The following is a 104,711-nucleotide window of genomic DNA, read 5'->3' as shown; positions in this document are numbered from 1 at the left end:
ATATGGGAGAGGGATTTAGGGTGAGGGCGAAAACTACGGTTCTCAACTTAGATGAGGTTTATATAGGAAAAATCATCCTGGTGGTAGAGGAAAATTTTTCGTAAACAGAACTTATTTTCGTAAGATTGTGAATTTTAACGTTTTATGGTAGTGTTTGAACGAAAAAGAGCATAAACAGAAGTATATAGACCTATAAGCAATTTGTCACATTTCCATTAGTTTGGTTAGATTGTCTGGAACTTTACTTTCAGCACATGATTAAAACAACAATCTATGGTGTTGCTTTAGGCACTATTGTTCTCAGTAGCGGAGCGATCGCTACTCCTGTAACAAATTCAACTTTTACACCAGTGTCTTCATCTCTATCAAGTGATGCTTTCAAGATTGCAGCATCTAGTATCGACACTACTGCTTTAGAGCAGTTGGTTTTCAACCAAATTAATAACTACAGAACTTCCCAAGGGCTAGCAAAGCTGACTCGTAATGCTGCCATCGATAATCAAGCCAGGATTCACAGTCAGGAAATGGCTAGTGGGAAAGTTCCCTTTGGACATACAGGATTTTCACAGAGGATTCAAGCAATTGGTATTTCCTACAGAGCGGCGGGTGAAAATGTTGCTTACAACCAGGGATATAGCGATCCTGCGACAATAGCCGTTCAAGGCTGGCTCAAAAGTCCAGGGCATCTAGCCAATATCAGAGGCAGTTATGATAAGACGGGGATTGGTGTCGCTAGCAATAGTAGAGGCGCAATCTACTTCACACAAATTTTTCTTCGCTGATCGGTTTAGCAAAATTTAGATTTTTTCTCACATTCCTCACACTTCAGTCTCTTGGCAAAACTTTTGTTAGATGTTGAATAATGTAGTTTCAATAACATTTATCTATTGAATACTACATTATTTTTTAATAATTTATGAAAATCTTAAATTATCAGCAAAAATAACCGTGATTTTATGAAGATGAACTGTTTAAATATTGACAATTGGAAATGATTGTTTCTATTTCTTGTAAAGGATGCAGCCAGATTGCCAAAATTCATCAATCCTTAATAGTATCGTGGTATATATCGTTGGAACAATAAGGTAGAGTAGAAGTCTTATATCTCTACACATCACGCAATTCTCCATGTTCCGACAAACTGCTTTTGGCATCGCTTTAAGTGCGCTTGTCCTTGCTAGTGGATTAACGACTGTTCCGATACCAAATCATCCTTCTACGAATACATCCACCCGTAATAAGCTGTTGTCGCTTTTTTCCAGTCAGGTTGCAATATCGACTCCTACTTTTAAAACTACTGAGCTAGAAAAATCAGTTTTTGAGCAAATTAATCGATATCGGGCTTCTAAAGGACTGCCAAAGTTGACCCTAAATGCAAATATTACTCGACAAGCAAGAATTCATAGTCAGAATATGGCTAAGGGTAAAACCCCATTTAGCCATCAGGGATTTGAAGGGCGAGTCAAAGCTGTCCCTATTCGCTACAACAGTGCGGCGGAAAATGTTGCTTTTAACCGGGGATATAGCAACCCTGTAGAGGAAGCTGTTACTGGTTGGATCAAGAGTCCGGGACATTTAAAGAATCTAAAAGGAAATTACAACCTGACTGGAATTGGCGTTGCTACTAATAATCAAGGCGAAGTCTACCTAACACAAATCTTTTTCCGCACTAGGTAGATTTAATTTATGATTTTTTGCACAATAATAATGTAGTGTCTGACAAGACTTGTATCTGCTGGACACTGCTATTATTTTTGAACAATTCATGACACTACAAGATTTTCAGGTAAGCGATCGCGATCTCAGTGACGCGGCTCTTGGACAGTATTTAGAATCGACAGCGATCGCAGTTGATACAGAAACTATGGGATTATTACCACAGCGCGATCGCTTGTGTCTTGTCCAGCTGTGCAACCAATCCGGGAAAGTCACTGCAATCCGCATAGCCAAAGGACAAACTGAGGCCCCAAATTTAAAAAAACTCTTAGAAGCGGCCAATGTTGTAAAAGTGTTTCACTTTGCTCGCTTTGACATTGCCACCTTGCGAGCCAATCTGAGGATTCAAGTTAACCCTATTTTTTGCACCAAAATTGCTAGTAAGTTAGCTCGTACTTACACAAATCGCCACGGACTCAAAGATGTGGTGCAAGAGTTAGAAAAAGTAGAACTGGATAAAAGCTCTCAAAGTTCTGATTGGGGTAACGCCGTTAGTTTGTCTGAAGCTCAACTTAGTTATGCTGCCAATGATGTGCGTTACTTACTTAGTGTGCAGCAGAAGCTAACAGAAATGCTCAAACGAGAAGAACGTTGGAAAATTGCTCAAGAATGTTTTGAATTTCTGCCAACAATAGTTTCCTTAGATTTATTGCAATTTAAGGATTTGTTTGAACATTAGACCAAATGGGGAATGGGGCATGGGGAGTAGGCAATACAGTTCGGATAAGGTTTTTTGATGACACGCCCTAGATCATAAAGACGCGATAAATCGCCGTCTTTACAATAATCAGTCCTTTGTCTTGACGGCGATTTATCGCGTCTCTTCCCTTAACCGAACCGTATTGGAGGAGTAGGGACAAAAAATTTTTATTGGTCGTCGGTCTAAGCTAGTTATCTGTCGATCTAAGCTAGTTATCTATCAAGTTTAAATTAATAGGTAAGTTTGTAGTAAGGACTCAAGTTGTTATTTACCAAGCACTAAAGTGCTTACTACAAACTTTCATCCTAAGTTATGTTTAGCCTAAGAGCCAACATTGGAATCATCAGGGTTTCCAGGAGTTTTAGATTCACTAGCACCTTCCTTAAGATTACTAGCTCCCTCTTGAATACCTTCCTTAAGATTACTAGCACCTTCTTGAATGCTGTCTTTGAGGTTACTAGCACCTTCTTGAATACTGTCCTTGAGGTTACTTGCTCCTTTCTTGATCGCTTCCGTCGCGCTAGTACCTCCCTTTGGCTGATTTTCTTGGTGATTTTTTAGCCGATCTACGATATTGTAGTCGTCTGCACCTGGGGGAGTTTTTGATTCAACAATGCCTTCTGTTGGGCCACCAATAGCCTTCCATGCAGCAAGACCACCTGTGAGTTGAGAGACATGCTCAAATCCATTAGAACGCAATTGTTGCGCGGCTTGGGCAGTTTCTTCTTCATTAGCACCGTAAACGTAAATATCACGACTCGTATCCAGAGAAGGCACTGCACGCTGTACCAATTCATCTATTGGCATAGGCATCGCTCCCATAATGTGACCTTGATTGAAGGTGTTGCGATCGCGTACATCTAGGATTGTAAAAGCTGGTTCGCCCCATTCTAGACGAGACTTCAGGACATGAGCGTCAGATTGTGCTTGTATTGGTGGTTGTGGGGGAATGATGCCGCCTACTAAATTGTTAACCATAACTATCCCTTGCTGACGATATTAATAGTAATTTAACGGACTCAATATACTGAATTGCTCTTTCTCTAGGATGAATATCCTCAAAATCTCTCCTTAGATAGACTGACTAGTTGAAATATTTTCTACCATTTAATTCATTGCAAATACAGTCAATCTGTACTAATACAAGATATTTCTCTTTTATAAATTTATCGAACAGAATTCAGTAGGGTATTCTGACCGGAGCAACGGAAACATCTCCGGCTCCGCTCCTGAATTCTGTTAGCGGATAGCTAGGGTTGAGCGCGTTCTGAATTCTTCTTTATATTTTTGATATTTAATTATTTAAATACATTCTAAATAAATTTTAAATTATTAAACTTCTAACCAATTAATAAAAAATTAGTCTCAACATCAAAAATATTCAGCCATTATTATAAGAATTACTATTTCAATATAGGACTCCTATTTGATTTTTGAACAAATTAAGTACCAATCGAAAAAGCTTATTCCCTACTCCCCACTACTTCGGCTTACCTCGACTTCGCCCTTCGGCTACGCTCAGGACAGGCTCGGCACAAGTCGCTCAGTACAAGTCCCTATTCCCTACTCTCAGCCTACGCAAGTCAGTTCAATAATCAAAGCAGATTACTATATCTGCGATCGCTAACAATAATGTCTCTTTAATCTCTTGCCGCACTATTGGAGTTACATCAGCCGCAATCAATATTGAGGCAATCTACTATTCCTTTATGTCTTTCCGACACGCTCTTGCTAGCAAGATCCCGTAGGAGTACGCTGACTCGCTATCACTGCGCTATCCTGCCTCCTTCAAGCTGACTCCAAGTTTTGTCTGTTAACATTTTTGAGAGGTCTAGTCCCTCGCTTCTAACAAGCTACAAGTTTTGCGGTGGGGTTAAAATCCGCATTGCAAAACTTAACTACGAATTATTTTAAAGCTGTTTTTGCTGCCCTTATACCTTCTATGCTCTCAGTCCTTGGCTTGTAATAGTCTCAGGCTGAAATTTGTAGTATAGTATATGCTTATAAGGGTAGCTATATGTAAATGCACGCTGAGTGAATTTTCGTAGTTCCTCTTCAGGAGCAGATACCAGTTAGTTCAAGCAAGTAGGATTGGGTAGAATCTAGATTGGCTTATGGCTTAGTTTGTGGGCCTTTGTGAATAACCAATTAATCAGTGAGTACATTGCTTTTCCAAAATTGTAGGAAACTGCTATAGCGTCTGGTTTCTCTCTAGACTATTTTTGGTTATAAAAATTGTCTCATGTTACACTTGTGTTTGAGTATAAAAATTAGCAATTATACAGTATAAATTCAAAATTATCCAAAAATCATATAATTTATCAGCATTACGGTGGCTGAAGTTTTCATAAACTTCATGGAAAATTAATTGTACACAAGTACTACAGTAGCGATCGGACTCAGGAGAGACGCGCGTGAATCCACTCTCAACAGAAACACGTACAGCAAAACTGGGACAACAGCGAATCGCCCAATCTACAATAGGCAGCATTATGGTTATGATTACCGCTACTACTCCCAAAATTCTGATTGTTGATGACGACTTCGGCGTGAGAAATCTCGTCCATCGTTTTTTGAGTCGGAAATATCAAATAGAGGCGGCAGCAGATGGTAAGACTGCCTTATCGATGTTTGAGCAATTCAATCCAGCTTTAGTAATTCTGGATTGGAATTTGCCGGATGTTAATGGTTATAGCCTCTGCCAAGAAATGCAGAGTCGGACTAATGTTTTAGTGCTGATACTGACTAGTAGGACTGATGAGGCTGATAAAATTAAAATCTTGAGTGCAGGTGCTGATGATTTCATGACTAAACCATTTAGTCTTGCAGAAGTAGAAGTTAGAATAGAAGCTCTTTTGAGGCGGATACGCTACATCAATCCTTCACCAACACAACGGATCATTTTTAAGCAGCTAGTAATTAACCCGGAGGGTCGAGAGGTAACACTTAACGATAAGCCTCTGGCTTTAACAGCACTGGAATTTAATATTTTACATTTTTTGGCGAGTCATCCTAACCAGGCGTGGAGTCGTCCACAGTTAATCCAAAAAATCTGGGGTTGCGACTATGTAGGAGATGGCCGGGTGGTTGATGTGCATATTGGTCAACTTCGCAAGAAAATGGAAGTCGATCCTAGCGTACCAGAGTTTATTAAAACTGTACGCGGCTATGGTTATAAGTTTGAAGCACCCGACGATAATACTAATTCGTAATTCGTAATTCGTAATTCGTAATTAATAAGTACTTGTACCATTGTTTATTAATGGAGAAAAAAAGCGTTTTTATGATGGGGTAATAATTATAAATTATCATGACATCTGAGTTATCTAAATAGTTTTACTGAGGCTTGACCGTATAACTTACGTTATTTTGGGACGTTGATACAAACTGATTTGGTGATTTTGTGTCTGCTCAAGCCTTAGACAGGAACTTTATTGCTTTTAATATATCTTCTCAAGATAAGTTTCAGAAAAATCAAAATGCACAGAGTTTATCCGAAGTTTCGCATATAGGTAAAATTTGGGACAAGCACAGAGCAAATACTGATAAAGTCTTGTATTATTACGCCAAAGCAGAAGAACATTATTTTCAGCAGTATGCTTGGCGCATGAAAATATGTTCCGAGTTGCTGAAATTTCAATTAGTACCAGACGAATCGGAAGGTATTCTCCAGTTAAAGTTATCAGATGCCCGATTCTGTAGGGTTCGTCACTGTCCGGTTTGTCAGTGGCGGCGATCGCTCATGTGGAAAGCAAGAGCTTACAAAATTCTCCCACAGGTTGTCACTGATTACCCCAAACACCTTTGGCTGTTTGTCACCTTAACTGTAAAAAATTGTCCGATTAAAGAACTCAGGGAAAGCTTGGATTCGATAAATAAAGCTTTTAAGCGATTCACTGAATTGAAGGCATGGCCTGCGAAAGGTTGGGTGAAGTCTACAGAAGTTACCAAAGGTAAAGATGGAGTCTCAGCACACCCCCATCTACATATTTTGGCAATGGTGCCGCCTTCGTATTTCAGTCATGGCTATCTTTCTCATGCCAAATGGGTAACGTTGTGGCAGCAGTGCTTACGGATTGATTACCAGCCTGTTGTTCATACTAGCGCGATGTCTGGCGACAAGCCGCTTCGCGTCTACGCAAAGCATCATAACCCTTCACTACTCATCCCAGAAATTCTCAAGTATCAGGTGAAAGAGTCCGATTTGGTAGGTGATAGAGAATGGTTTTTAGAGTTAACCCGTCAACTGCATAAAAGTAGAGCGATCGCTGTTGGGGGTATACTAAGGCAGTATATGCGTGAATTAGAGGAGAGAAACCAAGACCTCATTGATGAAAGTGAAGAGACAGATGAGGTGGATGGGGAAAGTTTGTTTTTCCGATGGCAGCGCAAGTTACAAAGATTTAATATTATAAAATCTCAAAACCGATTGGGAAAAATAGCAATGACTGATCCAAAGCCTATTCGCACAGTTCGTCGGGGAAGAATATTCCCTGATATTCAGTGGTCAGAAGAAAAAAAATCTCAATGGAAAGCTCAACAAGAGGCTTTTTACCAAAGCGGTAAAGTTATTTTTGACCGAGTTAAACCAGAGTTAATCAAAACTCACTACAACTGGTATATGGCTGTTGAGCCTGAAAGTGGAGATTATTTCATTGATACAGATGAATTAGCTGCTATAAATAAGTCTCGCCAGCATCACCCGAATACTCCGGTGTTTATATTTCGGATTAATGAAACAGGAATAGCTGGCACAATATGATTCAAGGCAGCTTTGGTGATGAGGAACAGCTATTCTTTGAAATAGAGTTAATTACTGCTGATGGTGTAGAATTATCTGTCGATGCCATGCTAGATACAGGATTTTCAGGCTGGCTAGCCATTGACAAGCAGGATTTAGAGGAATTTGATTGGGTGTATTTAGGTGAACGAAATATGCAACTAGCAAAGGGGGAAGCAAAGTTTGATATCTACGCTGGAAAAGTGCGAATAGATGGACAAGAGTTTAATATCCCGGTTTATGCAGGCGATGGAGTTTCGGAACTTTTACTCGGCCGTCAGTGGCTAAAAAATCGACGTTTAGTAGTGGATTTTCCGGCGGGAGTGTTAACACTGGGAAACAGTTGAGATTATGAGTAAAATACTGTAATGCGTCTTAGAGACTTTTAATTAGTACTTTGCGATCAGTTATATTTCTAGACATAATCATTGATAATTTTTCTTAGCCAATTTTTGACTAACCAACTCAGCCGCTAAATGTATTGCTGCTTTCATACTTGTAGCATCAGCAATTCCCTTACCCGCAATATCAAACGCTGTTCCATGATCCGGTGAAGTGCGAACGAAAGGAAGACCTATAGAAGTATTAACTGCCCGATCAAACGCCATCAGCTTCACAGGAATTAAACCTTGATCGTGGTAAAGTGCCAAGTAAGCATCAGCAGGATTTTGGACTAAAGAATTTCCATACCAAGCTTGACCAGGTTTAACCCACATCGTATCTGGCGGTATTGGCCCATCTAGCTGTAATTTTGGTCTGTTTTGCCGCTCTTGCTCCAACCAGGGAATTAACCAATCCTGTTCTTCATGTCCAATTTGTCCCTGTTCGCCACTGTGGGGATTCAAACCTGCGATCACAATTCTCCCATTTTCTATTCCAAAATCTTTCTCCAAACACTCCACCAACAAATCCAGCTTTTGTGTCAACAACTGCGGTGTCAATGCATCGGCTACTTGACTCAGGGGAATATGTGTGGTAGCTAGTATTGTGCGGAGTGTCCAATTAGTATGGGGCGATCGCGCTACAAATAACATCCCAAAACGGTCAACACCTGACTTGTGCGCCAAAAGTTCCGTTTGCCCTGGATAATTATACCCTGCGGCTTTCCAAGCAGATTTAGCGATCGGCCCTGTGACTATCCCATCAAATTTACCAGCGAGTGTTTGTGCGATCACATATTCCATATAGGCAAAACTAGCCGCACCACTAGCCGCATTACCTATTCCTGGAATAATTTGACCTTTAATTTCTCCATCCAACTGCACATCAGTGACAGACAAATCTTCTGGATTTGCCAAAGGTGCTAAATTCTCGATTAAATTCAATTCGTGATAAGTCTGTGCCAGCAAATCCCAATTACCCACAACTGTTAAGTCGTATTTTTTACTAATTTCCGGTTCTGCTAAAGCTTTTAAAATCACCTCCGGCCCAATACCCGCCGGATCTCCCAGCGTCAGCGCCAAACGTGGGCGATTCTTTTTGCTAAAATTCACTAAATCAACTTGATTATTTTGATACATAAAATTTATTCATAATTATTATCATCAAAATTTCCCCATCCCTCTCATCTCCCCCTCTACAGTAGGGATTGCCCCCCAAACCAGTAGGGATTACTTGCTAAACTAGTTTAAAATTATTTACACAGGTCTAATCCTACAGCAACTCTTGAAAAGCTTCTGCTAGACCTAGTTTACACACACTAATTTGCATAAGGAGAATCACAACAATGGGCGGCGAAATTTTGAATGCAGCTATATTGTCCTTCGGTTTAATCTTCGTGGGCTGGGGCTTGGGCGCATTATTACTGAAAATTCAAGGCACAGAAGAATAATTGAGTGCTGAGTTAGGAGAGTAGAGACGCGATTAATCGCGTCTGTACAAGTTAGGAGTTATTATTCTCCCCACTCCCCACTCCCCATTCCCCATTAAACGCACAGCAATTTTCCCATAAGTTTTTCCATAAAAAACGATTTTCTGAGAAAAGATGTAAACTTTTGTTTGCATAGGTTATTCTGATAACATTCTTTTCATATAAACATTAAAATTTATTACAAACCTCATGACATTATTAATCGTCGGTGCCACTGGCACCTTAGGAAGACAAGTGGCTCGTCGTGCAATCGATGAGGGATATAAAGTACGCTGCCTCGTGCGGAGTAGCAAAAAAGCAGCTTTTCTCAAAGAATGGGGTGCAGAACTCGTACCAGGAAATTTACGTTACCCCGATACCCTAGCGGAAGCTTTAGTTGGTGTAACCCAAGTTATTGATGCGTCAACATCTCGTCCTACAGATTCACTGAGTATCAAACAAGTGGACTGGGAAGGCAAAGTAGCATTAATTCAAGCAGCAAAAGCGGCAGGTGTAGAGCGTTTTATCTTCTTTTCAATTTTGGATGCCGATAAATACCCAGAAGTACCGCTAATGGAAATTAAGCGGTGTACAGAACTATTCTTAGCTGAGTCAGGCTTGAATTATACCATCTTGCGGCTAGCTGGTTTTATGCAAGGGTTAATCGGTCAGTATGGGATTCCTATTTTGGAAGGACAGCCAGTTTGGGTAACTGGTAATTCTTCTCCCATCGCTTATATGGATACTCAGGACATTGCTAAGTTTGCAATCCGTGCATTGAGTGTGCCCGAAACGGCAAACCAAGCTTTTCCTGTAGTTGGTACTCGTGCGTGGAGTGCAGAAGAAATCATCAACCTGTGCGAACGCTTATCTGGAAAAGACGCGAGGGTAACGCGGATGCCGATAAACTTACTGCGTGCCGTGCGGGGCTTAATGCGCTCTTTTCAGTGGGGATGGAACGTGGCAGACAGGCTAGCGTTTACAGAAGTATTGGCTAGTGGTAAACAGCTAAATGCTTCAATGGATGAAGTATACACAGTTTTTGGCTTAGATCCGCAACAAACCACAACCCTAGAAAGCTATCTTCAAGAGTATTTCAGCCGAATTATGAAGAAGCTCAAAGAGGTAGACTACCAGAAAAATAAAAATAAAAAGCAGAAACCTAAAAAAACTCCTTTTAAACAGTCTTCAAAAGCTAATAGTCAATAGTAATTACAAAACAGACATTAGTCATGAAACTCTACACTCTGGATATTTGACCGTGCCAATTTTAGATTTTAGATTTTAGATTTTTTTGGTTCATGTCCTGTTCCTAGTGGGCGGAACAAATCCACTCATTCGCTTGATAGCGTCGCTGCGCTATCAGCATCCCACTACCCATACTTTGTCCCGTTACGCTAACGTGGTTGGGTCAATCCAAAATCCAAAATTCAAAATCCAAAATTGATTGGCTCCAGATTAATGACTACATGACCAAAAATGTGTAAGGATTACATAATATAAAGCATCGCCTAAACTTGGATATTTGAGTGTGCCGAAAGCAGGCATTATCTACAATGACGTTAAACCGATAGCAGGTCGTGTCGCTATCGAGTTGAAAGACAAGCTAACCGCAGCCGGTTGGGATGTGTGTATCACATCAAGTATCGGTGGAATATTGGGCTACTCTAATCCAGATAGTCCTGTATGCCACACCCCCATTGACGGTCTAACGCCCCCTGGTTTTGACTCAGATATGGAGTTTGCAGTGGTGTTAGGGGGAGACGGCACTGTTTTAGCAGCGTCTCGTCAGGTAGCCCCCTGTGGTATTCCACTATTAACAGTGAATACCGGTCACATGGGATTTTTGACAGAAACTTTCCTGAATCAATTGCCCCAAGCACTAGAACAGGCAATGACTGGTAAGTATGAAATTGAAGAACGAGCCATGCTCACCGTCAAAGTATTTCGGGGAGATGCAGTACTGTGGGAAGCTCTCTGCTTGAATGAAATGGTACTGCACCGAGAACCTTTGACCTCTATGTGCCATTTTGAAATTGCCATAGGTCGTCATGCACCAGTAGATATTGCGGCGGATGGCGTGATTGTTTCTACGCCTACTGGTTCTACAGCTTACTCATTGAGTGCTGGTGGCCCAGTGGTGACTCCTGGTGTACCTGTTTTACAGTTAGTACCCATTTGTCCCCATTCTCTAGCTTCTAGAGCATTGGTATTTCCAGATACTGAATCGGTGAACATTTATCCAGTCAACATTCCTCGGCTAGTGATGGTGGTGGATGGTAATGGAGGGTGTTATGTCCTACCAGAAGATAGAGTATATATGGAGCGATCGCAATATAGTGTCCGATTTATTCGCCTGCAACCGCCTGAGTTTTTCCGAATTTTACGAGAAAAATTAGGTTGGGGTTTACCACATATTGCTAAACCAACTTCGGTAGAATTGCCGTAATGATTGGGCATTGGGCATTGGGCATTGGGCATTGTTAAAGAAGCGACCGAACAAACTGAAAATTTTTCCCCTCTGTTTCTCTTACTCCATGCCCCATGCCCCATTCCCAATTCCCAATTTACTGATTTCCTTCCAGAATTACTGGTATAGGGATGGTATTTGGAGTTAGTTATTAAGATTGCATCGGAGAATTCGATGGCTGACACCTGAACGTGCTAAAAGATTCTTAGCCGTGCGTCAAAATCAGGATTGCTCCATCATTAAAAACTCGTAATTGCACTTTTAACTGATGTAAAGATTTTCTCTGGAATATCTTTACAATCCCAAATCCAATATCCAAAATTGTTATGACAGTTGCTCCAAGTCCCTGTGTTTTGGTGATTGAAACCGATGAGAGCCTAGCAAATCAGCTTGCTTGCGATTTGCAAGAAGCTGGCTATGAATCAATATTGGCTCATGATGCGACCAGTGGTTTGCAATACTGTCGCGATCACCAACCTGCTTTAATTGTTTTAGACCGGATGCTAGCAGGAGAATCAGGACTCTCATTGTGTAAGAATCTAAGAAGCACTGGTATGCGATCGCCTGTGTTGATTTTAATGGCAAGGGATACCGTTGACGATCGCGTAGCTTGTCTAGAAGCAGGAGCGGATGATTACATCCTCAAACCTTACCGCTCAGAAGACTTTTTGAAGTTAATTCGCCTCTACTTAAAACCCGATGTGGATACCACGGAGCAATTACGCTTTGGGGATTTAATTTTAGACATCGCAACTCGCCGTGCTATCCACGGGGGACGGGCAATTGACTTGACAATGAAGGAATTTGAACTATTAAAATTCTTAATGGAACATCCCCGTGAGGTGTTAACCCGCGAACAAATTTTAGAAAATGTTTGGGGTTATGACTTTCTGGGTGAGTCAAATGTCATTGAAGTGTACATCCGCTACCTGCGCCTCAAAATCGAAGATGAAGGTCAAAAGCGCCTCATTCAGACAGTGCGCGGCGTAGGGTACGTTTTAAGAGAATCCTAGTAGAACTGGCGAAAGTTTGCCTACCTTTGACAATGGGCTTAAGCCCATTGTCTAGTTAATTGAGGCTGAAAACGGCTGTGTATTACTAGACAAAAAAAAGTGTGAGTTTTCTAGCTTAAATTCTGTAAAATTGAAATCTAAATTACAAAATCAAAAATAATTATGAATCGTTGGCTAGGTTTATTCTCAATGTTGCTGAGTATTTTCTTGATGGGCTGTTCTGTGCCAACAACGGCTAAACCTCCAACCCCCACGTCTGGTTCTCAAACTCCAGCACCAGAGAGTTTAGGCCAAAAACTACCAATTTCTGCAAAAGCCATTATTCCTAATGGCACAACTATTCAACTAGAAGTAGCGAAGACACCACAACAGCAACAAATGGGGTTGATGTATCGACCAGCTTTGCCAGATAACCGAGGAATGCTATTTGGGTTCGCTTCACCACAACCAGTTAGTTTCTGGATGAAGAATGTCCCTGTAGCCTTGGATATGGTATTTTTACAGAACGGTGTAGTTAAATATATCCAAGCTGCTGCACCTCCTTGCGCAAGTGAGCCTTGTCCTACTTATGGCCCCAACACACCAATCGATAAGGTAATTGAACTTCGCTCTGGAAGAGCTGCCGAATTAAAGTTGAAAGTGGGCGATATTGTCAAAATTGAGTTTTGAGACTTAGCTACTTTTCAAGGATAAGTAAGTTGGTGCGAAAAACCCCAAGTATGTTGCGAAACGTAAATAGGCTCAAAACCCTTACTAATAACCAATACTTCGACTACGCTCAGTACAAGTGACAAATGACCAATGACCAATACTTCGGCTTACCTCGACTTCGCCCTTCGGCTACGCTCAGGACAGGCTCGGCACAAGTCGCTCAGTACAAGTGACAAATGACAGCCTTAGCCAGTTACCTTATAATTGCGCCTACCTACTTAAAGATTTGGATGATTGCTCTGTTTAGAGCTTATACTACCTAAATCTATGTTTTTTTTGTAAAAAATGTCACGTGCTGTAGCAAAAAATTCATCTGTAACGCTACTATTTAAAAACTGTGGTGATAATATAAAATTCTCCTGTCTCCAAGCTGAAATCATGGTCTTGAGGTTTGGTTGCAAAAATATTCCCTTCGGCGTAAGTGTAAATAGTCGCCAATAAGAGAGTATAGGTTATGGAATCTTTGTTACTACATGTGTAATTAAATAAAGTACACAAGCAAACAAGATGAAGCCATTTAATTAAGTAAAAATGCTGCTTGATAATTGAGCAGATGACAAGCCTCTCTTAAAGGCGAATCAAAAAAACTGTGCTGGGGTGTATAGCCAATAACGGCACAGTGACAGATGAAATACTGGCTACTGGCTACCGAGCAATGGTGAACTGATATATGACAATACATTCTGCACAAGGAGGTGAGATTCAAATGTCACCATCAAAATATTCTCGACTGATTCATTTTTTACAAGAAGATTTGGCAATTTCCACAGCATCGCTGGCGGTTGCACTGCGCCATCGGGAGCAAGACCCAGGCCCTTTGGCAATGATTCTTTGGCAGTACGGTTTGATTACTTTAGAACAGTTAGAACAAATTTATGATTGGCTGGAGACGGCATAATTTATGCCAATTTTGGGTTTTGGATTAAAATTCTCTACCAAAAGGCTGTTACCGGAATCTCAAACAATACTATTTATGCAAATTCTGGGTCATACTAAGTTGCCAAAGTTAGTATTGTTTGGTGTTAAAGAAGCTGTGTGACTGTCTCCGAAGCAAATAATACTATCTGGGGCAAGTTGGTATCATTTAGGAGAATAGAAGTATGTCACGTCAACTTTACCTTGTGCAAAGGTTGATATATAGGTCTATTGACTCTGGCGGTTTCTACTCATGGACATACAAATCAAAAGAGCGAGTTGATAATTTAACTCGCTCTTTTGATTTATCATTTGTCTTTTGCAAATGACCAATGACCAATTACTAATGACTATTGTGTAAATACTCTAACTGCTGCCGCTATACCAGATCCAGGGGTGAAGTCTTCGTACCCAAGTTCTCTTAGGGTAACTTCCAAGGATGCTATACAGCTAAGGATATCGCGATCACTCACAAAGCCCAAGTGACCAATGCGGAAAATCTTATTACTCAAATGGTCTTGACCACCTGCTAAGGCAATATCAAAGCGTTTTTTCATCAATGACCGAATCTTATCTGATTCAATTCCCTGTGGTGCTACAGCCGTAATCGCCGGACTAGCAGAACTATCTGCTGCAAACAGAGGTAAATTCAACCCTTGAATGGCGGCGCGGGTAGCATTTTTCAGCCGTTCATGTCGAGCAAATATTGATTCCAAACCTTCCTCTTTCATGATTCGCAACGTGGTGTGTAACGCTACGATCAAGTTCACAGGAGGAGTAAATGGGGTTGTATTTTTGGCTGTGGCTTTGCGATATTTGCCTAAGTCCAAATAATACTTTGGTAGCTTCGCAGTTTTGTAAGCTTCCCAAGCCTTGGGACTGACAGAGACAAAACCCAATCCCGGCGGAATCATATAACCTTTTTGGGAACCGGAGGCGACTATATCCAAACCCCAAGCATCCACAGGTAGATTGAACGCACCCAAGCTAGTCACGGCATCAACGATAATTAAAGCTTCACCGTGTTCTTTCACATGGCGGTTGATGCTTTCTAGGTCATTCAATACACCTGTTGAGGTTTCGCTGTGGGTAATGATTACAGCTTTAATTTGCTTTTGGGTATCTGCTTGGAGTTTTTCGGCAAATACTGCGGGGTCTAAGGGTTTTCCCCATTCCACCTTAACTTCTTCTACATTCAAACCGTAGGCTTGGCCAACTTCTACCCAGCGTTCACCAAATTTACCATTAGAGCCAACTAAAATGCGATCACCAGAAGAGAGAAAATTAATTATTCCGGCTTCTACAGCACCCGTACCACTGACATTCAGTGTCAGCACATCACTTTCAGTTTGGTGCAGCCACTTCAGGTTTTCTGTCACCTCTGCCAAGATGTTGCTAAATTCACTGGTACGGTGTCCAATCGGATGCTTGGCTAATGCCAGTAAAGCAGCTTCTGGCACCGGGGTTGGGCCTGGAATCATTAGCATCAGCTTATCGTTCATGTGTCTATCCTAAAAGTCAAATAAAAGTCAAAATTGTGGGAAATTGGTTTAGTCTGGTAGCAAATTCTAGATATTCATCTACAAATTACACTCAGATCGCCACCAGTCTTGTTGTATATTTTCCAAATCCATAGGAAAAGTATCGTGGGAGTTAATTATCGGTCAGCTTGACCTTCGCAATTTATACGACACTCCAACTTAAATAAAATCTCTGTTCCAGGCAATCTTACCATACACTTAGACACCAGGTTAAGGCGTGTGCCAGCAGGGGAGTAGCTAAAATAGCTAAGGCTGAAGCGTCCATTTAAGCTCTCACAATTTCAGGCATAGGTATGATGAATTCTTAAATCTTCCTCATCATCCGCCTCAGTTGTTTTTATAGAAATATACGAAATCGATTTGAATATCGTAGAAATCGTCAGTGAAAAAGCTGTGTTTTGCTTCAACGAAGGAAGTAACCGCCTACACTATGCGGAAGAGTTAGATGTCATCGTTTGCTAAGAGATAAAAGATACCCAACCCAGAGTTTTCAATCTGCTTGGGTAGAAGATTTGTTCTCCGGTTGCCATTCTCTAAAGAATACCTTTATCTCTTGAAGAGGTGATGATTTATTGCATTCTAAATCGCTTTCATGCCATCAAGTAAGCCATCTCAGGCTTAATATGATGGCGATTTTTCACTGATGCTTTCCGGTTTATTTGCTACCAAATTTGAGATATTTATGCAGCTAATTGCTGCACATTTTGAAACTTTACTTAGAGGTAGGCGATGCCTACACCTACGCTAATCAACTATAGGTTTTTATACTACACTTACAAACTTGCTACAATTGTGCTTAGTTTCGTTAGTTACCATTCATGGTGAGTCGTTTTTAACTAGTGTTCAGTTCATAAACTGTCACTCACCAGATCCCCGATTTTCTTGTAAAAGAGATATTCTTAGTTAGTGCAAGGAGTGATACCATTTCACCAAATGTTTGTCACAAGTTATCCCCGCAATACTCCCTGATAAGGGGGTGTTGCAGATTTCAAATGTTGCATCAAACAAGTGAGTTGGTATAAGCTTTTACGGGGAAGCGCTTGAGTGAGCAAAACTCTCAAGCGCTTTTTCGTGTATAAATAAAACAGTTTAACTGTTTGAACGATAATACAGATGTTTTTAAATACACATATACCAGAGAAAGAAATTACTGTTACAATATTTTTTGCAACAGATTCTTGATGGTTTTAACATCCGTGCATTCCATCAAAATCTTTTTAAGTGACTGAACGTACCACACGAATTAGTTTTCCTTGCAACGGTTGTTTTGCTGTCACAGCCTCATCTATCCGTGATGCAAACTGTTCCCAATTACGATTGTTCGTACAAACAATAATACCGAAGTGGTTAGAATCACGACGATGCAAACGGATAAAATCAACTCTGTTGATAGTTAATATCGAGCGTTCTTGATTTACAGCAAATGTTAGCACTTCCTCATCACAATGCTTGATTCCGTAGGAGTTGGGAGAGCGATCGCACCAAAATATGACAGATTAAGATATGCCTATTTGAGATTGAGAAGTTGAAGCAGATTTTGAAGCTTAAAATTATTCCAACTCAGAGCTACTGAAGTTTCAATAGTTAAATTTCCTTGTTGAACGTTAATCATCAAAGCAGAACCATTTTCAAGACTATGGAAAAGGGAATCTAAAAGCTGCAATTGATTTCGAGGAAGAGTATAATAAACTTTATTATTTTCAATTCTAACCCCTTTTGGTAAAGCTCCATTGGGAAGTTTACCTCCCAAAAATCTTGTCCAAGCTGCAATGAGATAACGGTAAACTATCGATTCAGTCTCAAACTGAGGGGGTTTCAATAAGCGAAGTTCCCCTTCAACGTAATCTTTATTAAGAGTTATTTTCTCGGGAGTAAAGTGTAATTTTACTTGAATTTTATTGTACTCTATTGTCGCAATAAATCCTTCATCAGAGTGTGGTTCTAAGCTTTTTAATTGCTCAACTCTAGATTCGGCTTGTTGACAGAGAAATAAAACCATTTTTTTTGTCAAAGTCAACTGTTTAGCCTCTGAGCTAAATATAATGTATTCTTCTAGACTTCTTTTTAGAAATTGTCTAGACTCCTGAAACGTTGCTGTAACTTTGTTAAATACACCCATATTTAGTTATCCAAAAATATTTAGGTTTCTATTTATAAGTATTCCGGTAAAATTCGGTTGAATTATCACGATCGGAATAAAAGTCAAAAAGCTTGAACAAAGACTTATCACAACATTGAGCAAGAACTAGTTAAAAAATAGCGATTGGCTACGCCCCTCTGGAGGCGATCGCACTCCAGCAAGTACGCAGGGTTGATCCCTTAATCAATCACGCTATTCAATCCCCGTTTCTTAACTAGGTGCAACAGCTTAAGAGCCATGCCACTGGGACGCTTCTGACCGATTTCCCACTTTTGAACCGTTGATAGACTTGTATTCAAAATCGCAGCAAATACTGCTTGGCTGACATGAGATGATTCGCGTATTTCCTTAATTTGCTTAGGTTCTAGCGGTTCAATCACAGATAAGCACAGACGGTCGAATTCACGCAATGTAGTCTGATCCATTAGTCCAGCATTGTGCAGCCCCGTAGCGGTTTCATGAACGGCTTCAAGAATCGCTGATTTCTTCTTCGGCATTACAAATTACCTCCATCAATTCATCTTCCAACCTGGCTTTTTCGAGATCCTCTAGCGTGTAAGACAACAGCACCAATACCAGCATTTTTAATGCTTCTTCTTCTTTTTTGTTAATGTTGCTGCGATCGTTTTTCGGGAAGCCGAAAACAAAAAACCAGCAATCTCCCTTGTTGGTCGCCACCAGGGTACGAAAGCCACCACGCTTACCTTTTCCAGAGCGGGCAATCCGCTTTTTAAACAGTCCGCCTCCTAGATCGGCTTCGTAAAGTCCTGCCGTCATTTCGTTTACAGCCGCGCAGAGGCTAAGGTCGTCTAAACCCTCTTTGCGTGCCCAACGGTTAAACCATCGGGTTTTGTAGATTATCATGCTCTGGTCATTACCTTCGCTTATTATATAGCACTTGGTGCTATGATTAGCAAGTTCAATATCCTGATAGGTTTTGATAGATTAAAAGTTAAAAAACTTGAACCAAGACTCATCACAACATTGAGCAGGAGCTAGTTAAAAAATAGCGATTGGCTACGCGCCCCGCCGGAGGCGATCGCACTCCAGCAACTACAATGAGAGTACAACTAGTGTTGTACCTCCAGAGGCTGACAAAATGAAACGCACACTATATATTCCTGATGAGTTGTGGACACAACTTAACCAATACTTAAAAGATCACCCAGAGCAAAACCCATCAAGTGTTATACAGGCAGCACTAGCAGAAAAGTTACGCCCCAAAAATGGTTCAAGGCTATTATCGCTGGCAGGAATCGTCGAAAATGCTCCTACAGACGCTTCAGTTAATGAAGACTATTTGATACAAGGATGATACAAGTAAAAACTGCATTAAAAAAGATTTTAAATTAGACCTAAGAGTAATACTTATTAGAGTTATGGTATTATGCTGTAACTTTATTTGACGTAATCAAGCCACATAAAAATATCAATATTAAAATGTGGTTTTAACTACGCTATTCCATTGAATTAGTAAGATAAACTTGCCGTATGTATGTCATCAAACTACTTAGCTTCATCTAGTAATCAAAAAGGCATAAGCAATGACTAAAGAACCAGCAAAAGTAATATTATGGGAAGAAAATCAAAAAGATTTTCTAAAAAAGTTCTATGATCTCCAATTTACTCCCAGAGTAGGAGAGGAAGTTTACTTAAAAAAGGAGAAATGGAAAGTAACCAGAGTTGAGCATGACGTAGAAATAAGTGAGATTAATGTCTACATGGAATTAATCAAAAAAGCCAAGCAGGATAAATCATCTAATTCTTAAATACACTCAACTATAGCAATCCTATTTGATTTGTGAGAATTGCAGCCCGCAGATCCCCGACTTCGTAAAAGTTGTCAGGGATCTTGTTTATGCGCGTTTGATTCAGGATCTCAATCTTTATGCAAACTGCGATGTCTACGATGGGCTATTCGGCATCGCGCCATGAAAATATTACATCAACTTCCCCACACCCAATCTTGTCTGTAACGATACACTATAAAAGTAAAGAAATGTAAATAAACTAAATTTTGCAACCGTGGAAAACATCACATTGGGGCAAAATGGCCCAGTTGTTACACCCTTGTGCATAGGCACTTGGGCTTGGGGTGATAAACTATTTTGGAATTATGGCGATCACTACGGCCCAGAACAGTTACAAGAAGCCTTTACCGCAGCCTTAGAAGCTGGTATTACCTTCTTTGATACTGCCGAAGTCTATGGAATGGGACTATCAGAGAAATTTTTAGGGCAATTTCTGCAACAGACACAACAACCTGTACAAATCGCCACAAAATTTGGACCCCTACCGTGGCGATTTACAGCCCAATCCGTCTCTGATGCTTTAACAGCCAGCCTAAAACGCTTACAATTAGAGCGAATTGCCCTTTACCAAGTGCATTGGCCTTTTGCCTTCTTCTTAAGCCAAGAAACTTTGATGAATGCCCTAGCGGATGAAGTGAAGCGGGGCAGAATTGCCGCAGTCGGTGTGAGTAATTACTCAGCAGAGCAAATGCGAGACGCGCATCAAATATTGGCAGCCCGTGGAGTACCTTTGGCTGTAAACCAAGTCCGTTATTCTTTACTCAGTCGCCAAATTGAAAGCAAGGGTATTATTACAACTGCCCGTGAGTTGGGTGTGACTATCTTGGCGTATAGTCCTTTAGCACAGGGATTACTTACAGGGAAGTACAGTATTGATAGTGCTGAAACCCCAACTGGTGCGAGGAAAATAGACCCGCGATTTAAGAAAGAAGGTCTGCAAAAAATTGCCCCAGTTATATCTTTGCTACGCAACTTCGGAGAAAAATACGAGCGCACCCCAGCCCAAGTTGCTCTCAACTGGTTAATTGCTCAGGGGAACGTTATTCCCATTGCTGGGGTGAAAACAGCCGAACAGGTGCGGCAAAATGCTGGCGCTTTAGGCTGGAGATTGAACGACGATGAAGTTGGAGAGTTAGAACTAGTTAGTCGTCCTTGGCTGTAGAGACGTTGCAGTGCAACGTCTCTACTCAAACACAGGAGGCCAAATTTCTGACACTACTAGCTCCCAACCTGGTAGTAAGTCTGGTAGTGTCAGTTTGTCGTTGTCGTGCAAAACTATTGGTTCTTGGTTGAGTCGATAAACTGTGAGTGTCAATTTGTCAGGATCAATCAGGATACCAACTGTAGATCCAAGTTGTAAGAATAGCTGAATCTTTTCTACAAGTGGTTTGATCCGGTCTGACTTAGATTTTATCTCTACCATCAAGTCAGGTACAAGTTCCACAAAGTCGCGTTTGCTTGTTTTAAGTCTATTAGCACGAACAAAAGATACGTCGGGAGCGCGGAGATTTCGTTTTTCGTTATCAGCTTCTTTTCCGTTATCAGTTTCTAAGGTAGGCAAAATAAAACCAGCGCTAGAACCAGTCACCCGTCCTAGTCTTTGTGGGCGCACCCAGTTACCGAGTAATCTAACTAACTCAGCACCTATTTCCTCTGACTCATAATCTGATGGCCCCATAAGAAGTATATTTCCGTCTACTAGCTCCATCTGCCATTCTGGATGCTCTGCTTGTAGTTGCTCTAAGTCTGGAATAGTGAACATAACACCACTAAGAATCCATCTTTAATTTATCTTCCTACAAACTCGTAGAAAAAGTTACCCAAAAAGCCAAAAAGTCAAGAGCCAAAGTCAAAATCTTGACTCTTAACTCTCAACTCTCCAATTTTAGGTTTGGATTTTGGATTGAAGAAAAAATCTAAAATCTAAAATCCAAAATTGATTAACTTCTAACTGTTGACTAAGAAGCTGACTCTCTAGCTGTAGGTGAACCTATCTTTTTACTAGGGGATGCAGAAGACTCCTGCCCACTTGTCCGCAGTTTTGGTTTGGGAGAAGAATGTCTTTCTTCTCCATTGCTGCTATCTGATTTCCATGCAGAACGGGGGCGATCGCTGGAAGATGATTCCCGACGCTTGCCAAGTCTTGGTTTGGGAGCGGAGGATTCCTCTTGAGGAATTTCCACGTCTGAACTCAACCAAGCGGGACGAGTTTGATCGTAAGCAATTTGCAGTGCTGCGGCGGCGATCGCTTGAGCATCGTATTCTTCAATTAGTTCGCTAACTATCGGCAAGAATGATGCCAAACGCTCACCTGTCAAAGCTTCGCGTACCTGTTCTTGCAATTTCAGGATGTGCCGCGCTTCAATTTGGGCGCGTGTTGGAATGGTCAGCAATTGCCAACTTTGGCGGTTATGACGTTCAAATGTTTGCTGTTTGCGCCGCTCAAATGGTTGTACTAACGAAATTGCTGTTCCTTCTTTACCAGCACGACCAGTACGACCAATACGATGGACGTAGGTTTCTACGCTATCGGGTAAGTCGTAGTTGATCACATGGGAGAGTTGATCGACATCTAACCCTCGTGCTGCAATATCAGTTGCTACCACCCAACGGACTTGACGGTTACGGAATCTGACTAATAACCGTTCCCGCGCTTGTTGCGACAAGTCACCGTGGTATTCATCTACACTGTGACCAGCGCCTTGTAACTGACTGGTGAGTTCTGCGGCGGTGCGTCTGGTGCGAACAAAGATTAAAGCTGTTTCTGGATCTTCCATTTCCAGAATCGGCTGTAAAGCTTTGGCTTTTGTCCAGTGACGGGGGATTAGGTAAGCTACCTGATTAATCTTGTTGGGAGCGGCTTTTGGTTGCTCAACGGTGACAGTTGCAGGCGATCGCAAAAACTTGTTCACCAACATCCGAATCGATGGTGGCATTGTTGCCGAGAATAAAGCTGTTTGGCGATCTACGGGCGCTTGTGAGAGGATTTTCACCACATCATCAATAAAGCCCATGCTCAACATTTCATCAGCTTCATCCAACACAAACCACTTCACTTGATCGAGCTTTAAACAGCCGCGATCGAGCAAATCGATCACCCGTCCAGGAGTACCCACGACCATGTGAACGCCACGTCTGAGTTGTAACATTTGGCGGTCAATTGATTGACCACCATAGATTGCTAACACCCGCAATCCTTCATCGCCGATGAATTGGGCGATCGCATCATGAACTTGCATTGCTAATTCACGAGTTGGTGTTAAAACTATGGCTTGTACAGCTTTTTGATTAATATCTAGCCGTTCTAAAATAGGCAGTGAAAATGCTGCTGTTTTACCCGTTCCAGTTTGAGATTGACCGACTACATCACGACCACCTAGCAATTGGGGAATTGCTTGGATTTGAATGTTAGTTGGTTCGGTAAAACCGATTTTTTCTAGTTGTGCAACACGTTCTTGAGAAATGCCTAATTCTTGGAATGAAAGAGTCATTAATTCGTCCTAAATTTTATGTAAGGATTTTTGGATTAGTCATTTAGTCATTTAGTTATTAGTCATTAGTCATTAGTCATTAGTCATTAGTGAGCTAAGGGCGGTAGCAAGACCTCAACTCTTGGAGAGGCTATGCCAACAAGTCCGCTAGCGTTTCAGGTAAACCCTCATGAAAACTGCCATTAATGCAGCATTGACCTGAGTATAAGGATGAATCTGTAAGGGTCATTTAACAAATGAACTTTGGACAAAGGACAAATGACAACTTAGTTATTGACTACTTGACCATAGAGGTCGTATGTATCAGCGTGGTGAATCGCTACTGGCACGATGGTTCCTAACTTTGCCTGGCCTTTGACATACACCAGACCATCAACCTCTGGGGAAAATCTACCTGAACGACCTATTAGTTCACCACTTTCAGGATTTTCTTGCTCAATCAGGACATCGACAATTTTGCCTACTTCCTGTTGATTTTTCTTTTGAGAAATCGGTTGCTGGAGTTCCATCAGTTGGTATCGGCGCTCGTCCATCACCTCTTGGGGCAACTGATTTGGTAGCTTATAAGCTGGGGTTCCTTCCTCAGAGGAAAAGGTGAAGACGCCAACATGATCGAATTCATGCCGCTGAACGAACTCTAGTAGATGCTCAAAATGCTGGTTTGTTTCTCCTGGGAAACCAACAATAAATGTTGTCCGCAGTACGGCTGTTGGTAGCGCCGTTTTGATGCGATCTATAATCCCATCATTTACCCGCCCTTGCCAAGGACGGTTCATGGCGCGGAGAATATCTGGATGAGAATGCTGCAAGGGCAAGTCCAGATAAGGCAAGACGTTTGGTGTTTCTTGAATCGCCGCGATTACATCTGGGGTCAGTCCCGTGGGATAAGCGTAGTGCATTCTGATCCACGGTATATCTACTTTCCCCAAGGCGCGAAGTAATTCGGCTAATTTTGGCTGACCGTAAATATCCAAACCGTAATTAGTAGTGATTTGGGAAATTAGAATAATTTCCTTTACCCCTTGACTAACTAACTGCTCCGCTTCGGCGACTATAGATTCAATAGTACGCGATCGCTGGTTCCCTCGAAGATGAGGAATTATACAAAATGCACAACGATAATCACAACCTTCGGCAACCCGTAAGTAAGCTACACCCTCGGTTGTAGTGCGATAGCGCGGTGTAGTCTCGTCGGCAATGTAGGTTGGTTCGATACTAACCTGTTTGACCCGTTCGCCTTGTTCTACACGCTCAATTACATTAACAATTTTGTGATAATCGCCTGTGCCCACAACGGCTACTGCTTCGGGCAACTCTTCCAAAAGTTGTTCTTGAAAGTGTTGCGCCATACAGCCAGTGATTACGATCTTTTTATTTGCCTCTGCCAGTTCTACCAAAGTTCTGACAGATTCTTGCCGGGCTGCTTCAATAAAACTACAAGTATTAACAATAACGTAATCTGCTAACTCTTCATTTGTATCTACACCGTAGCCTGCTTCTACGAGCATTCCCAGCATGTGTTCTGTATCAATTCGATTTTTCTCGCAGCCCAGGTGAGAAATGGCAATTGTTGGCTTGTCACCCATATTTTGAAAATATCTTCATTTTTTTTCTTCTTGTTGTCAAACATTCCGGCGCTAACTTCGCTTTTTTGCTATCAGCATCCTCATGAAAACACTACAGTGGCAAATTCCCACTGTTTGTAACTGTCCGTGAACCCATAACCCTATTAATAAATAAAAATAGAGGTCATGTTATGATATTCCTATCAATCTGTTCCCCAGGGTAAATTGAAGTGTCTTTGGGTACATTTGACACTTGTAATCTTTTTTAACAATTCGCCTATTGGTATTTTACATTACCTTGGCGTGTGCGTTGTTAACCTACCCATCGGGAAGCCGCCCAAAGGGCTTGTTGTGAGAAGTCGCTACCCTCAGGGAAATCGACGAAAGCGACTACGCCTATAAAGCAGTAATGCTACCCTGGCGATTGGCAAGTCCTGCGACTGGGCGCGGACAAGATGCCTAAACCACGGAAAGCTGCCTTGCGTCTAGTGAGTGGCAAACTCCTCTTCTAGCCAGGTTTTATCTTAACATATCTTATGGGAGGTTTCACGCCAATTTCCATCTGAGGAAGGAGGCAATAAACCGACTATCATAAAACACATTTGACTAGTTAATGAAAAGTCAAGAGTCAAGGGTCATATAATCAATAGTCAAAAAATTCTAGACTCTGGACTCCGCGAGGCGGATTAAAGACGTGGACTTATATCAATTATTTAAAACTCGCTCACCGATTATTGGCGTGGTTCACCTGCTACCACTGCCTACCTCACCCCGTTGGGGAGGTAGTCTAAAAGCGGTAATTGACCGAGCGGAACAAGAAGCCGCAGCCCTTGCAAGCGGAGGGGTTGACGGTCTGATTGTGGAGAATTTTTTCGACGCGCCGTTTACCAAAAACCAAGTCGATCCTGTGGTCGTGAGTGCCATGACCATTGTGGTGCAACGGATACAAAACTTGGTGACTTTGCCTATAGGCTTAAATGTTTTGCGAAACGACGGCAAAAGTGCAATGGCGATCGCTAGTTGTGTGCAGGCGCAATTCATCCGCGTCAACGTTCTCACGGGAGTAATGGCAACCGATCAGGGATTAATTGAAGGAGAAGCCCATCACCTACTCCGCTATCGACGGGAGTTAGGCTGCGATGTTAAAATTCTGGCCGATGTTTTGGTGAAGCACGCCCGTCCTTTGAGTTCTCCAAATCTCACAGTCGCCGTGAAAGACACCATTGAAAGGGGTTTAGCAGACGGGGTGATTTTGTCAGGCTGGGCTACTGGTAGTCCACCTAACTTAGAAGATTTGGAACTAGCTTGTGATGCAGCATCTGGCACGCCAGTGTTCATTGGTAGTGGGGCAAATTGGGAAAATATTGATACATTGATGCAGGCCGCAGATGGTGTAATAGTTTCCAGTTCTCTGAAACGTCATGGACGGATTGAGCAACCAATCGACCCAATTCGCGTCAGTCAATTTGTCGAAGCCGCGCGTCGCAGTTGGAATTCCAAAGGTGAAAGCAAATCAGCAGAACAAGTAAAGTTACATTCTTAAATTGGGAATTGGGAATGGGGCATGGGGAAAAAGCAAGGGAGCAGGGAGCAGAGAGAGTATGGGAAGCAGGGGAACAAGAACTATTAATTATTGATCAATTCCCAATAACCCAATGCTCAATGCCCAATACTTCGACTTACCTCGGCTTCGCTCGGCACAAGTCGCTCAGTACAAGTGCCCAATTCCCAATTCCCATTCCCCATTCCCCATTCCCCATTCCCTAATTATTTATGATTCGCCGTCGTTCTACTCCTTGGATTCATAAATGGTCACGGCCATTGATTGCCGCGATCGCTGGATGTGGTGCTTTGATCACAGGTTATCTCACCATAGAAAAGTTAACAGGAGGCAGTGCAGCTTGTCTGGCAGAGGCTGGTGCTAAGGGTTGTAATGATGTGCTTTCCAGTCCTTGGGCAACAATTTTTGGTCAGCCGTTAGCTTTGTTTGGGCTTTTGGCATACATCAGTATGGTGATATTGGCTTTAGCTCCCTTGGTATTCAACTCAGGGGAAAACAATAGCCGCAAACAATTGGAAAATTTGACGTGGTGGCTGCTGCTGGTGGGTGCGATCGCTATGTCTGTCTTTAGCGGCTACTTAATGTACGTGTTGGCATCTCAAATTAAAGCTGTTTGTCCTTACTGTATCGGTTCGGCTTTATTCTCTGTGAGTCTTTTGGTACTAACAATTATGGGTCGCACTTGGGAGGATATTGGACAAATCTTCTTTACCGCCCTGATTGTGGGCATGGTAACGCTGATTGGTACTTTAGGCGTTTATGCTGGCGTGAATAAATCAGATGTTACATCTGGAACTCCAGGACAACCCACAAAAATTACCTTTAATTCCAAAGGAGAGCCTAACCCAGCCTTCGGTTGGGAAGTTACCACCACTTCTGGTGAGGCAGAAATAGCTTTAGCAAGCCATCTAGCAAAGGTAGGCGCGAAGGAATATAGTGCTTTCTGGTGTCCTCACTGCCATGAACAAAAGCAGCTTTTTGGCAAAGAAGCCGAGGAAATAATCAACAAAGATGTTAAAATCGAGTGCGATCCCAAAGGATTCAAGGCTCAAACTGAACTGTGTAAAGCCGCAAAAATTGAAGGCTTCCCCACTTGGATCGTCAATGGTCAAAGTTATAGCGGAGTCCAAAACTTAGAGGAACTAGCAAAAGTTTCTGGTTACACAGGGCCTCGCAACTTTAAGTATTTCAAGTAATTGCCTTCAGGAAGGCTACATCAAGCTAGTGGCAAGGTGTAGCTCATATCCCATAATGAATAGTGCTGAGTTAAAAGACTGCCACCCCACTTGTTTTACCTACGTGAAGCAACTACCTTTGAGGGCATAGACAAAGGACATCAGTATCAAGTGTCTTTTCTCACTCGGCATAAACTAAACGCCCCGCTACAGGGCTGAGTATGGTCAACTGGATGAATACAGCAAAGTCTGTTTCCAGTTGGCTGTTTTGTTTTTGGCAATAGACAATAAATATTGTCCAATACCCAATTACCAATTTCTCTGCGGCTTTTATCCGCAAATACTTTAAGTTTAAGGAAACTAATCAAGTATATTTACCTTAATCTAAGAGAATGTTTGGAAAGTCGTTGAGTATACTATAAACCCCGCTTCCATTGCTCTCCCCGAAACGGCTACGGTGTACACACAAGTCTTTGAGAGTTGCCCCATAAGCTTTTGATCCCCCCAACCCCCCTTAAAAAGCTACGGTGTACACACCGTAGGCATCGGGAAGGGGGTCAGGGGGTTAGGTCTTTGATGACTTTGATGTTTCGCATAATACTTTTCAAACATCCTCTAATGTATGCTTTAATTTTTTACAGCACTTGGGAGCCACCTTGGGATGTAATCATGTCAGCGTCAAACCTAAAGGTGTGTCTGTTAGAAGTTACAAGTCACCACAATTATCAGTAAAATATCTAATTGATTACAGATGCGCGATCTGAATTGAATAAGCTTTGCCAGACAAGCATTTGGGCGTTAAATTCACTGAAACTCGCTTTCAACAGATTTATTAATCTGTGCTAATAGCCACAAAACTCCCAGTTGCCGTTTGGTCAGATAATCAGCCTCAATATATGGTATGACATTCACAAATGCCAGGATGTCTTGAAGAAACTTGCTGAGTTGAAAAAACTATTAGGGGAACTCCAAAAAATAAATTATCCAATTTCTGTACTTCACTGCGATTTTCCCTCCCCCTGCTCCCTGCCCCCTGCCCTTAAAGCGATGGGATATTTTTTTATTTGGAAGTCCCTAGAAACTCTATTTAGCTCTCCCTTAAGATATGTTAGTCCGATAGTTAATAGCTATCGGAAATAGAGAATATTTCTCCCTACTAGGTAATGGGAATGAATCAGCAGCTAGACAAGCGTTTTGTAAAGTTAATCTTTGGACTAAAACAATCGCTTAGTCGAGGACACAGAGAATTGATTACTGCCGTTAGCGTTGCAGTCTGCGTCGTGCTGTTGCACTCCATTGGATTATTGCAATCTTTGGAGTTTGCAGCTTTGGATCAATTGTTTCGCTTCCGTCCAAATGAACCACCGGAAGAGCGTATTACCATCGTAGTGATTGATGAAGCCTATTTAAACGAAATACGTTCGTGGCCGATTTCAGATGCGAAGATTGCAGTGTTGTTGCAAAAATTAAATGTCCACAAACCCCGTGCTATTGGTTTAGACCTCTACAGAAATTTGCCAGTACAGCCTGGTAATCAAGAACTGCGTAATACTTATCAGTCAATGCCCAATTTAATTGGTATTGAACTATTGGCAAATGACAAAAACAAAAACTTTAGTGTTTTGCCTCCACTGGGACTAAATAAGGATCAAGTTGGCTTTAATAACGTGCTGTACGATCTTGATGGTAAAGTACGCCGCAGTTTGTTGTATTGGCACGTTGATAATCAGTTACACGAAAGTTTTGCCCTGAAGTTGGCTTTATTGTATTTAAAGTCAAATGGAATTACGCCCACGAAAGCAAAAAGCAACCCTAAGTATTTGCAATTGGGTAAAGCATCATTTACTCGTTTTGAGGGTAATGATGGTGCTTATGTGAGGGCTGATGATAGAGGATACCAAATTCTGACCAATTTTCCCAAACCTAAATGTCAAAGTTCATCTGGAGAATTTTGTAGTTTTCGTCAGGTATCGATAAAAGATGTACTGGCTGATAAAGTCCCAGAAAACTTAATCAAAGATCGGATTATACTAATTGGCTCCACTGCCCCCAGTCTCCAGGATTTTGTATTCATTCCCTATTCCAGCAATCTAATAGGTACGGCAAAGCCTGTACCTGGGATTCAACTGCAAGCTTATTTTATTAGTGAGTTAATTTCTGCTGCTCTTGATGGACGACCATTATTGAAATTCTGGTCTGACTTGGTGGAATACTTGTGGATTTTTATCTGGTCTTATCTGGGAGCCGTGACGACATGGCGGATACGACACGCTACTAGGAGCCTGCTCTGTATCCTAGTTTCTTGCTTTGTGTTGACCTTGACTACATATTTTGCTTTTTTGTACGGTTTGTGGATACCGCTCCTTCCCTCACTGTTTAGCTTTGGCAGTTCAGCTATTTGGATGATCAGTCATATTGCCCATATCCAGGAAGAGTGGAAACGTTCTAAAGAATTTTTGCATCACGTAATCAACACGATTCCCGATCCAATTTTTGTGAAAAATGAACAACACCAGTGGATTGTTTTAAATGAAGCCTATTGTCGATTTATCGGTTATCCAAATAAGTTGTTAATTGAGAAGTCAGACTATGACTTTTTCCCTAAACATGAAGCTGATGTGTTTCGACAACAGGATGATCTTGTGTTCCGAACTCAAAAACCACAGGAACATGAAGAAGAATTTACAAATGCAGATGGCCAGACTCATCAAATTGCCACTAAGCGATCGCTGCATAAAGACTCAGCTGGCAATTTCTTTTTAGTTGGGGTCATCCGAGATATTACTCAGCGCAAGCTGATGGAGGAACAACTTAAGCGTACTGCTGCTGAACTATTCCAATTAAAACTCAAAGAAGATCACTTGCGTTATTTGGCGTATCACGACCCCCTCACCGGTTTATCCAATCGCAAATTTTTTGCCGAACAGCTTTACGAGTCATTACACTGGGCGCAACACAATAACCTGTTACTGGGACTGCTGTTTATTGATTTAGATGGCTTTAAGCAAGTCAATGATACTCTGGGGCACGAGACGGGCGATCGCTTGCTAATGACTATCGCTGGAAGACTCAGCAACTCTTTACGCGCTAGTGATACGGTTTCTCGTTTGGGTGGCGATGAATTTACTATAATTTTGCGGGCAATTCCTAATGTCCAGATAGCTGCTAAAGTCGCCGAAAAAATCTTAAGCAGTATTACCAAGCCAATTGTTCTGGATGGCTATGCAATCCGAATCTCTGCCAGTATTGGCATAAGTGTCTACCCATACAACAGTCAAGACAGTGAAACTTTGATCAAACAAGCAGATGCAGCAATGTATCGTGCCAAGCACCTGGGTAAAAATCGCTACGAGTTTGCTTAATTAGTTAAGATTCAAGCCTCAAAATTTTTATTCCTATGGTAAAAATTTTTACCCTCAAATCAAGAATATAGACTTTCAACACGTGCAAGGCACTATCTTGAAAAAGCATTTCGTATATGACTATAGGTGGTTTTTTTAGTCAAGATGGAGACTTAGCAAGGGTTTTTGACCTGATGAATAAAACTAAGAATATAGGTAAGAAAGGAATTAGTCATCAGAATTAATTAAGAAAAACTTTTTTTTCCTAATTTTTCGTAATTTTTTTTACTCACAAAAATATACTTATACTGTATGGGATTATTACGGTATTTCATAGTTCCATCGTTTTTGAAATCCTTATAATATAACAGTTACGTTGTTTTATCTTTATATATCTTTATTATAGTAAAAACATAAGTATACAAGAAAACAAATATTTTTTTATATTTTTTGAAATCTTTATTCAGCGAACATAGTGTTTATACTTAAAAGCATTAAGATATTATTAATAAATAGTGAATTAGGCAAAACGCTTACAGCAATCCATCAACATATCTAACTTTAGACTGATGTAAAAATGACTAATTAAGAATATTACTTAAGTATGAGAACTATTTAATACCAGCAAACTAAGTTGCTTACAAGTAAACACCACAATTACTTATAAACTATTGGCAATAATTTAATAAAGTTTGAATATTTTTTTAAAAAACATCAGTAAATATACGTTAGTCAATAAAAATACATTTGAAATGAAAAATTAGTAAATTTACTGGAACTAATGAAAACTAACCTCCGAATCACAAAGATTATAATATTCTGTATAAGTGCTTACATATTAATACCGAAAGTTGCCGCTTGCACGAGTCTATTCGGTACTGCAAGTGCTAATGCTGTTAGTACTCCTAGCAGCAATACTTTAATCGCCCGCAAAGTCAATTCTCAAAATTTAAAAGACACATATATCCCACCAAATTATGGTGGCCCTGACAGTCAGCATGGTAGCGGTACTCGCTGATGGCCATTTTGGATTTTAGTTTAAAGTCCAGTATTAAAAAATATTACTAGAACGGGGCTGTCTCTAACCCCGTCCATGATTACATGGACAAGGAATGCCGCACAGAAGAATGTTCAAGATAATATTGGAGATTTCCACCAATGATCTGTTTGGACAAGTGTGTGAACTTGCCAATTTGGGTCTGGTTGAGGATAGTCTAAACGGTAGTGTCCGCCTCGGCTCTCGGTTCTAAAAGCAGCACTTTTGAGAATTAAATCAGCCACATCTAATAAGTTGCGGGTTTCTGCCCAAAGTCGCAATTGTCGTTCAATATCTGGTAACTCAAAACTAGCTGATTCTGTTGGGTGTAAAGCAAGCAAGAATTGACTTAAAGGCAAAGCAGCGAAATCTTGCTGCCAAGATTCAACAGTGGCGATCGCAGTTTCCAACTTTGATTGTTCCCGACAAATACCAGCACTTTCCCACACTAGACGCGGTAACTTCTCTCTGAGTGCTTCTAGCTGTGCTTGCTGGATGTGCCACTCACTAGCATCAATACTAAATTTTTGCGATCGCAGCATTGATGTTTCTGACGGCAGCCCTATATTTTCCAACTCTATTTGGCTCATCTGGGCCCCAAAGACAATACATTCCAGCAGGGAATTACTGGCAAGGCGATTTGCCCCATGCACGCCGGTACTAGCAGTTTCACCCACTGCATACAAACTCTTAATATTCGTGCGATTCATCAGATCCGCGACAATCCCACCCATCCAGTAATGAGCAGCAGGCGCTACAGGAATTGGTTCATGGAAAACATCAACTCCCCAATGCTGACAAACTTTGATGATGTTGGGAAAGCGGTGACGAATCTTGTCGGCAGGGATGGGGCGCATATCCAACCACACATGGGCAGTCGCTAAATCAACGGCAGTACGTTGTAAATGGCTGAAAATTGCTCTGCTGACCACATCTCTGGGTGCGAGTTCACCCGCAGGGTGGTAGTCAAAGGCAAAACGCCGCCCTTCATCATCAACAAGGTGTGCCCCCTCGCCGCGTACAGCCTCGCTAATGAGAAAGCGATCGGCACCAGGTTTAGTCAGGGCAGTGGGGTGAAATTGTACAAATTCCAAATCGCGGAGGATAGCCCCAGATCGATATGCGATCGCTACCCCATCACCAGTACTCACCGCTGGGTTAGTGGTTTGGGCAAATACCTGACCGCCGCCACCAGTTGCCAATATTACAGCACCAGCTTTAATCCATCTGATTTCACCTTGATAAAACAGGCTTATTCCTTGACAGCGATTACTTTCGGGTTCAATCCACAAACTTAAAGCCAAAGCTTGCTGAATGACTTGAATATTCGGGCGACGTAATACTTGGGCGGTGAGAGTGGTTGTAACTTCCCTGCCTGTGGTGTCCGCAGCGTGGAGAACGCGGTTCCGAGAATGGGCAGCTTCTAAAGTTAAAGCCAAGGTTTGACCATGACGGTCAAAAGCAACCCCCAAGTCAACTAGGGATTGAATGCAGTTAGGGGCAAGTTGGGCGAGAAATTCTACAGCGTTGCGATCGCACAAACCTGCACCTGCCCGGATCGTATCTTCAATGTGTAGCGTGGGAGAATCTTCCGGGGAAACGGCTGCGGCAATACCACCTTGTGCCCAATCACTAGCGGACAAAGCAACAGTTTCTTTGGTAATCAAGCCGACTCGCAAGGACTCTGGTAGACACAGCGCTGTGTATAGTCCAGCAGCACCAGCGCCGACTACTAAGACATCAAATTGGCTAGGAATATCTATCTGAGGCAAGGTAATGCGGGAGGGGGGAGGGGGCAGGGGGCAGGGGAGCAGGGGGCAGGGGAGCAGGGGGCAGGGGGAGACAAGGAAAAATTTTACTTTGTCAGCTTGTCTCCCTTGTCTCCCTTATCCTCCCTCATCCTCCCTCATCTCTAATAAAATACTCCCACTCCCTAGAATCAGGAGTGGGCTGCTATTTGCTAGATTAACTGCAACTTATCTGTAGATGCCGTTGTTAAAGCGATCGTCTCCTTCATTGAAGGCAGGCTCTAGTTCTGTCACGGTAAACTTATCTAAGTTGGCTTGCAGGGCTTGTTTTTGGCGATCGCTCAATCCTGGAAGATCCAATATATCCTCTACATTTTTGTAGGGAGCATTTGTGATGATTTTCTTCGCCAAGGTGGGATAAAGCCCTGGATACTGTTGAAAAGCTCGGACGTTGGTATTATTCAAATCAATTTTTTTACCAAATTCCGTTCCTAGCTTCGCATCTGCCCGATTCTGCCGCTCAATTGCCAGAATTGGCACTTGAGGAAAAGCAAAACTGTTGAAACTAGCAGCTTGGGCTATCTGAGTTGTTCCCAACCATCCCCAGCAACTAAGTAACAAACTAAACACTGTTAATAAACGCGCCAATCCTTTCACGATTTTCTACCTCTTTCCATCAAACAGAAATAAAAGTTTTAAGCTCACAGTGGTCATTGGTCATTAGTCATTAGTCATTAGTCATACTCTGCGGGAAGTCGCTAATGCGTCTACGTGAGAGCGCCAAGGACAAAGGACAAAAGACAAAACTTGAGAGCTTAATTAACACAGCAGTCATCAGAAACTAATATACAGCGTATTAATATCCACAATATTTACCGTTACTGGGTTTGACTGGGGTTTTGGCAAAAATTTTTATCGCGATCGCAGTGTCTGTATAGCTGTAATAGCCTTCTATCAATGATCTCGGTAGCATTCCCAGCTAGACGAAATCTTTTCAGGGTGGCTAATTTTACCTTTCAAGCAGACACGAAACCGCCCGATGTCTGATACCGAATACCCTAGCAAGAAGACTTGAGGGTGATGGACTGTTATGTAATATTTCTTAACTAATTACTTATCTACAGCATCATTCTTGATGTGCCGTAGACTGACTGGAAAAAATTTTGGTTTGTAACCTCCAGCCTCCTTCATGCTGCGATCGCAGCTAACAAAAATAGGCTGTCTACTAAAATTGTGCTTAAAACTGCTCCACCAAAGGCATACCAGTGTCTTTGCTTTCCACCTAAAGCTAAAATCCCCACTGTTAATAGCACTAAGGCGAGAATTATCGCCCAAGATTGTCCCCAAGGTGTTTGTACTTGCATCAGGGCATTTTGTAAGATTTGTGCTGCGCCATCCGCATCTACTCTCATAATTTGCCGCCAGTAGGGCATCAAGTCTACTATATAAAAATATACGTCTGTTAAAACTGTACCGAGTAAAGATCCTAAATAAAACCAGCTACCAACCTTGCCCCAATTCTTCGCCAGACACAAACAAGCAAAAGGTAAGCCTATAGATTCTACTGGCAGATGCCATACAGGTTCCCAACGTAACCAGCCCCAATAAATCGCCCCTGCTAACCAACTCCAGCTAAACCCTAAGAGCAAATCCCCCCAGACATAAGTTGCAGTCCGTGACATTAAGGTAAAACTTAACCACACCCAAAATGCTGTCAGCGCTAAACTGAGGGTTGGTAGCGATCGCACTATTGGCGCTTCAACAAATACTGGCACTGTTACCAAAAATACCGCCGCCGCAAACACTAACCAACTTTGTTGGGCAAAAATAGATAAAGGCAAAGAGCGAGAAAAGGAGAGTGCAGATTCCAATTGCCCAGTATCAGCCAAATCCAACTCAGTATCAATAGAAGGGGTAGAAGCAGTGTAGGAGGACAGTGTATTATTAATCAAAGTTTTTAATATTTGTTACTAAACTTTATCTTATTTAAGATATCACATTTTAAAATCCCCCCCTGGGGCATTGTAATTATACTGGCATTTCCCAGAGTGCGGGTGCAGAGCAGAGAAAACATTCTGCGCCAGACTAGTGAGAAGGCAGGGGGCAGGGGGCAGGGAGCATACTTCGACTACGCTCAGTAACCGGGGGAGCGGAGGGGCAGGGTAAGGGGTATTGGTGTCAACTTAACGTGAAACCCTCGCAATGACGTTATATTAAGCCTACTCAATTACCAATTAAGTCGTCGGAACCCCACCCCGCTTTTGTCTAGCGACAAAATCTCCCCTCCCCGTTCACGGGGAGGGGATTAAGGGGAGCCAGTGCGGGAACAGGGGTTTCCCCCGCCGCAGGATGCGCGAAGCGCTGTAGTGGAGCATCTGGCGTGTGGGGTAAAATGCCTGTGGGTATAAGCGTTTGCTCTTAAGTTGACACCAATACCCCTTACCCTGCCCCCCGCTCCCCCGGTTACTGAGCGTAGTCGAAGTATGCTCCCCTGCTCCCCTGCCCCCTGCCTCCTGCCTCCTGCCTCCTGCGAACAGCATCAGTCCGCTAAATATTAAAGTTTGATGAACTGCCGAAATTTCGTTGACTTATTCAGGTGGGTGTAAGAACATGGTCAGCGTCTTAGATGATGTTATTGATCGGTAAAATCGAATTTTCTATAAGATTTAGGTGCAGTAGAAAGTATATAAAGCAACATCATCATCTAGACAGTGTTCATTAATCATGTCTAGAACAGGAAAAAGGTATTAATTGCTATGGAGTTTATTCAAGCTTTTATTTTGGGTATTGTTCAAGGTATTACAGAGTTTTTGCCAATCAGTAGCACTGCACATCTTCTGATTTTTACCAAAGTATTTGGTTGGAAAGAACTAGGTTCTAAAGATTTTGTCGATGCCATTCAATTTGGCAGTGTTATCGCAATTGTGGGGTATTTCTGGTCGCTGATTTCTAGTATTGTCAAAGGTGGAATCGAAGCATTAAAAGAGAAAGATTGGCAACGTGAGGAGTGGAAAATTCTTGTGGGGATTGTAGTAGGAACATTACCTGCCTTAATTTTCGGCTTTCTTTTGAAAGACGTTCTACCAGAAAGTGCATTAATTATCGCCATCATGTCAATCATTATGGCACTTGTACTAGCTTTGGCAGAAAAAATTGGCACTCGCAAGCGAGGTTTTGATTCATTGCAGATTCGGGATGGTATTTTAGTTGGATTGGGACAAACACTTGCTTTAATTCCGGGCGTTTCTCGTTCTGGCTCGACGTTGACGACTGCCTTATTTTTAGGATTAGAACGCGCTACAGCAGCGAAATTCTCATTTTTGTTAGGGTTTCCAACTCTTACCATTGCTACGCTGTATAAAAGTTTGAAAATCTTCAAATTATTTCAAGCCCACGAATTGCCCGATAATATTGTTGGACTGTTAATTGTAGGGATTATTTCAACCTTGATTTTTTCCTACCTATCAATTGCATTCTTGATCAAATACTTAGCAACCAAAAACACTTTGGTTTTCGTTTGGTATAGATTAGCATTCGGTAGTGCTATTTTAGCTGCGATCGCAGCAGGTTGGAAAGGATAATTAGATAATAGACCTTAGTCATTTGTCCTACGTCCAAAGCAAATGACTAATGACTAATGACCAATGACTAATGACCAATGACTAATGACTACCATAAATCCTGCCCGAATTACCAAGGTTCTACCAGACTCAATAGCCGCAGAGATTGGCTTTGAAGCCGGGGATGCGATCGTTGCAATCAATGGTACACGTCCCCGTGATTTAATTGATTATCAGTTTTTGTGTGCTGATGAAGTTTTGGAACTAGAAGTTTTAGATGCTGCTGGTAAAACTCATAGCCTGGAAATCGAAAAAGATTACGACCAAGATTTGGGGCTAGAATTTGAAACTGCCCTCTTTGATGGCTTAATTCAGTGTAATAATCGCTGTCCATTTTGTTTTATCGACCAACAGCCACCAGGTAAGCGCACCAGCTTGTACTTGAAAGACGACGATTATCGTCTGAGCTTTTTGTACGGTTCTTATCTTACCCTAACCAATTTGCCAGAAAGAGAATGGCAGCGAATTGAACAAATGCGCTTATCTCCGTTGTATGTTTCTGTTCATGCAACAGAAGCTGATGTGAGAATTAGACTGCTAAAAAATCAGCGTGCGGGACAAATTTTGCAACAACTGAAGTGGTTTCAAAAAAGGCGACTACAAATTCATGCTCAAGTTGTTGTTTGTCCTGGTATAAATGATGGCAAACATCTCGAACAAACTCTCAAAGATTTAGCGTCTTTTCATACTGGTGAAGTGCCGGCGGTGGCATCAGTGGCAGTTGTGCCAGTTGGGTTAACACGGTTTCGCCCTCCAGAAGATGAACTCATACCTGTAACTAGGGAAAAAGCTCAAGAAGTGATTTCTCAAGTGCAAATACTCTCACAGCAATTTCGCCAACAATTTGGTTCTAGCATTGTTTGGTTAGCCGATGAGTGGTTTTTGATTGCAGGTAAGGAATTACCCAGCGAGTCTGAATATGAAGAATATCCGCAAATTGATAACGGAGTTGGTTCGATTCAACTATTTATCAAGCAATTTGCCACCGTTGCAGCAGAATTACTCCCGCCAAAAGTATATCCTCAAAGAAAATTGACTTGGGTAGTGGGCAACGCCGTAGAAAAAGCATTTCAACCTATTTTGAAACGCTTAAATTGTGTTGAAGGTTTAGAAGTAAATATGCGTGCTTTATGTAGTGATTATTGGGGACAAACTATCAGTGTAACCGGATTGCTAACTGGTCATGATTTGCTTTTAAATCTAGAAGGGCAAGATTTAGGTGATGGGATTTTGCTACCCAATGTCATGTTAAAAAATGGAGAGTTAGTGTTTTTAGATGACATGAGCATTGAGGAATTAGCTGGTAGACTAAATACAAAAATTTTCCCAGTAGCAGGAGTTGAAGATTTAATCAAAACGTGTATTTTAACTTCTGTTCAGGTTTAGTTATCAAAGATCAGTTGTTTTTCGGAGGTAATTTATTGTTATGCTAGATCATAAATAAGAAGTAATGCCTAATAATTAATCCACTGAGGAGTCAGTAGTGAGGAATCGGAAAGAGTTTCATGAAAAGGCAAATTTCCAAATAAAGAAAGCCGGATTCTTCATTTTAAGTTTTAACTTTTTAATTTTAAATAGTTTTAGTATTTTACCAGTTACGGCGGCGACTGAAGAACCTGTATTGAGTGTAGTGCATAGCCAAGAAAATGCGAATCAATGGACAGGGATAACTGACCGCTTACAGACAATCGGGGTGAAATATTGTGTAATTCCCCTAACAGATGTCAAGAGTGGTGCAGATTGGGGCGATCGCCGGGTATTATTTTTGCCAAACGTCCAGACATTAACGCCAACCCAAGCGATCGCTTTAGAAGAATGGATGAGTAAGGGAGGGCGCTTGATTGCTAGTGGCCCTGTGGGTAGTTTGTCATCGCCAGGAGTGCGGCAGTTATTGCGATCGCTTTTGGGAGGTTATTGGGGATTCAGCCTTAGTGAAACAGAACAGATCAAGCCCACAAAAACCAAGATCCCAGAATGGGCAAATCAAACTGAACTCTTTGGCAAAGTACGCGGTGGCGTTGTGATTCCCAATGATATGGGCAGTGAATCTCCTGCTGTTTGGAATTCCAAAGATAATCCAGCCGCAGTAGTGACAACTGAGCGTACCACCTTTTTGGGCTGGCGCTGGGGAACAGATACAGCCTCAGCAGCCGAGTTAGATAATGCCTGGTTAAAAGCTTCTATAGATCACTATTTGACAGCGCTAGCACCATCGAATCGGATGAAAAAAGTAGCAGGAGGTTCCCCAAACTGCTCTACAACAGTGGCGGCTGCACCGAGTGGGCAGGGGGCAGGGGAGCAGGGGGCAGGGGGCAGGGGGCAGGGGAGCAGTTCATCTCCCTCATCCCTTCCTCCTAAAACTGCCACCGCTCCCATACCGAGAGCGCTTCCTATAGTTAAACCACCAAGTTCTCAAGAGGCTATCGATCAGCTAGAACAAGCGGTGCGTCTAGATGTTGCACCCAACTCCAATGAGCCAATTGACAACAATCAAGCGATCGCCCTCCAGCAAGAGCTAGAAAATCTCATTGGTAGGGTAGAAAGCGCTCATTTAGCAGTGTCAGCCGATGCAGCTAACGAAGGCGTTGGGATATCTGAGGGAAAACAGACCTCCAGGCATCTGGACACCTACAACCCCCAATCTGTCAAAGAGCAGCCAACGCAATTGGCCTCAACTAAATTGGGGGGGCTAGCTACAAGCAAAGACCAAGCCTTGGCACAAGTAAGGGTAATTGCCAACAGCTTACCCCAATTGATTGCTCAAAAAAACTACGCTCTAGCTCGTCAGCAGTGGCTGGTGGCAAAAACAATTTTGTGGCAGCAGTTTCCTGTCGATCGGAGGTTGGCTCAACCAGAAATTAGGGCAGTTTGGTTAGATCGGGGGACAATTGTTCGTGCTGGTAGCAAGGCGGGACTAACCCAGATTTTTGATCGCCTAGCTCAAACTGGGATTAATACTGTTTTCTTTGAAACTGTTAATGCTGGATATACCATTTATCCGAGCCAAGTTGCAAAAGAGCAAAACCCCTTAATTCGTGGGTGGAACCCACTAGAAGATGCGGTGAAATTAGCCCATGAGCGCGACATGGAATTACACGCTTGGGTTTGGACTTTTGCTGCTGGCAATCAAAGGCACAATGAGATTATCAACGTTAGTCCAAATTATCCAGGGCCAGTACTGGCGGCTCATCCCGATTGGGCAAACTACGATAATCTTGGCAACATGATTCCCATTGGTCAGACTAAGCCATTTTTTGACCCAGCCAACCCCGAAGTGCGGCAATACTTACTCAAGCTGTACGAGGAAATCGTGACTCGCTATGACGTGGATGGTTTACAGCTAGACTACATTCGCTACCCCTTTCAAGACCCATCAGCAGGTCGAACCTATGGCTATGGCAAAGCTGCAAGAGCGCAGTTTCAGCAACTTACTGGTGTAGATCCGATAAATATTTCTCCCAGTCAACCAGACTTGTGGCAAAAGTGGACAACATTTCGTACCCAGCAAGTTGATAGCTTTGTTGCCAAAGTTTCAGAGCAGTTGCGACAAAAACGACCGAATTTGATTTTGTCGGTTGCTGTATTTCCTTTGCCAGAACAAGAGCGGATTCAGAAAATTCAACAAAATTGGGAAACTTGGGCAAGGCGGGGAGATGTAGATTTAATCGTTCCCATGACTTATGCTCTGGATACTTCTCGCTTCCAACGACTAGCCCAACCCTGGATCGCCTCTAAGCAATTGGGAGCTACATTGTTAGTGCCGGGAATTCGCTTACTTTCTTTGCCAACAATCGGGACGTTTGATCAACTCCAGTTAGTAAGAGACTTGCCAGTTAGTGGTTACGCACTCTTTGCCGCAGAGAATTTTAATAACGATCTACAAAAACTTTTTATTAGCACCCAAGGTAGAGTTCAATCTACAACAAGTGAACCGATTCCTCACCGCCAGCCTTTTCAAACTGCTGCCATCCGTTACACTGCGCTGCAACGGGAATGGAAGTTTGTTTTCCAAAATGACTCACAACAAAGACCTGCCCAGACAATATCAGATTTTAACAACCAGGCAGAAGTTTTACGCAGTGCTTTAAATCAGCTTGCTGCTTCCCCTTCTCCTAGTAAGTTACTCGTGGCGAAAGCCTCTCTAAGTCGCTTCCAGTCTCAATTTCGGGTATTGATGAGTCAAGAAATTAAGTCGAATTCCTATCAAGTCAAAGTTTGGGAAAATCGGCTTGTAACTATAGAAAGGCTATTGCGTTACGGCGAACGACGGGTGAAGTTGCATCCCTAGTGAAGAGGTAGGGGAGTAGGGGGCAGGGGGCAAGGGGGAATTATTGAATAAGTCTCTGCGTTGTCCCTTCTTAATACCCAATTCCCAACTAAGTAAGTTGGTAGAAATAAACCAAATTATGTTACGAAACGTAAAAGGCTTAAAATTCTTACTAATGACTAATACTTCGGCAACTCTTAGAGACGCACTCGCGTTCGCTCAGTACAAGTGACAAAGCACAAATGACAGCCATTGCCAGTTAGCTTTAATTGCACCAACCAATTTAGCTGGATATAAGCTGCTTTGTAATTCTTAACACAATTTTTGTCGTGTTTATATCCCAAATATTACTAGTTCTTTAGGGTCAAAATATTGGAGAATACTTAAGATAAGCAGCTTTAGATAACCATTTTTTGATAGATAAAACTAGAGGGAACACCAGTATTAGTTTGTTTGAGATAGGATATCAAATTCTCGTTGAGAGACAATTACCCAAGTACAAATGGTCACTAGCACACGCTATATTACTGACAGACACGACAAATCGACTCACCTCATTGGAGTTTCTGTGAATAGTACCTCTTGTGTAGCAGAAGTAGCATTGCGTGAGAGTGAAAGTTTATCGGATTGCTAATAACAGAAGGCATCGTGCTAGAAGCGAACCAAACAGCACTCAACTTTAGCAGACTACAACTACAAGATGTAGTTGGGCGTTCATATTGGAAAATATGGTGGACGCTACTTGAAAGTCTTCAACATCTGCAATATTTATTCTTCTCCAGCCCAGCAGTAATTTACACCTGCAAGAGTTTGGAAGATTTTGGTAGTACATTTATGAACGAAAATGTTTTCGCTATCACGGGTTATCAAGCGCGGGAAGCAGTTGAATATCCTGACTTTGGGACTAGCCATTTCTATTCGGTATTGGAATCCTGCGATCGCGTCAGTAATGTCTATTATAAGCTAGGCACTCGATTAGAAATGGCAATTGTAAAAAAGTGTATAGATATCTACGAACATAAAATATTTGTCATAATTACACCGGGGTTTGGTACAAAGTCTACCGTCATTCTGTCATTAAATAATAAAAATAAATTGAGGTAAATTATGCCCAAAATTTTAATAATAGAAGATGAAGAAGCAGTCCGTGAAAACATTTTAGATTTGCTAGAAGCTGAGGATTTTGAAACTATTGCTGCCGCCAATGGTAGAATCGGTGTGCATTTGGCTATCTGTGAAGTTCCTGACTTAATTCTCTGTGATATGATGATGCCAGAAATTGATGGTTATGGCGTTCTAACAGTGTTACGCCAAGAGCCATCAACGGCAACAATTCCCTTCATTTTTCTCACTGCCAAATCTGCCAAATCTGACTTCCGTCAAGGGATGGATATGGGGGCCGATGACTATATAACTAAGCCATTTAGTCGGGCTGAGTTATTAAGTGCAATCATAAATCGGTTGGAAAAGCACGCTACTTTAAAAAGGTATTTATCTCCTCGGACTACAATTAACAACTTATCTCCAAAAATGCAGTTGTTAGAAATTAGCTTACACCGAACTATCAAACAACATAAATTTCAAGAATTTGAAATTTATTATCAACCAATAGTAGATATCGCTTCTGGAAAAATAGTAGCTGCTGAAAGTTTATTGCGCTGGCAAAGTCCAGAATTGGGGATAGTTTACCCAACAGAATTTATTCCGTTAGCAGAGTCTACGGGTTTAATTGTTCCAATCGGTAAATGGGTATTAAAAAGTGTATGCAAACAAATAAAAATCTGGCATGATGCCGGTATTAATTCCTTGATTGTGGCCGTGAATCTGTCAGTAATTGAATTTAACCAACCAGATTTTATTAATAAAATAGTCAATTTTATAGCTATTAATAATTTGCAACCAAATGACTTAGAGCTAGAACTAACTGAAAGTATGATTATGCAAGATGTAAGTAGTGCGATCGCTACTATGAGCAAATTGCAATCCTTGGGTATAAAAATTGCGCTCGATGATTTTGGTACAGGCTACTCTTCTCTAATTTATCTGAAAAACTTACCAATTAATACATTAAAAATAGACCGTTATTTTATCCATAACGTTGCTAACGATCCACAGAAATCAGCCATTACTAAAGCATTAATTCAAATGGCTCACAATCTTAATTTAAATGTAATTGCTGAAGGTGTGGAGACGGAAGCAGAACTTGCTTTTTTGCGCCAACACAACTGTAATTCTATGCAAGGTTTTCTATTTAGTCGTCCATTACCAGCAGCAGAATTTGAAAATTTTTTATTGACTAACAAATGCTTATATATATGAATATTGGGCATTGGGAATGGGGCATGAAGAGGGAGCATCCCAAATGTGCAAGTTTATTATTATACGGTGTTTGGACTTAGACCGAGAATGAAATGACGAACCGCCAAGGACGCCAAGAACGCAAAGGGAAGAGGTTTGTACAGGTTTTTTGCCCCAGTCCTGTGTCTTTTGGCAAAATTGGGATGCTCCCCATGAAGAAGAGACAAGGGAGACAAGGAAGAGGGGGGAGACAAGGGAGAGACTTGTTCAATAACTCCCCCTTGTCCCCCTTGTCCCCCTGCTCCCCTGCTCCCTCATCTCCCAGTACCTTAATGGGGTGAATAAGTAAGCAAAATCGGACTTTAGACTGGCGACAATTATTAAGTCTCAAGTCTAAAGTAAGAAAATTGTGTCATGGTGTCTACCGTCATGAAAGTTTTTGCGCGTTTCTTGCTACCAGCTTTTTTACTGACTTTGGCAGCAGCGTGTAACCAGACTCGCGCTTCGTCAGATAATCCCACACCACAACTATCTGTAGCTTCTGCCCAACTGACACAAAATCCTACACAGCCAAAAAATATTGTCCCAACTGAAGCACTTTCACCCACACCTATCCGTATCAATCTGAAAAATTTACCAGCACCCTTCGCAACAGAAAGTGCTTCCAAGCGGCCTGAAGTTGTGCCCATTCCGCAAAATCCGGTGCTGCGCGTACCAGCAGGCTTTACAGTTAATGTCTTTGCCGATGGTTTAGATGCCCCACGCTGGCTAGCTTTAACTCCCAGTGGTGATGTCCTGGTGACTGAAACTGGGCAAAACCGCATTCGTTTGTTACGTGATAGCAACGCTGACGGCGTAGCCGATGTTCGAGAAACCTTTGCTAGTGGAGACAACGGACTCAATAGACCCTTTGGTATGGCTTTTGCAGATAATTCCTTTTTTCTGGGGAATACAGATGCTGTGGTGCGTTTTCCCTATACTCAAGGTCAAAACAAGATTACAGGTAAAGGGGAAAAAATCGCTGACTTGCCTTCTCAAGGTTATAACAACCATTGGACGCGCAATGTTGTTGTCTCACCCGATCGCAATAAATTATATGTTTCTGTTGGTTCAGGAACCAATGTGGATGAAGAACCCTTACCACGGGCTTCGATACAGGTAATGAATTTAGATGGTTCCCAGCAGCAGACTTTCGCTTCTGGCTTGCGTAACCCTGTTGGTTTAGATTTTCATCCTGTAACTAAGGAACTTTACGCCACCATTAACGAACGCGATGGAATTGGTGATGACTTGGTTCCAGACTATCTGACACGGGTTAAACAGGGGGTATTTTACGGCTGGCCTTATGCCTATCTGACACCAAACAACCTCGATCCTCGTCAAAAAACGGATGGCAAAAGTAAACGCCCCGAATTAGCAGCCCGTACCCAAACGCCAGATGTGCTGTTCCAAGCGCATTCAGCAGCATTGGGTTTGCAGTTTTATGATGGTAAGACGTTTCCAGAAAAATACCGGAATGGAGCTTTTGCTGCTTTTCGTGGTTCTTGGAATCGCGATCGCGGCACTGGTTATAAAATTGTATTTGTTCCCTTCGATGCTAAGGGGCGATCGCTTGGCTATTACGAAGATTTTCTCACAGGATTTTTGCTAAATCCTTCTGTACCAACCACTTGGGGGCGACCTGTAGGTTTACTTGTGTTGCCAGATGGTAGTCTGCTACTGACAGAAGAAGCCAATAATCGGATTTATCGGATTCAGTATACGGGGGGTTAAGCAATTCAAAATTCACGGATAGGATCTTTTACCTGGCGTAAAGTTAGAGCAGTTGTCATCAAGAAATATGTTGTGATTGCATCTTTGTATCCAGGTTTATCTTGTTTACCGGAATTAATGGGTTTAAAGCCCCGTCGTTCTACGACGGCTTTTTCTTCATCTTCAGACTTCTAATCAATTCTCTAAGAACATCGGTTTTTGTTCGCCCCACTAATTCGCAATATTCTTCAAGAATCTGAAACTCAAATTCTTCGATCCTAAAGTCTAATCGCTTTTTCATTGATTGTTCCGGCTATATGCTGTACAATATTAGCATGAAAACTCTAAAATTCAAGTTGTACCAACACAAGCGAAATAGATTTCTCAAGCGGTCAATCAATGCTGCTGGGGTAATTTATAACCATTGTATTGCTCTCCACAAAAGATATTATCGGATGTGGGGTAAACACTTGAATTCTGCCAAGCTTCAGGCTCACATTGCTTCATGTCGAAAACGTAACCCTTTCTGGCAATCAGTAGGCTCTCAAGCGGTACAAGATATTTGTCAGCGCATTGAGAAAGCCTACCAACTATTTTTTAAACACAACAAAAAGGGAGTTAGACCACCAGGATTTAAGAAGGTCAGAAGGTACAAGTCATTCACCCTAAAGCAAGCTGGTTATAAGTTTTTGGGTGGTAATCGAATCAATATCTGTAATCGAGTTTATCAATTTTGGAAGTCTAGAGAAATTGAGGGTACTGTCAAAACGCTAACTATAAAACGTACACCATTAGGTGAATTGTTCATGGTTGTGGTTGTTGATAATTGTGCTGAACCAGAATTTGAAGTTAAGACAGGTAAAATCGCTGGCTTTGACTTTGGTTTGAAAACATTTCTCACAAGTTCCGTCGGCACTAAGATTGAGTCTCCCCAGTTTTTTAAGCAGTCACTAAACGCCGTAAAGATTGCCAGCAGACATCATTCCAAAAAGTTAAAGGGTTCATCCAATCGAGAACGGGCAAGAAAGAATTTGGTACGCAAGTACGAAGACATTTCCAACAGAAGACGTGACCGGTTCTGGAAGTTAGCCCATGAATTAACTGATAGGTTTGATGTGCTATGTTTTGAAACTTTAAACCTCAAGGGGATGCAACGCCTTTGGGGGCGCAAGATATCAGACTTAGCTTTTGGTGAATTTCTGCAAATATTAGAATGGGTTGCCAAAAAGAAAAACAAACTTGTTGTATTTATTGATCGCTGGTATCCCAGCAGCAAGACTTGTTCTAATTGTGGACACGTTTTAGACAGTTTAGATTTGTCTGTTAGAGAGTGGCGTTGTCCGTCTTGCCAGTCAGTAAACGGAAGGGATGAGAACGCATCTCAGGTAATTTGTGCAGTCGGGGCATCGACTGTTGGATTAGGCGATGTCAGACAGTCCGAGACTGCAATTGCTGTCTGACTCCAGAATCCCTGCTCTTGTAGGGCGGGGAGTATGTCAAGGTAAATTACAGAAAAATGCTAATACTTATCTGGTTGAGAAATTGATTATGACTCCCAATGAAAATAATACTCAGTCAAATATCAACGAATTACCTCCACATTCAGGCACACGATACTGGGGTGAGGTGGAGGTAATCGAGGAGGGAGAAACTTATAGAATCAGCCGTGTTGAAATCAAGCCCAGACATGGCATTAAACCACAAATCCATTATCACCGTAATGAGCATTGGGTTGTAGTCTCTGGTGTAGCCAAGGTGACTTGTGGTGATACGGAAATATTACTGAATAAAAATGAGTCAACTTATGTTCCCGCAGCAACCCTACATAAGGTAGAAAATCCTGGACATATCCCGCTAGTTATTCTAGAAATTCAAAATGGTGAGTATTTGGGCGAAGATGATACTGAGCGCCCTTACGACTTAAATTTGGTCAAAGCTGTAGGTGAGGGTCAGTAGGGACGGAGGTGAGGGAGCAAGAATTTTAGATTTTGGATTTTGGATTAAATTTCAATCTAAAATCCAAAATCTAAAATCCAAAATTGAATTGTCCAAATCAAAACCACCCTTCTTGTTCCAGGGTTTCAATTAGCTGTAGGCCACGGGGATCGCCCACTCCTAACAGTGAAGCTTTCGCGTCTTCCCGGACTCCTAAATCTTGGTCTTCGGCAAAGGCTTGAATTAGAGCATCGATCGCTGTGGCGTAAACTACATTAGAAGGTAGTTCGCGGCACAGTTGACCAATTGCCCAAGCACTGTTACTTCGCACTGCTGCCACGGGATCTTTGACTAAGGCTTCAATTAATGGTGGTATTGCCCCTATAACTGCTTCATAACCCACTTCTGCCATCTGTGCTAAGGCGCTAGCAGCCCACAAACGCACTGCGGAAATGTCAGTTCTTAAGGCATTTGCTAGGGGCGGTAAAGAACGGCGATCGCGACAGTTTCCTAAAGCCCAAACAACGCCTTTACGCACGTAGCCATTCCAATCACTATTTAGTTGAGCAATTAATGGAGTCACTGCTTCTGAACTGGGATTGCGTCCCAGGGCATAAGATGCGCTCACCCTGACTAAGGGACAAATATCAGTTAATAGGCGAATCAGATGGGTGGTAGCGCGCGCATCTTCAATATCACAAAAAGCACGCGCCGCTAACATTCTTTGCTGGGGCTGGGGATTTTCCAGCAGGGCTAGCATCACTTCAGGATCGGGCTTCGCCACAACTGAATCGGCAGTTAGCGGCTCTATTTTATCTAGGGGGCTTTCTAGCTCCTCCTCAATATCGACATCGAGTAGGCTTAGATCGTCTTCGTCATACATAATTTCATTTCAATCCCTTTTTGGGATTAACACATAATCCCCTGCGCCAATAAGTCAAAACTTTATAAGTATTAGTTGCGTAATTATACACTTTCCCTCCCCTCGTTGAATTTTATCCAAACGAGAACCGCTATAACTCAGACGCTAAAGTATGTTACGGCTATCCTCTAGTTTATTTTTCTGCACTCAGGAATTTTACCATCCACAGGGATTGGGTTTGATAACCTAACTGATTGTAAAGATTTAATGCGGGTTTATTTGATTGAAACACTTGTAATCCGATTTGGCGATCGCCTCTTTGAATAGCCCAATTTTCCACATATCGCATCAAGGCTGTACCAATACCCCGTCGCCGATGTTCTGGTACAACGTAGAGGATAAAAATATGAGCATGACGGTTCCCATGTACTTGATCTATGGCATTGCCCACCCAGAGGCAGGCGATCGGGCATTGGGCATGGGGCATAAGAGGCAGAGGGGCAGGGGGCAGAGGGGCAGGGGGCAGGGGGCAAGGGGGAGAATTAAGATTACTTCTTTCTCCTCTGCTCGCTGCTCCCTGCTCCTTTTCTTCTTCTACCCACCACAAAGGCGTATCGCTAGAAAAGTATTGCTTAACTGTTTGCTCTAGGTGAGAAAAATCCTCATTGGGAAAGAGATCCTGATAAGTTCGGTGCATGAATTTAAGCAGTAGCGCCCGATCCAATGTGGAACCACGGCGAATCATATACCCCGGTAGTAGTTGCTCAGACACTTCTGATGTTTATTGAGTTAACTAGCTAAGTTTTGTACTCCTGGTGGCAAATTAGCAGGAGTGGGTTGAGAACTTACCCCCACCTCTTCAATTGGTGCAGGTGCTGCCATATCAGAGGGTAAAAATATGCGGGCGCTGACTGCGACTAGGGCAAAGACAAATACTAATATTGCAAGCAGTGGGGCGATGTATTGACGAAAAATAGCCATATTTTAATTGCAAGAAGCTAGGAACTTTTATGAGAACCTAGCTGAAGATTTGTGAAGTATCCCTTATTTTAGCAATTTTCTGTACATGGGAATTGGGCACTTGTACTGAGCGAAGTCGAAGTATTGGGAATTGGGCATGGAGCAGGGGGCAAGGGAGAGAATACAAAGTTACATCTTTCTCCTCTGCACCCTTCCCCCTGCCCCTCTGCCTCTCCCTCATCCCCCTCATCTCCTCACTCCCTGCTCCCCGCTTCCGCATTCTATTGACCGCGCTCTAAATCATCAAGCACTCTCTCGCAATACCAATTTTCCGGCATCCCAGGATAAGTTTCTTTTGCCTGTTCAACTAACCGTTCGGCTGCGGCAGTGTCACCAGATAACTTAGCGATCAGCCTGTTTTTGAGATAGCTATCAGATACATCATCGTCTACCTGGTTTGATCTTCCTTGATTTATAGTTGATGGTCGGGACTGATCTCTTCGCAACTGCCAAAATAAAACGTAATAAAGTGTACCAAAAATTAAAATTAGGCTAAGTGTTCCGAAAAAAGTTAGTAGGTTAAATGCTAGAAATCCTAGAACTAACTGCGAGAGAACATAGCCAAGTAATAAACCAGTCATTAAGAGAATAAATGTGCCGACAGCAATAACTACTTGATTCCCCATATATCCTCTTCTTCATCCTCAAGTCCTGGTCTGGATACTGCCACTGGCTGAGGGTTCCAGGGGGCAAATACTGGTAATAGGAGTAGTCCTGGTACGGCGGCGGCGATGGTAATTAAGAAAAATATAGGCCAACCCGTGCTTTGAGCGATCGCGCCTCCAGGGGCTGCCAGAATATCGCGGCTGACAGCCATTAAGCTGGATAACAAAGCATATTGGGTTGCGGAAAACCTCTGGTTACAAAGACTCATCAAAAAGGCAACAAAGGCTGCTGTCCCCAATCCACCACAAAATTGTTCTACGTTGATGGCAAGTACCATAGCTTGGTAGTTTTTACCGATGTATGCTAGGAAAAAGTAAGCTAAATTACTTACTGCTTGTAGAATACCAAAAACCCAAAGCGATCGATTGATGCCAATAGCACTCAAAATCGAACCACCTGCTAAAGCGCCGACAATCGTAGCAATTAACCCCATCCCAACTTGAATTGCTCCAATGTCGGTTTTAGTGAAACCTGTTTGTAGCAAAAAAGGCGTAGTCATATTGCTCAACAACGCATCACCTAGCTTGTAGAGGGTAATGAATGCAAGCATTAGAATCGCTTTGATAATCCCTTGACGCTGAAAAAATTCCCGAAAGGGCAAGATGACAGCATCAGCTAGAGAACCTGGAGGGCTAATTTCCTTGGGTTCTGGTGCGAACAAGGTGGCTAGAATACCAATTACCATCGTCCCTGCCATAAACAAGTAAACCGATGACCAAGGAAGTTTATCAGCAAGGATCAAGGCTAAAGCACCTGCGACTAATAGGGCGATTCGATAACCCAAGATAAAAACGGCTGCACCAGCCCCCATTTCTAATTTTTCTAAAACGTCAGTGCGGTAGGCATCAACGGCAATATCTTGAGTTGCACTGATAAAAGCAATGACTATGGCGTTAATGGCTAGTAGCTGTAATGCTTGTTTTGGTTGTTGGAAAGCCATAACTGCGATCGCTACAATCAAAGCAATCTGCGTCAAAATTAACCAACCTCGTCGTCGTCCCAAAATTGGTAAAGTGAACCTGTCTACCAACGGCGACCACAGAAACTTCAAGGAATAAGGCAAACTAGCAAGGCTAAACCAACCAATAGCGGCTAAATCTACCTTCTCTACGGTCATCCAAGCCTTTAAGGTATTACCGATTAACAATAACGGTAAACCCGATGAAAAACCTAAGAATAATAAAGCCGCCATTTTGCGACTACCGAAAACTCCCAGCAGCGATTTAATGTTCCTCATATTCTCAACTTTTTGCCTCTTCTGAGGAAATTTCAATAAAATCCAACGAGGAAATGCAAAAGCATATCATGTAACTAGTACACCACGGCGGAAATGAACTAACCATTTGAAATGTCCGAAACCCTTGCGAACAGGTAATTACGAATTACGAATTACGAATTACGAATTCCGCCTTGCGGTACTAATACCTATAAAGGTTTGAATTATCGGAGCGGCAGCAGTTCCTATTAACTAATATCTTGCACTAGGCGACTGGAAGTCGCGGCTACACGAGGCTTTACCCGCCTGCGCGGGTTTCAAACCCTTGATTTTCTGTATAGTCCGCCTGCGCGAACTTCGTTTGTATAGCCGCGATTTCTAATCGCTAGGACTAGGTGCAAGATGTGAGTTAATCCCGATTAGGGATTGAAACTTGCCATCGCTGCTGTGTGATTTTTCGCAAACATAACAAACTACCAAGATTTACTTGGGTTAAATACAAATTCAGGATAACCTTATAGTGTCAGCGTTTTATTAACTTTTCTGAATTGGATAAACCTGATGCCCCCTAATTTCTACTCTGTGTGCGGCGAGGCATTTTTCCCAACCTTCACGTGTACCAATGTCGCTTTTTTGGTTAAGCAGCCCTAATTCCTGTTCTTGTTGGGTGAGTTTAGCAAATTCTTCGTAGCGTGGGTAGTTGCTGGTAACAAATGTTTCTTTACGGTGCAAAATCGGCGGATTTGCCCTAGTTTCGTAGTCTCGGTGAGTGACAAATAGGGTTTTTAAATCAATCCCGATGCTGGCTTTTAACGCCGGATGGGGATCAGTGTCGAATTCGGGATAAGACAGATAGGATATTTGCGGCTTATCAGTGTGATATTTAATTAATGTGGCTTCATCAACACGCCCAATGGTGCGGCTAGCGCAACCTTCACAAATTCGTAGTATGGGGTTAAGTGCTGCTAATGCCGAAACATGGACGTAAAGGACACCGCGCGTATGTTTACCAATTTTGCTTTTTTCGCAAGCAGTTTTAATCACCCCAGGTTTCCCTAAGCTGAAAAGTTTTTGGTCGGCTACAAGGCACGCTTCCTCGTAGCTACTAAAAAAGGCTTTGATATCGTGACGCATTTCTGGGGCTAGCTTTTGCCATGCAGGGCGTTGCTCAAAGTGAGTCAGGGCGAGATAAACTTGGATATCTAGAGAACGACGATAAGCGATCGCATCCCATTCAGCCTCATCGGTAGCTTGCAAAACTACACCAAAGGCACGGCGGAAGTTACCAAATTCGCTCAGTAATTCCTGTTCATTTTCCAATTCGCCTTTCACGGGTAATCTACCGCGCTTGGTAAAAAAAGCCATGAGTGGTTGCAGCTGTTCTTGATAGTCTTCAAACCGCTTAACGGGGATGCGGACTCTGGGTGTAGAGGTGGTAGAAAAGAAGCGGATAGCCTTGTAGCTTTCTTTTTCAGCTTCATCTCGAAAAACAAAGTATACGCCTAGTGCGATCGGTACTGCATCGACATTTAGAACTTCATCAATATAAGTTTTGAGTTCTTGTTGTTCGTAATATTTCTGAAAAGTATTGCGGCGCGTCACAATGCCATCATTGTAAGCAAGTTGGGTTTTACTGGGTGCGTTAATGAGTATTTGAGCCGCGACAATTAAAACTTTCCCGGTGAGTTTCCAAGCTTGGGTAAGGCTTTGACGGCGTTCTTCTGGATCTTCGATGACGTTGAGGACATAACCCAAATTAACCACATCGGCGGCGGTGCGTGGGACATCGGGATAGTAGTAAGGGTCCCAGCCTGCACTGGTGTAACCTAAGTTTTTTACTCGCTGGACATCACCACCATAGCCGCAACCGTAGTCAAAAAAAGTGGTGTCTGGATTCAGGATTGACCCTTCTATAGCCAATCGTACAGGGCGAGAGATGTCAGTGCGTGCGATCGCAGCTCGATGACGCTCGATTTCTAGCGCTTCAGGCATAATATTAATTCGTAATTCGTAATTCGTAATTCGTAATTAAGACACCTAGAAGCTAATATTCTTTCAAGGTTTAACGGCTAGTTCAATTAAATCTTCAATTTTCTTGATATTTGGATCGCCTGCTAAGTAACCAATACCGCGATGCAAATGTAAGCGGAATTGGGTGGCGAGAGTTTCTTTGTCGGTGGGATAACCGTCATTGTGACAGCGTTGCTTGAGGGCGAGGAGGAGTATATCAGACATTTCGCCGCCAAAGACGCGCCAAGTCATCTCGACATTGCTATCTTGGGGAATTGGGACGGGGGAAGGTGTGGTTGCTTCTGCGAGGGAGCGACAAAACGCCCAACGACATAGAATATTCCACTGGTCGATTTTGGTGCTGCGCTTAAGTTTGGTAAGTTGGTCTTTGGCTGTTTGGGAAAGTTTAATTCTTTCGATTGGGGATTCCATGATAATTCGTAATTCGTAATTCGTAATTCGTAATTGATTTTGGCTGAGATTCTAGTTTTTATTTTAGATGTGGGAAAGATAGATATTATGATTTAAGACAAAAATATGGTTAATCATAGTAGTATTACTGACCGGACAAAAAATTTTGCAATTAGAATTGTTAAGGCTTGCTGTTTTTTAGATGAAAAACCCGGAGTTTCTCGAATTCTCTCTAAACAATTACTTCGTTCTGGTACTTCGATTGGTGCAAATGTTCGAGAAGCCCAGTCTGCCCAATCTAATAAAGATTTTATCAATAAATTAGAAATTGCTTTGAAAGAAGCAAGAGAAACACAATACTGGTTGGAAATATTAATTGAATCCGAACTAGTGAATAGACACAAATTTCAACTACTCCTCCAAGAAGCCAACGAAATTGGAAAAATTCTAGTCACCTCCACCAAAAGACTCAAAGCTAAATAATTACGAATTACGTACAGCCCTTTGGGCATGAAAACCGCGTAGCGTGCCGGAGGCTCTATTACGAATTACGAATTACCAAAAGTATCCTGGTTGGATAGTTGTTTGGCGGGTGAAGGAGTCGTATTTGAGCAGGTATTCGCGGGCGATCGCTTCATTTTCTCGCAGTGTTTCGACTTCTTTCTTTCCAATCTCAGTATCCGTAGATAACAAAATTACTTGGTGGCTAGCCGATGGGAAGTAACGTTCGACTAAGTTACTGCGGTGGGAGGAGTCTAGTCTACCTAATGGCGTATCGATGGCTACTGGTAGGCGGTGGCCGGAGACTTTGGCTAAACCCCAGAGAAAGGCGATCGCCAGTAGTTGTTTTTCCCCAGCCGAGAGGCGATGTTTAGGAACAGGTTTACCATTTAAATCGTAAAGCAAAAGGCTGAAAGTCTTAGTATCAATAGTGATGCGATGCACTAAGTCTGATTTGTGCAAGAGATAAAGGAAGCAATTTTTAACTTCCTCTTCTAATTTATTGAGTTTCCGCAGAGTTAATTTTTCACGAAAAATCTTGAGTGTGTTTTGAACTTTAACTGCTGACGTAATAATATGTTCGCTATTTTTATGTTTAATATTTTCTACAGTATAATCACTTAATTCTCTCTTTGACTTGGCAACAATAGTTTCTAATTCAGCTAAACGGCGGCGGATTGTTTCATAATTTGCTTTAGCTTCAACAACTTGATTTTGTGCCGATTCAAGTGCTTGACGCAGCTTTGTATAATCTTCTGGTGCTGCTGCTGTTTGCACCTGTCTTTCTAAAGTATGAATTTCTTCTTCTTTATTTTTAAGAATAGCTAATTTCTCTTTTGCAGAAAGTTTAGAATTTTGTAAGTGATATATGAGATTATCTAGCTGACTTAAAGTTTCATCATCAGCTAATAGCCAAGGTGCTTCTGTCTGGATAGTCTTTGCATATAAACTATCGACATCTTGGATTAAAAATGATTGGATTTTTTCAACTTCTATCGGAGAAATTTCTCCTTGATTTAACCAAGTGAGTAAGCGCTGATCTCGTTCAATTAACAAATCTTTAGAAATTTGTACCTGTTGATGGCGAAATTCCTTTTCTCCCTGTGCTTGCGCCTGACTCAGCAGATTGGGAATTAATGCTAGAGGTAAAACATCAGCCGCCAATTCACACATTGACTGGCGTACTTGTTCAATTTCCGCAGTTTTTGTATCCTGTTGTAGTTCTAGCTGATTGCGTTCTGCTGCAATTTTGCCACCTTCATAAATAAATTTATCAAAGGCTTCTTGCTGCTTTTGTTCTAATTCTTCTACCTGATTTTTAAGAGTTTCTAATTTCTCTCCTGTTGTTTGATAATCTTCTTGCTGTTGGGTTAATTTAGTTTCAATTTCTTCTATATTTGCTAAATCTTTACTATTACCAACTTCTTTAAGTTTACGGTTAACTAAGATATCTAAATCAACTGCTAAACGGTCTGCTAATTCTAGTCCTAAAAGTCCGCGAATTGCATCTACTACAACTGGTGGTGGTGTTTCCTGTTCTGCGAGTTCTTTAACCTGTTCACCATCAAAGAGAAATAAATTAGAAATACCTAATGGTAGGAGATTTTCAATATATTCATCCCAGATATTAACTAAAGCATCAGGCCATGTATCACTGTCACCTAAAATACCTAATGTATCTTTACCGTCTTTAGGATTTTTTGTCCAACTACGAACAACACGGTATTTTATTGGTTTATCGTTTTCAATATGTTCAAAAAGTAATTCAATCCGGGTGTCTGCAACTGGATCTATTTTGTTGTTAACACATTGGTTGAGAAAATCGCTATAACTTAAATTACCACGGGTAGAACATTGGGCACGAGCGCCATAAAGAGCGAGACGAATGGCATCCATAAGGGTGGTTTTTCCGCCGCCATTCATCCCACCTAAGAGGATAATTGGGTGTGAGTTTTCCTCATCAATTTTTGGGTTAAGATTGATTACTTGTCTCCCACTGTAGGGGCCAAAGTTTTGTAATACGAGTTCAAGAAATATCATCGTTGGAGATTATTAAATATCGGGAAAAGAAATACCGGGCGAACAGAATTCGCGGCTACACAGGCAAAGTCCGCCTTCGCGGACTAATTAAATTCATAGTTCTTGGGTTATTTGGGAGTTAGTTCCCAGGTGGGAATGATTGATTTTTGGCTATGGTGGGTAGCTTGGTTTCTGATGTAATTGGCTATATTATCAATGGCATCATGACTAACTGTAAAAGCTCCATAGCTACCTTGCCATTTAAAAAACTCACCTGGCTTGATTTCGTGGGTGATGAAATGGGAAGAACTTCCCTTAATTTGTTTAACCAATTCAGAGATACTGATGGTTGGCGGAAAACCCGTTAGCAGATGGGCATGATCTTCAATACCACCAATCGCAATTACGGTACAATTTAACTGTTCAGATTCCCGAATAATTGCTCCGTAAACTTCCTTTTGAATATCAGGCGTAATTATGGGCAATCTATCCCAGGTTGCCCAAACATAATGCACGTACAATTGTGTAAAACTTGCTCTCATTTCTCTTCAACCCACGAAGGTGGGTTTCGTCTGTGTAGCCGCAATTTCCAATCGTCCGGTATTCTATTATTGAATAATTGTGTAAAACTTGCTCTCATTTTCTTCAACCCACGGAGGTGGGTTTCGTCTGTGTAGCCGCGATTTCCATTTGCCCGGTATTCTATTATTCTTATTCTTCCGAATTTATCTTTTTAAATTTCATACTTGCCCAAGTTACCTGTTCATCACTTTCACCTTTATCTACCTCATTGATTGCTGCAACATCACCCAAAGTCATCTGCTTGACTTTTGCAATATCACCTTGACTAACTGCTTCGCTTAATTCGCGTTTCAAACGAGCATTTTTAATCGCATCTTCTGGGGAACGGGAACTCGTATTAAAGCATTTTTCTAGGGTTTCGTATATTCCCACGCGACGAGTCTTTTTGCGATACTGGCGTTCTGTATCTAACAATTTCGCCATTAGTTCTAAGTGCATCGCGTCACCTTCACAGATTTCTTCTAATACTATCCATTCATCACGGCCTAGTAGGCTATAGTCAGCACCAGGACGGGGGTCTTGAAATTCTTCGCCTGTCACTTCTTGATAAATCCGGGGTAAACTATCATCAAATTCGTGTTTATCTTCTAGCCAAATGCGGCGGATTTCACTCATTTCTTCGAGAGTTATTAGGGTGATGTCGCGCACATTTTCTGGCGCTGTCTGACGGGTTTTTGTTTGCGCTTCTAATAGTCGTCTAAGCCAATGTTCCCGCCAATATTTTGTATAGGGACCAGGTATTGGTTCAACAGATATTTCCCCATCTTTATTACGCTCAAAAAGTTGGACTTCACCCCAAATTCTTCTAAAATCTCTTTTATCTCGATCATCTTTAATATCTAGTTCGTTACGGATATCTAATAATGGCTGCATCCATTCTTTTTCTTCATCATTTTGGATCATTGCCTCCATTGATCTATCCTTACTCACTAGTGTGCAAACCCAGCAGCCAAATCGGGAATCACCACAGCTAGGAGTAGAAGTATCAACAACTAGTGGACATTCATTATCGGCTGTTGCACCTCGATACATAGTAAATAATTCTTTATTGCTTTGTCCCCAAGGATTATCCCACTGATTCAGGTATATCCAGACATCGTTATTACTCCAATCTTCAATAGGGGTATAGATTAAGGAGTTGGGTAGGCTGGCATTAGGACTCAGGCGATCGCGTACTCGATCAACTTGATGCTTTTTCATTGTGGCAGCACGTTTAGAGCTTTCTGCTTTGCGAGTACCCAATACAAGAATTGTTTCACCGTTAGCTCTAACTATTTCACGGATGAATTGATTAGCAGGATTAATTTTTAAACGTGGTGTACACCAGCGAAACTGGTTACGAGGTGCTGGATATCCCTTACCAATAAGATTTACCCAAAATGTGTCTTCAATTACTGGTTGTAGTAGATGTGGATCAATTGGCATCCCCTGTTTCTTAGCAGCTACCTTGAGATTTTGCAAGGATTTGCGAACCCAAGCAGACACTATAGGATTTTCTACCTTCGTATCTGTTGTAATTACATAGACCGTTTTAGTTCTTTTTTCTGGAGGAAGAGCCGCGATCGCATTCCATACAAGCTGCAATACTGTACTAGAATCTTTTCCCCAAGACACACCCAAAACCCAAGGTATCTCATCTAAACAATACAATTCTTGAATTTCAATGGTGAGAGCTTGGATATAGTCCACTAACTCTGCTACAGTACGTGTTTGCTGACCTTTAACTTCTGCTTGTTGTGCTGTAGTCATTTATCCTTATCTCTGAAAACACTGGCGTAATATTCGGGCGAATAGAATAGAGCCTCCGGCACGCCAAGGGCGAACGCGTCTACATACACAAAACCTGCCGATCTGGGTTAAAGAAAAGTTTTTAAAAACTTTACTACTAATATCCAAATTTTTGGATAATTAAACGACATAATCCTATTTTGTTTTTAAAATTTAACATGAAAGATAGTGTATCTGACCCCACTGCTGATATTGCTAGAGAGTACCTGGAACGGGAAAACAAGGAAAAACAGGTACTAGCTTTACTCCTGGAGAAGTTTTTAGGGAAAAAAGATCAGATTCTCGTTCAGAAAACCGAGATGGGTGGTACTGAGGCTTATGTTAGCTCTGTTACCTTGGAATGGTTTGCAGGTCGGGTTCACTTCGCCTCTGGCTTACCTCTGTTTCAGAAAAAGTATAATTCTGAGACAGATAATGTCGAGATTGACGCGGATAGTATTGATGAAATTCAGCAGCGTCCCCTTGATTGGTCACGCCAAGCACCGCTAGTGCAGTATTTAGCGGCTCGACAAAATCACAAATTTCCGCCGGTGCTAGTAGTAATTAATCAACCGTGGGTGGATAATCCCAAAGCTACTGAGTGGGATAGTGAAGGACGCGCCACCAAGTCTACTACAGATTTCATCCCCCTAGATAAAGACGCTAAAGTAGGTCTGCTAAGTATTTATGAGGATGATGTAACTATTTATGCACTAGATGGTCAACACCGATTAATGGGTGTACAGGGGTTGATGGAGTTAATTAAAACTCGTAAACTCCAGCGCTATAAAAAAGATAAAGGTGCTGATGACAGTTTTATTACAGTCAATGATTTGATAGAAAAGTACCAAGTAGACCTTGCTTACTTGCAAAATTTACCTAAAGAAAAAATTGGTATTGAGTTCATCTGTGCGGTAGCGGCTGGAGAAACTCGCACCCAGGCGAGGCGGAGGGTGAGGTCGATTTTTGTTCATGTTAACCTGATGGCTGCACCCTTGACTAAAGGGCAACTAACACAGTTGAATGAAGATGATGGTTTTGCGATCGTTGCTAGAAAAATTGCAGTTACACATCCACTATTAGAACAACGACAAGATCGCAATCCTCGTGTTAATTGGAATAGTGCAACAGTAGCCTCCAATTCTACAGTTTTGACGACTTTGCAAGCTCTGCAAGATATGTCTGAGCGATATTTGGCTCAAAAGTTCCCTCATTGGAAACCCTTGGAGAAAGGTCTAATTCCCATGCGTCCAGAGGATGAAGAACTTGAGCAGGGAATTGAGGAATTTAGAAAGCTATTTGATTCTTTGGCTAGTCTTTCCAGTTATAAGATTTTAGAACACGAGGATACACCAGCTTTGCGGCGCTTCAGCTTTGAGAAAGATGGAGGTGAAGGAAATATGCTTTTCCGTCCAGTTGCTCAAGTTGCATTAGCGCAAGCTTTGGGAATTTTGGTTTTTAAAAAAGGTTTTTCCCTAGCAGATATTTTTAAGAAACTGCGGAAGTTTGACCAGCAAGGTGGTTTCAGTGGTATGGAATATCCCCAATCTCTCTGGTATGGGGTTTTGTATGACCCAAATAAAAAGCGGGTGCAGGTTGCTGGACGAGATTTGTCTGCGAAATTATTGGTTTACATTTTGGGTGGAATTCAGGAACAGATGGAACGTGCTGAACTTCGTAAGGCTTTGGCTGATGCCAGGACTGTTGAAGATAAAACTATAAGTTTTGATGGTGAGTTTGTTGAACCAAAAGCTGTAGGACTTCCATCTGTTTTGTAGTTGCTAATGATTACTCGCCTTTAAAGAAATTATTATGCTACCCTGATACGTATTGTATAAAGGGAGTCTATTTTGTGGCATGGCTATATGGCAGTGATGCTGTGCAACAGCTAAGTGAAAACATCGTCTTGTATGATTTGGCACAGATGCGTGGAAATAGTGCTGTTTTGAGCCGCATCCCCGATAATACCGGCGGTGTCTACGCTTGGTATCGTCGCTTCGAGATTGATGCTAATGCCATCAATGATCCTGAAGTCTTCGTTGATTATATCTTGGAGGAACTTTGTAAGGATCATTCGGCTCCGAGAGAAACAAAACTGCCTCCAGCACACCGGATAAAACTCGAACCAGAGACTTCATTTTCTAATTCTAAAGAGCTTTTGCTAAAAGAGTTAGCTGCTGATTCGTCCTTTCGTCAAATGCTCTTTATGCTTTTGAATAATTCCCTCATATTTCAGCAGCCATTATATATAGGAAAAGCAACTAGTTTATACTCTAGGATTCGCAGTCATATTCGTGAAGGTAGCATTTTACGCGATCGCCTTGCAGATGCTGGACACAAAATTAATAAATGCAGATTGCTAATTATTCATACTTCATATAATACAAACACTATGTCAGATAGTGTTGATGAGGATGACGAATTAGATAATCAAATTGAAGAAGATTATGAATGTTCTAAACTCGCTTCAGACAAACTAGTTGAAGATATTTTATCTAGACTATTTCTTCCATCATTTACTCTTAGATACGGTTGAGATCAAATGCTGATATTCTCAAATAATGAAGGAAAATCAAGATTCAATAAACCTCTGTACGGTTTAACTGGTATTTACACTTTATCCGAAGGTGTAGCACTTCCATACGTTCTTTCTTTGGTTGATGTTAACCGAGCTATTGACGAGTTAAAAATAGCTGAACAAATCCCCGCTTCGTTAGATACAAAATGGTCTCTTAAAGAGCTTTTTCAGCGAGAAATTGATGAGAAGAGAGTAGAAGATGACATAGTTAAAGGTTATCTTTTAGATCCAAATAAGCTGAAGTTTTTCAATGCAATTACTATTGTATTGATGCCAAAGGACAGCGATGGTAAGATTCAGAACGCTTTCGATGAGACTACAAATGTAACACCTCCCCCTATACCTTGGGATGGCACAGATCCTGATGACGAACAATGGAAGAATTTTCAAAGTGAAGTTGCGAACTTCGGGGGTGTTCAATTTGTTTCTACTGGAGTTTCTGCTCGGCTGCGTTGGGATGAAGATAGAGTATTAGCAGTAGCAGTAGATGGGCAACATCGTCTTTGGGCGCTCCGTACCTTTCGTGAAGATCCCAGGTTTCGAGGTGGTACTCTTCGCACAATTGAGCAACAAACAAAAATACCAATTTTATTTATCTTGCTTCATCCTAGTGCGGGCTTCAAAAATCTTCAGAGTGCTTCTGATTATTCAATCCGGGGAATCGCTCGTGAATTATTCACTGATTTGAATAAGAATGCTAAGACTGTAGATAAGGCTAGAGAGCTTATTCTTGATGACAAAAGCATTAGCGCCCAATGCGTTAGAACTTTATTAACTGAGAGTACAGGGGAAGATGCGAAAGATAAACTTCCTCTTTCTCTAGTACGCTGGCAAGACGACTCAAATCGATTTGATAGCTCCTACTACCTAAATTCACTAGTTCATTTAGATTTGCTGATTTCAGCAGCACTGGATCTGAAACCACCACGCGATCCAATGGAAAAGAAGCAAGTACTAGATTTTATCGAAAGTATTGACTCTGCTCTTGGCACAGGTGAGGAAAAAGTTCAGTACGAGGGGCGTACTCTTGAAGAATATTACATAGAAGACTATTGTGACGAAGATGGAAATCCTGTTACACCGTTTTCTCGCATACCAGAAAATTACCTTGGCTCTGCAATAGAAGGTTTTAAAGTTAACTTTCGTTCCTGGCTACTCAAACTTTTACTGGAATTTAAGCCATATAGAAACCTACTCCAGTATGCTCGTGAACATGATTTAATTGAGGGTACTTTTGGTAGCTACCAAGCTCAGACGAGTAAACATAAAGGGATTATTCGAGAGCAAGAAATTGCTAAGGATAGTGATTGGAATAGCCGAGAGATACTCTCGCATCAAGTTGCTATTAATAGCATGAAAGATAATCAATGGGCTTTCAAAGCTATATTCCAGAAAGCTATAGTTCGTCTAGGCAGAATTGTGGAGTTTGACTATAAAGCCAAAGACACAAATTTAGGTAATATCGATGACGTATTGAGTTGTCTAGATAGATTATATGAAAAAGGTATTTTAAAAGTAGATGCTAACCTACCAGAGTATCCTTTTCGTTTATGGACATTTATAGCAATAAACCAGGGTACTGACAAAATTAAAGTTGCGAAAACTGTAGAAGATAGGATATTTTCCTTATTGTGCTTGTGGTATTTCGGCTCTCGTAAAACAGAAATCGATGCTGCAAGAGGTTCTCAAATTTTATCGCGGCGAAAACTACTCAACTTCTTTAGTGCAGATAAAAATAAAGCTGAGTGGGCAGGTTGCACAGATGCTTACAAGGCATTATATAAAGGTTTTGATACTGTTGCTTTTTATGGAAAAGAACATGAAAAAATGAACGCTCAACAAAAAGAAGACATGATTCGAGATAGATTTTCTGCTATACTCGCTGCTGGTTTGCCAGAATTAAATACTCAACCTTCAATTCTCCAAGTATCAGAAGAAGAGGATGAAGTTGATTCTGAATAAAAATATAAAGTCGATTAAAATTAAGTTTTCTTAAGTTTTAATAGAGGGTAATTCAAGATAGGAATTTGGTTAGATCAAATTCCTCATCTTGCTGCTCTGTATTCGTTCTTTCATAACTAAGAATCAATAAAAGTCGCTCTGAATAGTCTACTGCTCCACGCAGTTCATTTTGTATAATTTCTAAACCAGCATTAGCATACTCTTCAAAAATATGAATGCGTTGCTCGTCAGCTACATTATCATTATCTATAATCTTAATGTTTTCTGTTTCGGTGATAGCTAACAAGTTAATTAATAGAGTGAAGCTGCTAGTAAAATAATCTTGTCGCAGTGGGGATAAATCTTTAGAAATTACGTCTAAAGGAACACGTCTTTTATATTTAACGCCCAATGCTGCTGCAAACACCATAACTTCTACATAAGTCTGAAAAGGCCCAGTTGTGTCTTTTGATGCGACTAGAGATTTCACCAACTCAGCCTTATCTTTAGCAACCCTGATTCTGTTTGCAGCCATTGTTTTTATATATACTGTGTTGCTATTTTAACCGAAAGCTAAAAGTGATGCCTATTATTTTATACTAGTATGTGGGCGATCGCTAAACAAACAAATTATCCACTAACATAGTCCACCCTAGTACTGCGGGTTCAGCTTCAGCCACCTCACCACGGCGATACACTTGCGGTTCTTCAGGATTACTAGCACGATATACTCTAATAACTTCCTCTTTAAGTACATCCACATCCCAAACTACCAAAGTACCAGCCGCAAAATAATCACGGCGTTTATTAGCCATTTCTTTTTCAGCCTTATCACCGTAATCATTTTCGCTTCTCGCCTCAGCAGCAAATACAGGCGCACCATTAAGAAACTTCCCACCTGTAGGTTTGCCAGTATAAAACGCAGCATCAGGACTTAAAGAACGGCGGTTAGGGAGATTGACAATAAAACCGACATTATCAGGCAAAGCGTAACCACTTTTTGTCAGACGTTCATAATCCCGTAGACTTGCATAAATTTCACCGCCTGCACGTCCTGGTAAAAATCCAGTTGGAGACATTAGCACCAATTTTCCATTGACAATCTCTGCTTTACAATTGTCAGGTAAATGGTACAAATCTTCAATAGTAGCCTCAATTTTAATACTCATAAAACATTTTCTAATTAGTTAAGGATAATTTAAATTCTACATCTTCTCTTCTCTCTGCGTCCTCCGCGCCTTGGCGGTTCGTTTCTCCAAAACTTATATTGGAAACTGAACATCCTCATAAACCAAAGAAATAGGAAAGCGGAAATCAACACTAGTTAAATTAACCTCATCCCCTTCTTCATAAGGATGTAACTCTCAAATCCCTTTATTATTTAGCCGGAAACAATCTAAACTGATTTTTTCAGCATCAATGAGGACATATTCTTGTAAAGTCTGAATACGGCGATACTAAATAAATTTACGACCTCTATCGTAAGCTTCTGTACTTGGGGAAAGAATCTCGACAATTAAACAAGGATACTGAATAAATTTAATCGCTTGTTTATCTCTTGAATGACAACTCACTACAACATCCGGGTAGTGAAAAGACCCTTTCTCTGATACACCTACTTTTACATCTGCTATATTGACACGAGACGCACCCCCTCGAAGGTGGCTTTTTAATGCCGAAGCCAAGTTGAAAACTATATAATTATGGGGAATAGTGCCTCCAGTCATAGCGAAGACTTCACCATTGATATATTCGTATTTAATATCTTGGTGTTCTTCCCATTCCAAATATTCCTGGGGAGTCATATACTTTGCATCTGGACTCGCAATCATAACTTTATCCTTTAAACATTACGTTCTACCGCAATAATTTCAGTATACTCAAACTCATTTGGACTTTGTTTCACCAAAGGATATCTTTCCCCACCCAACTCAATATAATCTTGTTCGCAATCTGGCTTAGAAGAATAATACGTAAGCACATATTCTCTTCCAATTCTGTCTGTCATTTCGGCTTCTACTTCACCCCGCCACTGAGTCTTAGTAACTAAAACTATCAACTGATTCGCTAATTGGGGAATTGTCTTCGCAATGTGTCGCCGCGAATTCTCATCCAAACTACCGAAGGGTGAATCCATGACAATTGGGAAAGTACTACTATCGGGAATCATCATCATTTTTCGCTTCTCACTCCATTCCCGTACTTTGTCAATGATACTGGCTATAAAGGATAAACTGAGAATCTGATTTTCCCCGGTGGAAGCTGCAACTGGTGCTTCTATCCCTGTGGTATTTTCTACTAATGTCAGTTCATATTTATCGCTAATTTTAGGAATGTATGGAGTTACAGAAATCTCAGTGAATATTTCTTGTACTCGCTTTTCTAGTTGCAGACGAAATTGCTGTTCTTGACGATTTCTAACTTCCGTTAACCGTTCAATTGCATCTTGAGTGGCGTTAATTCGTCGTTGTGCTAAAGTTTGCTTGTCTTCATTCAATTTTTGTTTGGCAATTTGTTTGTTCAAACCTTCAATTTCAGTTGTGAGTTGAGCAATTTGCTGCTGATTTGCGCCTTGTTCTCGATTTAATTCATCAATTTTACTTTCAATTTCATCTAACCGTTTTTGCAAACTGCTAATTTCTTCGTTAGCATCTTTTCGTAACCGTTCTTGAATATTGTCTAAATCGCCTTCAATTTGAGATATGCTTTGCCTTAACTGATTAATCCTAGTTTGTTCTCTATCAACTTCTTCCCAAAATCCTATGGCTTGCTTATCAATTTCATCCACTTGAGCTATCATCCGAATCGCAGTTTCTTCCACCGCCGAGGAACCTGCTTTATTTAACCAGGTACTCACATGAGTGTGAGAATGATTACCCTCGTGTAACTCTGCACCACAAATACAGCGTTGAGAATTGAGTAAATCATTCACAAATTCCCGCGAAATTCCAGAGGTTAACTCGCCGCGCTGCTTCAAATCATTGATAATTCCTCGGAACTGGGATGTAGTTTCTGACAATAAAACTGTATATCCCCGCGCAGAAATCACTTTTTTCAACGCTTCCTTCGTTTTTTTATATTCTTCTTGATTAGCCGCTTTTTGTGATTCTAAATCCTGCCATCTTTTTTGCAATTCCTTCGCAGCACTCAATTCTCGCAAACGATTACTTGTCTCTTTTTTAAAAGTTTGTTGATATTCTAATTCTTCTTTAATTTCTGTTTGCCGTTTGGTAATGCGTTCACGCTCTCGCTCTATCTTTTCTTGCTGTCGTAACAGTTGTTTGGTTTCGGAATCACCAATTGCTTTTAACTCATTTTCTAGAGCTTTTTTAGCATCTCCCAAATGTCTGATAGAACGGTTGATTACTTCTACACCCAAGAAGATTTTTGTCGCTTCAGCAATTTCAGCTTTTTTATCAGAACGAACTATTTCTTCAATTCGTTCGCCGTCAAAGAAAAAATATTGATGTAAAGTAGCGGGTAAAATTTGATTAATTATATCGTCTGGTTGCTGAATTGGTATATTCCATTTACCATCATCCGCACCTACCCACATGGTTAATTGAGTTTTACCAGCATCAAAATCACTTTCGTTTTTATAACCCCGACAGGCGCGTTTGACTCGATAGCGTTTACCTTCATGTTCCCAGCCAATCTCTACCCAACATTCTACAGCTTGACCTTTTCGAGCTTCTGCGATCGCACGCTTATTCACTAACTGCTCTATCGATGCAAATGCCGCACTAAATTTATCATACAATACCCACGTAAAGGCATTCAGCAAGCTAGTTTTACCAGAGCCATTATTACCATGAATAATTGTCGTGTTCTGAGCATCTCCCCCAGCGACGATCATCTCTGGTGTAATACCATAAAAGGAGCGAAAATTGCACAGCTTGATTGAAGTCAGCTTCATCGCACCTCTTCCTTTATAATGTCCAAAATATGATCATTTATATGGCTGTTAATCTTTTTATCTAGTCTGCCTTTTTCCAGCTTCCATACCCGCTCAATAATTTGCCTTACTTCCGGTGCTGCGCTGGTTATTGGCTCCTGCACATCATCGATATTCGCCTCTTGTGACATATCGGATTTTTAAATATAGTTTTTCTATATTTTAACTTTCTCTAGTGCTGGAATAGTCTCAGTAACGCCACTGTTTGCGTTATCTTTAATTTTGCAAAAACTATTTTTTCAAATTTATAATTTTCTTTGACAAAAGACTTTATTATTTAATCGTCCTCTGTTATTATTAATATTAACAATCTAGATCATAATGGGATGTAACTGTCTTTAAAAATTTTACTTACATCCCATTACAATCAAACTCATAATTCTATTATTCCATACTTAATGCTTCTTTTTTCAAAACTCGAAAATTTTTACAAAAAAATACAACTATCGCAATCCTAAATCATTCGTGAAAAATTAGATCCCCGACTTCTTCGAGAAGTCGGGGATCTGGACATCGCGCATTTTCACAACTCATTTAGGATTGCTATATATAGTTCATCATCAAATATCTAATAAACCATATCGCTTTTGTAAATCAAGTAACTTCATTCTTGCAACGCCTGCGTTATCAGCTAAATCAGCAAACTCTACAAAGCGGCGTAATTCCTTTTTCAAGAGATTACGCTCAACTTCGATAGTTTCTCTATCTAAATCTGGTGGTAAAACAATCATGTCAAATATAGTGGCGCGTTCTTTAGCGGGATGAGGACGTAAAACTCGCCCTCGTCGTTGGATAAATTGGCGGGGATTACCAGAACTTGATAAAATCACCGCAGTTTGAATTGCTGGAATATCAACACCTTCATCTAAACAACGAATTGCCACCAAACCTTGCAACTCTCCACTTTCAAATTGATGGCGCAAAATTTCCCTTTCTTGTAAAGTTGTTTGAGCCGTATAGGTGCTTACTTTGTAGCCTAAATCCACTCCGAGAATTTTAGCAACAGCTTTGAGTTGGCGTAGGGATGAACGTTGTCCCGCATCCTGTGAACCATCACTACAATAAAAAAGAGTGTGGCTAGTTTCGCGGCGAGTTGTCATTAAATCCCGCAAGGCGGTTAATTTATTTTCTGCCGCACCAATTAATCTTGCCCTTTGCATCAACAACGGCTTTAAATCTTCATTGTCTTCAAAATTTCCCCCTTGTCCATTTTCTCGTTCTCTATATAGTAGCGATCGCCCAATTCTTTTAGTTAACTTTAAATAGGCAATACTTTCCGCCTCAGTTAACTCCACCAACACCGGATAATACAAATAATGTACCAAAGCCCCTTGAGCGATCGCATCCCTCAAGGTAAACTCTGGTTGCAGAACTGGGCCAAAATAATCAAATAAAGACTGCGTACCACAATCATCAAAATATCTCTCCGGTGTGGCAGATAAAGCTAGTCTCAACCCCACACTACGCGGTAAACTTTCTTCTAACTTGGGTGCGCCTAAATTATGCGCCTCATCCCCAATAATTAAAGTTTTGGCGGGAAAATATTTGAGTTGAGATTGAAACCCATCTCCAATTAATGTCGAGTTCGTAGTAATTACCGTGACAAACCGTTGAGAACCAGAACGCAGATTATAAATTTGGGTAGAAAGTTGACTTTGCCAAGTGCGTAAATTCTCAAAAGCTAAAATGGGTTGCAAATTAAATTTTTCACATTCTCGCGCCCATTGGGTGACAAGATGGCGATAGGGACAGACCACCACCAGAACTTGTAAATTAATCTGCTGATATAATTCACAAGCGATCGCTAATGCGGTAATCGTTTTACCACTACCAGTAGCCATTTTCAGCGTCCCTCTACCATTGTTAGTAAACCAGCTAGCGATCGCTTGGCGCTGATATTGCCGCAATTGCAGAGACACAGGCATTCTTGGGCATCCTGGTAATGGTTGCGTGTAATAACTGCCCTTACTTTCCCTTGCGAATGGTAATTTCAACCGGAAAGTGGGCAGTTGCTGCACTGGATTTTTCGTCAGGTACATAAAATGTTAAGCACAAAGATGGTAATGAACCCTAATTAATGGGCATTAGGCATTGGTTATCCCCCATGTCTTCCTATTCCCTATTCCCCATTACTCAGTTGTAACCACGCCAAACACCAATGAGTGAACCTTGTACCTGTACTTGCATAGCGCTGACTTCTATGGGATTGTACTTGGGATTTGCTGGTTTGAGGGTAACGCGATCGCCTTGGCGATAAAAACGTTTTAATGTCGTACCAAATCCATCAACTCTGGCGGCAACGATGGTGCCATTTTTTAAATGATTTGGTTCTGGTACTGGACGCAGAAATACCACATCGCCATCAGCAATTAAATCTTCAATCATGCTATCGCCAGCTACGCGCAAAGCGTAGGTTTGAGGAGGTAACTCGAAATTAGAAAAGTCTAAATGATCTACAGCATCAGTAAATGGTTCTATTAAACCACCAGCAGCGATCGTGCCCAAAATTGGCACACCCTGCTTAACAGGACGCAAAATCCGAATCGTTCGCGCTTGGCCTTCAGTCCATTCTATATATCCTTTAGTGCGTAAATGTTCTAAACGACTTTGAATTGGTGCGGGTGACTTCAGGTTCATCGCTTGCATCATTTGCCGAATAGAAGGCGAATGCTGGTGCGATCTGATGTATTCTTCCAACCATTCGTAAAGTTCTTGTTGAGCTTCCGTTAGACGTTCCATAAATTTACGGGAAGTAATTATTAATGTCTCTAGAACATTAGTACTACAAAAAACTCCCCATAACAAGAGAAAAGTAAAAATATGAAAGGCAAAAGCAAAATTATTTTCTTCTCTTTTGCATTTTGACGAATAAGAATATAACAGGGTACAGGTTAGAGGTTACAGGTTAGAGGGTACAAGGAAGAAAACTATACCCTGTCCCCTGTGCCCTATTCCCTTACTTTGCCCCTAAAATACTCGCAAGCAAAGCTTTTTGCGCGTGGAGGCGATTTTCTGCCTGTTCCCAAACTTTTGATTGAGAACCTTCAATAACAGCCTCAGTAATTTCTTCACCGCGATGGGCTGGTAAGCAGTGTAAAACAATTGCCTCTGGATTAGCAAGGCTTAATAGCTGTTCCGAAATTTGGTAAGGCTGAAAAATAGGCATCCGATTATCTGCTTCTGCTTCTTGCCCCATACTCGCCCAAACATCAGTATAAAGTACAGCAGAACCCTTAGCTGCTAATTCTGGATCGTGAGTGACAAGGACTTCCGTTTTGTTATTAGCGATCGCTCTTGCTTGTTCTACAATCCTAGAATCTGGCTCATATCCGCTAGGAGTAGCAATTCTGACATTCATCCCCACCAAAGCACAGCCCAACATCAGAGAATTAGCCATATTATTCCCATCACCCACGTAGGTTAAAGTTAATCCAGCAAGGGTGTCAAAGCTTTCTTTAATCGTCAATAAATCCGCTAATACCTGACAAGGATGTTCTGCATCGGTAAGTGCATTAATCACCGGAATCTTGGCATACTCAGCAAAAGTTTCTAAATCCTGCTGGGCAAAAGTGCGAATTGCCAAAATATCCAGATATCGGTCTAACACCCGCGCCGTATCCTGTAAAGGTTCCCCACGACTAACTTGAGTGACATTGGGGTTAAGATCGATTACCTGTCCACCCAGTTGGTACATCGCCACAGTAAAACTTACCCGCGTGCGGGTTGAAGCTTTGGAGAACAACAACCCCAAAACTTTATTACACTGCAACTTCAACTGTTGTGATTTAAGCTGAGTTGCCAATTGCAGGAGTTCTTGAAGTTCCGTCGGACTGATGTCCGCTAGACTTAATAAATCTCGTCCGAGCAATGCTGCCATGCTTGTAATCTGTAAAAAATAATTATATATTTCCGTTCCTTTATTCAGCCGTGCTAAGAAAATACAGTTTTAGAACTAACGAGATATTTTTGCGCCCAGCCCAGGATTTGAGTTAGCTTTTGATATGAATATTAATCTATCAACTTTATCAATGATTGCGATCGCAGATTTGTTTCTCTTTCATCACAATTGCTGTACCAACTAAACCATCTAGACGCACAAAAGCAGTGATATTGCTAAAATTTCTGCACTTTTAGCCTAATTTCTGAAGAGGCAGATATTTTTTAGCATTTACAGCTAGACAAATAAATAGATTATGGTATAATAAGAAATTGTGGTTGCTAACTAAAAGTAATCGCTAGACTTGCCAGCATAGCACAGTGGTAGTGCATCCGACTTGTAATCGGAAGGTCGCGAGTTCAAATCCCGCTGCTGGCTTTTGTTAAAATACAACAGTTTTCTTTGCCAAACAAGCTTATAGCCTTTGAGCTTGTTGCAACTATTGTAAATTTCAGTTTTAACTTGTAGAGAGTAGAGACGGCGATTTATTGCGTCTCCGAAAACCCACAATTTTGTACAATTAGCCCTTAACCCAAGCATATTGGCTTATAGTTAAGGGCTACGCTTCCACCTAAACCAAGAGGATGTGGGAAATTGGGGATGATGTATGAAAGCGATCGCCTTGCTCTTACATTAGTTAATTCAGAGCATCAGCAATCTTAGTACCAAGGTGCTGCAATGCTTTTTCTTTCACAAATTCAGCTGCACTACGAGCCGATTCCGCCAAAATAGTATCGGTGTTTGGAGTAAGCTTCAGCGCTCCTCCCAGGTATCCCAAAGCTTTACAATAATTATCGGTCAGGTTGGTAGATGCCAGTCTCTTTACAGTTTGATGCTCGCCACTCTGAAAAGCTGTTAACGCTTTGTGGTGTAAATCGTTTTCTGGCTTTCCTAGTACTTCAAGAATTGCGCTGACAGCTTTATCGACTTTTTCTTGTGTTAGTTCAGTGGATACTGTTGCTTGCATATTTATCTCCTTTTAAACCAATCATTAGATGTTTAAGCAGCTACTTGGGCATACAGAGATTCCCAACTTTGTTGTAAATGCTTGTAGATAATCCTAAATTAATTAAAGTTGCTATTTTTTATTAATTTATAAGTCCCAGAGTTGATGTTTTAATCTCTAACTGAACTCTATTGTTTCATAATTCAGGACTTATACCAATTCGTAATTACGAATTACGAATTACGAATTACGAATTAGTACAAGTCCTATTGTTTATAAATTCGCAAGTTGTCGGTAGCGTTCCTGAACTTCCTGAATCGAAAACAAAGTTTCAAACTTCAACCCAGATGACTGGTACAACTCACCTCCCCCTTGCTCTCGATCTATCAGTGAAATTACTTGATTTACGGTATAACCCGCATCCTTTAGGCGCTCAACTGCTTTCAGAGCAGATTGTCCAGTTGTCACCACATCTTCTAAAACTACTACTTTTGCACCCTCTGGTAAACTGGGACCTTCTATATAAGCTTTCGTCCCATAACCCTTGGCTTCCTTCCGAATAATTAACGCTGGTATCGGTCGGTTTTCATAAACAGAAACTACACTCACAGCTGTCACAATTGGATCAGCCCCCACTGTTAAACCACCTACAGCCTGTGTATCTACAGGTAACAAAGGAAACAGCAACCTTCCAACCGCCAAAGCGCCTTGAGGATGGAGTGTTACCTGTGTTTTGTTGACATAATAAGAACTACGCAGACCAGAAGAGAGGAGAAAATCACCCTCTTGATAAGCAAGTTGGCAAAATAAATCTAGTAGCTTGTGGCGCAAGATGGTCAAATCAGGAGTGGTTGCCCAAATATCTGAGTGGGTAAGAGTTTCAGTAGGATACGTCATTACAAAACATTAAAAGTTGTGCTACACCAAAGGTTGAACTTATCAGAGTTCTGAACTTAAGCATAGATTAAGATTCGCCTAAAACGAAAATTGAGGAGTCAGAAACGTGGGTATAAAATTTAAAACCTTTGGTGGTTTATTGGTGCTGCTTGCTGCTGGTATTGCTTTTCCCTCAGTTGCATTTGCCCAAACCGAAACCCCCAGAACTGAAACTACGAGTAATGTATTTGAACGAGCTTTTTTTAGTCACGATCGCAATTTCTACGAAAATGGCAGTCTCAAGCGTCAGCTAGACTCCCTTCTAGGATCTGGTTCCAGTTTCGGTGGTTCCTTCCCAGAAAATGAAATTGCCCACGATGCTGAGTTGGTTAACACTTTATATCATGATGTCCTGACTCAGCAAGCTGGTAACGATCCTTATATTCGCACTCCTGATTTACCAAATCCTTATGACACATCGTTGATGATGTCCCCTCGTTTGAATAGCAACAAACTCAAAGTGGGAACTGAATTCAGGTTTGAAACTTTACCACCTCGGTAAGATTGGGGAGTGGGGAGCAGGGGAGGATGAGGGAGATGAGGGAGCAGGGGAGCAGGGGGACAAGGGGGAATTATTGAGCAAGTCTCTCCCTTGTCTCTTCTTCATGCCCCATTTTAATGATTCAGTGCGCCCTGCTGGAATCGAACCAGCCTGAAGACGAATTATGAGTTCGTTGCCTCCCCAATCGGCCAAAGGCGCTTGCTTTGTTTCGGGTTGCTACGAGCAAATTACTTTAAACTCTTAGATCAACTTTATTTGCTAATTTTTATAGTGAGGAACATACCTCATGCACTGAGTTTAGCCAATTCTATGATTATAGCATAAAGTTACCACGTGTGAATACTGGACACTAGTTTACCAAATTTTTATCAATACCTTCGCCAAATCGAAAAATGTCTCGATTCGTGGGTTGGGTTGAGGCACGAAACCCAACAAATACGTTGGGTTTTGCTTCGCTCAACCCAACCTACAAAAAATGGCGAAGGTATTGTTTATACTACATAATTTAATCATGAAATAGTACAGACTAATATTGATCAAGTTCCTTTAAGGATTGAGGTCAAAAGCTTCACTATTCTTAAATAGCCCAGCATTTTTATGTGATAGCTTATCAGCAATGAAAATAAATTCTACTGTACTTCTTACTTTGATTTTGTTAATCCTGATGATGGGAGCAGGTTCTGTGAGCGCGTTATTGGGGTTTGAACTGGGGAGTTCAGCACTTAAAGGCGTTACCGCACCTGATGGTCGTCCCACCACCAAATTTGCCAGCAATAAGGCAAATGCCTCTCAACAGGGAGGGCTAGTGCTATTAAAAGAGGAAGAGATTCTGAAAGTTGTCAAGGCGCGAATTGACGGTAAGACCAAGGCTGCTAAATCGGAAAAGCTAGAGGAAGATGACGAAGAAACCAATACCAGCAAGCAGAAGCCAGAGGAAAAGCCCCCAGAAGTGGTTGAAGAAAAACCCCTACCAGGCTTTCCAGTTACTGCCCAAAGTGAGGGTGTAACTATGACTGTGCAATCTGCTCGTTACTCTGGTGGTGACTTGCTACTGAAAGTGAAAATGCAGAACAAAGGTAAGGATTCTGTGCGCTTCCTGTATAGTTTTTTAGATGTTACCGATGATAAAGGACGAACCCTGAGTGCTAGTACAGAGGGTTTACCAACAGAATTGCCTGTAAATGGCCCAGCATTTTCAGGTACTGTGAGCATTCCCACGGCTTTACTTGATGATGTCAAGAAAATATCACTTGCTCTGACTGATTATCCCGCTCAAAAATTGAAGCTAGAGGCATCGGGTATTCCTGTAGAAAGGTAGGAGGGGCAATTTTAGATTTTAGATTTTAGATTTTAGATTGGAGATTTGGTACTAAGTAATTTAGCGTAATTTAGCTAATCCCTAATACCCAAAACTTAATCCAAAATCCAAAACTTGTACTGAGCGAAGTCGAAGTATCCAAAATCCAAAATCCAAAAATGGAGGGCGTGAGTTTTACACGAGCTTTGGCAGTGAGTGGTTTTCCTAATTTGATTTGGACGGATGTGGCGCTGCGGTTATTGTCAGTGCTACTACTGATTGCCATAAATGCCTTTTTTGTGACGGCGGAATTTTCGATGGTGAGCGTGCGGCGATCGCGTATTCACCAGCTAGTTAAGGCTGGGGATATTCCAGCGATCGCTGTGGAAATGCTACAACGCAGTATTGACCGACTGCTATCTACCACTCAGTTAGGCATTACTCTCTCTAGTTTAGCGCTGGGATGGATTGGCGAAAGTACAATTGTCGTGCTGGTAAATGCCTGGTTAAGATCCTGGCCTTTACCTAGTAGGATGACTAACTTCCTCGCCCATTCCCTATCAATTCCCATTGCTTTTTTCTTAATTGCCTATTTGCAAATTGTGATCGGAGAACTATGTCCCAAATCCTTAGCCATGCTGTACTCAGAACAGCTAGCGAGGTTTTTGGGGCCTTCGGTAAAAGCGATCGTGCGTTTTTTTGGCCCTTTCATCTGGATTCTCAACCAATCAACTCGTTTTTTATTGCGGATTTTTGGCATCCAATACACAGGTCAAGGCTGGCGACCGCCTGTAACTCCCGAAGAATTGCAACTGATTATCTCTACAGAATGGGGATCTACTGGTTTACAGCGTGCGGAACGGGAATTGCTCAATAATGTCTTTGAGTTTGGGGATGTCATGGCCCAAGATGTGATGATCCCACGCACCAGTATTATCGCGCTGCCAAAAGATGCGACCTTCCAGGTATTACTCAAGGAAATGGCTGCTACAGGTTACTCACGTTATCCCGTGATTGGTGAATCTTTAGATGATGTTCGCGGCATTGTTTATTTTAAAGATTTGGCACAACCTTTAGCTGTGGGAAAGCTCAGTTTAGAGACACAAATTCAACCTTGGATGCGTCCTGCTCGGTTTGTTCCCGAACACACACCCTTGAGTGAACTTTTGCCCATGATGCAGCAAGAGAAACCCGCTATGGTCATGGTAGTAAATGAATTTGGCGGTACTGTGGGACTCGTGACAATCAAAGATGTCATTGCCGAAATCATCGGCGACGCAAGCGAACCTGAAAGCAGTGACGACTTAATGATTCAGATGTTAGATGAGCAGAAATTTCTAGTGCAGGCACAAATAAACCTCGAAGACCTTAATGAGGTTTTGCATCTTAATTTGCCCCTGACAAGAGAATACCAAACACTAGGGGGCTTTTTGCTGTATCAGTTACAGAAAATTCCGGCCATTGGCGAAACCTTCTGTTATGAAAATCTCGAATTCACTGTGGTATCAATTGTTGGCCCACGCCTGCATCAAATTCAACTGCGACGCCTGGAAGAGGAGGGGGGATGAGGGAGATGAGGGAGATGAGGGAGATGAGGGAGACAAGGAGGACAAGGAGGACAAGGGGGAATTATTGAATAGTCTCTTCCTTGTCTCCCTTGTCTCTTCTTCATGCCCTGTTTGGCCAATGCCCACTAAGCATACACCAGTGGATCAACGAGTCCCAATTCGGCAAAAGCTGCCAACCGCAAGCGACATGAATCACACACGCCGCAGGCGACATTGCCACCAGCATAGCAAGACCAAGTTAGCTCCCAAGGAACTCCTAATTGGTTTCCTAGTTGGATGATTTCGGTTTTTTTCAAGTTGATGAGGGGTGCAACAATACTAATTGGCTGTCCCTCACGCCCTTGTTTGGTTCCTAGACGAAAAACTTCCTGCATTGCCTGAATATAGTCGGGGCGACAGTCAGGATATCCTGAATAATCTAAGGCATTGACACCGATATAGACACGTTCAGCCGCGATCGCTTCGGCGTAGCCAAGAGCAAAGCTTAAAAAAATGGTATTACGAGCCGGAACATAAGTCACAGGAATATTTTGAGACATTTCATCCAGCGATCGCTTTTGGGGTAAATCAATCGCGTCATCGGTAAGTGCGGAACCGCCCCATTGCCGTAAATCAAAATTCACTACCTGATGTTTTGCGATCGCAGCCTTTTTAGCAACAGCAAGGGCTGACTGTAACTCTCGTCGGTGTCGCTGCTGGTAATCAAAGGAAATAGCATGACATTCACAGCCATCAGCCTTAGCTTTATACAGAATTGTGGAAGAGTCCAATCCCCCAGATAACAGAATTACAGCTTTCATCAGTTAATAAAAAGACATATATTTTTTGTAGAAAGTGCAAAATCAAAAACAAACCCGAACTATCTATACAAAAGATGTTTGGATTACGGGAACCGATCGCAAACTTTGAAATTCTTCATAAACATAGGCTCTATGTTACCATCTGGATGGTTTTAGACGGATCGTAACTGGCTTTCGAGTATAAACGCCAACGGCCGTAGCGTCTCTAAATTTGGTGGTTGAGGAGAGAATAATAGTGCAAGATAGCATGTCAGTGGCAGAACCGAATCTATATACACAGCGCAACCAGCCACGACCAATCCGCATAGGCGTGATTGGAGTGGGTAACATGGGACAACACCACGCTCGCGTGCTGAGTTCAATGAAAGATGTTGAACTGGTCGGAGTGGCAGATATTAACGTCGAGCGAGGATTAGAAACTGCCAGCAAATACAAGGTGCGTTTTTTTGAAGATTACTGTGACCTGCTACCCCTTGTGGAAGCAGTTTGTGTAGCTGTTCCCACCCGTCTGCACTATGCCGTGGGCATTAGCTGTCTGCTAGCGGGAATTCATGTTTTGATTGAAAAACCCATTGCAGCCAGTATTTCTGAGGCAGAGTCCCTAGTAAATGCGGCAGCAGAGTCTCAGTGTATCCTGCAAGTAGGTCATATTGAGCGTTTCAACCCAGCTTTTAAAGAACTGAGCCAAGTTCTGAAAACGGAGGAATTGCTGGCGCTAGAAGCCCACAGAATGAGTCCTTACTCAGATCGGGCAAACGATGTTTCGGTTGTGCTGGATTTAATGATCCATGACATCGACCTACTTTTAGAATTAGCTGCTTCCCCAGTCACAAAATTGACTGCTAGCGGTACTCGCTCCTTGGACTCTGGTTATTTAGATTACGTAACTGCCACCTTGGGGTTTGCCAATGGTATTGTTGCTACTCTGACAGCCAGTAAAGTCACTCACCGCAAAATTCGCCGGATTGTCGCCCATTGCAAAAATTCATTTACTGAGGCAGATTTTCTCAAGAATGAAATTTTGATTCACCGACAAACGGCTGCCAATTCTCTCACCGACCACCGACAAGTACTTTATAGACAAGATGGTGTGATCGAAAAAGTCTACACCAGCAATATTCAACCCCTAAGTGCAGAATTAGAACATTTTGTCAACTGTGTACACGGTGGCAATCAACCATCAGTGGGTGGTGAACAAGCTCTTAAAGCGCTCAGACTGGCAAGTTTGATTGAACAGATGGCGCTGGAAGATCGAGTTTGGAATCCATTAGACTGGCAATCGGAACCAAGGGTACAATCATTGACCCCGACAGCCTAGAAGAAGAGGGGATGAGGGGGATGAGGGGGACAAGGTAAAATTTTCTCCCTGCTCTCCCACAGCCGCCAAATCAGAAGAAAACCCTAGAGTATGTTTTTAAATTTGCCATCAAGTCTTTAGATCCTCCCTAGTCTTTTTACAAAACTGACTAAGGGGGATCTAAAAAATTAGAAAACAAAACCGTGAAGTGTTCATATCCCCGACTTCTTGAAGAAGTCGGGGATCTCGCAGCCCCGCAAAATTAATGAAACAATCCTAGTAACACGACTAGTGCAACAATTTCAGGAATTGACTCAATGCTTGAATGGATAACTAACACTATCAACTATTTTGGCTATTGGGGAATCGCCCTACTAATGTTCCTAGAGAACCTTTTTCCCCCAATTCCTTCAGAATTGATTATGCCACTGGCTGGATTTACAGCAAGTCCATATCAACCAGGAGGGGCAAAGCTAAATATCATTGGTGTGTTTTTCGCAGGACTTTTGGGTTCTGTATTGGGCGCACTTATTTGGTACTATCCAGGTAAGTTTTTGGGTGAAACTCGTTTGAAAGCTTGGGCTGATAAGTATGGCAAATGGCTGGCTATATCTAGTAAAGATATCACCAAGGCCAAAAAGTGGTTTGACCGACAAGGTAGAACAGCAGTATTAATTGGTCGTCTTGTACCGGGAATCCGCACCTTGATTTCTGTTCCCGCAGGGATTAGCAATATGCCCTTGCTACCATTTTTGGTTTACACAACATTAGGTAGCGCCGCTTGGGTGGGTTTGCTAACATACTCAGGATACATATTGGGTAGTCAGTATGAACTTGTGGACAAGTACCTTGCTCCTGTATCCAAAATCGTACTTGGGGGTTTGGTTCTAGCATTTGTTTTCTGGATATTTAAGCGCCAGTTAAGACGTACTAGAAGATGAAACACGGACGCTTTTGGTTTGAAAGCAGTGAAAGCAGGGGTTACATCTGGCCAAAATTCGCCTACACTATGCCAAATAATACTAGATGTGCGAAGGCAGAGCTTATCGGAGATATGGTCGGAATTAATTTTTGGCGTATTTCTAGCTACACTTGACGCAACCTAGAATTTCTGGTTGCTCGCATTTTTGTAAGATGAGCATGACAACTTTTTACAGTTAAGTTTGAACTAGGAGCTTTCATGACAGACCAACCTTCCGCCGCTACCCCCATCAATGCTGCTGCGATACCCATGAATAGGGTGTCGGCATCGACTCCCATCAATGCTGTTAATAATACTCCCAAGCCAGTCGGTGGTTCCGGGAAAACCATTCTCAGTGTTGATTTAGGCAGAACTTCCACAAAAACTTGTGTGAGTCGTGAACCCGGCAGTGTGGTATTTGTACCTGCCAACGTCAAGCAGATGTCAATAGAACAAGTACGCGGTGGTGTTTTTGAATCCAGAGCTACTGACCCCTTAATGGATTTGTGGCTGGAGTATCAAGGAAATGGATATGCTGTTGGTCAACTAGCAGCAGATTTTGGGGCGAATCTAGGAGTCGGCCAATCTAAGGTAGAGGCTGCACTGGTAAAAGTGTTAGCAAGTGCTGGCTACTTCAAACTCAAAGACGATATCTCAGTTGTACTAGGTTTGCCTTTTCTTTCCTTAGAGCAGTTTGAAAAGGAAAAAGCGCAGTTAACCAGCCAAGTAACTGGCCCTCATGTGTTGAACTTCCGAGGTGAATCTTTGTCGCTGAACATCATTAAAGTTTGGGTAATGCCAGAAGGTTACGGCAGCCTCCTGTGGTCTGAAGCTCAACCGAAGAAAAGCCCTGGCAGTCCCGATTTTACAAAAATATCGGTGGCGATCGTTGATATTGGACATCAAACTGTCGATCTTTTGATGGTAGATAACTTCCGTTTTGCCAGAGGTGCTTCTAAGAGCGAAGACTTCGGTATGAATAAGTTTTATGAATTGGTGTCTGCCGAAATCGAGGGAGCAGATAGTCAATCTCTGGCACTGATTTCTGCTGTGAACAAACCCAGAGGTGAACGCTATTACCGTCCTAAAGGCGCTAGCAAGCCCACTAACCTAGACGATTTTCTTCCCAACCTTACAGAGATGTTTTCGCGCGAAATCTGTAGCCGTGTGCTAGCCTGGTTGCCAGAACGCGTCACCGATGTGATTCTCACTGGTGGGGGTGGTGAGTTCTTCTGGGATGACGTTCAACGTCTACTCAAGGAAGCACAGATTAATGCTCATTTAGCAGCACCTTCACGACAAGCGAATGCTTTGGGGCAGTATATTTATGGAGAGGCACAATTATCCTCCAATCGCGCTGCTAGGGCATAAAGCTGATGTTCCAATGGTCAAAAAAGGTAGTTAAATCCGTCACGTTCAACCCAGAGCTTGCTGATGAAAGCTTGTTAGCGCAAGTAGAAAGTTATTTGGAAAAACAACCAGACAAGACTTTCAGCGACCTCTGTAAAGAAGCCTTGTGGCAATCTTTATGTGTACCGGAACCTGTACAACCTGCTCCACAAACAGCAGTAACAACACCGATTGAACAACAAATCGGTGAACTGCAACGTCAAGTGGCTGGACTTGAGGAACGTTTTTTTGCCAAGGGATCTAATCGTTTGGAGGCGATGGAACATCATCTACTGCAACTTTCTCAACAAGTTGCACAACTGGCGCTCATAGTCAACGATCGATCGTTCATCCCGTCTCCAAGTCAATTAGAAGTAGTAAATAATACTTCTTATACTGTTGCTACCCCTCCTCAAGAGGTTGACCCCGTAATCAGTCGCCTTAGTCAGTTTCTCGATGATTTTTAAGGAACAATCAGGTTTGTGAGCAGTTTTGCTCATGTTAACAATCCTTAATAGTGAATACTATTAAGGATTATTAATGTTTATATATAAAAAGAGATTTGTGTAGGTGGGGCGATCGCTCATAACTGAAACAGCAGATTTTACCCAATAGTGACTGTGAGCAATAACCTCAAAATACCGGATTTTGATGCCAATTTGATCGTGTCAGAAGCTGAAAATATCGCCAAACTTCATACTGGGATGTTCTGGAATGATTCTGTAAAAACAGTTTTATCCGTCTGTTGTAATTCGCCTGAATTATTTCCATATTTAAAAGTATGCAATTCTCGCTTAGATTACATTACTAAGTGGTTAAATAAGTATTTTGGCGGTTATAATAATCGAGCCTCAAAGCGAACTAGTAAGAAGATAGGCACTATTTCTGACAAAATTATTGACACGATTCTTTCCGCTCGTTTACCTACTCTTAGCACGGATGGCATTAATCATATAAAGTATGCTCATCGTCTTTCCATGTCAGCAGAAAACATCTTAGGTCTTCTTTTAGAAGAATATCTTGCCGAAAAATTGTCATTTTATGGTTGGTACTGTGCTTGGGGTGAAACTATAAATAAGGTTGATTTTTGTACCAAGAAAGGTGAGCTATTACAAGTTAAAAATCGTAGTAATTCTGAAAATAGTTCGAGCAGTAGTGTCCGTAAAGGAACTATTATTCGGAAATGGCATAGAGTCAATGCTCAAAATGGAACTTACTATTGGAAAGAACTGAATCAATTAATAGGATGCTCTAATCTTTCGGAAGAAGACTTTGCTGCCTTTGTTAGACAAACTATCGCTGAAAATCCTGCCGCATTGTATGTAGAAGATAGTAAATACTGGCAACAAATTCAGTAGTAAAAGTCTTAAAATAATCAACAGGCTAGGAATTTAGTGATTAAATAGTGAAAGCTGTTCAAAGACTGGTATCCCTTTAGGTTTTTCCTGTCTAATTAGACTATGTAAATAGTCACCAATAGCTTGAGCTAAGAGTACAGGTACAGCATTACCTATCTGTCGGTATTTAGAGGCTGTCGAACCATAGAAAATCCATGAGTCTGGAAAGGTTTGAATCCTGGCACACTCTCGTACACTGAGAGGACGCAATTCCTCTGGATGACACATATCTGTAGCCTTTTGGTAAGGACTTGTAGTAATAGTAGGAGACGGCTTATCCCAACATAACCTTCTGTAAAACCCTACTTTACCGCCTCCAGATTTGTAAGCCCCTCCCATCGCTTCTTTTATCAAGTCGTTAGGTAAATCTCTCCAGTTTTGACCACTTTTTAAAAGCTTTAAATATTGAAGACGGTTTTTTGAATAGGAAGTATACTCCGGTTGTGGATCTTCTAAGTTGGTCAGAGCATCTTTAAGAGTGCGCCATTGAGGTAATAAAGAGCCATCTTTACTATGAGTAGGCAAAGGGAATGTAGCTGATTCACCATCTCTGGAGCCAATAAAGATTACTCGCGCTCTGTTTTGCGGAACACCGTAATCTGCTGCTTCCATTACTTTATAAATAACTTGATAACCAAAGCACTTCATTTCTTCTAGAACAATCTCAAGAGCGCTCCCTTGCATTTCATCTAGTTCCAGAGGAGCATAATCCGTTCCTCGTTCCAGATGAGGTCTATGACGAATAGGAGCCGAGAGTAAACCTTTAACATTCTCCATGACAAAAAAGCGTGGCTGCACTTGTTCAACAATACGTATAAAGTCCATAAATAAGCTGCCACGTGGGTCCATAACTGAACCACGTTTTCCTGCTGTGCTGAAGGGTTGACAAGGGGGACCGCCAGTTACTAAATCTACTTCTCCAATCCGTAGGGGTCTACCAAGGTTAATAACATATCCCGCTTCTTCTAAAAGATTTTGAGCAGTGATTTTCTGTATATCTCTTGCTACAGAACTATTTAGGTGAGGTCGGTTGAAAGCTATAGTCTTCGCAGCATCAGGATCTTTCTCAACAACACTTACTACCCGAAAACCTGCCTGTTCTATCCCAATATCTAGTCCACCTGCTCCTGTAAATAAACTGATTGATATTGCCCGATTGTCTATCACTACTTTTATCCTTACAGCCTTAATCAAATATACGATTTGCTGGAACTCTCAAGTCTGCTTCATGCTAACGATAGATACCTACAATTCTAATAGTGTAAGCTTTTTGAAACACTATGTTACACAGGCGCTATTCTCTTTTAAATGTGGCAGGCGTAGACGGGCTTGTTGTTAGACATTGCATTTGTACGATACACAAATTGGCTCACTTTTATCTTTAATATTATGAGTACATATTATTACTAGATTCTTTTTTTACTTTATACACTGTATAAATGCTAGAATCCTCAAGTAGACAGTTAGGATACTTAGATGCCAGTTGTAGCTAACTCAATCAAGTTTGGTACAGACGGCTGGCGGGGTGTTATTGGTGATGAGTTCACCTTTGAACGCCTAGCCCTGGTCGCGCCAGTCGCCGCAAAAGTATTATATGATACATATTTTTCTACGGTGGGTAGCCGGACAATAATTGTCGGTTATGATCGCCGATTCATGGCCGAAGACTTTGCTCGTGCTGTCGCCGATTCTGTCACTGCGATCGGCTTTGATGTGCTACTGAGCGAAACTTATGCCCCAACCCCAGCTTATAGTTGGGCAGCAAAAGAACTTAATGCTTTAGGAGCATTAGTAATTACAGCCAGTCATAATCCTGGTGCATATTTGGGTTTAAAAGTCAAGGGCTGTTTTGGTGGGTCAGTGCCGCCAGAAGTCACAAAAGAGATAGAAGCGCAGTTGTCGGTGGGAGTACCATTAGCAGCTACCCCAGGCAAGCAAGAAAAATTCGATCCTTGGCCTAGTTATACCCAAGCGCTAGAAGGTAAAGTTGATATTGCCAAACTTCGAGAAGCGATCGCATCTGGCAAACTAACGTTATTTGCCGATGTCATGCATGGCGCGGCGGCTGGCGGATTGGCGAGACTATTAGGCAATCAGGTCAAAGAAATCAACTCAGAACGCGACCCCCTCTTTGGTGGCGGTGCGCCGGAACCCTTGCCTAAATACCTTTCAAAGTTATTTGAAGTCATCAAAACTCACCGAGAAACCGATAAATCAGGTTTAACAGTGGGGTTGGTATTTGATGGAGACTGCGATCGCATTGCAGCAGTAGATGGAGAAGCAAACTTCCTAAGTTCCCAAGTATTAATCCCGATATTAATCGACCATTTAACCTTAAGACGCGGCTTTAGTGGCGAAATAGTCAAAACAGTTAGCGGTTCCGACTTGATGCCCCTTGTAGCAGCACTACATAACCTGTCAGTCTTTGAGACAGCAGTTGGTTATAAATACATCGCTGACAGAATGTTAGTAGCAAAAGTGTTGCTGGGTGGCGAAGAGTCAGGAGGAATTGGCTATGGTAGCCATATTCCCGAACGCGATGCACTACTGTCAGCATTGTACGTCCTAGAGGCGATCGTCGAATCTGGTTTGGATTTGGGTGAATATTATCGCTACTTGCAGAAACAGACAGGGTTTACCTCAGCTTACGATCGCATTGATTTACCCTTAGCAAGTATGGAAGTGCGATCGCGTCTTTTGCAACAACTGCAAACTCAACCCTTAACGGAAATTGCCTCTTTAGCAGTGATTGATTGCCAAACAATTGACGGCTACAAATATCGCCTCGCTGATAAAAGCTGGTTAATGATTCGATTTAGTGGGACTGAGCCAGTTTTACGCTTATACTGCGAAGCCCCAACAATTGAGCAAGTCCATCAAACTCTTGCTTGGGCGAAACACTGGGCAGAGTAAAATTAATTATTAGTCATTAGTCATTAGTCCTTTGTCCTTGGTAAATGATCGATGACTAATACTTCGACTACGCTCAGTACAAGTGACCAATGACTAACGCTCTTCTATTACTCTCGTTAAATAAAAATTCAGAACCCTTGATTTTTAAGGCTTTGATAAATTTACGAGTAGGTTGGGTTGAGGGACGAAACCCAACACGAAAAACCCTTGGTTTTGTTGGGTTTCACTAAAGTTCAACCCAACCTACATTTTTTCTACGCTCAGTACAAGTGACCAATGACTAATGACCAAATCACTCGTAGTAGCTACAGGAAATCCAGGTAAGTTGAGAGAAATGCAAGCTTACCTGGAAAATTCTGGTTGGGAATTAACCCTTAAACCTGAAGAATTAGACATTGAGGAGACGGGCGAAACCTTTGCCGCAAATGCTTGTCTGAAAGCGTCACAAATTGCTAAAGCTACAGGAAACTGGGCAATCGCTGATGATTCGGGCTTGCAAGTAGATGCCCTGAATGGCGCACCAGGGGTTTATTCTGCACGTTACGCCAAAACTGACTCAGAACGCATTGCTAGGGTATTGAAAGAATTGGGTAACGAGGTAAATCGACAAGCACAATTTGTTTGTGCAGTAGCGATCGCTCGTCCTGATGGTGCGATCGTATTACAATCTGAAGGTATTTGTCGTGGCGACATTCTCCACGCACCTCGTGGTGATAGTGGTTTCGGGTACGATCCAATTTTTTATGTCCAAGAGTTGCAATTGACCTTTGCTGAGATGACACGAGAGTTGAAGGGTTCAATAAGTCATCGAGGCAAGGCTTTTACAGCTTTACTCCCGCAACTAGAGAGAGTTAAGAGTTAGGAGTAGAGACGCGATTAATCGCGTCTGTCTGTACTCTTAACTCATAACTTTTTTAAACTGCTTCTGTGTTCTTTTCGCCAGTCCGAATCCGAATCACTTGCTCAACAGGCGAGATGAAAATTTTACCATCACCGATTTCACCAGTGCGGGCAGCAGCAATAATTTTGTCTACCACCATATCAACCTGATTGTCGTCAACGACGATTTCCACTTTGAGTTTTTGCAAAAACTCAACGGTGTACTCAGAACCGCGATACCGTTCAGTTTGGCCTTTTTGCCGTCCGAACCCCCGAACTTCAGAAACAGTCATACCAACAATACCAGCGTTAACCAAGGCAATCTTTACCTCATCTAGCTTAAATGGGCGGATAATAGCTTCTACTTTTTTCATCTTCTTGACTCCTGACTTCTACTAGCTTCGTTTATATATCTAACCAGATCCTTTGTCTGAAGCTGTAACTACCAGTGCTTTTCCTAAAAGATATGTAATAATTACCACTTTTCTAAAGTGTAGATTCTTTGCCTGATGTTTGAGACATGAGAACCAGCAAGGATTTATTAATTGAATAATCTTTGAGGTTCTAATATAGAGAATTTGCTGTCAAGCTAGCATATTATGTAGCTTTTATAACCTATAAATAGATAAATTCCGATGTTTAGCAGATATCTTCAGATGTTTAAAAAGTGATTGCAGAGAAATTGCTCGTTAGCCTGCTGCTGACTGTGGGAGTGTCAACTAACGTTTCTGATGTTCAAACAAGGGACGTACAACGAAATATCCAGCGCTAAAGGCAGTAAGCATGATTAACAAGATGGTGATAATTAACCACCAGCCATTGAGTCCTTTGGCATCTGACTCAGTAGTGGAATAATACCTTACTTGCTGCTCTTCTATAAAAACTGGTTCTTGTATCGGGAAATTCATTTCCATTACAGATGTAGCAAAGTTTTGGCGGCGGCTTTTTTCGGGTGGGGCTTTGGAGACAACAGGTGGACGCGAATGAGCAACCTGTTGACGTGGAGGCGCTTGAGTTACTGGCACTTTAGTGGCGCTTTTCACACCGCTAGAAGTCTGGGTGGCTTGGTGATAGCTAGGCTTAACATGGGAATCCACAAAATTTTGCAAATGAGAAAAAGACTCAACAACTTTGATAATTTCTTGGCGTAATAGTTGATTTTCTTGTGCTAGTTGCTGATTTTGGGTAGTGAGTGCATTGAGCCTCGCCTGTGCTGCTTGCAACTCTGCTGACAATTCTCTGTATACAGATAGTGGTACAGAGGGAGGGTAGGCTTGAGTAGTTGGTGTTGGCGAATTTCTGTGAACAGAACCTATGGTTGTTCGCATCGGTGGCTTGGTATTAAAAATCAAGGTAAGTAGATCGTACAGAGATGCTAACAGAGATAGTCAGCCCTGAAACTATGCCCAAGAATAATAGAAAAATTCCGAAAGGGCAAAGATTTTTTATTGGGGCATTGGGGATAGGAACTCGGGCAGAGGGGCAGGGGGCAGGGCGCAAGGGGGAGAGGAAGAAACTTATTCAATAATTTTTCCTTGTCCCCCTGCTCCTCTGCTCCTCTGCTCCCTGCCTCCTTGATGACTGACTACGAGGTTAATTTCGTAACAATGGGAAGAAGTGTCCTACAGGGCCTTGTCCTTTGCCAATATCTAGGGCGTAAGTGAGTGCAGTAGTCACATACTGCTTTGCCTGTTGCACTGACGACCACAAGTCATTTCCCTTAGCCAGATTAGCAGCGATCGCAGCTGATAGTGTACAACCAGTACCGTGAGTATTTTTTGTCTCTACTTGCTGGCAAGTCAAAACTTCCAACTTGTCCCCATCAAACCAGATATCAACGCCACGCAAATCTCCCTGCATACCGCCGCCCTTGACTAAAACAGCCTTCGTCCGTAAAGTCTTGTGAATAATTTCAGCAGCAGCTTGCATATCCTCCAAGGAATTAATTTGTAACCCACTCAAAATCTGAGCTTCGTAACGATTCGGCGTGATGATAACTGCTTTGGGAATCAGGGCATGGGATAGAGTCTTCACAGCATCATCATCAATCAATTGTGCCCCTGTCCGTGACACCATTACTGGATCAACTACTAGATTCTCGATTTGTAAAGCTTCCACCTGCTGGGCAACAGCAAAAATAATTTCCTGATTGAGCAACATCCCGGTTTTGGCAGATTGTACGCCAATATCCTCAACTACTGCCTGAATTTGCGCCACAACAGCCTCTGTTGCCATAGCATCGACCCTTTTCACTCCTAGAGTGTTTTGTGCCGTGACGCAGGTTATAGCGCTAGTACCGTGGACACAGTGAAAAGCAAAGGTGCGTAAATCAGCTTGAATTCCTGCACCACCGCCACTATCTGAACCAGCAATGGTTAAAGCAACAGGTATTCTGGAGTTTATGTCAGTGTTCATTATAAAGAGAAAGTTTTGATACAGCAGAATTAAGGAGCCAGAAAGGGCAGAACTAAAACACGCTTTATTGACTTAGCTTGTATATAACACCCAACTTGAAGTCTGCTGTATGTGTTTCTGTAGGTTGTTGACGTACCTACACTTACCTGTACTCAGGAAGTGTAGGCTTCTCAGAGACTCTTTAATGAAGACATAATCTGAGTTTTGTAGGTTGGGTGCAGCGATAGCGTAACCCAACATAAATAAGCTGGTAATGTTGGGTTGCGTTTCACTCCACCCAACCTACATCAATATATCTTTCATATCTTTTAAAAAACTCTAGGTTTCAACATAGATGAGGTTTAATTTTGAATTGGTAATTGAATAACCTTGCTTTTACCAGGATTCATCAACCGATATGGGTCAACTATTTCTTTAAATTTTAACTGTTCAGGAGCAATAACTTTTCTGCCTCCGTCTTCCATAATATAGGTGTGGGGATTGCCAATATTCACACCATGTTCTTCGTGATAGCGAATAATCTCATTGAGACGTTCTTCTGTGGTGTAGCGAACAAGTTGCAAACCAGCAGGAGCTACAGCACCGTTCAACCGAAAAAATTCCAAATGCATCATCACTTCATCGCCGAAGTGATGATACAACTGCTCTACCACTTGCAAACTGCAATCGCTAGGGAACATACTTTGTAAGTAGGTAATTGTAGTATCTACACTCCTTGCGTGTAAGGTAGTGTGGTTCCAGCTAAATTCTATTAAATGTGTTCCTTTGGCTGCTTCCTCGGCTGGTTTTTCATAAGTAATCTGGCCGCCATATTGCTGCACTAAACCTGGTAAGAATTCCAAACTCGATTCAGCAATTATTAAACATACTGGGTGAGTCCCTTCAGGAATGTACTGTTGTAGGGCGTGAAAGTATTGGGGTATTGGAGATGCAAAGACAGAAATCAACTTTTTAATCATGCCATCAGCATTGCCAAGAGCCTGACCAAATTTTGCTGCTGTCATAAAGTCGTCAAATGTGACAATGACTTCTGCCCAAGGATAAGCTGGCCCCAATGGGATTTCTACTTCGGTAATGATGCCGTTAATTCCCCAAGCATGATTCACCTTGTGTACATCATCACCACGTAATTCGATCGCACGGGGTTCATCTTCTACAGTTACTACTCGCACTGCTAAGATATTACCGCGATCGCTTAGTAACCCATATTGTATCGAGCCAACACCCCCACTTCCCCCAGCAATAAATCCGCCAATTGTCGCTGTCCGGTAAGTCGAGGGTGCCATCCGAATTTCCCAGCCAATCTCTCTGGCTTTTTTATCCAAAGCCGCCAACTTCACCCCAGCTTCTACCCGCGCCACCCCCGGTTTTACCCAAGGAATCCCTTGCATTCGGGTCATATCTAAAATTACGCCACCATGTAAGGGTACGCATTGCCCATAATTTCCAGTTCCCGCACCCCTCACTGTTACGGGTATACGGTGTTTCGCACAGGCGGCTGCAACTTTTAAAACCTCTGCTTCATTGGCGGGACGCACTACAATATCTCCGACTTTTCCCTCTAGTTTCGGTACAAGTACCGGGCTAAAGTTGTGATAATCCTGGGATAATTTTGCTACTTGGGCAGAATCAGTGATAGTTTCTATACCTTCTAGAGAATTAATCAGGGCATCCAATTTTATCGTCATAGCTTATATCCTTTTTTTTGACGCATAGGGACGCACAGGTTCGCAGAGAATTAACTCCTCTATGTTTTAAAATTTTAATTCTCATTTTTTACAGCACTTTCATGCCACTTATTTAATATAAATTGGTTTGCCTTTAAAGTAGGCAAGGGTTTTAATTGCTGGGTTGGGATGTGCAATAAGACACCAAGGGTCTTTCTGGAAAATTGCTGCGACTGTAATTTGGGGAATATTTTGTGCTATGGCGTTCACGGCATCAATGCCATAAAGAAATCTACCGCATTCCCCATCAACAATTGAGTACCACTGCAAAGCTGGAATTTACCCATTTTGATGTTGACATCTAAACCGTAGTCTTTGTAGATACCAGTGGCGATAACCTGGTAAAATTCGCCGTGTTCTGCTTGTGCTATCCAGTTTTTACCAAACGTAACTTTATCCAACTGAGAATTGCTAGTTGATAGTTGGTTGCTGTTAGTACAAGCAGCAATAACGCTGCTACCAATCCAGATAGAAGCGTATTGAATAGAATTGCGGCGACTAAGGCGATGAATTGCTGTTGATGAGGATGATGACGGATTCATAAAACAGGATGATGCTCTCTCCTATCTGCCGTCGTAGCTGAATCTAAATGTACATTCTAGAATCAACTTTTGATTAACTAGTGAATAGGGCTGAATTTCTAAAGCACGTTTAAAAGCTTGGATAGCTTCACCATATTCTCCTAGTGCTGCATAACACAAGCCCATACCGTGAAGCGCTCCAAAATGTATCGGATTTATTTGTACAACCATCTGACAATCTGCCAGAGATTTTTGATAATCACCAATACTGTAATAGAGGAAAGCACGACGATTCCAGGCTTCGGCAAAATCTGGCTGGTCTTTAATTAGTGCTGTCAGCGCTGTTTCAGCTTCAGCAATTTCACCCGCATCTAGTAACTTTTGACTACGGTCAATTATTTCCAGCCCATAGATTCCCTTTTGCTGAAACCAGATCCGCCAAATTTTTCTGGTTGCTTTGTCCCGGACTGTGGCATCGGGGTTTTTCAACTCTTCAAGTAAGGAATTGATAGATAAAGAATCCATGAATTTGAAATCAGTGAATATACCTTTGTATTAACTTTCTCACAAAATATATCTACTGAGCCATTTTTAAAGTGATCTTTAAATTTACGCTGATTAATTGCTATTTATGAATTTACTGTGTGATTTATTGTATTCAGCAATATGACTAATATCACACTCGACATTCAGAGTCATAAAAATAAAAACTTACTAGAGGTAGTTGACAGATTTCTAGTGACTAATAGCTGAGAAACATCCTTAAAGAAATAATAACTATGCCTAAATTTGGGATTTACCAGGCATTAGCAAGCGCTTTGGGATTGTAGAGGCACAGTTGCGTCGCACTTTGTTTGAACAAACCGGGAGCATGTTTATAGAGTTGTTGACGCGATCGCCTTTGAAGGTGTTTTGAGCGTGGATATTGTCGGTGATCTGGCTGCGATCGGTCATCCCAACAAGCTTGGTTCAGATATATGCAACTGTCTGCTTACTCGCTGCACCGAAAGGTATCGAGCGTTTTTGTGAGCAACATTCTGATGTGCTACTCTATACCTCTTTCATAGATGGTAATTTGGATGAACATAGCTATATTATTCCTGGGTTGGGAAATGCAGGCGATGCCTGCGGCGGGCTACGCCTACGGTTATTGGGCACACAATAAGCCGATCGCTCATTAACACATGATCATCAATGCAGTATTAACCGGGCACTTCACTAATCATTGATTAACAACTTTTATATTCCTCAAATTAGATAATTCTTTTAAACAAATCTGTAGTAAATATATTACAACATAAAAAATAAGTTTCTCAGCCTATTTCATGAACATCTACTATAATATTGAATACTTCGGTTTTGAAACTAGAATGATAAATATTACATTGTAATTTTAATGATACAAGCTAATATTGAACAATTAGAAACAGAAATATCACAAAGAATTGTAAAACTATATAATGACAGACTAGGTAAGTCTCCTAGCCAAATAGTTTGTCATTTTTTTGATACTGAAATTGTAATTTCTCTAGAAAACTCTGTTACCCAAGCTGAACACACTTTACTGAAGGGAGGTTATAAGATTTTAGCTGAACAAGTACGATTGTATTTAGAGAAAATAATTAAACTAGAATTGAAAAATTTGCTTGAGGAAATTATTGGTCAACCTATCCTTGAACTGATGATCAACACAAATTTAGCAACAGGTCGAACTGGGATTATTGTGGTTTTCAATCAATTACCTGAAGTTCGCAATCTCGAATCTATTTTCAAGGAAAATGCAAAGAATTTAGATGACTGAATATACCGACTGATTACCACTTCTAATTGATTAAAATCGTAGGGTTTAGTAATACAATCATCAAATCCTGCAAGCGGACTGGATTCATCATCTTGTACCACTGTTAGAGGTGTTACTGCAATAATTGGGATAGCAGCAGTTTTTGAATTGTGTTTGAGGTCATCAATGACTCGGTTAGCACTCAAATTAGATAGCATCGTATCTAGCAGGATTAAATCTGGTTGATGAGTTTGTGCCAACATCACAGCCCTCACCCCTTGCTTGGTACAAATGCATGAAAAATTTAATATTCCTAGATGAGAATTAAGTAGCTCTAAATCATGTAGATTGTGTTCTACAACCAAAATTAAAGGCTGTCCATTCATTAGCAGTTAGTCCTGTCCAAAAAAGTCTACGCATAAAGACTCCGCCCACTAGGAAAATCGAGAGGTCTTTTTTTCTGGTAACTGCTTAAGTAAATATACGAGGGTGCATTCTGCCGATTAACTAGGCCATGAAGTAAATAGACTGGTGTATAATCCATTTGGTTGTCCATCTATGCTAAATTTCAGGGAAAAGCACGAGGTGATAATATCAAGCAAATAGTAGCATAGATGATGCGTATACTGACAAGATTGACTAAACGATCAATCTGCCTTTTCTTGTAATTGACGTGCAAAAGCGATCGCTTCTGTTGGGGTTGAGATTTTCCCCTCAGCTTGCGCTACGCCAATTTCTGTCAAAAGTTGTCCAATAATTGGTGAAGCTGGAATATCTAATGCTATAATCAACTCCTTCCCGCTCACTAATAGAGTGGGATGAGCAACCAGATCATCAGGGTTCAGGTAGCGGTCGATCAAAGGTATCCAGACAGGGCAGCTACTTGCTTTGGTTTGCAAACTTGTAGCGGCTGCTGTGTGTGGTGGCTTGTCACCAGACATCGCCTCTACCAAATTATCAAGTGCCACAGCCAGCACTGCCGTAGTGGGAAACACAATATCTGCGTCACGGAATAAAAAATATTGTTCTCGCAAGGACATATCGACTACTTGAAACTGCGGTAACAATTTCAGAGCAGTGGTTACACCCCGGATTTCGGCACGACTATAAGTTAGTTCCTGTAGCTCTATTTCTGCTAATTCGGGATTTGGATTGACAAGACAAGCAAGTTTGGCAATACCTAACCAAGTGGTTTTGATCCTATCACGGACATATTCTTGTAGTTTTGCCCCTAATTGTTGCCAATTTTCTGTGAGTAAGGCGGCTGCATTGTCAACTGCGGCTAGTTTGTTCAAGCTTTCACGAGTAGCATTTTTGAAGAAAGGGGTAAGTAAACCATCTTCCCAAGCACTTGCCATCCAAGGAGTACCCTGAGAATTTGCCAGTAGATAGCCAATTTCTACCCGCACTCGTTCGGCTGCAACTTTGCTCAGATGTGATGCCAAAGAACAAATTGCGGTTCGGGTAGCTGGCTCAATAGTAAAACCTAATTGGGCGGCTTGGCGATAACCTCGCATTAAGCGCAAAGGATCATCTTCTAAGTTTGCGGGTGATATCATTCGCAAAATGCCCTGTTGTAAGTCTACATAGCCTTGTAGAGGATCGATAATTTCTTGTGTATGGGGATTATAAGCGATCGCATTTACTGTAAAGTCCCGTCTGTGCAAATCAACCTCTAAACTATCTCCTTCCTGTTGGGCAAAGTCGGCTGTGGCGTGGGGAAAAACCACACGAGCAATATGTCGTTCGGCATCGAGTAACACAAAACCAGCTTTATAATGATGAGCGATCGCTCTTGCTACCTTTACCGCTTTAGATGGGATGACAAAATCTAGATCCAGATATTCACGAGTTCTGCCAAGTAGCGCATCTCGCACAGCGCCACCTACCATGTAAGCGGGTTGTGGCAAGAAGTCTAAACTAAAAGGCCAAGTTTCGGGATCTAATAGCATTTTGGATTTTAGATTTTAGATTGTATACTTCTACGCTGAAGCAAGCTACGAGTAGCATCTTGTAGAGAAAGAGTAGAGACTACGCTGTCAGTGGCGGATCTGATGTTGACTTCTGACAAAAGGCGGACTTTCCTTGCTCCGCTCCTAAATTCTGACTTCTGACTTCTGAATTCTTCTTCAAGCATTGTAATAAAAATCAACCCAGCAACTCATGAATAACGGTTGAGCTTAAGTTAGATTAACAATAAAGGCCCCTGGAGTTGGTTCTATTATGTGTATTTGTGTGAACTGCCACTATGTAGACAGCTGTTTTACCTATCATGCCGTAGAAGGGCAGCACCAACAGCCTCACTTGACTGAAACACCCAATTTTGAGCCGAATGAACCTTCTATCAATGTCAATATTCGGACAAAAGATGATGTGATTGAGATGGAATGGGATGTTGTTGGTTGTCTCAGCTTTAAACGGGAAACGGGTAAGTGGTCGAAATTGCGTCCTGGTGAATTAGTGCCAACTTGAAAAGTCAAAAGTAGTATATTATGCCTCAGTCCATTAATAACAAAATCTTGACAATTCCATCCCAAGTTTCCTAGTGAGAGTAAAAGTATTTAGTTTGATTTTACACACGTAGATTATTCGTGGGGTTTTTGCGATCGCAAAAACCCTGATTCTTTCGTTGACCCCCCGCGAAAATGACCCCTTCAAAACCAGTCAGAGTAAGGGTTATAGAAAGGTAGGGTTTTTCAATCACTTCCCCTCACGGGGATGGAAACAAAGTGAAAACTCAGAACTGTGATGTGGTTGAATAGAGAAATCAAGTCAACTCTAAAAAATAAATATTTTAATTAACTTTGACCACAGAACTAAAACACCTCACAACCACAAAATACGCTTTATCACTGCACACCACCACTCCCGAATTGGGTTTAGAAATTAGTAATTTTGCAGGCGATACTCGCTCTCAGGTTTGGAATTTGGGGCGTGATTTATCTAGTCTCATACATCAATATTTAATTGAATTTATCAAACCGCAAACTTGGGCAGATTTGTCATTTATCGCAGTTGCAAAAGGCCCTGGTGGCTTTACAGGAACTCGGATTGGCGTTGTTACTGCTCGGACTTTGGGGCAACAGTTAGATATCCCTGTATTTGCGATTTCAACTTTGGCTGCCGTAGCTTGGTCAGAAGAACGCAAAAGTCAAAGTCCGAAAACTATTGCTGTGGAAATGCCAGCACAACGAGGTCAAATTTTTGCTGCTATTTATCAGTTTGAGCCAGATACTTCTAAACTAAAAGTGTGTTTGTCAGATAGAGTGTTCACACCAGAAGCATGGCAGGAAACTTTAGCGAATTGGAACACTAATTATCAGTTGATTCAAGCTCAATCTGGGTTAGCAGCGACGGTGACAAGTATTTTAGAACTAGCTAATCTCGATTGGCAAGAGGGGAAGTATCCTAATTGGTCAGAGGCTTTGCCATATTATGGGCAGCATCCAGTACAGGATGCATAATGCTTCTAAACTAGCTATTTAATGACTAATTGACTTACTAAACTGCAAAAAGTGCGCCGCCGATTCCCATATTCTAAAGACGAGCCATCATGAACGAAGCGGAAACAAGCACCGAACTTATTGATTAATAACCACCGAAGAGTTTGACTTATGCTGATCCAGAAGATTGTCCAAGAACTACAAGATATCCCTGAAGACAAACTAGCAGAACTTTATGACGTAATTCACTACTTTCGACTAGGTTTAGTCAAGAACGTACACAACCCCGCACCCCTGGTTTATTGAAAGGAAAACTCGGCGATGCTTTCTTTGAACCACTCCCAGAAGAAGAACTCCAGCAATGGGAATGAGCTACCTCATCGACACCCATATCCTGCTGTGGTGGCTCTTTGACGATCAAAAACTCCACACTGACTGCCGAGACATCATTCGCAACCCAGATCATCGCATTATTGTCAGTAGTGCTTCTGCTTGGGAAATTGCCACCAAATACCGCATGGGTAAACTACCCGAAGCCAAACAACTTGTTGAGCAATATTCACAGATATTGCATCAGGCTAAATTTATCGAACTTGCCATCACCACAGTCCATGCGCTCAGAGCAGGAAGCCTACCGATTGCTCACCGAGATCCCTTTGATCGCACGATCGTGGCTCAGGCTGAACTCGAAAGTTTAGCTGTCATCACCTACGACAAAGCTTTCCAGACTGGACTGATTCACGTAATTCCCGACCTCTAGTAAAGACTATGAACGAATTTACAAATGCGATCGCACACAGTGCATAAATCCAAAATCAAAACAGCCACAGCCAAACTGGGAGAGTAACCAACAATACTATAGCCCCAGCAGCTAAGGCAGTAACTGCTAAATCGCGATCGAGATTGAATGTCTCAGCAATTACCAGTGTGGCAAAAGCTGGAGGCATGGCCATTTGTAACACAATGATTTTTGCGATCGCCCCAGTTAATCCAAAGAGGGGTAAAATACTCCCCAATATCAAGGGAACTAGCAGCATTTTGATTCCCAAGCTTATCCCTACTTGTGGTAGACTACGCCAAGATTTGAGCAGTGCCAGTCGCATTCCAATTAACACCAGAGATAAAGCTACACTAATCCAAGCAAATTTATCCAAGCAGAATTCTGCGACTGTGGGAATTGTCACCTGCCGAAACAGCAAGCCAAATCCAAAACCCCACAGAGCAGGATTAATTAAGATAGACTTGCTAATCTGCCAATGATTCTGGACACCGCCGCCAAAACGCGCTGCTAGCAATACACCCAAGGCATAAGTTCCGGGGAATGAACCTAACAAATCGTAGAATAACGCCCAAGCAAAGTATTCTTTGCCTACCATTGCTAAGGTAATGGGAAAACCAAGATAACCTGTATTACCCAACATTGCGGCTAATATCAAGCTAGCCTGAGTTGGTGGTTGGAGGACGATATTTCTAAAATAGGCTTGTCCTTTAATCCCTAACCAAGCTAAAAAAGCTCCTAGTAAAATGGCTAGGTAAGCTATTCCAGGTGCAACCAAAATTTGCCCTGACAAGCTGGATTGACGCAAAAAGGATACTATGCTTATAGGTACTCCCACCCAAAAAAGAAACTGTCCCAAACGTGTAGGAACTGTCACAGGTAGTTTGCGTCCCAGAATAAAACCTACCAGGACTAATCCTCCCAGCTTGACGTATAGTTCTAAAAGGTTTGTCAAGATTGCGCCTAAGAACCACAGATGTAAAATGCTACCTGTTACGTCTACTTTTGTCCAGTGCAAAATCTGTTATGGCTATCCCACAAAAACAGGAGTTTACCCTTGAATAAGGCAGGGTTTTCTGGAAAACCGCAAAACTCATCGAATGACCTTGGTGATGATGATATTCCAGTGGCTGTACGTGATACCCCTGTTGCAGCCCGAAAAATGTGGTTGCAACCCCAAATTATGCTGATTGGCGGAGTGGTGGGATTTATCCTGCTGGCTTTAATTAGCGGTTTTTTGTTTTTCGTCACTGCACCCAAAAAAACCGCCGATTCTCAACCTTTACCAGCTACTTCTGCTCCTCCAACTCCAGCACCATCTAATAATTCTAGCGATACTGTATTAGGGCATTTTCCCTACCCAGAAGCGCCTCAGTCACAACTAATAACCATCTCCGCAAATAGGGGCTTTAGAATGCGAAAAGCTGCTGCCCAAAAATTTGAGGAGATGGTAGCGGCAGCGAGGAGTGCAGGCGTAACTTTAGTGCCAATTTCTGGCTTTCGCTCAGTTAAAGACCAGGAGCAATTGTTTTTTGGTGTCAGTGCCCAGCGAAATCAAACGCCAGCAGAACGAGCTGCCCTGAGCGCTCCTCCTGGTCATAGCGAACATCACACAGGTTATGCTGTGGATGTTGGGGATGGATCGGTACCGGCAACTAATCTCCAAACCAATTTTGACAAGACTAGGGCTTATCAGTGGCTGCAAGCAAATGCAGCACGTTTTAGCTTTGAAATGTCCTTTCCTAAAGATAATGTTCAAGGTGTGAGTTATGAGCCGTGGCACTGGCGTTTTGTCGGCGATCGCGATAGCTTGGAAATGTTCTACAAAGCCAGAAATTTGAAACCCGCTAAGATTTCGCCATAGAAGTTATTCGATTTTAGATTTTAGATTTTAGATTTTAGATTTTTCCTTCAATCCAAAATCTAAAATTGGCAGAGTCAGAATTAATTGATTTTACCTACTCCCTCTCCTCTAACAGAGGCTGAAGAATCACTTCCTTAAGGGCTGGACAGTAGTATTCAGCAATTTTCTTAGCGATCGCAGCAGCTTTGACAGTGGAGCCAAACAGGAACAAGCTTAAGAAGCTGGGTAGAAGCCAGCTAAATTTTAAAATGTTTTCTTTGTGTGTGAGAAGCATCGGCGATCGTTTTGTGTGATGAAAATTCATGAACGAATAAAAGCCGCCCACCATTAAAGCACACATATCTATAAACAATCTCCCTCGCGTAAAAAAAGGTGGGCATCTTGCCCACCTCACAAAATTTTGAGAATATTCTGTTGCTATTAACCCAACAATTGTTTAGCCTTAGCTAACACATTATCAACGCTAAAGCCAAACTTCTCTAGACAAACATTACCTGGAGCCGAAGCACCAAAGCGATCGATACTAACGCAATCACCTTCAGTACCAACATACTTATGCCAACCGAAACTGCTACCAGCTTCTACAGACAAACGCTTGGTGACAGCTTTTGGCAGAATGGATTCTTTATAAGCTGCATCCTGTGCTTCAAACAGTTCCCATGAAGGTAGCGAGACGACACGAACTTTCTTGCCTTCAGCTTTGAGTTTTTCGGCTGCGCCGACAGCGAGGCTCAATTCTGAACCAGTACCAATCAAGATGATTTCAGGTGTACCTTCGCTATCAACCACAGTGTATCCACCCTTCGCCACACCCTCAATTGATGTACCTGCCAAGTTGGGAACGTTTTGACGGGTAAACGCTAACAGAGAAGGAGCGTTTTGCTTTGCTTTCTCGATCGCTATTTTATAAGCGCCAGAGGTTTCGTTACCGTCTGCGGGACGGAACACGGTTAAATTAGGAATGGCTCGCAAGGAAGCCAGAGTTTCAATGGGTTGGTGTGTGGGTCCATCTTCACCTTGTCCAATGGAATCGTGAGTCATCACCCAAATCACGCCAGCTTGAGAAAGGGCGGATAAGCGGATGGCAGCACGCATATAGTCTGTGAAGATCAAGAAGGTAGCACCGTAGGGGATTAATCCTGAACTGTGCAGCGCTATACCATTACAGATTGCGCCCATAGCATGTTCCCGCACACCAAAGTGGATGTTGGGGTTTTCATAGTGCCCTTTTTGGAAGTCGCCCTTGCCCTTGATTTCGGTCAAGTTGGAGTGGGTTAAGTCAGCTGAACCACCAATCAATTCAGGTAACACTGCCGCTAGTTTGTTGAGGCAGTTTTCTGAGTGTTTGCGGGTGGGCAGTCCTTTCTCTTCGGGGGTGTAGGTGGGTAGTACCTTATCCCAACCGTCGGGTAGTTTGCTGCTTATGTAGCGTTCAAATTCAGCCGCTTCTTGGGGATACTTAGCTTTGTAGTCGGCAAAGGTTTTATTCCATTCGCTTTCGTAGCCTGCACCGCGTTCCACTGCTTTGCGTGTGTGGTTGAGAGCATCTTGGGGAACTACGAAAGGCTCGTATTCCCAACCCAAATTTTTCCGAGTCAAGGCTATTTCGTCTCCACCCAAAGCAGCACCGTGAACACCAGCAGTGTTTGCTTTATTGGGAGAACCATAACCAATGATGGTTGTCACCTTAATCATGGTCGGCTTATCGGTGACAGATTTAGCTTCTTCAATTGCTTTGGCGATCGCTTCTAAATCGGTATTACCATCTTTAACATGCAGAACATGCCAACCGTAAGCTTCAAAGCGCTTAGAAACATCTTCGGTAAATGCTACATCTGTGGAACCGTCGATGGAAATGTGGTTATCGTCGTACAGAGCGATTAGTTTGCCTAATCCCAAGTGTCCCGCGAAAGAAGCAGCTTCACCAGAAATACCTTCCATGTTGCAACCGTCACCTACAATTACGTAAGTGTAATGGTCAACAATCTTGGTATCGGGTTTGTTGTATTTAGCAGCAAGATGTGCTTCGGCGATCGCTAAACCAACTCCATTGGCAATTCCTTGACCCAAGGGGCCAGTTGTGACTTCCACGCCTGGGGTCATGAAGTTTTCAGGGTGTCCAGGGGTTTTGGATTCCCATTGACGGAATTGTTTGATATCTTCAATGGTGACGCTATCGTAGCCTGCTAGGTACAGTAGAGCGTACTGCAACATCGAGCCATGACCGGCAGACAAGACAAAGCGATCGCGGTTAAACCATTTGGGATTTTTGGGATTAAACTTCAAAAAGCGATCCCAGAGGACAAAAGCCATCGGAGCCGCACCCATTGGTAGTCCTGGGTGTCCCGATTTTGCTTTTTCTACGGCATCAACAGCCAAGAAGCGGATTGAGTTAATACAAAGTTCTTCGAGGGACAGTTCTCTGGCGGATTGGGTTGCAACAGTCATAATCTCTTGTTTTTAACGACGGGTTAGCACTCTTCGTAGCTTCTCTTACTGGGGTTATTTTAGATTCCCCACAGTATCCTCATCATCCCACCCCCGCTTGTGGATGGACAAGCGGGATCTCCTGAGTTTATGGTGATAAATCAAGCTGATAATTGGGTCATGCTGAACGCTTAAATTATATCGGAATGATATTTCTGATACTTTGGGTATGGGGCATTGGGCATGAAGAAGAGACAAGGGAGACAAGGAAGAGGGGGGAGACACGGGAGATACTTGTTCAATAATTCCCCCTTGTCCCCCTACTCCCTGCTCCCTGCTCCCCTGCCTTCTTTTAGACGTATTTCTTAAAGGCCAGTGTGACATTATGACCGCCAAACCCAAAAGAATTGGATATTGCCACCTCGACTTTTTGAGCGCGGCTGTAGTTAGGCACGTAATCTAAGTCACATTCTGGATCGGGATTTTCCAGATTGATTGTTGGTGGAATTTGGTCATTAGCGATCGCCAGTACTGTTGCCACGGCTTCAATACCTCCAGAACCGCCTAATAAATGACCTGTCATCGATTTGGTCGAGCTAATTGCCACCTTATAGGCATATTCTCCCAAGGCTTTTTTGATGGCTGAGGTTTCAGTTGAATCATTCGCCGGGGTACTAGTGCCGTGGGCATTAATGTAGCTAATCTGTTCGGGAGTTATACTGGCATCTTTGAGCGCTAGTTCTATGGCTCTCGCTGCACCTAATCCGCCAGGGACGGGGGAAGTGATATGGTATGCGTCACAGGTCATACCATAGCCGATCATTTCGGCATAAATGTGAGCGCCGCGACTTAGGGCGTGTTGCAGTTCTTCTAGAATTAAAATTCCTGAACCTTCACCTAATATAAATCCGTTGCGATCGCGGTCAAAGGGGCGGCAAGCATGAGCCGGATCGTCATTGCGAAAAGAGAGGGCTTTGCAGGCAGCAAACCCAGCCATTGATAATGGTGTCACAGCTGCCTCTGTTCCGCCGCAGATCATGGCTTTGGCATATCCCCCTTGAATTAAGCGGAACGCATCGCCTACAGCATTAGAGCCAGCAGCGCAGGCAGTTACAGGGCAGGAATTTGGCCCTTTAGCACCCGTGTGAATTGCCGTTAATCCTGCTGCCATATTAGCGATCATCATCGGTATCATGAATGGACTACAGCGATCAGGCCCACGGTTGAGGTAGATAGTTTGCTGGTCTTCTAATACCTTAATGCCGCCAACGCCAGAACCGATCATGACACCTACCTGTTCTGCGTTCAGTTCATTAATAACTAACTGCGCGTTAGCTAGAGCCTGTTTTGCTGCCGCAACCCCAAATTGGGCAAATCGATCCATGCGCTTGGCATCTTTGCGCTCCAAGTAATCATGTGGATCGAAGTTTTTTACCTCACCAGCAATGCGGCAATCATGGCTAGACGCATCAAAAAATGTGATGTGGTCAATGCCATTGCGTCCACTCAATAATCCATCCCAATATTCTGTTGCTGTGTTACCTATCGGTGTAATCGCGCCAACACCAGTTACAACAACGCGTTTACGTGTATGATCTGTCATGATTCAGTTAAAGGTGGCGAAAAAGCAGCAGGCATTAAACAGTGCTGAGTTCTGTTAGCGGATAGCTAGGGTTTAGCCCGTACTGAGTTCTGAGTTTTGGAAGCACACAAAGATGGAGAAAACTCCGAACTTTTGCCTCCGAAAACTCTAACTCCTAAACTTTTAACTGTTCAGCACTCAGTGAAAAGTCAAAGCAGTGGTTTTTGCCATAAACGCCCAGAGGGAGCGAGACAAAGCCATCTGAACTTCTCCTAATAGGAGACTCCAAGGGCGAACGGAGACTCAAAACTTTTTTAAGCTGATGCAGCAACTTTGTTATTGATGTAATCTACTGCGTCTTGAACCGATACAATCTGCTCGGCAGCTTCGTCGGGAATTTCAATATCAAATTCTTCTTCCAAAGCCATCACGAGTTCAACAGTATCTAGGGAATCGGCTCCTAAATCTTCCATAAACTTAGCTTGTGGAGTGATTTTGGCAGCATCTTCAACACTCAGTTGTTCGATGACGATTTTCTTGACCTTTTCAAAAAGTTCTGTTTGGCTCATAAATAATAAAAGTCCTTAACCAGTTGCTAGGATCTACTCTTTAGAGAAGACATTGTTTTGAGCATATACATCTTATCGTCAAGCGCGATCGCCCGTATACTGCCAAGGGTTTTTCTGTTAGAAAACCTCTCCTGTTCCTCAAAAAAATAGGATAAATTTTCTGGGAACAGTTGTTTATAGGAGCGGGCTACGCCATCGCCGACACCGTGTAAATGCTTTGATTGTCAATTATTGCTAAATTTTTTTACAATGTCTCGATCAGTATTTACAGCCTCGCTAGCAATCAGAATATGTAGACGCTTGGGCTTTGAAACTAGATGCTTCAAGAATCGCTGAAGGTCAAACATCAGAATTTTGGTGCTAACAAGGAGTAATAAAACAGTTATTGTTTAAAGCGATCGCTCTAACCCAAATATACCTCTATGCTATCTCAGACACTCAAACTCAAGTACGCTTATTTCCCCGGTTGTGTTGCTCAAGGGGCCTGTCGGGAACTTTACCAGTCAACTCAAGCCCTTACCAAAGCACTAGGTATTGAATTGGTTGAACTTAAAAAAGCTGCTTGCTGTGGTTCTGGCACATTTAAAGAAGATTCTCAACTGTTAGAAGATACAGTTAACGCTAGAAATATCGCCCTAGCAGAAGAATTAAATTTGCCCTTACTTACCCATTGCAGTACTTGTCAAGGTGTTATTGGTCATGTGAACGAACACCTGAAAGAATGCCAGACAACTAACCCTACCTACATTGAACAGGTTAATGGCTTGCTGCATAAAGAAGGCTGTTCACCCTATCGCGGCAGTACTGACGTTAAACATCTTCTCTACGCTTTGGTGACAGATTACGGTTTAGAGGAAATTACCAAACGTGTCACCCGGAAGTTAACTGGATTAAAATGTGCGGCTTTTTATGGCTGTTATCTCCTCCGCGCCCAAAAATCCATGCCTTATGACGACCCATTCCAACCGGAAGCGATGGAAAATATGTTTCGGGCAGTGGGTGCAACACCAATTTATTATCGAGGCCGAACACAATGTTGTGGTTGGCCCCTCGCTAGTTATGCCACTACCCAATCTTTCAAAATGGCGGGGATGCATATTCAGGATGCTTTGACATCTGGTGCTGACTGTATAGTTACACCTTGTCCACTATGCCACTTAAATTTAGACTCGCGTCAGCCAGAGGTGGAAAAGGTAATTGAGCAAAAGTTAGGTTTACCAGTATTACACTTACCCCAGTTAATTGCTTTAGCACTTGGGGTTAGTCCAAAAGAACTGGGTTTAGAACGCCACGTTGTTTCCACCAAGCCAGTGTTGGAGAAATTAGGATTTTAGTTAGTTTGGAGAGTACAAGGTATAGACACAACAATGTTCATTGGTATCAACTTAAGCAAAAACCTACTTTGTTTCAAAGTTTTGCAGAGACGCTCAATTTCGCGTCTTTACACGCTTATTAACCTGCTAATAAATGTCATTGATGTATTAGCCGTTATCAATACTCAAGTCAAGGGGATGTAAGCGTATAAATTTCTGTCATAATACTTGTGCAGTAAGGTACGTACAAATAGATGCGATCGCCCTTACGAAGCTTTTTCAAAAATCAAACACTAATCTTAATACGCACCCAATTATTTAAATGCCCTACCTGCATTATTACATTAGACATCTCCAGAAATTAAATATGCGTTATCCAGAACCCTTGTAGAGACGTAGCACTGCTACGTCTCTACATTCTTTTTCGGAGATGTCTATTAGGTATACCAATATCGTAGGGCTGGGCTATAAGACAACCGCGCGTGCCCCAGAACTGATGCAACAAAG

General features: G+C 42.0%; 96 protein-coding genes, 2 tRNA genes and 3 pseudogenes. 51 read left to right on the top strand and 50 right to left on the bottom strand.

Features of this window, described 5'->3' with window-relative positions:
* Nucleotides 1–254: 254 nt before the first annotated feature.
* The 3 genes from HWQ36_RS25955 to HWQ36_RS25945 all read left to right on the top strand — a co-directional run bounded on the left by HWQ36_RS25955 (nt 255) and on the right by HWQ36_RS25945 (nt 2,395).
* The gene (locus HWQ36_RS25955; RefSeq protein ID WP_292708209.1) at nt 255–782 is read left to right on the top strand and encodes a CAP domain-containing protein; all 528 of its coding nucleotides are present in this window, start codon (nt 255–257) and stop codon (nt 780–782) included.
* 346 nt (nt 783–1,128) lie between these two features.
* Nucleotides 1,129–1,677 carry a CAP domain-containing protein gene (locus HWQ36_RS25950; protein ID WP_292708207.1) on the top strand — a complete coding sequence of 183 codons (549 nt, stop codon included), beginning with the start codon at nt 1,129–1,131 and terminating at the stop codon, nt 1,675–1,677.
* 88 nt (nt 1,678–1,765) lie between these two features.
* Nucleotides 1,766–2,395, top strand: coding sequence for a ribonuclease H-like domain-containing protein (locus HWQ36_RS25945; RefSeq protein WP_292708205.1), 630 nt, complete (start codon nt 1,766–1,768; stop codon nt 2,393–2,395).
* Nucleotides 2,396–2,953: 558 nt separating this feature from the next.
* Here HWQ36_RS25945 and HWQ36_RS25940 read toward each other — a convergent pair.
* A pseudogene (locus HWQ36_RS25940) lies at nt 2,954–3,394 on the bottom strand (rhodanese-like domain-containing protein); the annotation flags it as partial.
* A gap of 1,514 nt (nt 3,395–4,908) precedes the next feature.
* Here HWQ36_RS25940 and HWQ36_RS25935 point away from each other — a divergent pair.
* The 3 genes from HWQ36_RS25935 to HWQ36_RS25920 all read left to right on the top strand — a co-directional run bounded on the left by HWQ36_RS25935 (nt 4,909) and on the right by HWQ36_RS25920 (nt 7,543).
* Nucleotides 4,909–5,628 (top strand): response regulator transcription factor, encoded by a 720-nt coding sequence (locus HWQ36_RS25935; protein WP_292708221.1) that lies wholly within the window; start codon nt 4,909–4,911, stop codon nt 5,626–5,628.
* A 191-nt stretch (nt 5,629–5,819) separates the two neighbouring features.
* Nucleotides 5,820–7,178: a protein rep gene (locus tag HWQ36_RS34445; protein ID WP_366829702.1), complete on the top strand. Its 1,359-nt coding sequence runs from the start codon at nt 5,820–5,822 to the stop codon at nt 7,176–7,178.
* The gene (locus HWQ36_RS25920) at nt 7,175–7,543 is read left to right on the top strand and encodes an aspartyl protease (RefSeq protein WP_292708203.1); all 369 of its coding nucleotides are present in this window, start codon (nt 7,175–7,177) and stop codon (nt 7,541–7,543) included. Before HWQ36_RS34445 ends, HWQ36_RS25920 begins: the two co-directional genes overlap by 4 nt.
* A gap of 78 nt (nt 7,544–7,621) precedes the next feature.
* On the opposite strand, the gene pdxA is transcribed toward HWQ36_RS25920, so the two are convergent.
* On the bottom strand, nt 7,622–8,716 hold the full coding sequence (pdxA, locus tag HWQ36_RS25915) for a 4-hydroxythreonine-4-phosphate dehydrogenase PdxA (RefSeq protein WP_292708201.1): 1,095 nt from the start codon (nt 8,714–8,716) through the stop codon (nt 7,622–7,624).
* A 206-nt stretch (nt 8,717–8,922) separates the two neighbouring features.
* On the opposite strand from pdxA, the gene HWQ36_RS25910 reads away from it, so the two are divergent.
* From HWQ36_RS25910 to HWQ36_RS25885, 6 genes are all read left to right on the top strand, one after another.
* On the top strand, nt 8,923–9,027 hold the full coding sequence (locus HWQ36_RS25910) for a PetM family cytochrome b6-f complex subunit 7 (RefSeq protein ID WP_190727441.1): 105 nt from the start codon (nt 8,923–8,925) through the stop codon (nt 9,025–9,027).
* Nucleotides 9,028–9,255: 228 nt separating this feature from the next.
* Complete coding sequence (locus tag HWQ36_RS25905; RefSeq protein ID WP_292708196.1) at nt 9,256–10,254, top strand: SDR family oxidoreductase; 999 nt, start codon at nt 9,256–9,258, stop codon at nt 10,252–10,254.
* A 322-nt stretch (nt 10,255–10,576) separates the two neighbouring features.
* Entirely contained in the window at nt 10,577–11,494 is a 918-nt protein-coding gene (locus tag HWQ36_RS25900; protein ID WP_292708194.1) for an NAD(+) kinase, read from the top strand.
* A 347-nt stretch (nt 11,495–11,841) separates the two neighbouring features.
* Nucleotides 11,842–12,528 carry a response regulator transcription factor NblR gene (gene nblR, locus HWQ36_RS25895; RefSeq protein WP_292708191.1) on the top strand — a complete coding sequence of 229 codons (687 nt, stop codon included), beginning with the start codon at nt 11,842–11,844 and terminating at the stop codon, nt 12,526–12,528.
* A gap of 162 nt (nt 12,529–12,690) precedes the next feature.
* Nucleotides 12,691–13,197: a DUF192 domain-containing protein gene (locus HWQ36_RS25890; RefSeq protein WP_292708189.1), complete on the top strand. Its 507-nt coding sequence runs from the start codon at nt 12,691–12,693 to the stop codon at nt 13,195–13,197.
* A 712-nt stretch (nt 13,198–13,909) separates the two neighbouring features.
* The gene (locus HWQ36_RS25885) at nt 13,910–14,137 is read left to right on the top strand and encodes a DUF2949 domain-containing protein (RefSeq protein ID WP_012410503.1); all 228 of its coding nucleotides are present in this window, start codon (nt 13,910–13,912) and stop codon (nt 14,135–14,137) included.
* Between the two features lie 367 nt (nt 14,138–14,504).
* Here HWQ36_RS25885 and HWQ36_RS25880 read toward each other — a convergent pair whose 3' ends face one another.
* The 5 genes from HWQ36_RS25880 to HWQ36_RS25860 form a co-directional block, all read right to left on the bottom strand.
* Nucleotides 14,505–15,656: an alanine--glyoxylate aminotransferase family protein gene (locus HWQ36_RS25880; RefSeq protein ID WP_292708185.1), complete on the bottom strand. Its 1,152-nt coding sequence runs from the start codon at nt 15,654–15,656 to the stop codon at nt 14,505–14,507.
* A 1,256-nt stretch (nt 15,657–16,912) separates the two neighbouring features.
* The gene (locus HWQ36_RS25875) at nt 16,913–17,128 is read right to left on the bottom strand and encodes a DUF5615 family PIN-like protein (RefSeq protein WP_292708183.1); all 216 of its coding nucleotides are present in this window, start codon (nt 17,126–17,128) and stop codon (nt 16,913–16,915) included.
* Nucleotides 17,129–17,202: 74 nt separating this feature from the next.
* Nucleotides 17,203–17,814 carry a hypothetical protein gene (locus HWQ36_RS25870; protein ID WP_292708181.1) on the bottom strand — a complete coding sequence of 204 codons (612 nt, stop codon included), beginning with the start codon at nt 17,812–17,814 and terminating at the stop codon, nt 17,203–17,205.
* Nucleotides 17,815–18,014: 200 nt separating this feature from the next.
* A complete protein-coding gene (locus HWQ36_RS25865; protein ID WP_292708179.1) occupies nt 18,015–18,332 on the bottom strand; it encodes a DNA-binding transcriptional regulator in 318 nt (105 codons plus the stop codon).
* Entirely contained in the window at nt 18,304–18,699 is a 396-nt protein-coding gene (locus HWQ36_RS25860; protein WP_292708177.1) for a type II toxin-antitoxin system RelE/ParE family toxin, read from the bottom strand. The genes HWQ36_RS25865 and HWQ36_RS25860 overlap by 29 nt, the downstream gene beginning before the upstream one ends.
* Nucleotides 18,700–18,934: 235 nt before the next feature.
* Between HWQ36_RS25860 and HWQ36_RS25855 the strand changes: the two genes are divergently transcribed.
* The 3 genes from HWQ36_RS25855 to HWQ36_RS25845 all read left to right on the top strand — a co-directional run bounded on the left by HWQ36_RS25855 (nt 18,935) and on the right by HWQ36_RS25845 (nt 20,808).
* Nucleotides 18,935–19,150 (top strand): hypothetical protein, encoded by a 216-nt coding sequence (locus HWQ36_RS25855; protein ID WP_292708175.1) that lies wholly within the window; start codon nt 18,935–18,937, stop codon nt 19,148–19,150.
* Nucleotides 19,151–19,379: 229 nt separating this feature from the next.
* Nucleotides 19,380–19,604 carry a hypothetical protein gene (locus tag HWQ36_RS25850; RefSeq protein WP_292708173.1) on the top strand — a complete coding sequence of 75 codons (225 nt, stop codon included), beginning with the start codon at nt 19,380–19,382 and terminating at the stop codon, nt 19,602–19,604.
* Nucleotides 19,605–19,860: 256 nt separating this feature from the next.
* Nucleotides 19,861–20,808 (top strand): aldo/keto reductase, encoded by a 948-nt coding sequence (locus tag HWQ36_RS25845; protein WP_292708171.1) that lies wholly within the window; start codon nt 19,861–19,863, stop codon nt 20,806–20,808.
* 21 nt (nt 20,809–20,829) lie between these two features.
* Here HWQ36_RS25845 and HWQ36_RS25840 read toward each other — a convergent pair whose 3' ends face one another.
* The 3 genes from HWQ36_RS25840 to rimO form a co-directional block, all read right to left on the bottom strand.
* A complete protein-coding gene (locus HWQ36_RS25840) occupies nt 20,830–21,408 on the bottom strand; it encodes a Uma2 family endonuclease (RefSeq protein WP_292708169.1) in 579 nt (192 codons plus the stop codon).
* 196 nt (nt 21,409–21,604) lie between these two features.
* Entirely contained in the window at nt 21,605–23,137 is a 1,533-nt protein-coding gene (locus HWQ36_RS25835) for a DEAD/DEAH box helicase (RefSeq protein ID WP_292708167.1), read from the bottom strand.
* Between the two features lie 266 nt (nt 23,138–23,403).
* Nucleotides 23,404–24,723: a 30S ribosomal protein S12 methylthiotransferase RimO gene (gene rimO, locus HWQ36_RS25830; protein WP_292708165.1), complete on the bottom strand. Its 1,320-nt coding sequence runs from the start codon at nt 24,721–24,723 to the stop codon at nt 23,404–23,406.
* Nucleotides 24,724–25,396: 673 nt separating this feature from the next.
* Between rimO and btpA the strand changes: the two genes are divergently transcribed.
* The 4 genes from btpA to HWQ36_RS25810 all read left to right on the top strand — a co-directional run bounded on the left by btpA (nt 25,397) and on the right by HWQ36_RS25810 (nt 31,797).
* Complete coding sequence (gene btpA, locus HWQ36_RS25825; RefSeq protein WP_012410840.1) at nt 25,397–26,245, top strand: photosystem I biogenesis protein BtpA; 849 nt, start codon at nt 25,397–25,399, stop codon at nt 26,243–26,245.
* 230 nt (nt 26,246–26,475) lie between these two features.
* Nucleotides 26,476–27,459, top strand: coding sequence for a vitamin K epoxide reductase family protein (locus HWQ36_RS25820; protein WP_292708163.1), 984 nt, complete (start codon nt 26,476–26,478; stop codon nt 27,457–27,459).
* A 1,148-nt stretch (nt 27,460–28,607) separates the two neighbouring features.
* Entirely contained in the window at nt 28,608–30,800 is a 2,193-nt protein-coding gene (locus HWQ36_RS25815; protein WP_292708161.1) for a CHASE2 domain-containing protein, read from the top strand.
* Nucleotides 30,801–31,560: 760 nt separating this feature from the next.
* Complete coding sequence (locus tag HWQ36_RS25810; RefSeq protein WP_292708160.1) at nt 31,561–31,797, top strand: hypothetical protein; 237 nt, start codon at nt 31,561–31,563, stop codon at nt 31,795–31,797.
* Nucleotides 31,798–31,910: 113 nt separating this feature from the next.
* Here the strand turns inward: HWQ36_RS25810 and nadB are convergent, their stop codons facing one another.
* The 3 genes from nadB to HWQ36_RS25795 form a co-directional block, all read right to left on the bottom strand.
* Nucleotides 31,911–33,587, bottom strand: a complete 1,677-nt coding sequence (gene nadB / locus HWQ36_RS25805) for an L-aspartate oxidase (protein WP_292708159.1) — start codon at nt 33,585–33,587, stop codon at nt 31,911–31,913.
* A 204-nt stretch (nt 33,588–33,791) separates the two neighbouring features.
* Nucleotides 33,792–34,220 carry a photosystem II complex extrinsic protein PsbU gene (gene psbU / locus HWQ36_RS25800; RefSeq protein WP_292708158.1) on the bottom strand — a complete coding sequence of 143 codons (429 nt, stop codon included), beginning with the start codon at nt 34,218–34,220 and terminating at the stop codon, nt 33,792–33,794.
* Between the two features lie 530 nt (nt 34,221–34,750).
* Complete coding sequence (locus HWQ36_RS25795) at nt 34,751–35,515, bottom strand: DUF3120 domain-containing protein (protein ID WP_292708156.1); 765 nt, start codon at nt 35,513–35,515, stop codon at nt 34,751–34,753.
* Nucleotides 35,516–36,319: 804 nt separating this feature from the next.
* Here HWQ36_RS25795 and HWQ36_RS25790 point away from each other — a divergent pair.
* The 8 genes from HWQ36_RS25790 (at nt 36,320) to HWQ36_RS25755 (ending at nt 47,456) form a co-directional block, all read left to right on the top strand.
* Nucleotides 36,320–37,144, top strand: coding sequence for an undecaprenyl-diphosphate phosphatase (locus tag HWQ36_RS25790; protein WP_292708155.1), 825 nt, complete (start codon nt 36,320–36,322; stop codon nt 37,142–37,144).
* Nucleotides 37,145–37,228: 84 nt separating this feature from the next.
* A complete protein-coding gene (locus tag HWQ36_RS25785; protein WP_292708154.1) occupies nt 37,229–38,569 on the top strand; it encodes a TIGR03279 family radical SAM protein in 1,341 nt (446 codons plus the stop codon).
* 97 nt (nt 38,570–38,666) lie between these two features.
* The gene (locus HWQ36_RS25780) at nt 38,667–41,471 is read left to right on the top strand and encodes a family 10 glycosylhydrolase (protein ID WP_292708152.1); all 2,805 of its coding nucleotides are present in this window, start codon (nt 38,667–38,669) and stop codon (nt 41,469–41,471) included.
* Between the two features lie 606 nt (nt 41,472–42,077).
* Complete coding sequence (locus HWQ36_RS25775; RefSeq protein ID WP_292708150.1) at nt 42,078–42,554, top strand: hypothetical protein; 477 nt, start codon at nt 42,078–42,080, stop codon at nt 42,552–42,554.
* 3 nt (nt 42,555–42,557) lie between these two features.
* The gene (locus HWQ36_RS25770) at nt 42,558–43,769 is read left to right on the top strand and encodes an EAL domain-containing response regulator (RefSeq protein WP_292708147.1); all 1,212 of its coding nucleotides are present in this window, start codon (nt 42,558–42,560) and stop codon (nt 43,767–43,769) included.
* A 408-nt stretch (nt 43,770–44,177) separates the two neighbouring features.
* Entirely contained in the window at nt 44,178–45,521 is a 1,344-nt protein-coding gene (locus HWQ36_RS25765) for a sorbosone dehydrogenase family protein (protein ID WP_292708217.1), read from the top strand.
* Nucleotides 45,522–45,835: 314 nt separating this feature from the next.
* Nucleotides 45,836–46,960, top strand: coding sequence for a transposase (locus HWQ36_RS25760; RefSeq protein WP_292708144.1), 1,125 nt, complete (start codon nt 45,836–45,838; stop codon nt 46,958–46,960).
* Between the two features lie 88 nt (nt 46,961–47,048).
* Nucleotides 47,049–47,456, top strand: a complete 408-nt coding sequence (locus tag HWQ36_RS25755; protein WP_292708215.1) for a phosphomannose isomerase type II C-terminal cupin domain — start codon at nt 47,049–47,051, stop codon at nt 47,454–47,456.
* A gap of 97 nt (nt 47,457–47,553) precedes the next feature.
* Here HWQ36_RS25755 and HWQ36_RS25750 read toward each other — a convergent pair whose 3' ends face one another.
* The 7 genes from HWQ36_RS25750 to dndE all read right to left on the bottom strand — a co-directional run bounded on the left by HWQ36_RS25750 (nt 47,554) and on the right by dndE (nt 53,641).
* Complete coding sequence (locus HWQ36_RS25750) at nt 47,554–48,318, bottom strand: HEAT repeat domain-containing protein (RefSeq protein ID WP_292708141.1); 765 nt, start codon at nt 48,316–48,318, stop codon at nt 47,554–47,556.
* 172 nt (nt 48,319–48,490) lie between these two features.
* Nucleotides 48,491–49,042 carry a GNAT family N-acetyltransferase gene (locus HWQ36_RS25745; protein ID WP_292708213.1) on the bottom strand — a complete coding sequence of 184 codons (552 nt, stop codon included), beginning with the start codon at nt 49,040–49,042 and terminating at the stop codon, nt 48,491–48,493.
* A 44-nt stretch (nt 49,043–49,086) separates the two neighbouring features.
* Nucleotides 49,087–49,278 carry a hypothetical protein gene (locus HWQ36_RS25740; RefSeq protein ID WP_292708139.1) on the bottom strand — a complete coding sequence of 64 codons (192 nt, stop codon included), beginning with the start codon at nt 49,276–49,278 and terminating at the stop codon, nt 49,087–49,089.
* A 260-nt stretch (nt 49,279–49,538) separates the two neighbouring features.
* Nucleotides 49,539–49,943: an ABC transporter permease gene (locus HWQ36_RS25735; RefSeq protein ID WP_292708136.1), complete on the bottom strand. Its 405-nt coding sequence runs from the start codon at nt 49,941–49,943 to the stop codon at nt 49,539–49,541.
* Nucleotides 49,928–51,220, bottom strand: a complete 1,293-nt coding sequence (locus tag HWQ36_RS25730) for an AmpG family muropeptide MFS transporter (RefSeq protein WP_292708133.1) — start codon at nt 51,218–51,220, stop codon at nt 49,928–49,930. The genes HWQ36_RS25735 and HWQ36_RS25730 overlap by 16 nt, the downstream gene beginning before the upstream one ends.
* A 513-nt stretch (nt 51,221–51,733) precedes the next feature.
* On the bottom strand, nt 51,734–53,191 hold the full coding sequence (locus HWQ36_RS25725; protein ID WP_292708130.1) for a DNA phosphorothioation-associated putative methyltransferase: 1,458 nt from the start codon (nt 53,189–53,191) through the stop codon (nt 51,734–51,736).
* 63 nt (nt 53,192–53,254) lie between these two features.
* On the bottom strand, nt 53,255–53,641 hold the full coding sequence (gene dndE / locus HWQ36_RS25720) for a DNA sulfur modification protein DndE (protein ID WP_292708127.1): 387 nt from the start codon (nt 53,639–53,641) through the stop codon (nt 53,255–53,257).
* Nucleotides 53,642–53,746: 105 nt separating this feature from the next.
* Here dndE and HWQ36_RS25715 point away from each other — a divergent pair, with 105 nt between their 5' ends.
* On the top strand, nt 53,747–54,103 hold the full coding sequence (locus tag HWQ36_RS25715) for a four helix bundle protein (RefSeq protein WP_292708124.1): 357 nt from the start codon (nt 53,747–53,749) through the stop codon (nt 54,101–54,103).
* A gap of 72 nt (nt 54,104–54,175) precedes the next feature.
* Here HWQ36_RS25715 and dndD read toward each other — a convergent pair whose 3' ends face one another.
* The 3 genes from dndD to dndC form a co-directional block, all read right to left on the bottom strand.
* Nucleotides 54,176–56,161, bottom strand: a complete 1,986-nt coding sequence (gene dndD, locus HWQ36_RS25710) for a DNA sulfur modification protein DndD (protein ID WP_292708121.1) — start codon at nt 56,159–56,161, stop codon at nt 54,176–54,178.
* A gap of 107 nt (nt 56,162–56,268) precedes the next feature.
* Complete coding sequence (gene tnpA, locus HWQ36_RS25705; protein WP_292708118.1) at nt 56,269–56,682, bottom strand: IS200/IS605 family transposase; 414 nt, start codon at nt 56,680–56,682, stop codon at nt 56,269–56,271.
* Nucleotides 56,683–56,851: 169 nt separating this feature from the next.
* Complete coding sequence (gene dndC / locus HWQ36_RS25700; RefSeq protein WP_292708115.1) at nt 56,852–58,471, bottom strand: DNA phosphorothioation system sulfurtransferase DndC; 1,620 nt, start codon at nt 58,469–58,471, stop codon at nt 56,852–56,854.
* 197 nt (nt 58,472–58,668) lie between these two features.
* Here dndC and HWQ36_RS25695 point away from each other — a divergent pair, with 197 nt between their 5' ends.
* The 3 genes from HWQ36_RS25695 (at nt 58,669) to HWQ36_RS25685 (ending at nt 63,029) form a co-directional block, all read left to right on the top strand.
* Nucleotides 58,669–60,267 (top strand): DGQHR domain-containing protein, encoded by a 1,599-nt coding sequence (locus HWQ36_RS25695; protein WP_292708112.1) that lies wholly within the window; start codon nt 58,669–58,671, stop codon nt 60,265–60,267.
* Nucleotides 60,268–60,341: 74 nt separating this feature from the next.
* On the top strand, nt 60,342–61,025 hold the full coding sequence (locus HWQ36_RS25690; protein ID WP_292708110.1) for a GIY-YIG nuclease family protein: 684 nt from the start codon (nt 60,342–60,344) through the stop codon (nt 61,023–61,025).
* A 6-nt stretch (nt 61,026–61,031) separates the two neighbouring features.
* Nucleotides 61,032–63,029: a DNA sulfur modification protein DndB gene (locus HWQ36_RS25685; protein WP_292708108.1), complete on the top strand. Its 1,998-nt coding sequence runs from the start codon at nt 61,032–61,034 to the stop codon at nt 63,027–63,029.
* A 52-nt stretch (nt 63,030–63,081) separates the two neighbouring features.
* Here HWQ36_RS25685 and HWQ36_RS25680 read toward each other — a convergent pair whose 3' ends face one another.
* The 8 genes and pseudogenes from HWQ36_RS25680 to argF all read right to left on the bottom strand — a co-directional run bounded on the left by HWQ36_RS25680 (nt 63,082) and on the right by argF (nt 70,840).
* Nucleotides 63,082–63,543 carry a DNA phosphorothioation-associated protein 4 gene (locus HWQ36_RS25680; protein WP_292708106.1) on the bottom strand — a complete coding sequence of 154 codons (462 nt, stop codon included), beginning with the start codon at nt 63,541–63,543 and terminating at the stop codon, nt 63,082–63,084.
* An 82-nt stretch (nt 63,544–63,625) separates the two neighbouring features.
* Nucleotides 63,626–64,177 (bottom strand): Uma2 family endonuclease, encoded by a 552-nt coding sequence (locus HWQ36_RS25675; protein ID WP_292708102.1) that lies wholly within the window; start codon nt 64,175–64,177, stop codon nt 63,626–63,628.
* Between the two features lie 93 nt (nt 64,178–64,270).
* Nucleotides 64,271–64,840: pseudogene (locus tag HWQ36_RS25670) on the bottom strand (Uma2 family endonuclease).
* An 11-nt stretch (nt 64,841–64,851) separates the two neighbouring features.
* Nucleotides 64,852–66,924, bottom strand: coding sequence for an AAA family ATPase (locus HWQ36_RS25665; RefSeq protein WP_292708099.1), 2,073 nt, complete (start codon nt 66,922–66,924; stop codon nt 64,852–64,854).
* Nucleotides 66,921–67,094, bottom strand: a complete 174-nt coding sequence (locus tag HWQ36_RS25660; RefSeq protein WP_292708097.1) for a hypothetical protein — start codon at nt 67,092–67,094, stop codon at nt 66,921–66,923. The genes HWQ36_RS25665 and HWQ36_RS25660 overlap by 4 nt, the downstream gene beginning before the upstream one ends.
* Before the next feature lie 429 nt (nt 67,095–67,523).
* Nucleotides 67,524–69,002, bottom strand: a complete 1,479-nt coding sequence (locus tag HWQ36_RS25655; RefSeq protein WP_292708095.1) for a DNA phosphorothioation system restriction enzyme — start codon at nt 69,000–69,002, stop codon at nt 67,524–67,526.
* A gap of 94 nt (nt 69,003–69,096) precedes the next feature.
* Nucleotides 69,097–69,702 (bottom strand): transcriptional repressor LexA, encoded by a 606-nt coding sequence (gene lexA, locus HWQ36_RS25650; protein ID WP_292708092.1) that lies wholly within the window; start codon nt 69,700–69,702, stop codon nt 69,097–69,099.
* A gap of 217 nt (nt 69,703–69,919) precedes the next feature.
* Nucleotides 69,920–70,840 carry an ornithine carbamoyltransferase gene (gene argF / locus HWQ36_RS25645; RefSeq protein WP_292708089.1) on the bottom strand — a complete coding sequence of 307 codons (921 nt, stop codon included), beginning with the start codon at nt 70,838–70,840 and terminating at the stop codon, nt 69,920–69,922.
* 366 nt (nt 70,841–71,206) lie between these two features.
* Here argF and HWQ36_RS25640 point away from each other — a divergent pair.
* A tRNA-Thr gene (locus HWQ36_RS25640) sits at nt 71,207–71,278 on the top strand.
* Between the two features lie 259 nt (nt 71,279–71,537).
* On the opposite strand, the gene HWQ36_RS25635 is transcribed toward HWQ36_RS25640, so the two are convergent.
* Nucleotides 71,538–71,867: a hypothetical protein gene (locus HWQ36_RS25635; RefSeq protein WP_292708086.1), complete on the bottom strand. Its 330-nt coding sequence runs from the start codon at nt 71,865–71,867 to the stop codon at nt 71,538–71,540.
* A 252-nt stretch (nt 71,868–72,119) separates the two neighbouring features.
* Nucleotides 72,120–72,743 (bottom strand): orotate phosphoribosyltransferase, encoded by a 624-nt coding sequence (gene pyrE / locus HWQ36_RS25630; protein ID WP_292708084.1) that lies wholly within the window; start codon nt 72,741–72,743, stop codon nt 72,120–72,122.
* Nucleotides 72,744–72,849: 106 nt separating this feature from the next.
* Between pyrE and HWQ36_RS25625 the strand changes: the two genes are divergently transcribed.
* Nucleotides 72,850–73,284, top strand: a complete 435-nt coding sequence (locus tag HWQ36_RS25625) for a hypothetical protein (protein ID WP_292708081.1) — start codon at nt 72,850–72,852, stop codon at nt 73,282–73,284.
* Nucleotides 73,285–73,409: 125 nt separating this feature from the next.
* On the opposite strand, the gene HWQ36_RS25620 is transcribed toward HWQ36_RS25625, so the two are convergent.
* Nucleotides 73,410–73,482, bottom strand: a tRNA-Ile gene (locus tag HWQ36_RS25620).
* A gap of 418 nt (nt 73,483–73,900) precedes the next feature.
* Between HWQ36_RS25620 and HWQ36_RS25615 the strand changes: the two genes are divergently transcribed.
* Both HWQ36_RS25615 and HWQ36_RS25610 read left to right on the top strand, forming a co-directional pair.
* Nucleotides 73,901–74,602 (top strand): hypothetical protein, encoded by a 702-nt coding sequence (locus tag HWQ36_RS25615; protein ID WP_292708078.1) that lies wholly within the window; start codon nt 73,901–73,903, stop codon nt 74,600–74,602.
* 158 nt (nt 74,603–74,760) lie between these two features.
* On the top strand, nt 74,761–76,149 hold the full coding sequence (locus tag HWQ36_RS25610; protein ID WP_292708076.1) for a hemolysin family protein: 1,389 nt from the start codon (nt 74,761–74,763) through the stop codon (nt 76,147–76,149).
* Between the two features lie 125 nt (nt 76,150–76,274).
* Here HWQ36_RS25610 and queC read toward each other — a convergent pair whose 3' ends face one another.
* Entirely contained in the window at nt 76,275–76,949 is a 675-nt protein-coding gene (gene queC / locus HWQ36_RS25605) for a 7-cyano-7-deazaguanine synthase QueC (RefSeq protein WP_292708073.1), read from the bottom strand.
* A 235-nt stretch (nt 76,950–77,184) separates the two neighbouring features.
* Here queC and HWQ36_RS25600 point away from each other — a divergent pair, with 235 nt between their 5' ends.
* From HWQ36_RS25600 to HWQ36_RS25580, 5 genes are all read left to right on the top strand, one after another.
* Nucleotides 77,185–78,267, top strand: a complete 1,083-nt coding sequence (locus HWQ36_RS25600) for a Gfo/Idh/MocA family oxidoreductase (RefSeq protein WP_012410802.1) — start codon at nt 77,185–77,187, stop codon at nt 78,265–78,267.
* 296 nt (nt 78,268–78,563) lie between these two features.
* On the top strand, nt 78,564–79,187 hold the full coding sequence (locus HWQ36_RS25595; RefSeq protein WP_292708069.1) for a DedA family protein: 624 nt from the start codon (nt 78,564–78,566) through the stop codon (nt 79,185–79,187).
* A gap of 239 nt (nt 79,188–79,426) precedes the next feature.
* Nucleotides 79,427–80,578 (top strand): ParM/StbA family protein, encoded by a 1,152-nt coding sequence (locus tag HWQ36_RS25590; protein WP_292708066.1) that lies wholly within the window; start codon nt 79,427–79,429, stop codon nt 80,576–80,578.
* 5 nt (nt 80,579–80,583) lie between these two features.
* Nucleotides 80,584–81,063, top strand: a complete 480-nt coding sequence (locus HWQ36_RS25585; protein ID WP_292708063.1) for a plasmid segregation centromere-binding protein ParR — start codon at nt 80,584–80,586, stop codon at nt 81,061–81,063.
* A 198-nt stretch (nt 81,064–81,261) separates the two neighbouring features.
* Nucleotides 81,262–81,954, top strand: a complete 693-nt coding sequence (locus tag HWQ36_RS25580; RefSeq protein WP_292708060.1) for a SinI family restriction endonuclease — start codon at nt 81,262–81,264, stop codon at nt 81,952–81,954.
* A 33-nt stretch (nt 81,955–81,987) separates the two neighbouring features.
* On the opposite strand, the gene HWQ36_RS25575 is transcribed toward HWQ36_RS25580, so the two are convergent.
* Nucleotides 81,988–83,160, bottom strand: a complete 1,173-nt coding sequence (locus tag HWQ36_RS25575) for a DNA cytosine methyltransferase (RefSeq protein ID WP_292708058.1) — start codon at nt 83,158–83,160, stop codon at nt 81,988–81,990.
* A 309-nt stretch (nt 83,161–83,469) separates the two neighbouring features.
* Between HWQ36_RS25575 and HWQ36_RS25570 the strand changes: the two genes are divergently transcribed.
* Together HWQ36_RS25570 and rdgB are read left to right on the top strand one after the other, a co-directional pair.
* A complete protein-coding gene (locus HWQ36_RS25570; protein ID WP_292708056.1) occupies nt 83,470–84,906 on the top strand; it encodes a phosphoglucomutase/phosphomannomutase family protein in 1,437 nt (478 codons plus the stop codon).
* Nucleotides 84,907–85,189: 283 nt separating this feature from the next.
* Nucleotides 85,190–85,768: an RdgB/HAM1 family non-canonical purine NTP pyrophosphatase gene (rdgB, locus tag HWQ36_RS25565; protein WP_292708053.1), complete on the top strand. Its 579-nt coding sequence runs from the start codon at nt 85,190–85,192 to the stop codon at nt 85,766–85,768.
* Nucleotides 85,769–85,820: 52 nt separating this feature from the next.
* Here rdgB and HWQ36_RS25560 read toward each other — a convergent pair whose 3' ends face one another.
* From HWQ36_RS25560 to HWQ36_RS25530, 7 genes are all read right to left on the bottom strand, one after another.
* Nucleotides 85,821–86,159: a P-II family nitrogen regulator gene (locus HWQ36_RS25560; protein WP_012410794.1), complete on the bottom strand. Its 339-nt coding sequence runs from the start codon at nt 86,157–86,159 to the stop codon at nt 85,821–85,823.
* Between the two features lie 345 nt (nt 86,160–86,504).
* Nucleotides 86,505–87,113, bottom strand: coding sequence for a hypothetical protein (locus HWQ36_RS25555; protein ID WP_292708038.1), 609 nt, complete (start codon nt 87,111–87,113; stop codon nt 86,505–86,507).
* Between the two features lie 265 nt (nt 87,114–87,378).
* On the bottom strand, nt 87,379–88,200 hold the full coding sequence (gene thiD, locus HWQ36_RS25550; RefSeq protein WP_292708034.1) for a bifunctional hydroxymethylpyrimidine kinase/phosphomethylpyrimidine kinase: 822 nt from the start codon (nt 88,198–88,200) through the stop codon (nt 87,379–87,381).
* 341 nt (nt 88,201–88,541) lie between these two features.
* The gene (locus HWQ36_RS25545; RefSeq protein ID WP_292708030.1) at nt 88,542–89,888 is read right to left on the bottom strand and encodes an FAD-binding oxidoreductase; all 1,347 of its coding nucleotides are present in this window, start codon (nt 89,886–89,888) and stop codon (nt 88,542–88,544) included.
* A 108-nt stretch (nt 89,889–89,996) separates the two neighbouring features.
* Nucleotides 89,997–90,137, bottom strand: coding sequence for a hypothetical protein (locus tag HWQ36_RS25540; protein ID WP_292708027.1), 141 nt, complete (start codon nt 90,135–90,137; stop codon nt 89,997–89,999).
* The gene (locus tag HWQ36_RS25535; protein ID WP_292708024.1) at nt 90,134–90,469 is read right to left on the bottom strand and encodes a hypothetical protein; all 336 of its coding nucleotides are present in this window, start codon (nt 90,467–90,469) and stop codon (nt 90,134–90,136) included. Before HWQ36_RS25535 ends, HWQ36_RS25540 begins: the two co-directional genes overlap by 4 nt.
* Nucleotides 90,470–90,490: 21 nt before the next feature.
* Nucleotides 90,491–90,973 carry a tetratricopeptide repeat protein gene (locus HWQ36_RS25530; RefSeq protein ID WP_292708021.1) on the bottom strand — a complete coding sequence of 161 codons (483 nt, stop codon included), beginning with the start codon at nt 90,971–90,973 and terminating at the stop codon, nt 90,491–90,493.
* A gap of 262 nt (nt 90,974–91,235) precedes the next feature.
* On the opposite strand from HWQ36_RS25530, the pseudogene HWQ36_RS34440 reads away from it, so the two are divergent.
* From HWQ36_RS34440 to HWQ36_RS25520, 3 genes and pseudogenes are all read left to right on the top strand, one after another.
* A pseudogene (locus HWQ36_RS34440) lies at nt 91,236–91,411 on the top strand (hypothetical protein); the annotation flags it as partial.
* Nucleotides 91,380–91,613 carry a uracil phosphoribosyltransferase gene (locus tag HWQ36_RS25525; RefSeq protein WP_366829705.1) on the top strand — a complete coding sequence of 78 codons (234 nt, stop codon included), beginning with the start codon at nt 91,380–91,382 and terminating at the stop codon, nt 91,611–91,613. The pseudogene HWQ36_RS34440 and the gene HWQ36_RS25525, both read left to right, overlap by 32 nt.
* A gap of 231 nt (nt 91,614–91,844) precedes the next feature.
* Nucleotides 91,845–92,249, top strand: coding sequence for a DUF2294 domain-containing protein (locus HWQ36_RS25520; RefSeq protein WP_292708018.1), 405 nt, complete (start codon nt 91,845–91,847; stop codon nt 92,247–92,249).
* Here HWQ36_RS25520 and HWQ36_RS25515 read toward each other — a convergent pair.
* Together HWQ36_RS25515 and HWQ36_RS25510 are read right to left on the bottom strand one after the other, a co-directional pair.
* Complete coding sequence (locus tag HWQ36_RS25515) at nt 92,183–92,614, bottom strand: response regulator (protein ID WP_292708015.1); 432 nt, start codon at nt 92,612–92,614, stop codon at nt 92,183–92,185. The genes HWQ36_RS25520 and HWQ36_RS25515 overlap by 67 nt on opposite strands.
* A gap of 261 nt (nt 92,615–92,875) precedes the next feature.
* Nucleotides 92,876–94,180 carry a CCA tRNA nucleotidyltransferase gene (locus HWQ36_RS25510; RefSeq protein WP_292708012.1) on the bottom strand — a complete coding sequence of 435 codons (1,305 nt, stop codon included), beginning with the start codon at nt 94,178–94,180 and terminating at the stop codon, nt 92,876–92,878.
* Between the two features lie 271 nt (nt 94,181–94,451).
* Between HWQ36_RS25510 and HWQ36_RS25505 the strand changes: the two genes are divergently transcribed.
* From HWQ36_RS25505 to HWQ36_RS25490, 4 genes are all read left to right on the top strand, one after another.
* Nucleotides 94,452–94,700, top strand: coding sequence for a Ycf34 family protein (locus HWQ36_RS25505; protein ID WP_292708009.1), 249 nt, complete (start codon nt 94,452–94,454; stop codon nt 94,698–94,700).
* Nucleotides 94,701–95,032: 332 nt separating this feature from the next.
* A complete protein-coding gene (tsaB, locus tag HWQ36_RS25500) occupies nt 95,033–95,692 on the top strand; it encodes a tRNA (adenosine(37)-N6)-threonylcarbamoyltransferase complex dimerization subunit type 1 TsaB (protein ID WP_292708006.1) in 660 nt (219 codons plus the stop codon).
* A gap of 150 nt (nt 95,693–95,842) precedes the next feature.
* Nucleotides 95,843–95,977 carry a hypothetical protein gene (locus tag HWQ36_RS25495; protein ID WP_292708003.1) on the top strand — a complete coding sequence of 45 codons (135 nt, stop codon included), beginning with the start codon at nt 95,843–95,845 and terminating at the stop codon, nt 95,975–95,977.
* 61 nt (nt 95,978–96,038) lie between these two features.
* Nucleotides 96,039–96,431 (top strand): type II toxin-antitoxin system VapC family toxin, encoded by a 393-nt coding sequence (locus HWQ36_RS25490; RefSeq protein ID WP_292708001.1) that lies wholly within the window; start codon nt 96,039–96,041, stop codon nt 96,429–96,431.
* A gap of 55 nt (nt 96,432–96,486) precedes the next feature.
* Here HWQ36_RS25490 and HWQ36_RS25485 read toward each other — a convergent pair whose 3' ends face one another.
* Entirely contained in the window at nt 96,487–97,404 is a 918-nt protein-coding gene (locus HWQ36_RS25485) for an AEC family transporter (protein WP_292708211.1), read from the bottom strand.
* Between the two features lie 102 nt (nt 97,405–97,506).
* Between HWQ36_RS25485 and HWQ36_RS25480 the strand changes: the two genes are divergently transcribed.
* Complete coding sequence (locus HWQ36_RS25480; RefSeq protein ID WP_292707998.1) at nt 97,507–98,313, top strand: M15 family metallopeptidase; 807 nt, start codon at nt 97,507–97,509, stop codon at nt 98,311–98,313.
* 94 nt (nt 98,314–98,407) lie between these two features.
* Here the strand turns inward: HWQ36_RS25480 and HWQ36_RS25475 are convergent, their stop codons facing one another.
* From HWQ36_RS25475 to acpP, 4 genes are all read right to left on the bottom strand, one after another.
* Complete coding sequence (locus HWQ36_RS25475) at nt 98,408–98,617, bottom strand: hypothetical protein (RefSeq protein WP_292707995.1); 210 nt, start codon at nt 98,615–98,617, stop codon at nt 98,408–98,410.
* A gap of 116 nt (nt 98,618–98,733) precedes the next feature.
* A complete protein-coding gene (gene tkt, locus HWQ36_RS25470) occupies nt 98,734–100,761 on the bottom strand; it encodes a transketolase (protein ID WP_292707992.1) in 2,028 nt (675 codons plus the stop codon).
* Between the two features lie 331 nt (nt 100,762–101,092).
* Nucleotides 101,093–102,343 carry a beta-ketoacyl-ACP synthase II gene (gene fabF, locus HWQ36_RS25465; RefSeq protein ID WP_292707990.1) on the bottom strand — a complete coding sequence of 417 codons (1,251 nt, stop codon included), beginning with the start codon at nt 102,341–102,343 and terminating at the stop codon, nt 101,093–101,095.
* A 293-nt stretch (nt 102,344–102,636) separates the two neighbouring features.
* Entirely contained in the window at nt 102,637–102,891 is a 255-nt protein-coding gene (gene acpP / locus HWQ36_RS25460) for an acyl carrier protein (RefSeq protein WP_292707987.1), read from the bottom strand.
* Between the two features lie 422 nt (nt 102,892–103,313).
* On the opposite strand from acpP, the gene HWQ36_RS25455 reads away from it, so the two are divergent.
* A complete protein-coding gene (locus HWQ36_RS25455; protein ID WP_292707984.1) occupies nt 103,314–104,225 on the top strand; it encodes a CoB--CoM heterodisulfide reductase iron-sulfur subunit B family protein in 912 nt (303 codons plus the stop codon).
* Nucleotides 104,226–104,711 lie beyond the last annotated feature (486 nt).

It is taken from the genome of Nostoc sp. NMS2 (genome assembly GCF_017115105.1).
Taxonomy (GTDB): Bacteria; Cyanobacteriota; Cyanobacteriia; order Cyanobacteriales; family Nostocaceae; genus Nostoc.
The sequence above is the reverse complement of the archived record's forward strand: the minus strand, read 5'-3'. Positions and strand labels throughout refer to the sequence as shown.

What these genes read in the sequence shown, in the direction of transcription:
- HWQ36_RS25610 (WP_292708076.1), top strand. Translation starts at nt 74,761, where the DNA reads ATGGAGGGCGTGAGTTTTACACGAGCTTTGGCAGTGAGTGGTTTTCCT.
- HWQ36_RS25555 (WP_292708038.1), bottom strand. Translation starts at nt 87,113, where the DNA reads ATGCGAACAACCATAGGTTCTGTTCACAGAAATTCGCCAACACCAACT.
- HWQ36_RS25840 (WP_292708169.1), bottom strand. Translation starts at nt 21,408, where the DNA reads ATGTTCACTATTCCAGACTTAGAGCAACTACAAGCAGAGCATCCAGAA.
- HWQ36_RS25835 (WP_292708167.1), bottom strand. Translation starts at nt 23,137, where the DNA reads ATGACTCTTTCATTCCAAGAATTAGGCATTTCTCAAGAACGTGTTGCA.
- thiD (WP_292708034.1), bottom strand. Translation starts at nt 88,200, where the DNA reads ATGAACACTGACATAAACTCCAGAATACCTGTTGCTTTAACCATTGCT.
- HWQ36_RS25675 (WP_292708102.1), bottom strand. Translation starts at nt 64,177, where the DNA reads ATGAGTATTAAAATTGAGGCTACTATTGAAGATTTGTACCATTTACCT.
- HWQ36_RS25560 (WP_012410794.1), bottom strand. Translation starts at nt 86,159, where the DNA reads ATGAAAAAAGTAGAAGCTATTATCCGCCCATTTAAGCTAGATGAGGTA.
- acpP (WP_292707987.1), bottom strand. Translation starts at nt 102,891, where the DNA reads ATGAGCCAAACAGAACTTTTTGAAAAGGTCAAGAAAATCGTCATCGAA.
- HWQ36_RS25635 (WP_292708086.1), bottom strand. Translation starts at nt 71,867, where the DNA reads ATGCAAGCAACAGTATCCACTGAACTAACACAAGAAAAAGTCGATAAA.
- HWQ36_RS25860 (WP_292708177.1), bottom strand. Translation starts at nt 18,699, where the DNA reads ATGATAATCTACAAAACCCGATGGTTTAACCGTTGGGCACGCAAAGAG.
- HWQ36_RS25695 (WP_292708112.1), top strand. Translation starts at nt 58,669, where the DNA reads ATGAAAGATAGTGTATCTGACCCCACTGCTGATATTGCTAGAGAGTAC.
- HWQ36_RS25535 (WP_292708024.1), bottom strand. Translation starts at nt 90,469, where the DNA reads ATGAATCCGTCATCATCCTCATCAACAGCAATTCATCGCCTTAGTCGC.
- HWQ36_RS25770 (WP_292708147.1), top strand. Translation starts at nt 42,558, where the DNA reads ATGCCCAAAATTTTAATAATAGAAGATGAAGAAGCAGTCCGTGAAAAC.
- HWQ36_RS25910 (WP_190727441.1), top strand. Translation starts at nt 8,923, where the DNA reads ATGGGCGGCGAAATTTTGAATGCAGCTATATTGTCCTTCGGTTTAATC.
- tnpA (WP_292708118.1), bottom strand. Translation starts at nt 56,682, where the DNA reads ATGAGAGCAAGTTTTACACAATTGTACGTGCATTATGTTTGGGCAACC.
- HWQ36_RS25570 (WP_292708056.1), top strand. Translation starts at nt 83,470, where the DNA reads ATGCCAGTTGTAGCTAACTCAATCAAGTTTGGTACAGACGGCTGGCGG.
- HWQ36_RS25765 (WP_292708217.1), top strand. Translation starts at nt 44,178, where the DNA reads ATGAAAGTTTTTGCGCGTTTCTTGCTACCAGCTTTTTTACTGACTTTG.
- HWQ36_RS25585 (WP_292708063.1), top strand. Translation starts at nt 80,584, where the DNA reads ATGTTCCAATGGTCAAAAAAGGTAGTTAAATCCGTCACGTTCAACCCA.
- queC (WP_292708073.1), bottom strand. Translation starts at nt 76,949, where the DNA reads ATGAAAGCTGTAATTCTGTTATCTGGGGGATTGGACTCTTCCACAATT.
- dndE (WP_292708127.1), bottom strand. Translation starts at nt 53,641, where the DNA reads ATGGAATCCCCAATCGAAAGAATTAAACTTTCCCAAACAGCCAAAGAC.
- HWQ36_RS25490 (WP_292708001.1), top strand. Translation starts at nt 96,039, where the DNA reads ATGAGCTACCTCATCGACACCCATATCCTGCTGTGGTGGCTCTTTGAC.
- HWQ36_RS25945 (WP_292708205.1), top strand. Translation starts at nt 1,766, where the DNA reads ATGACACTACAAGATTTTCAGGTAAGCGATCGCGATCTCAGTGACGCG.
- HWQ36_RS25815 (WP_292708161.1), top strand. Translation starts at nt 28,608, where the DNA reads ATGAATCAGCAGCTAGACAAGCGTTTTGTAAAGTTAATCTTTGGACTA.
- HWQ36_RS25725 (WP_292708130.1), bottom strand. Translation starts at nt 53,191, where the DNA reads ATGCCTGAAGCGCTAGAAATCGAGCGTCATCGAGCTGCGATCGCACGC.
- HWQ36_RS25545 (WP_292708030.1), bottom strand. Translation starts at nt 89,888, where the DNA reads ATGACGATAAAATTGGATGCCCTGATTAATTCTCTAGAAGGTATAGAA.
- HWQ36_RS25935 (WP_292708221.1), top strand. Translation starts at nt 4,909, where the DNA reads ATGGTTATGATTACCGCTACTACTCCCAAAATTCTGATTGTTGATGAC.
- HWQ36_RS25820 (WP_292708163.1), top strand. Translation starts at nt 26,476, where the DNA reads ATGATTCGCCGTCGTTCTACTCCTTGGATTCATAAATGGTCACGGCCA.
- pdxA (WP_292708201.1), bottom strand. Translation starts at nt 8,716, where the DNA reads ATGTATCAAAATAATCAAGTTGATTTAGTGAATTTTAGCAAAAAGAAT.
- HWQ36_RS25750 (WP_292708141.1), bottom strand. Translation starts at nt 48,318, where the DNA reads ATGTATGACGAAGACGATCTAAGCCTACTCGATGTCGATATTGAGGAG.
- HWQ36_RS25735 (WP_292708136.1), bottom strand. Translation starts at nt 49,943, where the DNA reads ATGGGGAATCAAGTAGTTATTGCTGTCGGCACATTTATTCTCTTAATG.
- dndC (WP_292708115.1), bottom strand. Translation starts at nt 58,471, where the DNA reads ATGACTACAGCACAACAAGCAGAAGTTAAAGGTCAGCAAACACGTACT.
- HWQ36_RS25715 (WP_292708124.1), top strand. Translation starts at nt 53,747, where the DNA reads ATGGTTAATCATAGTAGTATTACTGACCGGACAAAAAATTTTGCAATT.
- HWQ36_RS25850 (WP_292708173.1), top strand. Translation starts at nt 19,380, where the DNA reads ATGACTAAAGAACCAGCAAAAGTAATATTATGGGAAGAAAATCAAAAA.
- HWQ36_RS25615 (WP_292708078.1), top strand. Translation starts at nt 73,901, where the DNA reads ATGAAAATAAATTCTACTGTACTTCTTACTTTGATTTTGTTAATCCTG.
- HWQ36_RS25590 (WP_292708066.1), top strand. Translation starts at nt 79,427, where the DNA reads ATGACAGACCAACCTTCCGCCGCTACCCCCATCAATGCTGCTGCGATA.
- nblR (WP_292708191.1), top strand. Translation starts at nt 11,842, where the DNA reads ATGACAGTTGCTCCAAGTCCCTGTGTTTTGGTGATTGAAACCGATGAG.
- HWQ36_RS25855 (WP_292708175.1), top strand. Translation starts at nt 18,935, where the DNA reads ATGAAACGCACACTATATATTCCTGATGAGTTGTGGACACAACTTAAC.
- HWQ36_RS25745 (WP_292708213.1), bottom strand. Translation starts at nt 49,042, where the DNA reads ATGATTCGCCGTGGTTCCACATTGGATCGGGCGCTACTGCTTAAATTC.
- HWQ36_RS25950 (WP_292708207.1), top strand. Translation starts at nt 1,129, where the DNA reads ATGTTCCGACAAACTGCTTTTGGCATCGCTTTAAGTGCGCTTGTCCTT.
- HWQ36_RS25530 (WP_292708021.1), bottom strand. Translation starts at nt 90,973, where the DNA reads ATGGATTCTTTATCTATCAATTCCTTACTTGAAGAGTTGAAAAACCCC.
- HWQ36_RS25885 (WP_012410503.1), top strand. Translation starts at nt 13,910, where the DNA reads ATGACAATACATTCTGCACAAGGAGGTGAGATTCAAATGTCACCATCA.
- HWQ36_RS25785 (WP_292708154.1), top strand. Translation starts at nt 37,229, where the DNA reads ATGACTACCATAAATCCTGCCCGAATTACCAAGGTTCTACCAGACTCA.
- HWQ36_RS25730 (WP_292708133.1), bottom strand. Translation starts at nt 51,220, where the DNA reads ATGAGGAACATTAAATCGCTGCTGGGAGTTTTCGGTAGTCGCAAAATG.
- HWQ36_RS25870 (WP_292708181.1), bottom strand. Translation starts at nt 17,814, where the DNA reads ATGGGTGTATTTAACAAAGTTACAGCAACGTTTCAGGAGTCTAGACAA.
- fabF (WP_292707990.1), bottom strand. Translation starts at nt 102,343, where the DNA reads ATGACAGATCATACACGTAAACGCGTTGTTGTAACTGGTGTTGGCGCG.
- HWQ36_RS25865 (WP_292708179.1), bottom strand. Translation starts at nt 18,332, where the DNA reads ATGCCGAAGAAGAAATCAGCGATTCTTGAAGCCGTTCATGAAACCGCT.
- tkt (WP_292707992.1), bottom strand. Translation starts at nt 100,761, where the DNA reads ATGACTGTTGCAACCCAATCCGCCAGAGAACTGTCCCTCGAAGAACTT.
- HWQ36_RS25475 (WP_292707995.1), bottom strand. Translation starts at nt 98,617, where the DNA reads ATGAATTTTCATCACACAAAACGATCGCCGATGCTTCTCACACACAAA.
- rdgB (WP_292708053.1), top strand. Translation starts at nt 85,190, where the DNA reads ATGACCAAATCACTCGTAGTAGCTACAGGAAATCCAGGTAAGTTGAGA.
- pyrE (WP_292708084.1), bottom strand. Translation starts at nt 72,743, where the DNA reads ATGACGTATCCTACTGAAACTCTTACCCACTCAGATATTTGGGCAACC.
- HWQ36_RS25660 (WP_292708097.1), bottom strand. Translation starts at nt 67,094, where the DNA reads ATGTCACAAGAGGCGAATATCGATGATGTGCAGGAGCCAATAACCAGC.
- HWQ36_RS25595 (WP_292708069.1), top strand. Translation starts at nt 78,564, where the DNA reads ATGCTTGAATGGATAACTAACACTATCAACTATTTTGGCTATTGGGGA.
- HWQ36_RS25505 (WP_292708009.1), top strand. Translation starts at nt 94,452, where the DNA reads ATGTGTATTTGTGTGAACTGCCACTATGTAGACAGCTGTTTTACCTAT.
- HWQ36_RS25680 (WP_292708106.1), bottom strand. Translation starts at nt 63,543, where the DNA reads ATGGCTGCAAACAGAATCAGGGTTGCTAAAGATAAGGCTGAGTTGGTG.
- HWQ36_RS25495 (WP_292708003.1), top strand. Translation starts at nt 95,843, where the DNA reads ATGCTGATCCAGAAGATTGTCCAAGAACTACAAGATATCCCTGAAGAC.
- HWQ36_RS25655 (WP_292708095.1), bottom strand. Translation starts at nt 69,002, where the DNA reads ATGTACCTGACGAAAAATCCAGTGCAGCAACTGCCCACTTTCCGGTTG.
- HWQ36_RS25510 (WP_292708012.1), bottom strand. Translation starts at nt 94,180, where the DNA reads ATGCTATTAGATCCCGAAACTTGGCCTTTTAGTTTAGACTTCTTGCCA.
- dndD (WP_292708121.1), bottom strand. Translation starts at nt 56,161, where the DNA reads ATGATATTTCTTGAACTCGTATTACAAAACTTTGGCCCCTACAGTGGG.
- HWQ36_RS25740 (WP_292708139.1), bottom strand. Translation starts at nt 49,278, where the DNA reads ATGGCTATTTTTCGTCAATACATCGCCCCACTGCTTGCAATATTAGTA.
- lexA (WP_292708092.1), bottom strand. Translation starts at nt 69,702, where the DNA reads ATGGAACGTCTAACGGAAGCTCAACAAGAACTTTACGAATGGTTGGAA.
- rimO (WP_292708165.1), bottom strand. Translation starts at nt 24,723, where the DNA reads ATGGGTGACAAGCCAACAATTGCCATTTCTCACCTGGGCTGCGAGAAA.
- HWQ36_RS25685 (WP_292708108.1), top strand. Translation starts at nt 61,032, where the DNA reads ATGCTGATATTCTCAAATAATGAAGGAAAATCAAGATTCAATAAACCT.
- HWQ36_RS25520 (WP_292708018.1), top strand. Translation starts at nt 91,845, where the DNA reads ATGATACAAGCTAATATTGAACAATTAGAAACAGAAATATCACAAAGA.
- HWQ36_RS25755 (WP_292708215.1), top strand. Translation starts at nt 47,049, where the DNA reads ATGACTCCCAATGAAAATAATACTCAGTCAAATATCAACGAATTACCT.
- HWQ36_RS25880 (WP_292708185.1), bottom strand. Translation starts at nt 15,656, where the DNA reads ATGAACGATAAGCTGATGCTAATGATTCCAGGCCCAACCCCGGTGCCA.
- HWQ36_RS25665 (WP_292708099.1), bottom strand. Translation starts at nt 66,924, where the DNA reads ATGAAGCTGACTTCAATCAAGCTGTGCAATTTTCGCTCCTTTTATGGT.
- HWQ36_RS25455 (WP_292707984.1), top strand. Translation starts at nt 103,314, where the DNA reads ATGCTATCTCAGACACTCAAACTCAAGTACGCTTATTTCCCCGGTTGT.
- HWQ36_RS25905 (WP_292708196.1), top strand. Translation starts at nt 9,256, where the DNA reads ATGACATTATTAATCGTCGGTGCCACTGGCACCTTAGGAAGACAAGTG.
- HWQ36_RS25920 (WP_292708203.1), top strand. Translation starts at nt 7,175, where the DNA reads ATGATTCAAGGCAGCTTTGGTGATGAGGAACAGCTATTCTTTGAAATA.
- HWQ36_RS25955 (WP_292708209.1), top strand. Translation starts at nt 255, where the DNA reads ATGATTAAAACAACAATCTATGGTGTTGCTTTAGGCACTATTGTTCTC.
- HWQ36_RS25515 (WP_292708015.1), bottom strand. Translation starts at nt 92,614, where the DNA reads ATGAATGGACAGCCTTTAATTTTGGTTGTAGAACACAATCTACATGAT.
- HWQ36_RS25760 (WP_292708144.1), top strand. Translation starts at nt 45,836, where the DNA reads ATGAAAACTCTAAAATTCAAGTTGTACCAACACAAGCGAAATAGATTT.
- HWQ36_RS25790 (WP_292708155.1), top strand. Translation starts at nt 36,320, where the DNA reads ATGGAGTTTATTCAAGCTTTTATTTTGGGTATTGTTCAAGGTATTACA.
- HWQ36_RS25890 (WP_292708189.1), top strand. Translation starts at nt 12,691, where the DNA reads ATGAATCGTTGGCTAGGTTTATTCTCAATGTTGCTGAGTATTTTCTTG.
- argF (WP_292708089.1), bottom strand. Translation starts at nt 70,840, where the DNA reads ATGGCAGCATTGCTCGGACGAGATTTATTAAGTCTAGCGGACATCAGT.
- HWQ36_RS25810 (WP_292708160.1), top strand. Translation starts at nt 31,561, where the DNA reads ATGAAAACTAACCTCCGAATCACAAAGATTATAATATTCTGTATAAGT.